This is a genomic window from Luteibacter sp. ME-Dv--P-043b (assembly GCF_030209605.1).
Lineage (GTDB): Bacteria > Pseudomonadota > Gammaproteobacteria > Xanthomonadales > Rhodanobacteraceae > Luteibacter.
Genome location: NZ_JARVRT010000003.1, coordinates 112215 through 224952, shown reverse-complemented (window position 1 = coordinate 224952; position 112738 = coordinate 112215). Strand labels below are relative to the sequence as shown.

Annotated in this window: 111 protein-coding genes, 1 tRNA gene and 1 pseudogene (2 of these 113 only partly in view); 66 read left to right on the top strand and 47 right to left on the bottom strand. The window is 67.2% G+C overall.

What is annotated here, in order from left to right; all coding sequences use genetic code 11:
- The 13 genes from QRN34_RS02570 to QRN34_RS02510 form a co-directional block, all read left to right on the top strand.
- Positions 1-110: the 3' end of a glycosyltransferase family 2 protein gene (locus QRN34_RS02570; RefSeq protein WP_285401699.1), read on the top strand. Its footprint begins 1021 nt before the window's first position; the window shows 110 of its 1131 coding nt (coding positions 1022-1131); the start codon falls outside the window, past its left edge; it ends in the stop codon at positions 108-110.
- On the top strand, positions 104-1213 hold the full coding sequence (locus tag QRN34_RS02565; RefSeq protein ID WP_285401697.1) for a polysaccharide deacetylase family protein: 1110 nt from the start codon (positions 104-106) through the stop codon (positions 1211-1213). The genes QRN34_RS02570 and QRN34_RS02565 overlap by 7 nt, the downstream gene beginning before the upstream one ends.
- On the top strand, positions 1201-2463 hold the full coding sequence (locus tag QRN34_RS02560; protein ID WP_285401695.1) for an O-antigen ligase family protein: 1263 nt from the start codon (positions 1201-1203) through the stop codon (positions 2461-2463). Before QRN34_RS02565 ends, QRN34_RS02560 begins: the two co-directional genes overlap by 13 nt.
- A complete protein-coding gene (locus tag QRN34_RS02555; protein ID WP_285401693.1) occupies positions 2460-3815 on the top strand; it encodes a phenylacetate--CoA ligase family protein in 1356 nt (451 codons plus the stop codon). The genes QRN34_RS02560 and QRN34_RS02555 overlap by 4 nt, the downstream gene beginning before the upstream one ends.
- A complete protein-coding gene (locus QRN34_RS02550; RefSeq protein ID WP_285401691.1) occupies positions 3812-4930 on the top strand; it encodes a glycosyltransferase in 1119 nt (372 codons plus the stop codon). The genes QRN34_RS02555 and QRN34_RS02550 overlap by 4 nt, the downstream gene beginning before the upstream one ends.
- Positions 4927-6117, top strand: a complete 1191-nt coding sequence (locus tag QRN34_RS02545) for a glycosyltransferase family 4 protein (RefSeq protein WP_285401689.1) — start codon at positions 4927-4929, stop codon at positions 6115-6117. Before QRN34_RS02550 ends, QRN34_RS02545 begins: the two co-directional genes overlap by 4 nt.
- Positions 6114-6752: a polysaccharide deacetylase family protein gene (locus tag QRN34_RS02540; protein ID WP_285401687.1), complete on the top strand. Its 639-nt coding sequence runs from the start codon at positions 6114-6116 to the stop codon at positions 6750-6752. The genes QRN34_RS02545 and QRN34_RS02540 overlap by 4 nt, the downstream gene beginning before the upstream one ends.
- Complete coding sequence (locus QRN34_RS02535; protein WP_285401685.1) at positions 6749-7915, top strand: glycosyltransferase family 4 protein; 1167 nt, start codon at positions 6749-6751, stop codon at positions 7913-7915. Before QRN34_RS02540 ends, QRN34_RS02535 begins: the two co-directional genes overlap by 4 nt.
- Positions 7912-9081: a hypothetical protein gene (locus QRN34_RS02530; protein ID WP_285401682.1), complete on the top strand. Its 1170-nt coding sequence runs from the start codon at positions 7912-7914 to the stop codon at positions 9079-9081. Before QRN34_RS02535 ends, QRN34_RS02530 begins: the two co-directional genes overlap by 4 nt.
- Positions 9082-9137: 56 nt before the next feature.
- On the top strand, positions 9138-9500 hold the full coding sequence (locus QRN34_RS02525) for a hypothetical protein (protein WP_285401680.1): 363 nt from the start codon (positions 9138-9140) through the stop codon (positions 9498-9500).
- 72 nt (positions 9501-9572) lie between these two features.
- Positions 9573-10844: a TolC family protein gene (locus QRN34_RS02520; protein ID WP_285401678.1), complete on the top strand. Its 1272-nt coding sequence runs from the start codon at positions 9573-9575 to the stop codon at positions 10842-10844.
- Positions 10841-11926 (top strand): efflux RND transporter periplasmic adaptor subunit, encoded by a 1086-nt coding sequence (locus QRN34_RS02515; protein ID WP_285401675.1) that lies wholly within the window; start codon positions 10841-10843, stop codon positions 11924-11926. Before QRN34_RS02520 ends, QRN34_RS02515 begins: the two co-directional genes overlap by 4 nt.
- Entirely contained in the window at positions 11926-15018 is a 3093-nt protein-coding gene (locus QRN34_RS02510; RefSeq protein ID WP_285401832.1) for a CusA/CzcA family heavy metal efflux RND transporter, read from the top strand. Before QRN34_RS02515 ends, QRN34_RS02510 begins: the two co-directional genes overlap by 1 nt.
- 454 nt (positions 15019-15472) lie before the next feature.
- On the opposite strand, the gene QRN34_RS02505 is transcribed toward QRN34_RS02510, so the two are convergent.
- The 10 genes from QRN34_RS02505 to QRN34_RS02460 are packed head-to-tail and all read right to left on the bottom strand — an operon-like array spanning position 15473 to position 26792.
- On the bottom strand, positions 15473-16603 hold the full coding sequence (locus QRN34_RS02505; RefSeq protein ID WP_285401673.1) for a GNAT family N-acetyltransferase: 1131 nt from the start codon (positions 16601-16603) through the stop codon (positions 15473-15475).
- On the bottom strand, positions 16600-18147 hold the full coding sequence (locus tag QRN34_RS02500; protein WP_285401671.1) for an oligosaccharide flippase family protein: 1548 nt from the start codon (positions 18145-18147) through the stop codon (positions 16600-16602). The genes QRN34_RS02505 and QRN34_RS02500 overlap by 4 nt, the downstream gene beginning before the upstream one ends.
- Entirely contained in the window at positions 18144-19841 is a 1698-nt protein-coding gene (locus tag QRN34_RS02495) for a hypothetical protein (protein ID WP_285401669.1), read from the bottom strand. Before QRN34_RS02495 ends, QRN34_RS02500 begins: the two co-directional genes overlap by 4 nt.
- Positions 19838-20842: a UDP-glucose 4-epimerase GalE gene (galE, locus tag QRN34_RS02490; protein WP_285401667.1), complete on the bottom strand. Its 1005-nt coding sequence runs from the start codon at positions 20840-20842 to the stop codon at positions 19838-19840. The genes QRN34_RS02495 and galE overlap by 4 nt, the downstream gene beginning before the upstream one ends.
- Positions 20839-21672, bottom strand: coding sequence for a dienelactone hydrolase family protein (locus QRN34_RS02485; protein WP_285401665.1), 834 nt, complete (start codon positions 21670-21672; stop codon positions 20839-20841). The genes galE and QRN34_RS02485 overlap by 4 nt, the downstream gene beginning before the upstream one ends.
- Positions 21672-22448 (bottom strand): alpha/beta hydrolase, encoded by a 777-nt coding sequence (locus QRN34_RS02480; protein WP_285401663.1) that lies wholly within the window; start codon positions 22446-22448, stop codon positions 21672-21674. Before QRN34_RS02480 ends, QRN34_RS02485 begins: the two co-directional genes overlap by 1 nt.
- A gap of 2 nt (positions 22449-22450) precedes the next feature.
- Complete coding sequence (locus QRN34_RS02475) at positions 22451-23815, bottom strand: outer membrane beta-barrel protein (RefSeq protein WP_285401661.1); 1365 nt, start codon at positions 23813-23815, stop codon at positions 22451-22453.
- Between the two features lie 26 nt (positions 23816-23841).
- Positions 23842-24615 carry a polysaccharide biosynthesis protein gene (locus tag QRN34_RS02470; RefSeq protein ID WP_285401830.1) on the bottom strand — a complete coding sequence of 258 codons (774 nt, stop codon included), beginning with the start codon at positions 24613-24615 and terminating at the stop codon, positions 23842-23844.
- A gap of 5 nt (positions 24616-24620) precedes the next feature.
- Positions 24621-26150 (bottom strand): XrtA system polysaccharide chain length determinant, encoded by a 1530-nt coding sequence (locus QRN34_RS02465; RefSeq protein WP_285401659.1) that lies wholly within the window; start codon positions 26148-26150, stop codon positions 24621-24623.
- Positions 26151-26186: 36 nt separating this feature from the next.
- Positions 26187-26792: an XrtA/PEP-CTERM system exopolysaccharide export protein gene (locus QRN34_RS02460; protein WP_285401657.1), complete on the bottom strand. Its 606-nt coding sequence runs from the start codon at positions 26790-26792 to the stop codon at positions 26187-26189.
- A 150-nt stretch (positions 26793-26942) separates the two neighbouring features.
- Between QRN34_RS02460 and QRN34_RS02455 the strand changes: the two genes are divergently transcribed.
- Complete coding sequence (locus tag QRN34_RS02455; protein ID WP_285401655.1) at positions 26943-27644, top strand: YdcF family protein; 702 nt, start codon at positions 26943-26945, stop codon at positions 27642-27644.
- Between the two features lie 8 nt (positions 27645-27652).
- Here QRN34_RS02455 and QRN34_RS02450 read toward each other — a convergent pair whose 3' ends face one another.
- Both QRN34_RS02450 and QRN34_RS02445 read right to left on the bottom strand, forming a co-directional pair.
- Positions 27653-27967, bottom strand: coding sequence for a hypothetical protein (locus QRN34_RS02450; RefSeq protein ID WP_036141026.1), 315 nt, complete (start codon positions 27965-27967; stop codon positions 27653-27655).
- A 76-nt stretch (positions 27968-28043) separates the two neighbouring features.
- Complete coding sequence (locus tag QRN34_RS02445; RefSeq protein WP_285401652.1) at positions 28044-28436, bottom strand: hypothetical protein; 393 nt, start codon at positions 28434-28436, stop codon at positions 28044-28046.
- 115 nt (positions 28437-28551) lie between these two features.
- Here QRN34_RS02445 and QRN34_RS02440 point away from each other — a divergent pair, with 115 nt between their 5' ends.
- The gene (locus QRN34_RS02440; protein WP_036141023.1) at positions 28552-28917 is read left to right on the top strand and encodes a hypothetical protein; all 366 of its coding nucleotides are present in this window, start codon (positions 28552-28554) and stop codon (positions 28915-28917) included.
- Positions 28918-28930: 13 nt separating this feature from the next.
- Here the strand turns inward: QRN34_RS02440 and QRN34_RS02435 are convergent, their stop codons facing one another.
- Positions 28931-29761 (bottom strand): aldo/keto reductase, encoded by an 831-nt coding sequence (locus QRN34_RS02435; RefSeq protein WP_285401650.1) that lies wholly within the window; start codon positions 29759-29761, stop codon positions 28931-28933.
- Between the two features lie 65 nt (positions 29762-29826).
- Entirely contained in the window at positions 29827-31086 is a 1260-nt protein-coding gene (ispG, locus tag QRN34_RS02430) for a flavodoxin-dependent (E)-4-hydroxy-3-methylbut-2-enyl-diphosphate synthase (RefSeq protein WP_285401648.1), read from the bottom strand.
- Positions 31087-31190: 104 nt separating this feature from the next.
- Here ispG and QRN34_RS02425 point away from each other — a divergent pair, with 104 nt between their 5' ends.
- Positions 31191-32666, top strand: a complete 1476-nt coding sequence (locus QRN34_RS02425) for a phospholipase D-like domain-containing protein (RefSeq protein WP_285401646.1) — start codon at positions 31191-31193, stop codon at positions 32664-32666.
- A gap of 12 nt (positions 32667-32678) precedes the next feature.
- On the opposite strand, the gene QRN34_RS02420 is transcribed toward QRN34_RS02425, so the two are convergent.
- The 3 genes from QRN34_RS02420 to QRN34_RS02410 are packed head-to-tail and all read right to left on the bottom strand — an operon-like array spanning position 32679 to position 35064.
- Positions 32679-32978 carry a DUF6587 family protein gene (locus QRN34_RS02420; protein WP_285401645.1) on the bottom strand — a complete coding sequence of 100 codons (300 nt, stop codon included), beginning with the start codon at positions 32976-32978 and terminating at the stop codon, positions 32679-32681.
- Positions 32975-34822, bottom strand: a complete 1848-nt coding sequence (locus QRN34_RS02415; protein WP_285401643.1) for a ferrous iron transporter B — start codon at positions 34820-34822, stop codon at positions 32975-32977. The genes QRN34_RS02420 and QRN34_RS02415 overlap by 4 nt, the downstream gene beginning before the upstream one ends.
- On the bottom strand, positions 34819-35064 hold the full coding sequence (locus QRN34_RS02410; protein ID WP_036141014.1) for a FeoA family protein: 246 nt from the start codon (positions 35062-35064) through the stop codon (positions 34819-34821). The genes QRN34_RS02415 and QRN34_RS02410 overlap by 4 nt, the downstream gene beginning before the upstream one ends.
- A gap of 105 nt (positions 35065-35169) precedes the next feature.
- On the opposite strand from QRN34_RS02410, the gene QRN34_RS02405 reads away from it, so the two are divergent.
- Positions 35170-35955 carry an enoyl-CoA hydratase-related protein gene (locus QRN34_RS02405; RefSeq protein WP_285401640.1) on the top strand — a complete coding sequence of 262 codons (786 nt, stop codon included), beginning with the start codon at positions 35170-35172 and terminating at the stop codon, positions 35953-35955.
- 4 nt (positions 35956-35959) lie between these two features.
- Here the strand turns inward: QRN34_RS02405 and QRN34_RS02400 are convergent, their stop codons facing one another.
- Complete coding sequence (locus QRN34_RS02400; protein WP_285401638.1) at positions 35960-36442, bottom strand: glutathione peroxidase; 483 nt, start codon at positions 36440-36442, stop codon at positions 35960-35962.
- Between the two features lie 127 nt (positions 36443-36569).
- Here QRN34_RS02400 and QRN34_RS02395 point away from each other — a divergent pair, with 127 nt between their 5' ends.
- The 3 genes from QRN34_RS02395 (at position 36570) to QRN34_RS02385 (ending at position 39124) form a co-directional block, all read left to right on the top strand.
- Positions 36570-37574: a methionine ABC transporter ATP-binding protein gene (locus QRN34_RS02395; protein ID WP_285401636.1), complete on the top strand. Its 1005-nt coding sequence runs from the start codon at positions 36570-36572 to the stop codon at positions 37572-37574.
- Complete coding sequence (locus QRN34_RS02390) at positions 37571-38245, top strand: methionine ABC transporter permease (RefSeq protein ID WP_285401634.1); 675 nt, start codon at positions 37571-37573, stop codon at positions 38243-38245. Before QRN34_RS02395 ends, QRN34_RS02390 begins: the two co-directional genes overlap by 4 nt.
- Before the next feature lie 69 nt (positions 38246-38314).
- Complete coding sequence (locus QRN34_RS02385) at positions 38315-39124, top strand: MetQ/NlpA family ABC transporter substrate-binding protein (RefSeq protein ID WP_285401632.1); 810 nt, start codon at positions 38315-38317, stop codon at positions 39122-39124.
- 67 nt (positions 39125-39191) lie between these two features.
- Here the strand turns inward: QRN34_RS02385 and pncB are convergent, their stop codons facing one another.
- Positions 39192-40370: a nicotinate phosphoribosyltransferase gene (gene pncB / locus QRN34_RS02380; RefSeq protein WP_285401630.1), complete on the bottom strand. Its 1179-nt coding sequence runs from the start codon at positions 40368-40370 to the stop codon at positions 39192-39194.
- Positions 40367-40750, bottom strand: a complete 384-nt coding sequence (locus QRN34_RS02375) for a thioredoxin family protein (RefSeq protein WP_285401628.1) — start codon at positions 40748-40750, stop codon at positions 40367-40369. The genes pncB and QRN34_RS02375 overlap by 4 nt, the downstream gene beginning before the upstream one ends.
- A 108-nt stretch (positions 40751-40858) precedes the next feature.
- Between QRN34_RS02375 and QRN34_RS02370 the strand changes: the two genes are divergently transcribed.
- Entirely contained in the window at positions 40859-41689 is an 831-nt protein-coding gene (locus tag QRN34_RS02370; RefSeq protein ID WP_285401626.1) for a c-type cytochrome, read from the top strand.
- A 48-nt stretch (positions 41690-41737) separates the two neighbouring features.
- On the opposite strand, the gene QRN34_RS02365 is transcribed toward QRN34_RS02370, so the two are convergent.
- Complete coding sequence (locus tag QRN34_RS02365; protein WP_285401603.1) at positions 41738-43528, bottom strand: XVIPCD domain-containing protein; 1791 nt, start codon at positions 43526-43528, stop codon at positions 41738-41740.
- Positions 43529-43720: 192 nt separating this feature from the next.
- Positions 43721-43846 carry a DUF2256 domain-containing protein gene (locus QRN34_RS02360; RefSeq protein ID WP_285401827.1) on the bottom strand — a complete coding sequence of 42 codons (126 nt, stop codon included), beginning with the start codon at positions 43844-43846 and terminating at the stop codon, positions 43721-43723.
- A 448-nt stretch (positions 43847-44294) separates the two neighbouring features.
- Here QRN34_RS02360 and QRN34_RS02355 point away from each other — a divergent pair, with 448 nt between their 5' ends.
- Positions 44295-46652, top strand: a complete 2358-nt coding sequence (locus tag QRN34_RS02355) for a glycoside hydrolase family 98 domain-containing protein (RefSeq protein WP_285401601.1) — start codon at positions 44295-44297, stop codon at positions 46650-46652.
- Between the two features lie 266 nt (positions 46653-46918).
- Here the strand turns inward: QRN34_RS02355 and QRN34_RS02350 are convergent, their stop codons facing one another.
- Positions 46919-48178 (bottom strand): dicarboxylate/amino acid:cation symporter, encoded by a 1260-nt coding sequence (locus QRN34_RS02350; RefSeq protein WP_285401599.1) that lies wholly within the window; start codon positions 48176-48178, stop codon positions 46919-46921.
- A gap of 161 nt (positions 48179-48339) precedes the next feature.
- Between QRN34_RS02350 and QRN34_RS02345 the strand changes: the two genes are divergently transcribed.
- Positions 48340-49428: an alkene reductase gene (locus QRN34_RS02345; protein ID WP_285401597.1), complete on the top strand. Its 1089-nt coding sequence runs from the start codon at positions 48340-48342 to the stop codon at positions 49426-49428.
- A gap of 19 nt (positions 49429-49447) precedes the next feature.
- Here the strand turns inward: QRN34_RS02345 and QRN34_RS02340 are convergent, their stop codons facing one another.
- Genes QRN34_RS02340 through QRN34_RS02330 form a run of 3 tightly spaced genes read right to left on the bottom strand, consistent with a single transcriptional unit; the run spans position 49448 to position 52125 of the window.
- Positions 49448-50479, bottom strand: coding sequence for an aminopeptidase (locus QRN34_RS02340; RefSeq protein WP_285401595.1), 1032 nt, complete (start codon positions 50477-50479; stop codon positions 49448-49450).
- Between the two features lie 24 nt (positions 50480-50503).
- The gene (locus QRN34_RS02335) at positions 50504-51046 is read right to left on the bottom strand and encodes a cytochrome b (RefSeq protein ID WP_285401593.1); all 543 of its coding nucleotides are present in this window, start codon (positions 51044-51046) and stop codon (positions 50504-50506) included.
- On the bottom strand, positions 51043-52125 hold the full coding sequence (locus QRN34_RS02330) for a catalase family peroxidase (protein ID WP_285401591.1): 1083 nt from the start codon (positions 52123-52125) through the stop codon (positions 51043-51045). The genes QRN34_RS02335 and QRN34_RS02330 overlap by 4 nt, the downstream gene beginning before the upstream one ends.
- Positions 52126-52255: 130 nt before the next feature.
- On the opposite strand from QRN34_RS02330, the gene QRN34_RS02325 reads away from it, so the two are divergent.
- On the top strand, positions 52256-52777 hold the full coding sequence (locus QRN34_RS02325; RefSeq protein ID WP_285401589.1) for a sigma-70 family RNA polymerase sigma factor: 522 nt from the start codon (positions 52256-52258) through the stop codon (positions 52775-52777).
- A complete protein-coding gene (locus QRN34_RS02320; protein WP_285401587.1) occupies positions 52774-53523 on the top strand; it encodes an anti-sigma factor in 750 nt (249 codons plus the stop codon). Before QRN34_RS02325 ends, QRN34_RS02320 begins: the two co-directional genes overlap by 4 nt.
- A gap of 24 nt (positions 53524-53547) precedes the next feature.
- On the opposite strand, the gene lolD is transcribed toward QRN34_RS02320, so the two are convergent.
- The 9 genes from lolD to QRN34_RS02275 form a co-directional block, all read right to left on the bottom strand.
- Complete coding sequence (gene lolD / locus QRN34_RS02315) at positions 53548-54240, bottom strand: lipoprotein-releasing ABC transporter ATP-binding protein LolD (protein WP_285401585.1); 693 nt, start codon at positions 54238-54240, stop codon at positions 53548-53550.
- A complete protein-coding gene (locus QRN34_RS02310) occupies positions 54233-55474 on the bottom strand; it encodes a lipoprotein-releasing ABC transporter permease subunit (RefSeq protein ID WP_285401583.1) in 1242 nt (413 codons plus the stop codon). Before QRN34_RS02310 ends, lolD begins: the two co-directional genes overlap by 8 nt.
- 143 nt (positions 55475-55617) lie before the next feature.
- Complete coding sequence (locus QRN34_RS02305; protein ID WP_285401581.1) at positions 55618-56052, bottom strand: hypothetical protein; 435 nt, start codon at positions 56050-56052, stop codon at positions 55618-55620.
- A complete protein-coding gene (locus QRN34_RS02300) occupies positions 56024-56272 on the bottom strand; it encodes a succinate dehydrogenase assembly factor 2 (protein WP_345782883.1) in 249 nt (82 codons plus the stop codon). The genes QRN34_RS02305 and QRN34_RS02300 overlap by 29 nt, the downstream gene beginning before the upstream one ends.
- A 225-nt stretch (positions 56273-56497) precedes the next feature.
- Positions 56498-57283 carry a succinate dehydrogenase iron-sulfur subunit gene (locus QRN34_RS02295; RefSeq protein ID WP_285401577.1) on the bottom strand — a complete coding sequence of 262 codons (786 nt, stop codon included), beginning with the start codon at positions 57281-57283 and terminating at the stop codon, positions 56498-56500.
- Positions 57284-57304: 21 nt separating this feature from the next.
- Positions 57305-59089: a succinate dehydrogenase flavoprotein subunit gene (gene sdhA / locus QRN34_RS02290; RefSeq protein WP_285401575.1), complete on the bottom strand. Its 1785-nt coding sequence runs from the start codon at positions 59087-59089 to the stop codon at positions 57305-57307.
- Positions 59090-59092: 3 nt separating this feature from the next.
- Positions 59093-59479, bottom strand: coding sequence for a succinate dehydrogenase, hydrophobic membrane anchor protein (gene sdhD, locus QRN34_RS02285; RefSeq protein WP_285401573.1), 387 nt, complete (start codon positions 59477-59479; stop codon positions 59093-59095).
- Positions 59476-59868, bottom strand: a complete 393-nt coding sequence (gene sdhC / locus QRN34_RS02280) for a succinate dehydrogenase, cytochrome b556 subunit (protein ID WP_285401571.1) — start codon at positions 59866-59868, stop codon at positions 59476-59478. The genes sdhD and sdhC overlap by 4 nt, the downstream gene beginning before the upstream one ends.
- A gap of 57 nt (positions 59869-59925) precedes the next feature.
- Positions 59926-60093 (bottom strand): DUF1674 domain-containing protein, encoded by a 168-nt coding sequence (locus tag QRN34_RS02275; RefSeq protein ID WP_081916539.1) that lies wholly within the window; start codon positions 60091-60093, stop codon positions 59926-59928.
- Between the two features lie 125 nt (positions 60094-60218).
- Here QRN34_RS02275 and QRN34_RS02270 point away from each other — a divergent pair, with 125 nt between their 5' ends.
- Both QRN34_RS02270 and QRN34_RS02265 read left to right on the top strand, forming a co-directional pair.
- The gene (locus QRN34_RS02270; protein WP_285401570.1) at positions 60219-61001 is read left to right on the top strand and encodes a folate-binding protein; all 783 of its coding nucleotides are present in this window, start codon (positions 60219-60221) and stop codon (positions 60999-61001) included.
- Positions 61002-61498: 497 nt separating this feature from the next.
- Positions 61499-61933 carry a cell wall hydrolase gene (locus tag QRN34_RS02265; RefSeq protein WP_036140981.1) on the top strand — a complete coding sequence of 145 codons (435 nt, stop codon included), beginning with the start codon at positions 61499-61501 and terminating at the stop codon, positions 61931-61933.
- Positions 61934-62101: 168 nt separating this feature from the next.
- On the opposite strand, the gene QRN34_RS02260 is transcribed toward QRN34_RS02265, so the two are convergent.
- Together QRN34_RS02260 and QRN34_RS02255 are read right to left on the bottom strand one after the other, a co-directional pair.
- Positions 62102-62569 carry a glycine zipper 2TM domain-containing protein gene (locus QRN34_RS02260; RefSeq protein ID WP_285401568.1) on the bottom strand — a complete coding sequence of 156 codons (468 nt, stop codon included), beginning with the start codon at positions 62567-62569 and terminating at the stop codon, positions 62102-62104.
- 33 nt (positions 62570-62602) lie between these two features.
- Entirely contained in the window at positions 62603-63202 is a 600-nt protein-coding gene (locus QRN34_RS02255; RefSeq protein WP_285401566.1) for a glycine zipper 2TM domain-containing protein, read from the bottom strand.
- A gap of 144 nt (positions 63203-63346) precedes the next feature.
- On the opposite strand from QRN34_RS02255, the gene QRN34_RS02250 reads away from it, so the two are divergent.
- The 18 genes from QRN34_RS02250 to QRN34_RS02165 all read left to right on the top strand — a co-directional run bounded on the left by QRN34_RS02250 (position 63347) and on the right by QRN34_RS02165 (position 79440).
- A complete protein-coding gene (locus QRN34_RS02250; protein WP_285401564.1) occupies positions 63347-64114 on the top strand; it encodes a TatD family hydrolase in 768 nt (255 codons plus the stop codon).
- 83 nt (positions 64115-64197) lie between these two features.
- A complete protein-coding gene (locus QRN34_RS02245) occupies positions 64198-64713 on the top strand; it encodes a MarR family transcriptional regulator (protein ID WP_285401562.1) in 516 nt (171 codons plus the stop codon).
- A complete protein-coding gene (locus QRN34_RS02240; protein WP_285401560.1) occupies positions 64710-66170 on the top strand; it encodes an efflux transporter outer membrane subunit in 1461 nt (486 codons plus the stop codon). The genes QRN34_RS02245 and QRN34_RS02240 overlap by 4 nt, the downstream gene beginning before the upstream one ends.
- Entirely contained in the window at positions 66167-67366 is a 1200-nt protein-coding gene (locus tag QRN34_RS02235; protein WP_285401558.1) for an efflux RND transporter periplasmic adaptor subunit, read from the top strand. Before QRN34_RS02240 ends, QRN34_RS02235 begins: the two co-directional genes overlap by 4 nt.
- Complete coding sequence (locus tag QRN34_RS02230; RefSeq protein WP_285401556.1) at positions 67363-68934, top strand: DHA2 family efflux MFS transporter permease subunit; 1572 nt, start codon at positions 67363-67365, stop codon at positions 68932-68934. The genes QRN34_RS02235 and QRN34_RS02230 overlap by 4 nt, the downstream gene beginning before the upstream one ends.
- A gap of 170 nt (positions 68935-69104) precedes the next feature.
- Complete coding sequence (gene phaR, locus QRN34_RS02225) at positions 69105-69608, top strand: polyhydroxyalkanoate synthesis repressor PhaR (protein WP_036140967.1); 504 nt, start codon at positions 69105-69107, stop codon at positions 69606-69608.
- 87 nt (positions 69609-69695) lie between these two features.
- A complete protein-coding gene (locus QRN34_RS02220) occupies positions 69696-71099 on the top strand; it encodes an NAD(P)/FAD-dependent oxidoreductase (protein WP_285401555.1) in 1404 nt (467 codons plus the stop codon).
- Positions 71096-71725, top strand: a complete 630-nt coding sequence (ccmA, locus tag QRN34_RS02215; protein ID WP_285401553.1) for a heme ABC exporter ATP-binding protein CcmA — start codon at positions 71096-71098, stop codon at positions 71723-71725. The genes QRN34_RS02220 and ccmA overlap by 4 nt, the downstream gene beginning before the upstream one ends.
- Positions 71722-72408, top strand: coding sequence for a heme exporter protein CcmB (ccmB, locus tag QRN34_RS02210; protein ID WP_285401551.1), 687 nt, complete (start codon positions 71722-71724; stop codon positions 72406-72408). Before ccmA ends, ccmB begins: the two co-directional genes overlap by 4 nt.
- Before the next feature lie 66 nt (positions 72409-72474).
- Positions 72475-73245 (top strand): heme ABC transporter permease, encoded by a 771-nt coding sequence (locus QRN34_RS02205; protein ID WP_285401549.1) that lies wholly within the window; start codon positions 72475-72477, stop codon positions 73243-73245.
- Positions 73242-73442, top strand: a complete 201-nt coding sequence (gene ccmD, locus QRN34_RS02200) for a heme exporter protein CcmD (protein ID WP_285401548.1) — start codon at positions 73242-73244, stop codon at positions 73440-73442. The genes QRN34_RS02205 and ccmD overlap by 4 nt, the downstream gene beginning before the upstream one ends.
- Positions 73426-73911: a cytochrome c maturation protein CcmE gene (gene ccmE, locus QRN34_RS02195; RefSeq protein WP_285401546.1), complete on the top strand. Its 486-nt coding sequence runs from the start codon at positions 73426-73428 to the stop codon at positions 73909-73911. The genes ccmD and ccmE overlap by 17 nt, the downstream gene beginning before the upstream one ends.
- The gene (locus QRN34_RS02190; RefSeq protein WP_285401544.1) at positions 73908-75866 is read left to right on the top strand and encodes a heme lyase CcmF/NrfE family subunit; all 1959 of its coding nucleotides are present in this window, start codon (positions 73908-73910) and stop codon (positions 75864-75866) included. Before ccmE ends, QRN34_RS02190 begins: the two co-directional genes overlap by 4 nt.
- Positions 75863-76408 (top strand): DsbE family thiol:disulfide interchange protein, encoded by a 546-nt coding sequence (locus QRN34_RS02185; RefSeq protein WP_285401543.1) that lies wholly within the window; start codon positions 75863-75865, stop codon positions 76406-76408. Before QRN34_RS02190 ends, QRN34_RS02185 begins: the two co-directional genes overlap by 4 nt.
- Positions 76405-76914: a cytochrome c-type biogenesis protein gene (locus tag QRN34_RS02180; protein WP_285401541.1), complete on the top strand. Its 510-nt coding sequence runs from the start codon at positions 76405-76407 to the stop codon at positions 76912-76914. Before QRN34_RS02185 ends, QRN34_RS02180 begins: the two co-directional genes overlap by 4 nt.
- Complete coding sequence (locus QRN34_RS02175; protein ID WP_285401539.1) at positions 76911-77609, top strand: tetratricopeptide repeat protein; 699 nt, start codon at positions 76911-76913, stop codon at positions 77607-77609. The genes QRN34_RS02180 and QRN34_RS02175 overlap by 4 nt, the downstream gene beginning before the upstream one ends.
- Before the next feature lie 56 nt (positions 77610-77665).
- Entirely contained in the window at positions 77666-78772 is a 1107-nt protein-coding gene (locus QRN34_RS02170) for a homoserine O-acetyltransferase (RefSeq protein ID WP_285401537.1), read from the top strand.
- Positions 78773-78861: 89 nt separating this feature from the next.
- Positions 78862-79440 carry a cysteine dioxygenase family protein gene (locus tag QRN34_RS02165; protein ID WP_285401535.1) on the top strand — a complete coding sequence of 193 codons (579 nt, stop codon included), beginning with the start codon at positions 78862-78864 and terminating at the stop codon, positions 79438-79440.
- A 417-nt stretch (positions 79441-79857) separates the two neighbouring features.
- Here QRN34_RS02165 and QRN34_RS02160 read toward each other — a convergent pair whose 3' ends face one another.
- Positions 79858-80523, bottom strand: a complete 666-nt coding sequence (locus tag QRN34_RS02160; RefSeq protein WP_285401533.1) for a response regulator — start codon at positions 80521-80523, stop codon at positions 79858-79860.
- A 189-nt stretch (positions 80524-80712) separates the two neighbouring features.
- On the opposite strand from QRN34_RS02160, the gene QRN34_RS02155 reads away from it, so the two are divergent.
- The 11 genes and pseudogenes from QRN34_RS02155 (at position 80713) to QRN34_RS02105 (ending at position 92680) form a co-directional block, all read left to right on the top strand.
- Entirely contained in the window at positions 80713-81987 is a 1275-nt protein-coding gene (locus tag QRN34_RS02155) for an HlyD family efflux transporter periplasmic adaptor subunit (RefSeq protein WP_285401531.1), read from the top strand.
- Complete coding sequence (locus QRN34_RS02150) at positions 81984-84125, top strand: peptidase domain-containing ABC transporter (protein ID WP_285401529.1); 2142 nt, start codon at positions 81984-81986, stop codon at positions 84123-84125. Before QRN34_RS02155 ends, QRN34_RS02150 begins: the two co-directional genes overlap by 4 nt.
- A gap of 2 nt (positions 84126-84127) precedes the next feature.
- Entirely contained in the window at positions 84128-84706 is a 579-nt protein-coding gene (locus tag QRN34_RS02145) for a hypothetical protein (RefSeq protein ID WP_285401527.1), read from the top strand.
- 32 nt (positions 84707-84738) lie between these two features.
- Entirely contained in the window at positions 84739-85644 is a 906-nt protein-coding gene (locus QRN34_RS02140; RefSeq protein WP_285401525.1) for a hypothetical protein, read from the top strand.
- Entirely contained in the window at positions 85641-87344 is a 1704-nt protein-coding gene (locus QRN34_RS02135) for a PQQ-binding-like beta-propeller repeat protein (RefSeq protein ID WP_285401523.1), read from the top strand. Before QRN34_RS02140 ends, QRN34_RS02135 begins: the two co-directional genes overlap by 4 nt.
- 30 nt (positions 87345-87374) lie before the next feature.
- Positions 87375-88286, top strand: coding sequence for a hypothetical protein (locus QRN34_RS02130; protein ID WP_285401521.1), 912 nt, complete (start codon positions 87375-87377; stop codon positions 88284-88286).
- Positions 88287-88348: 62 nt separating this feature from the next.
- Positions 88349-89038, top strand: coding sequence for a secreted signal peptide protein (locus QRN34_RS02125; protein ID WP_285401520.1), 690 nt, complete (start codon positions 88349-88351; stop codon positions 89036-89038).
- Between the two features lie 91 nt (positions 89039-89129).
- Entirely contained in the window at positions 89130-89363 is a 234-nt protein-coding gene (locus QRN34_RS02120) for a hypothetical protein (protein ID WP_285401519.1), read from the top strand.
- 32 nt (positions 89364-89395) lie between these two features.
- A pseudogene (gene tmk / locus QRN34_RS02115) lies at positions 89396-89959 on the top strand (dTMP kinase); the annotation flags it as partial.
- A 98-nt stretch (positions 89960-90057) separates the two neighbouring features.
- Complete coding sequence (locus QRN34_RS02110) at positions 90058-91266, top strand: GAF domain-containing sensor histidine kinase (RefSeq protein WP_285401518.1); 1209 nt, start codon at positions 90058-90060, stop codon at positions 91264-91266.
- Positions 91267-91363: 97 nt separating this feature from the next.
- Entirely contained in the window at positions 91364-92680 is a 1317-nt protein-coding gene (locus QRN34_RS02105; RefSeq protein WP_285401516.1) for a methyl-accepting chemotaxis protein, read from the top strand.
- A gap of 3 nt (positions 92681-92683) precedes the next feature.
- On the opposite strand, the gene QRN34_RS02100 is transcribed toward QRN34_RS02105, so the two are convergent.
- Together QRN34_RS02100 and QRN34_RS02095 are read right to left on the bottom strand one after the other, a co-directional pair.
- Positions 92684-93046 carry a hypothetical protein gene (locus tag QRN34_RS02100; RefSeq protein WP_285401514.1) on the bottom strand — a complete coding sequence of 121 codons (363 nt, stop codon included), beginning with the start codon at positions 93044-93046 and terminating at the stop codon, positions 92684-92686.
- Between the two features lie 101 nt (positions 93047-93147).
- The gene (locus tag QRN34_RS02095) at positions 93148-95103 is read right to left on the bottom strand and encodes an SUMF1/EgtB/PvdO family nonheme iron enzyme (RefSeq protein WP_285401512.1); all 1956 of its coding nucleotides are present in this window, start codon (positions 95101-95103) and stop codon (positions 93148-93150) included.
- A gap of 112 nt (positions 95104-95215) precedes the next feature.
- On the opposite strand from QRN34_RS02095, the gene rnd reads away from it, so the two are divergent.
- Positions 95216-96343, top strand: coding sequence for a ribonuclease D (gene rnd / locus QRN34_RS02090; protein ID WP_285401511.1), 1128 nt, complete (start codon positions 95216-95218; stop codon positions 96341-96343).
- Positions 96344-96489: 146 nt separating this feature from the next.
- Here the strand turns inward: rnd and QRN34_RS02085 are convergent, their stop codons facing one another.
- Positions 96490-96681, bottom strand: coding sequence for a hypothetical protein (locus tag QRN34_RS02085; protein WP_285401509.1), 192 nt, complete (start codon positions 96679-96681; stop codon positions 96490-96492).
- 930 nt (positions 96682-97611) lie between these two features.
- On the opposite strand from QRN34_RS02085, the gene QRN34_RS02080 reads away from it, so the two are divergent.
- The 7 genes from QRN34_RS02080 to pgaD all read left to right on the top strand — a co-directional run bounded on the left by QRN34_RS02080 (position 97612) and on the right by pgaD (position 105440).
- Positions 97612-97687: transfer RNA gene (locus QRN34_RS02080), tRNA-Ala, on the top strand.
- A 133-nt stretch (positions 97688-97820) separates the two neighbouring features.
- Positions 97821-99245: a chloride channel protein gene (locus tag QRN34_RS02075; RefSeq protein ID WP_345782878.1), complete on the top strand. Its 1425-nt coding sequence runs from the start codon at positions 97821-97823 to the stop codon at positions 99243-99245.
- Entirely contained in the window at positions 99242-99739 is a 498-nt protein-coding gene (locus QRN34_RS02070) for a low molecular weight protein-tyrosine-phosphatase (protein WP_285401507.1), read from the top strand. Before QRN34_RS02075 ends, QRN34_RS02070 begins: the two co-directional genes overlap by 4 nt.
- 1 nt (position 99740) lies before the next feature.
- A complete protein-coding gene (pgaA, locus tag QRN34_RS02065) occupies positions 99741-101816 on the top strand; it encodes a poly-beta-1,6 N-acetyl-D-glucosamine export porin PgaA (RefSeq protein WP_285401505.1) in 2076 nt (691 codons plus the stop codon).
- A 5-nt stretch (positions 101817-101821) separates the two neighbouring features.
- The gene (gene pgaB / locus QRN34_RS02060) at positions 101822-103696 is read left to right on the top strand and encodes a poly-beta-1,6-N-acetyl-D-glucosamine N-deacetylase PgaB (protein WP_285401504.1); all 1875 of its coding nucleotides are present in this window, start codon (positions 101822-101824) and stop codon (positions 103694-103696) included.
- Positions 103693-104943: a poly-beta-1,6-N-acetyl-D-glucosamine synthase gene (gene pgaC / locus QRN34_RS02055; protein WP_285401503.1), complete on the top strand. Its 1251-nt coding sequence runs from the start codon at positions 103693-103695 to the stop codon at positions 104941-104943. Before pgaB ends, pgaC begins: the two co-directional genes overlap by 4 nt.
- Positions 104940-105440: a poly-beta-1,6-N-acetyl-D-glucosamine biosynthesis protein PgaD gene (gene pgaD, locus QRN34_RS02050; RefSeq protein WP_285401502.1), complete on the top strand. Its 501-nt coding sequence runs from the start codon at positions 104940-104942 to the stop codon at positions 105438-105440. Before pgaC ends, pgaD begins: the two co-directional genes overlap by 4 nt.
- Here the strand turns inward: pgaD and QRN34_RS02045 are convergent.
- Genes QRN34_RS02045 through QRN34_RS02020 form a run of 6 tightly spaced genes read right to left on the bottom strand, consistent with a single transcriptional unit; the run spans position 105419 to position 111497 of the window.
- Positions 105419-106498, bottom strand: coding sequence for a cyclopropane-fatty-acyl-phospholipid synthase family protein (locus tag QRN34_RS02045; protein WP_285401501.1), 1080 nt, complete (start codon positions 106496-106498; stop codon positions 105419-105421). The genes pgaD and QRN34_RS02045 overlap by 22 nt on opposite strands.
- On the bottom strand, positions 106495-107283 hold the full coding sequence (locus QRN34_RS02040; RefSeq protein ID WP_285401500.1) for a DUF1295 domain-containing protein: 789 nt from the start codon (positions 107281-107283) through the stop codon (positions 106495-106497). The genes QRN34_RS02045 and QRN34_RS02040 overlap by 4 nt, the downstream gene beginning before the upstream one ends.
- Complete coding sequence (locus QRN34_RS02035; RefSeq protein WP_285401499.1) at positions 107280-108515, bottom strand: cyclopropane-fatty-acyl-phospholipid synthase family protein; 1236 nt, start codon at positions 108513-108515, stop codon at positions 107280-107282. The genes QRN34_RS02040 and QRN34_RS02035 overlap by 4 nt, the downstream gene beginning before the upstream one ends.
- A complete protein-coding gene (locus QRN34_RS02030) occupies positions 108512-109282 on the bottom strand; it encodes a DUF1365 domain-containing protein (protein ID WP_285401498.1) in 771 nt (256 codons plus the stop codon). Before QRN34_RS02030 ends, QRN34_RS02035 begins: the two co-directional genes overlap by 4 nt.
- Positions 109279-110544, bottom strand: coding sequence for an FAD-dependent oxidoreductase (locus QRN34_RS02025; RefSeq protein WP_285401497.1), 1266 nt, complete (start codon positions 110542-110544; stop codon positions 109279-109281). The genes QRN34_RS02030 and QRN34_RS02025 overlap by 4 nt, the downstream gene beginning before the upstream one ends.
- A gap of 2 nt (positions 110545-110546) precedes the next feature.
- Positions 110547-111497: a fatty acid desaturase gene (locus tag QRN34_RS02020; RefSeq protein WP_285401496.1), complete on the bottom strand. Its 951-nt coding sequence runs from the start codon at positions 111495-111497 to the stop codon at positions 110547-110549.
- 151 nt (positions 111498-111648) lie between these two features.
- On the opposite strand from QRN34_RS02020, the gene QRN34_RS02015 reads away from it, so the two are divergent.
- Both QRN34_RS02015 and QRN34_RS02010 read left to right on the top strand, forming a co-directional pair.
- Entirely contained in the window at positions 111649-112209 is a 561-nt protein-coding gene (locus QRN34_RS02015) for a sigma-70 family RNA polymerase sigma factor (RefSeq protein WP_285401495.1), read from the top strand.
- Positions 112206-112738, top strand: partial view of an anti-sigma factor gene (locus QRN34_RS02010; RefSeq protein ID WP_285401494.1) — the 5' portion only. The gene runs 205 nt beyond the window's last position; the window shows 533 of its 738 coding nt (coding positions 1-533); the start codon lies at positions 112206-112208; the stop codon falls past the right edge of the window. Before QRN34_RS02015 ends, QRN34_RS02010 begins: the two co-directional genes overlap by 4 nt.

The following is a 112738-nucleotide window of genomic DNA, read 5'->3' as shown; positions in this document are numbered from 1 at the left end:
TGGGCCGCTGGCTGCCGCTGCGCATCGCGCTGGCGTTCTTCTACCTCAACCTCTTCGCGGCGCAGGCCCTGTTGGCCTTCGCCCGCAACCGAAGGCTGCACTTATGGTGACCGATATGCCCGTACGTGGCGCCCCCGGCATGCGTGGCCGGCTGGGAGAACTGTGCTATTCCAGTGGCCTGCTGACGCCGCTGCAACGTGTGCGCGCCTGGTGGCAACGCGACCTGCGCATCCTGGCCTATCACCGCGTGATGCCACTGCCGGACCCGGCTACGTACGCGTTCGACATGGAACTGATCAGTACGCCGCCGGAAGAATTCCGCGAACAGATGCGCTGGATCGCGCGGCACTTCCGGCCGATGCGGCTGACCGACATCGTCGAGGCGCTGGATGCGGGCGAGGTGCTGCCGCCGGACACCGTCGCGGTGACCTTCGACGACGGTTACGACGACAACTACCATGTCGCCGCGCCTATCCTGGACGAGGTGGGCGTACCCGCCACGTTCTTCGTCTCCACCGGGCATCTCGACAGCGGGCGTCCCTATGGCTACGACTGGCTGGTGCACATGATCCTGGTCACCGCTGCGCCGCGGCTGGAGCTGCCCGAACTGGGCATCGACATCGCGCTGCCGCCGGACCGCGACTCGCGTCGACGCATTGCCGGCAACGTGCTGCTGCGCATGAAATGGCTGGACGCGCTGGCGCAGACGGCCATGACCGAACGCCTCGAACACGAGTGGAACCTGCCTTCGGTCGACGCGCGTCCGGCCGCGTGCCGGCCCATGACCTGGGACCAGGCCCGCGAGATGAGCGGCGCCGGTTTCGAGTTCGGTTCGCACGGCGTGCACCACCGCATGCTGGCCCGGCTGCCGCAGGACGTGATGGAACGCGAGATCCGCGAATCGAAGACCACCCTGGATCGCGAACTGGGCACGCCGTCCATCCTGATGTCGTATCCCGTGGGCGGCGACCGCGCCTACAGCGACGCCGTGATCGCAGCCACGCGCAACGCGGGTTTCCGGCTGGCCTGCAGCTATGTCTGCGGCACCAATCCCGAGCCCGGCGTCAACCGCTATGCGCTGAACCGCCTGCCGGTGGAAGCGAACATGGGCCCCGGCTGGTTCGCCGCGATGCTGGCCCTGCCGCGACTGATGAGTTACCCAACGACCCGCCACGAAGCCCATCCGCCACAGGCGCAGCCATGTTCGCGCTGATCCTGCTGTATGTCGTACTGACGATCATCCGCCCGCAGGACTATGTGCCCGGCCTGGACGCCGTGCCGATCCTGCCGGTGGTCCTGCTGCTGGCCTTCACCTGCTGGCTGGCCTCACGCGAGAAGACCATCCAGGCGCCGCAGTTCATCATCCTGCCGGTCTTCCTGCTGGTCCTCATGGTCTCGGAAGTGGCCAACGGCTGGACCGGCGGCGCACTGGACGAACTGGCACGCTTCGGCCCCGCCGTCATCGCGTTCTTCGTGCTCGGCGCCGCCTGCCGCACGCAGCGGCGTGTCCGCACGGCCATGGCCGTCTTCGTCGTCTGCGCGGTGGTGCTGGCGCTGCACGGCGTGGAACAGGCCGGCACTGGCGTGGGCTGGACCGGCACCCCCATCGGCGAGGGCGGGCGCATCCAGTACGTGGGCATCTTCAACGACCCCAACGACCTGGGCCTGCTGTTCGCGGCCACCCTGCCCATGGCCGTGTTCCTCGGTCGGCGCGGCGGCGGCATCCTGCGCCTGGCCTGGCTGGCCGCGGCGGCCCTGCTGCTCTACGGCATCCTGCTGACCAACTCGCGTGGCGCCATGCTGGCCGTGCTGATCGTGGCCGGCGGCTATGTGTGGTATCGGCGCGGCATGGCGGTCGCCGGCGTGCTCGGCGTGCTGGGCCTCACCGTGATGAAACTGCTGTCCTCGCGCATGGACGAACTGGACGCCGGCGAGGAATCCGCGGCCGGGCGTGTGGACGCCTGGTATGCCGGGCTGGAGATGTTCCGCGATCATCCGATCCTCGGCGTGGGGGCCGGCAACTTCACCGAATACAACGAACTGACCGCACACAACTCGTTCGTGCTGGTGATCGCCGAGACCGGCTTCGTCGGCTTCGTGCTGTGGCTGGCCTTCGTCGGCTACGGCTTCTGGATGATGCTGACGATCGTGCGCCATGTACGCCCCACCGGCGACGATGCGGCGACGACAGCGGCCTGGGCCACGGAGCGGCAGATGGCGCTGACCCTGCTGCTGTCGCTGTGCGGGCTATTCGCCGCCGCGTTCTTCCTCAGCCGCAGCTACATGATCGTGATGTACCTGATCGCCGCCATGGTCGCCGGCTACTACGTCGGCGCCCGTGCGCGCTGGCCGGGGCTGCCGCTGTTCCGGCTGTCCGACGGCGGCTGGCGCTGGGTGCCCGCCGCCATGGGCACCATCGCCGGCTTCTTCGTCCTGGTCGCCGTGCTGCTGAGGACCGTATGAGCACCGCCTACGAAGCCCTGCTGCGCCACGTGGTGTGGCCCGCGTACGAGGGTGGCTTGCGCCGCCGCGATACGCCGCGCTACATGCGTGCCTACGAACGCGAGCAATGGCTCGCGCCCGAGCGGATCGAGGCCTTGCGCCTGGAACGCCTGCGCGCGCTGATCGACTGGTGCTGGCGCGAGGTGCCCTACTACCGCCGACGCTGGGCCGAACTGGGCATGCAACCCGGCGACATCCGCAGCCTGGACGACTTCGCCCGCCTGCCCGTGCTGACCAAGGCGGACATCCGTGCCAACGCCGACGACCTCAAGGCCGCCTCGCTGAAGGCCGGGCTGGGTTACAAGACCACCGGCGGGTCCACGGGCGAGCCGCTGCGTTTCGGCTTCACGCGCGAGAGCAACGACCGCCGCGTGGCGGTGATGTGGCGCGGCTACGGATGGGCCGGCTCACGCATGGGCCGGCGCACGCTGTTCCTGTGGGGCGGCGCGGTCGGACAGACCTCGACCGCACATCGCGTGAAGGATCGCCTCTACAACGCGGTGTTCGCGCGTCGCCTGCTCGACAGCTTCCACATGAGCGAACACAACCTGGCCGGCTATGCCGACGCGATCGACGCGTACCGCCCCGAGGTGATCGTCGGCTACGTGGGCCCGCTGGTACGGCTGGCCGAATGGCTGCTGGCCACGGGTCGCCGCGTGGCGCGTCCGGTGTCCGTTATCGGTGCGGCCGAGGCGCTGCACCCGTTCCAGCGTGACCTGATCGAGCGCGCGTTCGGCGCGCCCACCTACAACACCTACGGCTGCCGCGAATTCATGCTGATCGCCGCCGAGTGCGAACACCGCGACGGGCTTCACGTCAATGCCGATCACCTGCTCGTCGAGACACTGGTGGACGGTCGGCCCGTGCACCAGGGCAGCGGCGAGGTGACGATCACCGACCTGTTCAACCGCGGCATGCCCTTCATCCGCTACGTCACCGGGGACATGGCCACCCACGCCACGCATCGCTGCGCGTGCGGTCGCGGCCTGCCCCTGCTGGCCTCCGTGGACGGGCGCACGCTGGATGCCATCCGCACGCCGGCGGGCCACGTGCTGCCCGGCGAATTCTTCCCGCACATGATGAAGGACGTGCCGGGCGTGACGCGGTTCCAGCTGGTGCAGCGGCGGCTGGACCGGCTCGACCTGGCCATCGTGCGCGGCCCGGGCTTCGACGAGGCCTCGCTCGACTACATCCGCCGGGAAGTGCGCAAGGTGCTGGGCGACAGCGCGCAGCTGCAATGCCACTTCGTCGACGACATTCCCCTCACGCGCAGCGGCAAGCGGCGCGTCACCATTTCGGAGCTGGCCTCGTGAACATCAGCCATGTCGTGGAAAACCTCAACCGTGGCGGCCTCGAGCGCATGGTGATCGACCTGGTCAGGGAACAGCATCGGCTGGGCCACCGGGTGCAGGTCATCTGCCTGTTCGAGGCGGGCTCGCTGGCCGGCGAACTGGCCGCCATCGGCGTGCCGGTGCACGCGTGCGACAAGCGGCCGGGACCGGACCTGCGCGCGTTGCGCCGCGTCCGCCGGCAGCTTACCGCGCACGCCACCGAGGTCATGCACACCCATAACGCCGTGGCCCACTACCAGGCCGTGCTGGCCAGCACCGGCCTGGGCATCCGCCAGGTGGTGAACACGCGGCACGGCATGGGCGGCGCCAACCGCAAGGGCGGCCGCCGCGAGTGGCTGTTCCGCCGCGCGCTGGGCGCCACCGACGCCGTGGTCGCCGTGTGCGAGGCTGCGCGTCAGGATGCCTTGCGCCGTGGCGTGTCACCCGCGAAGAAGACCTGCGTGGTGCCCAACGGCATCCGGCTGGAAGGCTTCGACGTCGCCTCCGACACCATGCACGAGCGGCTGACGCGACGGCTCAATGTTCCCGCCGGCACCCGCATCATCGGCAACGTGGGCCGGCTCAACTGGACCAAGGACCAGGCCGGCCTGATCCGTGCCTTCCGCATCGTGCACCACAAGCGACCGGACACCGCGCTGGTGCTGATCGGCGACGGGGCGTTGCGCGATACCCTGCGCGCCTGCGCCTTCGACGAGGGCGTGGCCGGCTGCGTGCACTTCCTGGGCGACCGCGACGACGTGCGTGAACTGCTGCAGGGGCTGGACCTGTTCGCCCTGTCGTCGGTCACCGAAGGTTATTCCATGGCCTTGCTGGAAGCCTGTGCGACCGGCCTGCCCATCGTGGCGACGAATGTCGGCGGCAACGCGGAGATCGTGCGAGACGGGAGCACGGGCTGCCTCGTACCGGCCTGCGATCCGCCCGCGCTGGCCGAGGCGATGCTGCGCCTGCTCCATGAGTCGCAACGTGCCGCCCGGCTCGGGCGCGCCGCGCGCACCTGGGTGGAAGCCCACGGCTCGCTCGGCGCCATGGCGTCTCGCTATGGACAGCTGTACTTCGGCGGCGCGGCCGCCGCGTGAAGATCCTCGTCCTGACCAACCTTTTTCCCACGCCCTGGGACCCGCGGCGTGGCACCTTCAACCGCCAGCAGTTCCAGCGCCTGGGCCAGCGGCACACCGTTGACGTGCTGACCGCCGTGGATTTCCGCGAGGGCCGTGGCCCTCGTGTCGCCACCGGCGTGAGCGGGCTCGGCGAAGACTGCTTCACCTTCTACCACCCGCCCGGCATCGGTCGCTTCCTCAACGCGCTGTGCTTCTTCGCCTGCGTGATGTGGCAACGCGGCCGCGCGTTGCGGGCCGCACGCTACGACGTGCTGCTGGCCAGCTGGGCGTTCCCGGATGCGGTGGCCGGCGGATGGGTGGCGCGGCTGCTCGGCATTCCCTACGTGGTCAAGGTGCATGGCAGCGACCTCAACGTGCAGGCGGCATCGCTGCTGCGCCGCATGCAGATCCGTCCGGCGCTGCGCGACGCGGACGCGGTGGTCGCGGTCAGCGGCGCGCTGGCGACGCGTGCCGTCGCGCTGGGCGCGCGCGCCGACGCCGTGGAAACCCTCTACAACGGCGTGGACACCGCCGTGTTCCATCCCGGCGACCGCGACCAGGCACGCCAACGCCTGGGCCTGCCCACGCAAGGAAGGATCGTCCTGTTCGTGGGCAACCTGAAGGCGGCCAAGGGGTGCCTCGACCTGCTCGACGCGTTTGCCCAGGTCGCCCGCGTCCACGACGACGCCTGCCTGGTGTTCGTCGGCGACGGCGCGGAACGCCATGCCCTGCCGCGTCGCGCCGCGTCGCTCGGCTTCGCTTCCGCCCTGCGCATGATCGGCGCCGTGGACCATGCGGCCACCGCCGACTGGTTCCGCGCGGCCGACCTGCTCTGCCTGCCCAGCCACAACGAAGGCGTGCCCAACGTCGTGCTGGAAGCCATGGCCTGCGGCACCCCGGTGGTGGCGACACGCGTCGGCGGCATTCCCGAGGTGCTGCCGGCACATGCGGGCAGCCTCGTCGCACCGCACCGACCGGACACACTGGCCGTCGCACTGTGCGATACGCTGGCGCGGCCGTTCGACACCGCGGCGATCGCTGCCCACGCCGCGCGCTTCCGCTGGGACGACAACATCGACCGGCTCGACCGCATGCTGCTGAACGCGGTCGCCCGCCATGCCGCCCCCTCCACCGAACGTGCCGACCGGCTGCCCCCGACCCTATGACCTGGAAACCGAAAAAACACGAGCTGCTCGGCCTGCTGCCGGATGCCCTCGTGTCCACCCGCCACCGCGGCGCTTCGTTGCGCTACCTCAGTTTCGACGATGGCCCGGAGCCCGCGCACACGCCCGCCCTGCTCGATACGCTGGCCCGGCACGGCGTCAAGGCCAGCTTCTTCCTGGTCGGCGAGAAGATCGAACGGCACCCGGCGATCGTCCGGCGGATCGTCGACGAAGGCCACATGATCGGCAACCACTCGTACAGCCACTGGTCGTTCCGGCGCATGAGCCTCGGCAGGCAACTGGACGAGGTGTACCGCACCGATGCCCTGCTACGTCGGTTCGACCAACGCCCCCATCACCGCATGCGTCCCCCCAGCGGCTACGTGGGTGCCGGGCTGCTGCTGCACTTCGCGCGCCGCAAGCGCAACCTCGTGTACTGGTCGTACGACAGCCTCGACTACCAGGATGCCCCCGTCGATGCACTGGTGGCACGCTTGCGCGACACGCCGCCCGCCCCCGGCGACATCGTGCTCATGCACGACGACGCCGACAAGGCTCGCCAGGCGCTGGACGTGATGCTGCCGGAATGGATCGACGGCGGATTCCGTTTCGCCGCGCTGGAGGGTGACGCGCCATGAAGATCCTCTATCACCACCGTACGCGCGGGCGTCATGTCGAGGGCGTGCACATCCGCGGCATCGTGCAGGCGCTTCGCGAGCTGGGCCACGACGTCGCGGTGATGTCGTTCCCCGGCGCCGACCCGGAACGCGAGGAACACGCGGCCACGGCGGCCGGCCGGGGACGCGTCGCCTCGATGGTCACGCGGCTGCCGGGCATCGTCTTCGAGGTGTTCGAACTGCTCTATAACGTCGTCACCCTGTTCCGCATGACCCGGGCCTGGCGCGTCGCGCGTCCGGCGCTGGTCTACGAGCGGTATTCGCTGTTCCTGTTCGCCACCGTCTGGCTCGCGCGTCGTCGAGGCATACCGCTGGTGCTGGAAATCAACGACTCCGCGCTGGTCGATCGCGTGCGGCCGCTCGTCATGACGCGCCTAGCGCGTCGCATCGAAGGCTGGTGCCTGCGCCATGCGAGCGGACTGGTGTTCATTTCCACGTATTTCCTCGATACCGCGCGCCGCGCATACGGTGACATCGCCCCCTCGGTGGTATCGCCCAACGCCGTGGACCTGCCGCGCTTCGACCCGTCGCGGTTCGACGTGGCCGCGCTGCGCGCGGAACGCGGGCTCACCGGTCGCGTCGTCTGCGGTCACATCGGCGCGTTCGCGCACTGGCATGGCGTGGACGGTTTCGTGGAGGCCATCGCCGGCCGCCTGGCCGACGTCCCCGAACTCGCGCTGGTGTTCGTCGGCGACGGCAAGACCCTGCCGGCGGTGCGCGAGCTGATCGCCGCGCGCGGACTGAGCGATCGCGTGCTATTGCCCGGGCGCGTACCGCATGACGAGGTGGCTGGCTGGATCGCCTGCATGGACTACGCCGTGCTGCCCAATTCCAATGCCTACGGATCGCCGATGAAGCTGTTCGAATTCATGGGCATGGGCGTGGCCGTGGTCGCACCGGACTACGCGCCGGTGGCCGAGGTGATCGCCGACGGCCGCACGGGCTGGCTGTTTCCGCGCGGCGACGCCGCCGCCTGCGTCGAGCGCGTGCTCACGCTGGCCCGACTCGCGGCGGAGCGGCAACGCGTGGGCAGCGCCGCCCGCGCCTACATCGCCAGTGAACGGCAATGGCGCAACAACGCCGAACAGCTGCTTACGCTGGTGCCGGCGGGAGCCGCCGCATGATCGTCCTGGCATGCCTTCTCGTCCTCGTGCTACTGGCCGCCGCGGGCCTCACGCTGGGCATCCGCGCGCGCAACATGCAGTACTGGCTGTGGGGTTACCTCACCCGGCGCAAGCCGCCGAAGGTCGACGGCCCGGTGCACGTGATGTTCTGCTTCGTCGATCACTTCGAGCCCAACTGGGGCCGTGTGGACATGGCCACGCAGCGCCGCCGGGTCGATCGCTGGTGCACCGACTACCGCGCGCTGGCCGGACGCCACCGCGACGCGGACGGCCGCATGCCGCAGCACACCTTCTTCTATCCGGAGGAGGAATACGTGGAGGAACACCTGGACAAGCTGCAGTCGCTATGTGCCGACGGCCATGGCGAAATCGAGATCCACCTGCACCACGACAACGACACCGAAGCCAACTTCCTCGCCACCATGGATCGCTTCAACCGGCTCCTGCACGAACGCCACGGCGCGCTGCCCCGCGATCCGGTCACCGGCCAGCTGCGCTTCGCCTTCATCCACGGCAACTGGTGCCTGGACAACTCGCGTGCGGACGGCCGCTGGTGCGGCATCAACAACGAACTGGTGCTGCTGCGCCAGCTGGGCTGCTACGCCGACTTCACCCTGCCCTCCGCGCCCAGCGATACGCAGACGCGCATGTCCAACGCCATCTACTACGCCACCGACGACCCCCACCGCTGCAAGTCGCACGACACCGGCGTACCGATGCGCGTGGGCGGCACGCCCAGTGGCGACCTGCTGATCATCCAGGGACCGCTGGGCCTGAACTGGAAGGATCGCCGCTTCGGCATCGTCCCCCGCATCGAGAATTCGGACGTGCGCAAGGGTTGCCCCCCGACGCCGTCACGCATCGACCAGTGGGTGGATACCGGCATCCACGTCGAAGGCCGCCCCGAATGGGTGTTCGTCAAGGTGCACACCCACGGCACCCAGGAACGCGACATGGACACCCTGCTGGGTGCCCCCGCCGACGCCATGCACGACTACCTCGAGCGCGTCTACAACGACGGCGTGAACTACGTCCTGCACTACGTCACCGCCCGCGAGATGTACAACATCGCCAAGGCCGCCGAAGCCGGCCGCACCGGCAACCCCCATGCCCACCGCGACTTCGAACTCCCCCCACCCCAAACCCAAACGCCCCCTCCCTTGTAGGAGCCCACGATGTGGGCGATTGTCCAACCGCCCCCCATCCTCTAGCATCCCCACCCATGCACCCCCACCCGCCCCGCCTGTTCTCCCGCATCCGCCGCCAGCGCGGCCTGTGGGTGCTGGCGCTCGCGGTGCTGCTGTTCAAGCTCACCATGGCCACGTTCTGCCTGCTCGACGCCCCCCGCGTGGCCTCCCTCGCCGACGGCAACATCGCCGTTGCGACGGCCGAGGCCGGCCCCGGTGACACCTGCGTGCTCGACGAGGGTGCCGGCTGCCATTGCAGCTGCGCGCACAACGTCGCCATGCCTGCCGCGCTGCCCGCGGTCCTCGCCGGCGTGCCCCACTCGCACGTCGCCGTGAAGCCGGATGCCGTGCTGGTCTCGGCATACACGCGCTCCCCGCTCCGCCCACCGATCGCCTGACGAACCGACCGCGCGACGCCGGCCGCCTCAGCGGCCACGTCGATCCGTGCACGTTCTTCCGGAGATCCACCCATGTCCCACCTGCGTACGGTGTTCCACGCCGCTGCGTGCGCCTGCCTGTGCCTCGCCGCCCGGGCACAGGCCGCGTCGCTCCCTGACCTGCCGCCCCCGGCGCCACCCGCCCTGCGCGATCGCGTGCACGCCCTGTGGGCCCGCAGCCCGGACGTACAGGCCGCGGAGGCCGAACGGCGTGCCGCCGCGGCCCGTGTCCGCGCGGCCGACCAGCCCGTCTACAACCCCACGCTCTCCCTCGAGGGCGAAAACGCCGATGTCGATCGCCGTACCGCCTCGGCCAGCCTCGCGCTGGATATCGGCGGCAAACGGCGGGCACGGGTCGAGGAAAGCCACGCCGCGCTGATGGCCAGCGACGCCGCCTACGCCCTGCGCCGCCGCGACATAGCGGTGCAGTGGCTGAAAGCCTGGGCATCCGTCGGGCTGCTGCATCGACAGGACATGCTGGGTCGCGAACGCGTGGCCGCGATGCAGCGCTTCGACGACCTTGCCGAGCGACGACTGCGGGTCGGCGACCTCAGTGCACCCGAGCGCGACCTGGCCGCCCTCGCCCTGGCCGAGGCACGCATCGCGCAGGCCTCGCTGGAAGGCCAGCAGGCCGCGGCCATGGCGACACTGGCGGCGCTGGGCGACGGCATGGAAACCGGGCTGCCCGCCCTGCCCGAGGGGTTGCCTCCACCACCCGATGGGATCGTGCCGCGGGAGGCGGAGCAACGCCCCGAACTGGCGCAGGCCTATGCCGAGCAACGTCGCCGCGACGCCGCCGTGGACGTGGCGCGACGCGCCCGCGTACCGGATCCCGTGGTCAGCCTCACCGGCGGCCGCGTGCGCAGCGGCACCCGCAGCGATCCGGTGATCGGACTCAGCGTGGCCATCGCCCTGCCCGTGCGCAACAGTGGACGGGCCGAGATCGCCGCCGCGCAGGCCGAGGCGGATGCGGCCCTGGCGCAACGACAGGCCGTGGGATGGCAGACGGCCTCCGCATTGCGGCAGGCCGCCGACACCTACCGCACGCTGCGCCAGACCGCCGACACCCTGCGCCGCCTGCGCGCCGAACCCACCGGCCCACGCACGCTGCTGCTTGAGCGCCTCTGGCAGGCGGGGGAGCTGGATACCTCCGACTACCTGGTGCAGTTGAACCAGCACCTCGATACCGCACTCGCCACGCTCGCCCTGGAAACCCAGACCTGGCAGGCGTGGTTCGACTACCTCGTGGCCACCGGCCGCCTCGGCGACTGGATCGACGGCCCCGCACAGGATGCCAACCCATGACCCACCGTATTTCCGCGCGCCGCATCGCACTCGTCATCGGCCTTGCACTGGCCACGATGCAGGCCGGCGCGACCGACCATCCCCTCGCACTGGACGACAAGGCCATGGCCGACGCGGGCATCGTCGTCGATACGCTCGGCACCCATGCCATGGCCGAGACCGTGGTCGCCCCCGGCGAGGTCCGGATCGACGCCTATGCCACCGTGCTCGTGTCACCACGCGTCACCGCCCAGGTGATCGAGCGCAAGGCCAGGCTCGGCGACATGGTGGCTCCCGGGAACCCCTTGGTGGTGCTTTCCAGCATCGAGGTAGCCGAGGCGCAGGGGCGCCTCATCGTCGCCAGCCAGGACTGGGCGCGCGTCTCGGCGCTGGGGCCGCAGGCCGTCTCCGGCCGCCGTTATGCCGAGGCGCAGGTGGCCCGCGACCAGGCACGCGCCGCACTGCGCGCCTACGGGCTGGGCGACGCACAGATCGCAGGCATGCTCCGGCGCGGTTCGCCGGCAGCGGATGGCCGCTTCGAGCTGGTCGCCACCCGCGCGGGCCGGATCACCAGCGACGATTTCCTCGTCGGCGAACGCGTCGAACCCGGCAAGACACTGTTCACCGTGGTCACCGAGGACACCGTCTGGGTCGAAGCGCAGCTGCCTCCCGCCGTGGCGGCGCAGATCACACCGCGAGCCGAGGCCAGTATCGCCGCGCAGGGCCGGACATGGCCGGCCCGTGTCGTGCAGCGCGCGCATCGCACCGACGAGGGCACGCGAACGGCCGGTATCCGGCTTCGCGTGGACAACCGCGACGACCTGCTCCATCCCGGCGATCCGGTGGACGTGCGGATCGCCACCGGCGCCTCGGACACGGTACTGGCCGTGCCCGCCGACGCGGTGGTGCTGCTGCAGAACCAGGCGACGGTTTTCGTGCGCGGCAGCAACGGCAGGTTCGAGCCCACGCCGGTCGAGGTGGGCGAGACGCGGGGCGGATGGACGCCCATCCGGCGCGGCGTGGCAGCCGGCAGCCGCTACGCCAGGGAAGGCGCGTTCGTGCTGAAAGCACGCCTGCTCCGCTCGCAGCTGGGAGACGAATGATGCTGACCCGACTGGTCGACCTGTCGCTGCGCTACAAGCTGCTGGTGATCCTTGGCGTGCTGGCGATAGCCGCGCTGGGCGTGGGCGCGCTGCGCCGCCTGCCGATCGATGCCTTTCCCGACGTAACGCCCGTGCAGGTGAACGTCTACACCGAAGCCACCGGGCTGGCCGCGGAAGATGTCGAGCGCCTGCTCACCACACCCGTCGAATCGGCGCTCGCCGGCCTGCCCGGCGTGGAGACGATCCGCTCGGTCAGCCTGTTCGGGCTGTCGTACATCGCGGTGTATTTCAGCGACGACACCGATATCTACTTCGCGCGCCAGCTGGTCAACGAGCGCCTGCAGCAGGTCGCGGAGCGACTGCCCGACGGCTACGGCAAGCCCGAGATGGGACCGAACACCTCGGGACTGGGCCAGGTGTTCTGGTACACGGTGGAAAGCGAAAACGGCGCCGTGTCCGACATGGACCTGCGCGCCTGGCAGGACTGGACCGTGCGCCTGATCCTGCGCAGTGCGCCCGGTGTCGACGACGTCATCTCCTGGGGCGGCCAGGAGCGCCAGTTCCAGGTGCGCGTCGACCCGCAGCGCCTGATCGCCTACCGGCTCGGCCTGAAGGACGTGCTGCAGGCCGTGGAGGCGAACAACGCCCAGGTGGGCGGCAACGCGATCGACGTGGGACGCGAGCAATACCTGGTCCGCGGCGTGGGCCTGCTGCGCGACGCTGCCGACCTGGGCGCCATCGTGCTGCGCAGCGACGACGGCACGCCGGTCTACCTGCGCGACGTGGCGACCGTGGTCGAGGCCGGCGCGCCGCGCACCGGGGCGGTGACGCGCGATGGCCGGGAAGTCGTCCTCGGCCAGGCCCTGGCACGCATCGACGAGAACGCACGCAGCGTGGTGGAAGCGGTCAAGGCGAAACTGGAGACGATCCGCCGTGCCTTGCCGCCGGGTGTCGTGGTGCGCCCGGTCTACGAGCGCACCGACCTCGTCGACGCCGCCGTCGGCACGGCCACCCGCGCCTTGCTGGAGGGCGCGCTGCTGGTGGCCGTCGTGCTGTTCGTCTTCCTGGGCGAGTGGCGCAGCGCGCTCATCGTGGTGACCACCCTGCCGCTGGCCATGCTGATCGCCTTCATCGGCATGGACCGCTGGGGCCTGTCGGCCAACCTGATGTCGCTGGCGGGGCTGGCGATCGGCATCGGCATGATGGTGGACGGCGCGGTGGTCATGGTGGAGAACGCACACCGGATCATGGGCGAGCACGCCGCGCAGGGCCGCGTCGTCGACCGCGGCGGCGCCGTGCGCGAGGCAGCGCGCGAAGTGGCCGCGCCGATCGCCTTCGCGATCCTCATCATCATCGTGGTCTTCCTGCCGCTGTTCGGCCTGCAAGGCCTGGAGGGCAAGATGTTCCGGCCGATGGCGTTCAACATCGGCTTCGCCATGGCCGGGTCGTTGCTGCTCGCCCTCACCCTGGTGCCGGTGCTGGCGGCGGTGCTGCTCAAGCCCGGGCACGAGAAGGACACGCGGCTGGTGGCGTGGCTGAAGCGTCGCTACGAGCGCGTGCTGCGCGCCGCGCTGGCCCATCGCCGCGGCGTACTGGCAACCTCGTTGCTGCTGCTCGTGGCCGCGATGGGACTGTTTCCCCTGCTGGGCAAGGAATTCATGCCGGTGCTGCGCGAGGGCGCGATCATGTGGCGGATCACCTCGATTCCCTCGGCTTCGCTGAACGAGTCCATCGACGTGTCGCGTCGCGTCGCGGAACGCATCCGCGCCACGGTGCCGGAAGTGGAAACCACGCTGGCCATGATCGGACGCGCGGAAAAGGGCGAGACGGCCGACGTGAACTACATGGAGGTGTACACGCCGCTGAAGCCCGCCGCGCAGTGGCGCCCCGGCCAGACATTGGCCAGCATCGAGGCCACGATGCAGAAGGAACTCGAAGACGCGCTGCCCACGGCCGTGGTCAGCTATACGCAGCCGATCCAGATGCGCATCGAGGAACTGATCTCCGGCGTGCGCGCCACGCTGGCCCTGAAGATCTACGGCGACGACCTGGCCACGCTCGATCGTCTGGGCGCCCGGGCACGCGACATCCTGGCCACGGTGCCCGGTGCCGCCGACCTGTCGCTGGAAGCCAACCTGGGCAAGCCGCAGTTGCGCATCGAGGTGGACCGGGCAGCGATGGCCCGCTACGGGCTCAACGCGGACGACATCCTCACCGTGGTGCGCAACGGCATCGGTGGCCAGGCCGTCGGCAGCCTGGTGGATGGCGTGCGCCGGTTCGACATCGCCGTGCGGCTGGACGACGCCAGCAAGGCGTCGCCCGAGGCGATCGGGCGCATTCCGCTGCGCACGCCATCCGGCGTGCTGGTGCGGCTCGCGCAGGTAGCCACGGTGACGCAGGCGGACGGCTACTCGTTCATTCGCCGCGAGGCGCTGCAACGCTTCGCCGTCATCGGCCTGGACGTACGCGGGCGTGACATCGACGGTTTCGTCCGGGAGGCCGAAACACGCCTGGCGCGCGAACTGGCGCTACCCACCGGCTATTACACGGCATGGGGTGGCGCGTTCGAGAACCAGCAGCGCGCCATGCAACGACTGGCGCTGATCGTCCCGCTGACGATCCTGCTGATCTTCGTGCTGCTCTACACCGCGTTCCAGTCGTTCAGGCACGCGGCGCTGATCCTGGCCAACGTGCCGTTCGCGGTGATCGGCGGCGTAGTCGGACTGTTCGTCAGCGGGCAATACCTGTCGGTGCCCTCCGTGGTCGGCTTCATCGCGGTGTTCGGCGTCGCCATGCTCAACGGCATCGTGCTGGTCAGCTTCCTCGACAGGCAACGCGATGCGGCGGGCGACCTGCGCGAAGCGGTGATCCAGGGCAGCCTGCTGCGGCTGCGACCGGTGCTGATGACGGCCACGGTGGCGATCCTCGGCCTGGTCCCCATGTTGCTCTCGCAAGGGGTAGGCGCGGAAACCCAGCGTCCCCTGGCGACCGTGGTGGCCGGCGGGCTGATCACCTCCACCCTGCTGACGCTGGTGCTGCTGCCGGTGCTGTACGAGTGGATGGAAGCGCGTCAGGCGCGTCGGCGCGCTTAAGCGCCACGATCAGCGATAGCTAAAGGGCTCGCCGTCATGGGTGGGCACGGGGAGGAGGTGCCGGGTCGGGAAAGCAACGCTCGCAACATCGCGCGACACGCGTATCCGGGGCTTACCGCCCGAGTTGCCAACGCTTTGCTCTCCACCCAGATGGCCTCTGTCGTCGCAGAGGCGTCGGGTGGTTACGCTCTGAGCGAGTTCGGCCGCTTGCGGCCGCTGCCCGAGCGCAGAGTGTGACCACCCGGCGCCTCGTCGCCGCGCCATACGAGCGACGGGCTTCGGCTTCGGCTTCGGTACAGACCCCGGTCATGCGCGAAGAACCTAAAAAAGTTCAGTTAGAGTGATCCTTTCGCTCAATACGTAAACCTCAAGCGGCAACTTGCGGAGCGTCTTGATGAGGTCATCACGCAGGTCGCCTTCACGAAACCGACCATGCAGCACGTCACCGTTACGCCTACTTACCACGACGCACACGCCACTCTGCCCTGAGCCGATAAACACGGCGGTATGCCCAGCGCAGCGGCCTGTACGCGCCGAAACCCAGGGTCGCGGGCATCGATCTCACGACATACAGCGAACCGCACGCCTCGGCGCGCGTGGCAAGCAGTCGCTTGTACTGGTTGTCGCCGTAGCCGAAGCTGATGCGCTCGCCGGGAAACCGGTCGAGCAAGGCGCGAATGGCCTGGAACACCGCGACGGAGCCGATGCCCACCTTCGCTACGTCCTCGTCGTAGCCGAGGTCGTCGACCAGGTAGGTGCCGCCCAGGCGATAGCCGTGCACATAGGCCAGAGGTTGCCCCTCGCGCAGCACCACGTGCCCGACCAGTTGCCCGGCGGCGGCCAGGCGTTCGAACAGGGCCACGCGCGCCGGTGCCTCCCAGTCGATGGGCAATGCGGCGTGGTGCCAGGTGCGCGCGTACACCTCGTTCATCAGCCGGGCGTACTCGCGCATGCCCTCCGCCCGATCGAACGTATGCAGCGCCGCATCGCCGCCCAGCTTGCGATACGCCCGCCCCACGCGCTGCGTGAGATCGGCGCGCTTCTTCCTGTCCATGCCGCCCAGCCAGGTTTCCGAGGACGGCTGTGGGTCGATCGACCAGTGCACCTGGTCACGCAGGTGCGCGGCGACGATGCGCAGGCCGACGGCGGCCAGGCGATCCGCGAACCGGCTGGGCAGGCCGGCCTCCTGGATACGGATCACCCGCACGCTGGCGTCGCCTGCGAGATGGTGGGCGATGGCGTCGCCGACCCGCTCGCGATCGGCGTCGTCCGCCACGACATCGTCACCGAGCAGGCGCAGCACGGGCCCGCGATACACCGGCATGCGGCGCCCGCCCAGGTCGATCCGCGCGACGTGCCCGACCGCCAGCAGCGGGGCGTAGCCGACGACGCCTCCCCCTGCATCGCAGACGAGGATCACGTGCGGTCGCGTGCCGTCGCTGCGGCTCGCCACCTCGTACGCGATCCAGTCCGGGTGCTGCACGATGCCGCTGGCCGCACCGGGCCGTGCCGCCAACAGGGCCATACCGTCGCGATGGTCCTGCAGGGTTTCCAGCGAATCCACCACGCGACAGACCTGGCTCATGGGCCGGCCTTGACCGCGGCGGACGGCAGGTGATCCAGCATGCGCGACAGCCAGCGACCCGGGCGGCCGAGGCGTTGGCTGATGCCCGTCATCAGTTGCACGTCGTCCGCCGTCCAGTAGCGCACGAGCACGCTGCCAGGCAGGTAAAGCACCCCGAAGACCGCGCAGCCGCCGAGGAAACCGGCCAGCGACGGAATGGCCGCAGTGGTCGCCCAGGCCGCCAGCGTGGCCACCGCGCCCACGACGAACAGGCGCGCCATCGCCGCCAGCGGCAAGCCGCCACGGGTGGCCTTGCGCAGGTAATGTACGGCCAGCGCCATCTCCACCACGCGGGTGCCGGCGTAGGTGAGCACGGCGCCCGGCAGGCCGAACGCCGGTATCAGCGTCACGCCCAGCGTGGCGTTGGCCACGAGCGCCACTGTGGCGATGCGGACACGATCGTCCTGGCGGTCCACCACGGTCTGGAACGCGGCGATGCCGTTGCCGATCAGCAACAGGCCACCCAGCACCAGGGTCGCCTCGATCGCGGGGATGGCTTCCACGTAGCGGCTGCCGTACATCAACCGGACGATATCCGGCGTCGTGACCAGGCCCAGCCCGGCGATGGCGATGCCCACCGCCCAGTAGAACCGCGTGGCCTCGGAAAGGAAGCGGGCGGCCCGTGCCGTGCCGTGCTCGCCGTAGGACTTGGCCATGTACGGCAGCAACGTGGAGGTCAGCCCGACAGAGAACAGCTGCACCGCGCCGCGCGTGAGCGTGCCGGCGATCGCGAAATACCCCACCGCCACCGAGCCGGAAAAGGTGTTGAGCAGGAAGATCTCGATGGTGCCGACACGGAAGGAGCCCATCAGCACCAGGGCGGCGGTCAGCTTCAGGTGGCGATCCACCCGCTGCGACAGCGCCCGCGGTACCGCGCCCGGTGCGAAGGATCGGCAGCAGCGGCGATAGACCTGCCGGTTGACCAGGTTCAGCACAAGGCAGGCGACCGCGAACAGCGCGACGAAGTCCACTAGCCCCGCGTGCATCAGCATGGCGGCCAGCACCAGCAACATGCCGAGCACGCCGCCGACCACGGTGGCCACCGCCTCGGGCTCGAAACGCTCCTGTCCCTTGGCGATGGCGACCTGCATCGCGTAGTTGGCCTTGGCGACCACCGCGACCACCACCAGCGCCATGATCGGAAGCAGCGAATGGTCCCATTCGGACGGTCGGCACAGCCAGCCCACCACCACGAACAGGCCGATCACCACGGCCGAGCTCCACCCTTGCAGACGCGAGAAACGGGCGGCAAGGTGCGACGCCAGGCCGGCATCGCCCATGCCGTCGGCCTCGGCGATGAACTTGGTGGACGAGGTGGTCAGTGCGTGGTTGGAACACACGATCAGCCAACCGCACAGCCACACGGTGAAGGCATAGCGACCGAAGTCCACCGGACCCAGGGCGCGTGCGATCCACACGCTCATCAGCAGGCCCAGCGCGTATTCGATATAGGTGGACACCGTGACGATACCCACGCTGCGCAGCACGGCGAGGCGACGGTTCACGGCGACACCGCCGTCGGGGTCGCACGGGAAGGTGGTGCCACGCCGGCGCCCGCCGGCTGCGCCATCATCCACTGCGCCACGCCGGCGCCGCGGTTGTTCCAGTTGAAGCGGCGCAACGTGTCGGCGATCGCCGCGCACGACGGCGCATACGACGAGGCGATGGCGGCAAAGCGCTTCGTCAGCGCCGCGGCCTGGCGCGCATCCGTCTCGAAATAGCGCGCCGCGGCCACCGGCAGGCCCAGTTCCACCGTGTGCCCGTCGCTGTACCAGCCTTCCGATTCCTGGATCTTCATCAGCGCGGCGGGGGTGGCCTGCGACGACGACCAGTACCAGGCGATCTGGCCCTGCGGGCCGGAACAGCCGTTGCGCCAGTCGTGCGGCGGCACCAGCAAGGCGGGATCGATCCAGCCGTAGCGTTCGAGGTAGCGGCCGAAGCCGGTGATCATGGCCGGGATGCGTGGGTCTTTCGTGACCAGCCACGCATGCCACAGGCCGTCCACGATGTTCTCGCTCATCCAGGGCGATGCACCTCGCATGTCGTCGGCGCCGCCGCGGTCGTTCTCGTGCACGTTCCAGCTGTTGCGCCACGAACCGTCGTCGCCGAGGCCATCCGGATTATGCCGCTGCTGCTGTTCCAGCCAGCCGATCCGCGCATCGATGCGTTCGCGGTAACGCGCATCGCCAGTCAGTTCATAGGCGGCCACTGTCTGGATCAGGCCGAGGCCGGCCAGTCGTTCGGTGAAGTAATCGTCCGCATGGCGATACGGACCGGGTGCGCCGTTCCATCCACCGCTGTCCCACAGGTCCGCCATGGCAGCCACCGTGGCCGCATCGTGCATCGTGTCATCGCCGCTGAGCGCCATCGCCAGCAGGATCGGCTCGATGTAGACGTACTTGACGTCGCACGGCTTGCCCGACGGCATCCAGCCCCCCGCGCAGGACGGACTGGCCGGCACGCCGTCACGCTTGATACCGGCCATGTACCAGCGATAGCTGGCCTCGGCGGCGTCGAGGTAATCCGCGCGGCCGGTGCGCACATAGGCCTTGAACAGCGTGGACGGGCGGTCGAACAACCATGCCGTGGTGTCCGCAGTGGGCAACGTCCGCGCCCAGCGGAACTGCGCATCGACGTAGCGCGCGTAAGGCTCATCGGAAGTGGCCACCGACTGCGGGCCGGCGATCAGCGACGCGGCCAGCCACTGCGGGGTGAGCGTCGCCAGGGCGGCAGACGGAGAGCCGGTCCGGCCCGGCGCATACGGCCACGCCGGTATCGCCGCCGCATGGGGCGCACCCAGGACGAAGTAGTACGTGCCCGCTGCTGCACGGAACTGCGCACGCACCGCACGCACGCCGCCGGCACCGGTATGCCACTGCAGCAGCGGCACGATCGCCGACGGTATCTCGTGGCCCTGCGCATCCACGATGCGCAGCAGCGTCGCATCGCGCAGCAGCCCCGGCGGGAACGGAATGCCCGCCGACACAGCCAGCACGTCGCCCTTCCCCGCCTGTGGACGCACGACGATGGCCTGCGCGGCGGGAGGGCGCGGCGACCCGGCCATGCGTGGCGATACGGGCGATGTGACCGCACCCGATGGCGCAGCGGCACGTCCCGGGCCAGGCAAGCCGGCGACAACGCTGGCGATCAGCAGGCAGACGACGAACGGCACGCGGTGCACGGTGAAGCGCATCCTCATGCCACCGAAGCCACGGGCGCGGGCGCGCCGATCAGGCGGTATTCCCAATCCAGCGCCGTGCGCACGATGAAATCCAGGTCGTCGTGGCATGGCGTCCAGTCGAGCACCTCGCGCAGCCGGTCGCTGCAGGCGATCAGCTTGCCGATATCGCCCGGGCGACGTGGCAGCTCGATCACATTGAGCGGACGGCCGCTCGCGCGGGCCACCGCGTCGACCACCTCGCGTACGCTGTAGCCGTGACCGTAGCCGCAATTGAGCGTCAGCGACGCACCGCCGTCACGCAGATGGTCGAGGGCGCGCAGGTGCGCGGCGGCAAGGTCGTCGACATGAATGTAGTCGCGCACACCGGTACCGTCGGGCGTGTCGTAATCCGTGCCGTAGATCGAGAGGCTGGCACGCTTGCCCACGGCGTGCTCGCACGCCACCTTCACCAGCAGCGTCGCCGCGGGCGTGCTGTGGCCGATGCGTCCCAGCGGATCGCAACCGGCCACGTTGAAATAACGCAGCACCACATGGCGCATGGCGCCGGTGGCGCACCAGTCGCGCAGCATGGTCTCGGACATCAGCTTGGACCGGCCGTACGGATTGGCCGGGCGCGTCGGTGTTTCCTCGTCCGCGATGCCGGCGGCCGTGGTGCCGTACACAGCCGCCGTGGACGAGAAGATGAACTTGTCCACGCGCGCCTCCGCGCAAGCGGCCAGCAGGTTGCGCGTGTTGCAGGTGTTGTTGCCGTAGTACTTCAGCGGATCGCTGACCGATTCCGGCACCACGGTGTGCGCGGCGAAATGCAGCACCGCATCCACGCGGTGCGCACGCAGCACGCGTCCGACCAGCTCGCCGTCGCCCACGTCGCCTTCCACCATCGATGCACCACGCACCGCCTCGCGGAAGCCGGTGGACAGATTGTCGATGACGACCACCCGATCGCCTCGCGCCACCAGCTGTTGCACGGTATGGCTGCCGATGTAGCCGGCGCCGCCGGTGACCAGGACGGTATTCACGGGTGCCTCCCGGCCGCAGCCGGTGGAAAATGATGGGTCAGCCAGTCGTCGATGCCGTGCACCAGCCGTGCGCGGTCGCCGGTGAGGACATAGGTGTGGTCGGTCCCGGCGAGGTAGCGCGTCGCCACGGCCGGATGGCGCATGACCTTGCCGAAGCACTCGCGGAACTGGCAGGCGTGGTTGAAACAGTCGCTGATACCGCCCGAGTAGACGAGGTACAGCCGCATGCCCCGCGCAACCATGCCGGTGAAATCGGCGATCACCTCGGCGCGTGGCGCCGGCGCCACGGCGAACACCGGTTCCGGGGCCCGTGCCGCCGCCCTTGCCTCGCCGCCGCGGCGGCGCAAACGACGCAGCCAGCGCGCCGGGTCCGCCAGTCGCGGCAGGTAATGCCGCAGGCGATAGCCCAGCGTGCGATAGGCATAGCCGTCCAGGAACACCGCCCCGGCGACACGCGGGTCCTGCGCCGCCACCACATGGGCGTTCTGCGCGCCCGAGCACAGCCCGACCAGCACGAAGCGCGAGCAACCGGCCTGGCTGGCTAGCAGGCCCATGGCGTCGTCCAGGTCCGCCAGCACCTGTTGCACGCGGGTCTGCCCGCCGCCGGTGGCCGCGCTGTCGCCCAGCGTGGACATATCGAAGCGCAGCGTGGGATACCCGGCGGCATTGAGCTGGCGGGTCAGTTCCACGTGCAGGCGGAACGGACCGATGCGGTGGACCAGCCCGGCATTGAGCACAATGACACCGATGTCGCCGGCGTCGCCCGCGGGCACGCCGGCGATGCCGACCAGGTGCCGCGCACGACCGAAACGATGGGCTTGCTCGTGCATCACGCGATCTCCCTGAAGCGACTGCTCACGGCCTGGATCAAAGGCGGCGAAAGAATCGCGGTTTCCAGCCGGTGCAGGTCATTCCATGGCGTCGGCTGGCCCAGCACGCGAATCCGGCCGCGCTCGCCCAGGCGGCCGTCCCAGCGTCGCGGCTCGCCCTCCGGCAACGAATCCAGGACCAGCGTGGGCACGGCGCTCGCATCGACATGCAGCGCGGCCAGCTGGCGCCGCAAGGCGGCGCCGACATCGAAACCCAGCCACTGATCCGCGGCATCGGCCGCGTCACGCGGATGGGTGAACCGGTTCGGGTCCTCGCGCAACGCGGCCTGCATCGCATCCAGTACCGCGACGTGCTCGGCACCGTCGAACACCGGGTCCCAGGCGATCACCTCGGCGAAGCGGGCCCGCGACGCGGCGGCGAGCGCAATGCTGCCGCCCAGGCGCGCGCCGAAGGCGACCACGCGGTCCACGCCGGCTCGTGCGCGCACCTGGTCGGCGGCCGTCGCCGTATCGGCGACGCAACGATCCCAGTCCACCTCGCCGCTGGCGCCGGCGGCATCGCCCGTGCCGTGGTAATCGAAGCGCAGCACGGCCACGCCCTGCCCGGCCAGCGCCTGGGCCAGCTGCCGGTAGAGCCGGTGGCAGCGGATCAGGTCCTGGCCCAGCGGCGGGCACATCAGCAGCGCCTGGCGCGGCCGCACGGCGGGCGCGTGGTACATGCCGAACAGGCCGTGTTCGGCGCCGAAGAAAAAGGGCAGGTCCAGGTCGTCACGCATGCTCACCTCCGGTACACCACGCCGACGAAGCACTCCGCTTCGCGGTAGCTCTGTGCCGCCGCATCGCTGCTGCGCCGCTCGCGCGCCACGGAGATGTGCCAGCTCCAATGCCGGTTGATCTCCTTGGCCAGGTCCAGCCCGAGGCGGGTCGTGTGGTCGCTGCGGTCGAGCGTGCGGTAATCCACGTGCTCGTACGTACCGAAGCCGGATAAGGTGAGCGTCGGCGTCATGCGATAACCCATGCCGACGCTGAGGCCACGCGCGGTCTGGTCGAAGGTCGGGTCGTCCAGGTAGGCCAGCTTGCCGATCGCCGGCGACACCGTGACGGTCAGGCGATCGCCGCGCCAGTTCCAGTTCGCCTCCACCCGGCGCTCGCGGTACACCTGCGAGCCGATCACGGCACTGCCTACGCCGATACCGTTACCGGTCGCGCCACGCCCCAACCCGCCGGTATTGGCGAACGGATCGATGGCCTCGGCGCGATCGGCCTGCAGCCCCGCACCGTACACGCCGGGCGTGGTGATGATGTCCTGCGCGGCATCGGCGTATTGCCAGGTGCCGGCCAAGGACACCGCGTTGCGCAGCGTCGGCTGCCAGCCCACCCGCAGTCGCACCAGCGGCGCCGACACACTCCGGCCCTGGTCGAACGACAGCCGTGTGCCGCCGAGCAGGACATCCGCATCGAAATGCGGCAGCTTTCGTGTGTAGCGCACGAAGGCTTCCTTGCGGTCGTAGTTGGCACCGTCCGGCTGGTGGGTGAAGTCCACGCGCTGGAACTCGACGTTGCCGGACACCTGGTCGGTCGGGCCGAGGTCGCGATACAGGCGGAACGCCGCCATACCGCGCGAGGAATCGAACTGGTCGACCTTCGACGCATAGCTGTTGATGTAGCGCAGCTCCAGCTGCCCGCGCGCGGCATCGCCGAAACGCATCCGCAGCGTGGGACCCAGCACCAGCACGTTGGTCTGCTGCCGGTTGTCCGGCGAATCGGCGGACAACTGGTCCACCGGTTGCACGCCCGCATAGTCCTCGACCGAGAAGTCCAGCCGTTGCGGGAGCACGGTCCAGTTCGCCTGCGCGCCCATCTGCGTCTGCGTCTGCGGATCGAAGTGGCCTTCGAGGTACTTCCGGTATTCGACCGTACCGAGCACGTTCGCCTGGAAGGTGGAACCCAGCTGGTTGAACTGGAACGTGGCGCCCGGCGTGAGCACGTTCTCGCTGAGGGGGCGATCGGACGACAAGGCGATGTTGTTGCTGTGCTCCAGGCCGGCATACAACGTGTAGTCCAACGTGCCCGCCAGTGAACACGCCGGCACGGCCGCCAGACCCAGTGCGATCGCGCGGGCCAGTGTCGTGGATGTAAGCATGCGCCCTATCCTTAGCCGCATCGCGATCACGGTGACTGGTTGAAGACGACGCCGGCCACCTTGGCCGGATCGAAATTGGCCACGGCCTGGTGGATCGCGGCGGGCGTGTCGCGTCCGTAGCCCGCCACCACGACCACGAAATCGGCCAGGTCGGCCAGTATCCGCGCGTCCGGCGAGCCCTTGACCGGTGGGCCGTCCAGGAACAGGTAGCGATCGGCATAGCGGCAGCGCAGCGAGTCCAGCACGGCGCGCATGCGGAACGAGGAAAAGTACTCCCCGCTGTTTTCCCGCGCCGTGCCGGCGGGGATCAGGCGCAGCCGCGGCACGCCGGTCGGGTACATGATCGAGGCGATGCCACGCGCTGGGTGCTCGAGGAAGTCGATCAGTCCTCCCGTGCGCGGCTCGATACCCAAGGCCTTGTGCTGGTCGGGATAGCGAAGGTTGCAGTCCACCAGCAGGCTGGTCTTCGATTCGTCGAAGGCGAACGCGGCCGCCAGGTTGCGGGTGACGAAACTGCCGCCGGATCGTGGGCTGACCGCCACCACCAGGGTGATGAAATTGCTGTCGCCCGCCATCTCCACCAGGCGGGTACGGATGCCCCGGAACGCATCCGATTGCGAGCGCACCGACGCCTCGCGATGGATCAGGCGCTTGCGTTCGCAGTCGATGGGCGCCAGTGTGCCGCGCTCGTCGCGCATCAGCGCGATGGAGTGGCCCGACGCGGCATGCGCGTCGTCCTGTGCCTCGTCACGATCGACGAAATCGCCCGGCTCGGTGGATGCGCCAACGCGCGAGTGCATGGTCTTCAAGCCTTCATCCTCCACCAGAACAAACCCAGGTACACCGCGCCCACGCCGAGGACGATCGCCCCCAGCAACATGTTCTGCAGCCGGTCGCGACGACGGTCGCGCGGCGTGGCGTAAAACGGGATGGTCGCAAGCACCGGGTAGCCGAGCGCCTGCTCCAGCTGTGCCACCGAACGCACACGCGGATCGAAGCGGGCGACGGCGAACAGCAGTCCGAACGGCACCGCCAGCGACAAGGCAAGGCCGGCCAGCCCGAAATGCATGAAACGCAGGCCCGACGGCACCAGCGGCATCACCGCCGGGTTCTGCACCTGGAAGGTCAGCCCCCGCTGCTCGGCGTCCAGGTTCATCGACACGCGTGCGTTCTCGCGCCGCTTCAGCAGGTCCTGGTAGACATCGCGGTTGACCGTGTAGTCGCGGGTCAGCTCGGCGGTCACGTTCTCGGAATTGGCGATGCGCCTGCTGCGTTCCAGTTCGGACTGCAGCATGCTTTCGCTGGCGCCTACCCGCGCCGAGGCGGCGGCGGCATCGCCACGAATCGTGGCCAGTTGCACGCGCATCTGCTGGTTGACCGGATTCATGGCGACCATGCGGTCCACCGTCCCGCCGCCCACGAATCGCCGTGCGTCGGCGCCCTGCATCTGCGCGCGAAGATCGTCGATCTGGTGGCGAAGCCGCACCACGTCGGGATAGGCGTCGGTGTAGGTCAATCGCAGCGTATCCAGCCGCGCTTGCATCTCGGCCAGTTGCGACGCGTAGATACCGCCCACGGTCTGCACCGCGTTCACTTCCGACTCGCCGCTCAGCTGCGCATTCAGTGCCGCCGCCTGCGACTGCTTCTGCATCGCATCCATGCGGTTGTTCTCGATCTGCGTGCGCAGCGAACCGATGCGCGCGTTGGTGTCGGCATCGCTGCCGGGGCGCGCGTCCGCATTGGCGTCACGGTAGGCCTTGAGCTTGTTTTCCGCATCGGTGAGCTTGGCCCGGTAGGCCTCCACCTGGCTGTCGATGAACTCGTAGGCATCGCGGCTCTCGCGCTGCTTTGACGCCAGGCTTTCGCTGATGAACAGCTGGCCGAACGCACGGGTCACCTCGAACGCACGCCGCGGATCGGCATCGAAATAGCTGATCGTGATCAGGTTGTCACGGCCGTTGACGATCTTCGTCCGCGACTTGATCGCCTCGATCAGCCGGTCGCGCTCGATGGGCGTCGGTGTGCTCGCCAGCCAGCCGCCGGTGCTCAGCACCTGGTCCATCACGCGGCGACTGAAGATCACGTCGCGCGCCATGCCCACGCGGTTCGCGTTGGCGGTGGCCGATGCCGCGCCCTCCATCAGCGGCGTGATGATGCTCGCCTCCTGGGCCAGGATGGTGGTGGATGCTTCGTATTTCTTCGGCCACAGCGCGCCGATGCCCAGCGCGGCCAGCGCGATCGCCGCGAAGGTCACGCCCAGCGCGATCCGGCGCCGGCGTGCCTCGCCGATCAGCGCGGGCAGCATGCCCGCGAAAGGAACGAGTTCCCCGTTCATGGATAACACCCCTTGCCCCGCCGGACGGCGGGACGGTCAGAAAGCGCGCTGCGGGACGGTGATGACATCACCGGGCTGCACGGGATAGTTGTTGGCCAGGTCGCCCTGCTGGAGGATCTTCTGCAGGCTGACCGCATAGGCTTGCGTGCTGCCCGCCGCGTCGTGCCGGTAGAGTTCGGTGCGATCGGGCGCGGCGAACTCCGTCGTGCCGCCCGCCGCCAGCACCGCGTCCAGCACGGTCATGCCCTGGCGGTACGGAATCGAGATCGGGCTGCGTACGGCACCGGTGACCCGCACGCGCGAGAGGTACTCGTGGCTGCGCAGCGCGGTCAGGATCACAGCCACCTGCGGATCGCGGATGTACTGCACCAGCTTCTGCTGGATTTCAGCGCCCACCTGGTCGGTGGTGCGTCCGCCGGCGGCTACGTCGCCGACCAGCGGCACGGTGATCTTGCCGTCGGGGCGCACCGGCACGCTGACGCTCAGGTCGGGGTTGTGCCAGACGGTCACCTGCAACTCGTCGTCCACGCCGATCAGATACGCGGCGACGACCGGACTGGCCGCATCCCGCGTGGGTGGCGGCAGATGGCTGCCGCCCGTTGCGCAGGCCGTCAGCCAGAGTGTGGCTGCCACGGCAGCCACGCGTTTTCCATGATTCATACGACACCCGCCCTGTGATTTCGCTCGGTGGGTATCGTCATTTCAATGCGCGGTGACGTCCATTCAACAGCCCGCCTAGGCCATTCGACCGACGGGCGGAATCGCCGGTTTTGCGCCATCATCGCGGCGGCCATGGATACCGCCGACTACCTGCTCCATCCGGCCATACAGGCACTGTTGCTGGCCGTCCTGTCCACCGCGCTGGTGCTGTGGCGACGGCCACGCCATGCCTGCATTCTCGGTATCGTCGCCGCGGCATGGCTCGCCCTCGCGTCCACGCCGGCCCTGGCCCTGCACCTGCGCACCGGGCTGGTAACGGTTAGGGACGATACGTCGTCACACGCGGATGCCATCGTCGTGCTGGGCGGCGGCGTACTTCCGAACGGCGACTGGTCGCGGACGACGACACGAGCCGGCATGGGGCTTTCACTGTGGCGTGCCGGAAAAGCGCCCGTGCTGCTCGCTTCCGGCAGCGACCAGGCGGTTTATCTCGCGCGGGGGTTCGCCGCGTCCGGTGTCCCGGCAAGCGACCTGCGCGTGGAGGACGGCAGCACCGACACACACGAGAACGCTCGCGATACCGCCGCGATCCTTCGAGCGGAGGGCCTACACCGTATCGTCCTGGTCACGTCCGACATCCACATGCGACGGGCGGCGAGCTGCTTTCGCCGCGAAGGCATGCGCGTGATCGAGGCGCCGGCGGACGACGCCCTGACCGAACTCGTCGGCGCGCCGTCGTGGCTACCGCGGCGCGACGCGCTCACGCTCACCGCCCGTTGCCTGCACGAGTACGTCGCCCTGTGGATGTATCGCCATCGGCACTGGCTGGCCTGACGCGACGCTCAGCGGTCGTCGGTCTCGATCTGCAACGAGGTCTTTCCGTCGCGCCGGATCAGCCCCGGCCCGAACTGAACGACTTTCTCGTCCTTCAGCACAACGGTGTAGTCCTTATGGGTGAAGGAAAACCGGCCCGGACGGCGGTCCAGCCAGCTCATCACCTCGAACCCGATCATCGTGCGGTCGGAATCCGCCGGTCCGAGCCGGTCCAGCACCTCGTCGCGAGGCATCCCCACGTCGAGGCGGGCCACTTTCGAGGCCATGCCCGCGCATGCGGACAGACCCACGGTCAGGGCGGCGACGACGATGGCCCGGTTCATCCTCACTCGTATTCCCCACGGATCGGCATTGCCGGGATGGTAGCGCACCGGCGGCATGGCCGGCGCCCTCGTCACGCTAGCGTACGGAGGTGGACGGCGTCGGTGCCTGGCCGACCGGCTTGCCGTGCGGGTCCAGCGTATGGCCCTGCGCATCCACCCCGTGGGCATTGGCGTTCTCGACGCGGCGCGTCACGCCCGTGGCCGAACCGGCGGGCTTGACGGGGGCCAGGCCGCGCTCGGTGGCGCCGGCATCGGAATGGGGCTGCACGGGTGCGGCGGCGGGATTGGGGCGGGCCACGGCCCCAGTGTCCAGATCCTGGGGCGCACCGGGCGACGGTGTGGTGGGCGCCGGCGTGGCGACCGGCTTCGGCGACGTTGCACTGGCCGGGTTCGACGACGGCGCCGTCTGGGCCATCGCGGCGGTGGCGGCGAGGGCGAGTGACAGCAGGAACAGCGGACGCATGGGCATGGCGGACTCCTGGCATGCCGGTGCGACGCCCCGGCTGGACCACGACGCTATCGCCGCCGGTGTGAAGCCCGCGCGTGCCTGCTAGGCTGCGGCCCTACCCTGCCGGAGACACGCGATGCTACTTGCCCTCGCTCTTGCCATGGCCGCCGATGGCGGCTTCGACGCCCGCGTGCAGACCGCGAAGGTGCTGGAGACCAACGTCGAAGGCAAGCTATGGCAGGGCAAGCTGTGGGACACCATCGGCAATCCGGCCACGGACGCGCTGAAGGACTGCATCGCCAGCAACATGCCGGCTGCCGACCGGCGTCCGTTCACACTGGTGGCGCGGGTGCGTCCGGACGGGCGCAGCCTGGACGTGGACGTGAAGCCGAAAACGCCCGTAGCCACCTGTTTCGCCGGGCAGTTCGCCAACTGGGCGCTGCCCGCGCCACCGAAGACGCCGACCCCCTATCCGATGGAGATCGACGTCTCGATGCAATGACCGGCTGATACGATCAGTTGAACTCGTCCGGATCGGGGCCCATCCGTTTGCCTGCATCCAGGCCGGCGATGGCCTTCATGTCCTCGTCCGTCAGCGCGAAATCGAACACGTCGATGTTCGCGGCGATGCGCTCCGGCGTAGCGGACTTCGGAATCACCATGTGGCCCAGCTGCACGTGCCAGCGCAGCACCACCTGGGCGCTCGACTTGCCGTACTTCTTGCCGAGGGCAACCAGCGTTTCGTTCTTGAGCAGGTCGCCGCCCTGGCCCAACGGGCTCCAGGCCTCCGTGATCACCTTGTGCTTCGCGTTGGCGGACACCACGTCGCGCTGGGCGAAGTCGGGATGCAGTTCGACCTGGTTGACCACCGGCACGACGCCGGTTTCCTGCACGATGCGATCCAGGTGCGCCGGCTGGAAATTGGACACGCCGATGGAGCGGATACGGCCTTCTTCACGCAGGCGGATGAACGCCTTCCAGGTATCGACGTAGCGATCGTGCTTCGGCGTCGGCCAGTGGATCAGGTACATGTCCACGTAGTCGGTGCCGAGCTTGGCGATGCTTTCGTCGAATGCTTTCAGGGTCGAGTCGAAACCCTGCTCGCTGTTCCACAGTTTGGTGGTGAGGAAGATATCGCCACGCGCCACACCTGAGCGTTCCATGCCCTGGCGCACACCGGCTTCGTTCTTGTAGATGGCCGCGGTGTCGATCGAGCGATAGCCCGCTTTCAGCGCGGCCGCGACCGCGTCGGCGGTTTCGGCATCGGGAATCTGGAAGACACCGAAGCCGAGCTGCGGCGCCTTGTTGCCGTCGTTGAGGTCGAGGACCGGAACGGTGGAGGTCATGCGTTGTCTCCTGCGGGGAACCGCCGGTCATGCTAACCGCAGCCCCGCATTCAACGCGTGACGGGTCAGTCGCCGCGCGCGGCGTAATGCGTTTCGACGTAGTGGTCGAGGATGGCCACGAACTCGTCGGCGATGTGGTCGCCGCGCAACGTCATCGCTTTCTCGCCGTCGATGAACACCGGCGCGGAAGGCGCCTCGCCGTTGCCCGGCAGCGAGATACCGATGTTGGCGTGCTTGGATTCACCCGGTCCGTTGACGATGCAGCCCATCACCGCCAGGGTGAGGTTTTCCACGCCGTCGTACTTCACCCGCCACACGGGCATCTGCTCGCGCACATGCGCCTGCACCGTCTTGGCCAGTTCCTGGAAGAACTCGCTGGTGGTGCGACCGCAACCCGGGCATGCGGTGACCAGCGGCGTGAACGCGCGCAGGCCCATGGTCTGCAGCAGTTCCTGCGCCACGATCACCTCGGCGGTGCGCGACTGGCCCGGCTCCGGCGTGAGCGAGATGCGGATGGTGTCGCCGATGCCTTCCTGCAACAGCACGCCCAGGGCGGCGCTGGAGGCCGTGATGCCCTTGGAGCCCATGCCGGCCTCGGTCAGGCCTAGGTGCAATGCGTAATCGCCGCGACGCGCGAGGTCGCGGTACACCGCGATCAGCTCCTGCACGCCGGACACCTTGCACGACAGGATGATGCGGTCGCGCGCCAGGCCCAGGTCCTCGGCGCGGGCCGCGGAATCCAGCGCGGAGCGGATCAGGGCCTCGCGGGCCACGTGGCCGGCGTCCCACGGATCAGCGCGGCCGGCGTTCTCGTCCATCAGCGCGGCGACCATGGACTGGTCAAGCGAGCCCCAGTTGGCACCGATGCGCACCGGCTTGTCGTAGCGAATGGCCATCTCGATGATCGAGGCGAACTGGGCGTCCTTTTTCTTGCCGAAGCCCACGTTGCCCGGGTTGATCCGGTATTTCGCCAAGGCCTCGGCGCAGGCGGGCTCGCCTTCCAGCAGCTGGTGGCCGTTGTAGTGGAAATCGCCGATCAGCGGCACCGAGACGCCCATCATTTCCAGGCGCTCGCGGATGCGCGGCACGGCGGCGGCGGCGGCCGGCGTGTTGACGGTGATGCGGACCATTTCCGAACCGGCGCGGGCCAGTTCGGCCACCTGCTTCGCGGTGGATACGGGGTCTTCCGTATCCGTGTTGGTCATCGACTGCACGACGATGGGCGCGCCGCCGCCCACCTGGACCCGGTCGATCACGACACCGGTGCTGGGGCGGCGGGCGCCGGCTTCCGCGGGACGCGGGCGGCTGGAAAGGGTCTCGGTCATAGCCGCGCATTTTAGCGCACTGGCATGACCGGAAACCGACCGGCTCTCACGCCGCCTCGATACCCGGGTCACGATGATGCGCCATGCCGCTAGACTCGCCCCCCATGAACGCCCGACACCGCACCCACGGCTTTTCCAGCCGCCTGTTCGCCCAGCAGGCCCTCAGTCGCAGCGCCGGCGCGCCCCTCATCGGGGGCAATGCCGTCGAGCTGCTGATCGATGCCCAGGCGCATTTCGATGCCTGGCTGAAAGCCATCGCGGGGGCGACCCGGCACGTGTTCCTCGAGAACTACATCATCCGCGATGACCGGATCGGCCAGGCCTTCCGCGACGCACTGGTGGAACGCGTACAGGCCGGCGTGTTCGTGGCGGTGATCGGCGACTGGGGTGGCTGCCTGGGCCAGTCGCGCTCGTCATTCTGGCAGCCGCTGCGCGAGGCCGGCGGCCTGGTCCGTATCTACAACCCGCCCCGCCTGGGCAGCTCGTTCGGCTGGATCAGCCGCGACCATCGCAAGCTGCTGGTGGTCGATGGCGAGGTCGGCTTCCTGTCCGGCGTGTGCCTGAGCGAGAAATGGCTGGGCGACCCGGACCGCGACGTACCGCCCTGGCGCGACACGGGCGTGGCGCTGCGCGGGCCGGCCGTGGCGGAACTGGAACAGGCCTTCGCCGACAGCTGGCGCGAGGCCGGCGAACCCCTGCCGGACGACGCGCGACTGTCGCCCGTCGCCAACCCCGCCGAGGCCGGCCAGGTGGCCTTGCGCGTCATCGCCACGCAGCCCAGCACCGCCGGCATGTACCGGCTGGACCAGATGGTGGCGGCGATGGCGCACAAGACCCTGTGGCTGACCGATGCCTACTTCGTGGGCGTGGCGCCCTATGTGCAGGCGCTTTCCGCGGCCGCGCGCGATGGCGTCGATGTCCGCCTGTTGGTGCCCGGCACCAGCGACATCCCCATGGTCGCAGGCATGTCGCGCTCCGGTTACCGGCCGCTGCTGAAGGCCGGCATCCGGGTGTTCGAATGGAACGGCTCGATGCTGCACGCCAAGACGGCCGTGGCCGACGGCCGCTGGGCACGGGTGGGCTCGTCCAACCTGAACATCGCCAGCTGGCTCAGCAACCGGGAAATCGACGTGGCGATCGAGGATGCCGGCTTCGCCACGCAGCTCGAGGCCCAGTACGAGGCCGACCTGGAAAACGCCACCGAGATCCTGTTGCAGCCACGACGGCGCCGTTCGGGCAACGAGCGCGTGCGCAGCCGTACTCCCCATCCGCCACGGCCCCGCCGCGGGGGCGGCAGCTCGGGCCGCGCCGCGGCGGGCGCGTTGCGCATCGCCAACACCGTGGGCGCGGCGATTTCCCAGCACCGGGTGCTGGGCGACACCGAAACCGGGCCGCTGCTGGCCGGCTTCGTCGCCGCGCTGGTGCTGACCGTGGTCGCCGTCGCTTGGCCGGCCGTCATCGCCTGGCCGCTGGCGCTGCTGGGCGCATGGTTCACCGTCAACCTTGCCGTCAGCTGGTGGACCCTGCGCGAGAAGCGCCGGAAGCACGGCACGGCGGACGTCCAGGGTGCGGACGACTGAAGCCGGGGGTGGCTAGCCCCGGGTCTTGAAGGTCAACGGCTGGCTCTCGACGGTCGGGCCGACCGACGGCGCAGGCCCGCACGAGCCGCACGAGCCGCAGCCATCGCCACAGCTGCCGGTAGCCGCCGCCGGCTGGATGCGCCGGCCCAGCGCGCGAAGCATGGCGGGGCGGCCGTCGCGGTTGAGCGCGGCCGACACCCGCGCCATGGCCCGCACCGAGGTCTTCGGCAGCAGCTTGCGGAACGCGACATAGGCGGCCGCGAGCACGACGACCGCGATGACGACACCCTGGACGATATCGAACGTGCTCATGAGAGCGCCCTCGCGATCTGGTAGGTGGCCAGCGAGGCAAGGTAGGCCAGGCCGAACAGGTAACCGGCGGCCACGGCCACGTTACGCCACGAGTTGGTCTCGCGGCGGATCACCGCCAGCGTGGACATGCACTGCGGCGCGAACACGTACCAGGCCAGCAGCGACAGGGCGGTGGCCAGCGACCAGGAATGCGAGATCACCGGACCCAGCTGCGAGGCCACGGTATCGTCGCTGCCGGACATCGCATACACGGTGCCCAGCGCGGCCACGGCGACCTCGCGCGCCGCCAGGCCCGGCACCAGCGCGATGCAGATCTGCCAGTTGAAACCGATGGGCGCGAACACGTATTCCAGCAGCCGGCCCAGGCGGCCCGCCATGCTGTAGTCGATGGCCGGGCCCGTGGCGCCCTCGGGCGGTCCCGGGAAGCTGGACAGGAACCACAGCAGCACGGTGAGCGCGAGGATGATGCCACCCACCCGCTTGAGGAAGATCAGCGCGCGCTCCCACAGGCCCAGGCCGATGTCGCGCACGTTGGGCAGCCGGTACGAAGGCAGTTCCATGATCAGCGCGTGCTCGCTGCGATCCTTGCGCAGCCGCTTGATCACGAACGCGACCAGCAGCGCACTGAAGATGCCGGCGAAGTAGAGCGTGAACAACACCACGCCCTGCAGGTTGAAGATGCCCGCCACCGTGTGGTTGGGAATGAACGCGGCGATCAGCAGCGTATACACCGGCAGGCGCGCTGAGCAGGTCATCAGTGGCGCCACCAGGATCGTGGTGAGGCGATCGCGCGGGTCCTGGATGCTGCGCGTGGCCATGATGCCGGGGATGGCGCAGGCGAAGCTGGACAGCAGCGGGATGAACGCCCTGCCCGTCAGGCCCACGCGGAACATCATCCGGTCGAGCAGGAACGCCGCGCGCGGCAGGTAACCGGATTCCTCCAGCACCAGGATGAAGAGGAACAGAATGAGGATCTGCGGCAGGAACACCAGCACCGCGCCCAGCCCGGCGAACAGGCCGTCCTTGAGCAGGCTGTGCAGCGCGCTGCCCTCGGGCAGGAACCCGGTGACCCCATCGCCCAGCGCGGCGATACCGGCCTGGATGCCGTCCATGACCGGCTGCGCCCACGAGAACACGGCCTGGAAGATCATGAACATGAGTGCCGCGAGGATCGCCAGGCCGAACACCGGATGCAGCACCCAGCGATCGATGGCGTCGTCGAGGGCCGCGGTGTCGCGCGGCAGCGTGACTGTCTCGGCCAGGATGGAACGCACCTCGGCGTGCAGGCGGTCGCGGTCGGCCGTGTCGATATCGGCAGGCTGGATGGCGGGCACGGCCCGGTCGATGCGGTCGATCAGCGCCTGCGCCCCGCCGCGCTTCACCGCGATCGTCTCCACCACGGGCACACCAAGCCGGCGCGACAGCGCGTCCACGTCGATCGCCATGCCGCGACGGCGCGCGGCGTCCATCATGTTCAGCGCGAGCACCACGGGGCGACCCAGGCGGCGCACTTCCAGCACGAACCGCAGGTGCAGGCGAAGGTTGGTGGCGTCGGCCACGCAGACGATCAGGTCGGGCGGCGCCTCGCCGGGATAGCGTCCCTGGCAGACGTCACGCGTGATCGCCTCGTCGGGACTGGTCGCGTCGAAGCTGTAGGTACCCGGCAGGTCGAGGATCTGCAACGTGCGCCCGGACGGCGTGACGAAGCGGCCCTCCTTGCGTTCCACGGTGACACCGGCGTAGTTGGCGACCTTCTGCCGGCCGCCGGTGAGCTGGTTGAACAGGGCCGTCTTGCCGCAGTTGGGATTGCCGACCAGGGCGATGCGGGTGGCGATGGCGCTCATGCGGCGTCCTCCATGGCGATGGTGACGCGCGCGGCCTCGGTACGGCGCAGCGCGAAACGGGTCGAGCCGATTTGGATCAGCAGGGGATCGCCACCGAGCGGCCCGCGCGCCACCAGGCGCACCGGCTCGCCGGCCACGAAGCCCAGGTCGCGCAGGCGCTGCGCGATGGGATCGGCGGGATGGGCATCGGTGACGGACTGGACCACGGCTTTGGCACCTTTCGGCGCGTCGGAGAGGCGCACAGCAAATACTCAAATAAGAACTGTTCGCATTGTATGCCTTTAGCACGAGGGCTGCACATGCCGTGCCGGCCTATTATGATCTTGCACCCTGCCCGGAGATTGCCCATGCCCGCCGTCGAACTCCGCCGTCATGGCAGTACCGCCCATCTGGTGATGAACCGTCCCGAGGTGCACAACGCCTTCGACGACGGCCTGATCGCCGAGCTGACCGCCGCGATCGACGAGGTCGAGAACGACGACAGCGTACGCGCCGTGGTGTTGACCGGCAGTGGCGGCAGCTTCTCCGCGGGGGCCGACCTGAACTGGATGCGCGGCATGGCGGCCGCCAGCGAAGCCGACAACCTGGCGGACTCGCTGCGCCTGGCCGCACTGATGCGCCGACTGCAATTTCTTGCGAAGCCGACCGTGGCACGCGTCAACGGCGCGGCCTTCGGCGGCGGCGTGGGCCTGGTCGCGTGCTGCGACATCGCGGTCACGGTGGACAGCGCGCGCTTCGCGCTGTCCGAGGTCAAGCTGGGCCTGGTGCCCGCTGTCATCTCGCCCTACGTGGTGGCCGCGATCGGCCTGCGGCAGGCCCGCCGGCTGTTCGTCACCGGCGAACTGATCGACAGTGCCGCGGCACTGTCGATGGGCCTGGTGCACGAGGTGGTGCCGCCGGACCAGCTGGACGCGGCCGTGGAACGTGTGCTGGGCCTGCTGACGCGCGGTGGACCCGTGGCGCAGCGCGAAGCGAAGCGGCTGGCGCTGGCGATGGGCGGACACACCCCGGCCGACGCGGAGCGGACGGACGCGGGAAACGCCGCGCTGATCGCACGGCTGCGCGTGTCGCCCGAGGGCCAGCATGGCCTGTCCGCCTTCCTGGACAAGACCACGCCGGCCTGGGTGGGATGAGCGATCAGCCCAGCAGCGGCGGCAGGTCCTTGCCGATCTTTTCCGGCGTGTCGGTGGGTGCATAGCGTTCCACCACCTGGCCGTCGCGATCGACCAGGAACTTGGTGAAGTTCCACTTGATGCCCTCGGTACCCAGCAACCCCTTCTTCTGCGATTTCATCCAGCGGAACAGCGGGTGCGCCTGCTCACCGTTGACCTCCACCTTCGAGAACATCGGGAAGCTGACCTCGTAGGTGAGCGAGCAGAAGTCGCGGATGTCCGCGTCGTCGCCCGGCTCCTGGTGACCGAACTGGTCGCACGGAAAACCGAGTACCTCGAAGCCCTGCGCCGCATACGTCTTGTGCAGTTGCTCCAGCCCCTTGTACTGCGGCGTGAACCCACACTTGGACGCCACGTTCACCACGAGCAGGGCCTTGCCGCGGAACTCCGCCAGCGACCGCTCGTTGCCGTCGATGTCGCGTGCGGAGAAGTCGTAGATGCTGGTCATGCGCAGTTCCTGGCGTCGAAGGAGATCGACACAGTCTACGCCCGGCACGACGGCCATCGTGCAGTGCCGACCGCCGGCCGGCTTCGGCTACCATGGGTGCCCGTTACCGGCTGGAGCCACCCGCCCCGTGATCCGTTTCGCCTCCGCATCCAAATCCTATCGGGTGGAGGGCACCCTCGTGCCCGCGCTGGAACCCGTCGATCTCACCATCGAGGCGGGCGAGGTGTTCGGCATCATCGGCCATTCCGGCGCCGGCAAGTCCACGCTGCTGCGCCTGATCAACCTGCTGGAGCGCCCCACCGCCGGCCAGGTGTTCATCGCCGATCGCGACGTCACCCACGCCACCGGCGCCGAACTGCGCCGCCTGCGCGCGGGCATCGGCATGATCTTCCAGCACTTCAACCTGTTGTCCTCGCGCACGGTGGCGGACAACGTCGCCTTCCCGCTGCGCCTGCACGGCGAGCATGACGAGGCGCAGATCCAGGCGCGCGTCGACGAACTGCTGGCCCTGGTGGGCCTCACCGCCCACGCGCGCAAGTATCCCGCGCAGCTCTCGGGCGGCCAGAAACAGCGCGTCGGCATCGCACGGGCCCTGGCCAGCAAGCCGTCCATCCTGCTCTGCGACGAGGCCACCAGCGCCCTCGATCCGCAGACCACGGCGTCGGTGCTGGAACTGCTGGCCGACATCAATCGCCAGTTGGGCCTCACCATCGTGCTGATCACGCACGAGATGGACGTGATCCGCCGCGTCTGCGACCGCGTGGCCGTGCTCGACGCGGGGCGCGTGGTCGAGGTGGGCGACGTGGCCGATGTCTTCCTGCACCCGCAGCACCCCACCACCCGCCGCTTCGTGGCCGAGGCCGACCACCGCGAAGGCCGTGGGCCGGCGTTCCCCGGCATCGACGGGCGGCTGTTCCGGCTGTCCTTCCGCGGTGCGGCCACCTATTCGCCGCTGCTGTCCCGCGTGGTGCGCGACACCGGCATCGAATACAACCTGCTGTCGGGCCGGGTCGACCGGATCAAGGACACCCCGTACGGGCAGCTGACGCTGGCCATGCACGGCGAGCGCCTGGACGAAGCCCTCGCGCAGCTCCGCGCGTCCGACGTGGATATCGAGGAGGTGGCCCGATGAGCCCCATGCAGACGCTGTTTCCCAACATCGACTGGCCGGAAATCGCCCAGGCCTGCGTCGACACCCTGCTGATGCTGGGCGGCTCGCTGCTGTTCACGCTGGCGCTCGGCCTGCCGCTGGGCATCTGGCTGTTCCTCAGCGCACGTGGCCAGCTGCATGCGCGGCCGCGGCTGTATGCCGGGCTGTCGCTGGTGGTCAATGTATTGCGTTCCGTGCCCTTCATCATCCTGATGATCCTGCTGATCCCGCTCACGCAGGCCATCACGGGCGTGAGCATCGGCATCCGCGGCGCCATCGTGCCCCTGGTGATCGGCGCCGCCCCGTTCTTCGCCCGCCTGGTGGAAACCGCGCTGCGCGAGGTCGAGCGCGGGGTGATCGAGGCCAGCCAGGCCATGGGCGCCACCACGTGGCAGATCGTCACCCGCGTGCTGTTGCCCGAGGCCCGTCCCGGCCTGATCGCCGCCACCACGGTCACCGCCGTGGCGCTGGTCGGCTACACGGCCATGGGCGGCATCGTCGGCGCCGGCGGCCTGGGCGCGCTGGCCTACCAGTACGGGTACAACGGCTACAAGCCCGATTACATGCTGGTGACCGTGGCGCTGCTGGTCGTGCTGGTGCAGATCCTGCAATCGCTCGGCGACCGCCTGGTCCTGCGCTACACGCGCCGCTGAGGCGCCTTTGCATACGGCGGTATGGACGTCTATGCTGGCGGGCCGCACCATCCGCCACGGACGTCCGCCATGAAGAACTACCTGCTGCCCCTCACCGCCGCCCTCGCCCTTTTCCTCGCGGGGTGTTCCGGCAGCGCGGGCGACGGCAAGACGGATGGCTCCGCCACGCTCACCGTGGCCGCCACGCCCGTGCCGCATGCGGAGATCCTCAAGCAGATCAAGCCGCTGCTGGCCAGCCAGGGCGTGAACATCGAGATCAAGGTGTTCACCGATTACGTGCAGCCCAACATGCAGGTGGCGCAGAAGCAGATCGACGTCAACTTCTTCCAGACCGAGCCCTACCTGGATGCGTTCAACAAGGAGCGCGGCACCCACCTGGTCAAGGTGGTGGGCGTGCACATCGAGCCGTTCGGTGCGTATTCGAAGAAGTTCACCTCGATCGACCAACTGCCCGACGGCGCCGACGTGGTGATTCCCAACGATCCCAGCAACAACAGCCGCGCGCTGCTGCTCCTGGCCAGCCATGGCCTGGTGAAGCTCAAGAATCCCAACGACCGCCTTGCCACCCTGAAGGACGTCGTGGAGAACCCCAAGCACCTGAAGTTCCGTGAACTCGAAGCGGCCATGCTGCCGCGCGTGCTCGACCAGGTGGACCTCGCCCTGATCAACACCAACTACGCCCTGGCCGCCGGGCTCAACCCGGTCAAGGACGCGCTGCTGATCGAGAACAAGGATTCCCCGTACGTCAACTACCTGGTCGGCCGCGACGACAACAAGGACGACCCGCGCGTGAAGAAGCTCGCCGCGGCGCTCACCTCGCCCGAGGCCAAGGCGTTCATCGAGAAGAACTACAACGGCGCCGTGCTGCCCGCGTTCTGATCCGTCCGGCCGGATCCGCCTGGGCCGGCCGGCGATTCGCCCAGACCGGCCCGCATGCCTGGTGGCATTACGCCACCGACATGCCGAATACCTTGCGCAGGTAGCTCACGTATTCCACGTCGTCGCTCATGTTCTTGCCCGGCGAGTCGGAAATCTTCGCCACCGGCTGGCCGTTGCAGCGGGTCATCTTGATAACGATGTTGATCGGTGCCGGGCCCACGTCGTTGGTCAGGTTGGTGCCGACGCCGAACGAGAGCAGGCAACGGCCGTCGAAGTGACGGTACAGGTCCATCACGCGCGGAATATCCAGGCTGTCGCTGAATACCAGCGTCTTCGTCCGCGGGTCCACGCGATTGGCCACGTAGTGCGACAGCACCCGGTCGCCCCAGGTGAACGGGTCGCCGGAATCGTGCCTCGCGCCGTCGAACAGCTTGCAGAAGTACATGTCGAAGTCGCGCAGGAACGCGTCCAGCCCGTAGACGTCGGACAACGCGATACCCAGATCGCCGCGGTACTCGCGGGCCCACGCTTCCAGTGCGGCCGTCTGCGAGTCGCGCAGTCGCGGTCCCAGCGACTGGAACGCCTGCAAGTATTCATGCGCCATGCTGCCGATCGGCACCAGCCCCTGTCGCATCGCCAGCAGGACGTTGCTGGTGCCGGCCAGCTGGGTGCCCAGGCCCTTCGCCAGGGTGGCCAGCATTTCCTCGTGCCAGGCCCTGGAGAACCGGCGCCGCGTGCCGTAGTCGGCGATGCGCACGCGCTCGTACCCTGGCGTGTCATGCAGCAGGGCGATCTTCGCGCGCAGGCGCGCCCTGCCCTCGGCCAGGTCCAGATCAGGTTGCGTCGCCCGGTAGTACAGCTCGTTGACGATCGCCAGCAGCGGCACCTCGAACATGATCGTGTGCAGCCAGGGCCCTTCGATCACGATGTCGATCTCGCCGGGCGCGGTAGCCGACGGCGTGATCGACACATACTTGGCGTTGAGATGGAACAGGCCGAGGAAGTCGACGAAGTCGCTGTCGATGAAGCGCAGGCCACGCAGGTAGGCCAACTCGTCGTCGGTGAAGCGCAGCGCGCAGAGGCCACCCAGTTCTTCGCGGATGCGCCCGATCAACGGCACCAGGTCCACACCTGGCGTACGGCAGCGAAAGCGATACTCCACCTGTGCGGCCGGATACTGGTGCAGCACCACCTGCATCATCGTGAACTTGTACAGGTCGGTGTCCAGCAGCGAGGTGACGATCATGCGGTGGCTCCGGTCAGGCCGATCTGCTTGTTTACCGCGTCGACGAAGGCATCCGCCCCCGGCCACGAGGTGATCCGGCCCAGCTTGCGGCCACGATGGAAGAGGAAAAACGCGGGGATGCCGTGCAGGCCGAAGCGCGTGCCCATGGTCGGGTCGTCGTAGACGTTGTCGTGCAACCAGCGCACCTCCGGCCAGGCGAAGCGCTCCGCCGTCAGCAGGATCTGCCGCTTGGCAATATCGCAATTGGGGCAGTCGCGGCCCCACAGGAACAGGATCGCGATGCGCCCGTCGTCGCGGGCCAGTTCGGCATCCAGTACGGCGTCGGTGACCTTCTGCATGGAAAATTCTTCGAAGAACCGGGGGACGGTGGTGTCGGCCATGGTGAATCCGTGATCGTGTCGAATCCCCGAGGTGGGGACGATGGGACGATAATCCGAGGGTACCGACAGCGCCGCCTTCCACCCAGTCATCCGGACATAGGACATGCCGTGCGCATCCTGACCATCATCGCCCTGCTCTGCTTCGCCACGCTCGCACCGGCCGCCACCCTGACGCTCGACACGGGCAAGGGCATGCAACGTCTCACCACGGCGCAGCTGCTGGCCCGCCCCGATGTCCGTATCGTCGATGTCCCCGGCGACGTCTCGTACCATGCCGCCATGCGCTACCGCGCGGTGCCCCTGAAGGCCCTGCTGCCCGGCATCGATCCGGCCGCGCACCTGCAATTCGTGGCCCTGGACGGCTTCGCGGCGGAGCTGCCGGGGTCGCTCGTCACGGGCCAGGGTGCCCAGGGCGCCGAAGCCTGGCTGGCCATCGAGCCGCCGGACGCGCCCTGGCCGGCACTGAGCAAGGACAAACCGGGCGCCGGCCCGTTCTACCTGGTCTGGCTGCATCCCGAGGCCAGCCACATCGGACCGGAACAATGGCCCTACCAGATCGCCGCCGTCCGGGTGCTCGCCGACCCCGCGACACGTTTCCCGAAGATGCGCCCCGCCGCCGACCTGCCACCGGACGCCCCGGCCCGCCGCGGCTTCGCCGTCTTCCAGCGCAACTGCCTCAGTTGCCACACCCTCAACGGCCAGGGCGACGCACGATTGGGCCCGGACCTCAACATCCCGCACAGCCCGACCGACTACCTGCGCGAAGACATGCTGCGCACCCTCGTCCGCAACCCGCAATCGCTACGCCAGTGGCCGCAAGCCAAGATGCCCGGCTTCAGCCCCGACACCCTCTCCGACCACGACCTGGACGACCTGATCACCTACCTCAAACACATGGCCGCCCACCGCCCCGCCCCCACACCGACACCGACACGGTAGGAGCCCACGATGTGGGCGAAAAACCAACAACGCGGTGTCGCTGAAGCGTCACCTCCCCATCGATGGCGACTGCGCGACTGCCTGCTGTGGCGCCTGCTCCGGCGTCTCGGCCAGCGACGGCTTAGCTTCGGCCTGGTGGTACTGTTCTGAGCTCGTCGCCAGTGGCGTATTGAGCGCCTGGACCGTGGGCACCTCTGCATATCGATGCGCCCCTGCAGAGGTCGCCGTTCCGTAGACGAATACCGTCGATGCGTCTTTGGTGTTGGGTTCAACGCCGCCTACATGCGTGATCCCGTTGGCTTTCGCTGCCACCGTCAGAACTCCCGAGAGATTGTCGCTCTGCACATCGGGCGACTTTCTATACCGTGTGTCCATCTCATGCACGTAATCACGGACTTGCGTAAATAATTTATATCCCGGATGCGAGGGGTCATCGAGTGGGACACTCTGTTGCGCTCGAACACCCGATGGGCCGCCGTGCGACGGCCCCTCCTGGTCATGCTGGAGGTCCGGGGTCTTGCCTTGGACCTGAAGCGTTCCTGGCAGGGTTTGCTGAGGGTGCGATGGATCGTTTGGATAAATTCTTTGCAACGCTTCCAATACCCTGACCTGGTTGCCCTGTGTAGCAGCCATCTTGAGAGCGAAGGCTTGGGACGGGTCGGAACCTTCGTCCAGATTCGCTCGCCGCTCCACCCAAACATTGGCGTCGGATGGCCTTGGATTTGCTTGCTGGGTGTCACTGGCGAGCTTTTGCATCTGCTCTTCCGTGAGCGTCAACGTCACCTTGTCACCGGGTTTTATCGGTGTATCCGCGCCTGCGCGTTCCAAGGGAAGATTGTTCAGGCTAGGACACGAATTCTCGTTGGCATCAAAGGTGAGGGTGTAGCGCCGCGCGGACACCACCTCGTGACCGTCCTTGTCGAACGTCGATTCGATGGCCAGCGGCACGCCCGTGTCGTAATGGATCTTCAGCGCGGATGATTCCGTGCTTCCATCGGGGCGTTTCGTTACGACAAGTTCCCCCGTGTTCTTCTGAAGATCGATACTTTTTTCGAACTTACCCAGCTTGATTCCCAGCTGCGAGGCCGACGACAGGTCATGGGTCTCCACCGTGGAAACGTTCGACACACCTGGACCCGATTCCTTGGGCAGCACCCCCAATCCGAGGAAACGGTTATAGGCTCCCTGCCCTTGCGGCGTGGATAGATCGAATTCGGCCGTCTGCAACTGCTTACCCTCGAGCTTGTCCTCTCGTCCGAGAAGCGCGCGAGCCTTACCGAATTCCACACCTATGCCGTCGTACTTCTCCAAAGCGTCCTTGGGCCCGGCCATGACCCGCACCATGTGGTCGGACGTCTTCTCGACAAGGACGCCGCTTCCACGCTCGGTCGAAACACGCGATTCGATCGCCAGGTGGTCGAAGGTGCCGGTGAGTTTGCTTTTTTCGAAGTTCGCGCTGTCGATCGACACCTTCGTGCCGACGGGCATGGAAACAGGATCGTACGGCGTGATAGTGGCCGGGTCCCTGTCTGCGAGCGCTTTCGCCGGCACGACGACGTTATACGTCGAGCGCAAGCCCTGGCGCTCCTCCACGCCCACGCCCCCCTTCTCGCTTTTCACCTCACCCTTGGCCGTTGCGGAGACCTCGGCCGTACCGGTCCAGCTGAGATTTCCATTCTCATGCCGGGTCTCGGTCGAAAGCTTCCCGCTAGCGCTCACGGAGAGCGTCACGCCTACTCCCGCCATCTTTTCCTTATATTCGGCGGTCTCTTGGCCGCTTACCGTGTCGCCGTGCTCGGTCGATTTAACTTCTAACGTCGTCTTGGTTTCCGTTGCCATGGTTACTCTCCTCGAGTGACGAAGCGAAAAGTGAATCCCTGCTTCGTGCAAAAACGTCGGTTTGATTATTCGCTGATAATCATACCAACTTCAGGTCCGACGCAACGGCGACGCGCAAGTTCGCGCTCATATGACGTCGCGTCGGTTACCGGGGAGCTCCGTAACGACGTAGCGCCTGATCATGGAAGCCCCTCATCCCCGACACCGCTCCGAACAATACCGAACGTTCGCCCAATCTCTCGCCCACTTCTTCCGCCAGGCAAACGGACGCCCGCACGTCTCACAGATCTTGGTGGGCAGTTCGGACTTCTTACGCATTCGGGACATGTGAAAGGGACCTTTTAATTCGCTTGCGCCGCCTAGCCGTGACCTCGATACACGACAGCCTCCAAAATGGATCTACAGCGCGCCTCACAGTCAAAGCATGAGAATACCGGCAGCCAACGCCGAAAGTGCAGAAAACCCTTGCATCCGGTGATTTCCGATCCGCGCGGCTTGCTCAGTAGGTCGTGGGCATACTCTGCGCCACCTTGCGCATATGAGCCAGGTAGCGCAAGACCATCATGGTACGTGGCCTCCTCATGAAGCGACTTCCACCCGCCAAACGTGTAAACACGATCATGCAATGTGCATGAGTCCACAGTCTCAGCGACACGCGCTTGCTAGATTTTCTACTGCTTCACGAACATCATTTTCGTGTCACAAGCCGTAACTACCATCGCGGTGCATGGTCATGCCGCCTCTCTCATAGACAAAAGGATATTCCATGAAGATGCCCCGAGGATCGCAGAAGCGTGCGTTGCCTTTTCTTTTTCTGGGCATGCTGCTGAGCGTGTGTGGCGGCGGTGAAGCGCATGGCGCGGCCAGTCCCGCGCCTCAGATAGCCGCGACAACGCCCACCGCGTGGTCGACCAGCATGCGTGCGCCGGTTGCGGCAACCGTGTTGCGCCAGGTGGCCAGCAATTCCGATAGCAGCGTCCCGCTGCGCCGGCCGCTCTCGCCGAGCCAGCCGATGTTCCTGATCCATGCCGACACCTGGAATGCGGCTGATCCGCAAAAAATCATCGACCTGATCCCCGCTGATCTGCGGCCTTACACCGTGCTGCTGATTTCCCTGTCTATCTACCATCAGGGCGCCACCGGCAACCAATGCAACTGGCTGCAGGTGGAGGACGGCATCGACACCGCACGTTCCTGGATCAAGACAGCGGCCGCCAATGGCGTGTGGGCGATGATCCAGCCGTCCAGCGGTGGCTTCAGCCATTTCCCGGACTATCCGCCGGATGCAGACCTGGAATCCACCGTGTACGGCGAGTTCTTCCGCGATTACCCGAATTTTATTGGTTTCAACTACGCCGAGCAGTTCTGGGGGTTCGACCAACCGTGTTCCGGCTCGGCCATACAACGCTGGGATCACTGGGCGAACCTGCTCAAGCTCACCAACAAATACGGCGGTTATCTGACAGTGAGTTTCACCGGCGGATTCTGGGGCGCGAACATCAACCCGCTGGCGATGGTCAAGCGCGACCAGACACTGCGCAATGCGCTGGGCAGCTATGCCCAGAACTTCATCATCGAAGAAAAATTCACCACCGATTACGGCTATCACGATATCGAGAGCGTGAGTCTGGGCATGTTCCTGTCCGGCTTCGCCGGCCATTACGGCATTCGGCCGGATCGCAGCGGCTGGTACGACAGCAATGGCGACGAAAGCGACAACTATCCCGTGCAAGCCGGTTCGCCGCACCTCATCGAGCACCTGGCATTCACCGGCGAGACCGTGTTCGATGGTCCCGAGCAGATCCGATTGGATGCGGTGCATAGCCTGCCGAACGCAACCACCGCCGATGGCTACACCAGCCGACGCTGGGAGTTCTATCCACACTACCGCAATATCCAGTTGGACATCTACCGCAAGATTCTCGACGGCACGCTGCGCATCCTCAACCGTCAGGAAGTGATCGACCGCTCCAAAGTGGTGATCGTCAACGACACCACCAGCGGCGACGACAGGAACCTGTATTCCTCGCCGGAGTCGCTGTTCACCGGGCTGTACCTGCTCGACGACGATGGCACCTATCTGAACCAGCACAGCTGGTACAAGAAAACCGGACGCTACCCGGCCATTCCCACCGTCTGGCAGTTGACTGACGACACCGCGAAGTCGTTCAAGGTGCAGATCCCCAAGACCACCTACGCGACGCGCTGGCCCGCCCTCAACGACAAAATCAACGAACTCGACGCGCTGTTCCCGCAGGAATACAGCGGCACCATCTATGCCGGGCGTCAGGACAACACCTGGGTCACCTACAACCCGTTCAAAACCAACCGGAGTGCGAGCGGCACCATCCCGCTACGGTACAACAGTTGCGCGACGCTCAACCTGACTTATGGCCCCTACACCAGCGGCGTGATAAAGGAATTCCCGCACGAGCTGTCGATCTACCTGACCAACTTCGACTCACCCAACGGCGCGTTGAAGACCGACACGATCGATATCGAAGGAGCCACTACCACGCCCACCTTCACCTTCGCAGATCGCGGCGATCACCAGACCAGCATCGTCACCAGCAAAGCGACTACCAACGGACTGACGCTGAACGTGGCGCACAACGGACCCCTGGACATCACCATGCAGTGCACCGGTAACGCCAACGCGGGCCAGACATCGCCATCGATCGTCGCCTTGCAGCCACCGGATGCGCCACCCGTCTACACCGGCGTGCAGCAGTACGAGGCGGAGAACTTCGATTTCCGCAACATCCGCAACCTGGTCGTCTACGGAGTGTCGGGGCCGATACGCAACTACCAGGCGCTGGGCTATGTCGACTTCGGCACCAGTCCTGCGGCCAGCATCCGCACCGACGTCAACGTCGCCAGCGCCGGCACGTATCAATTGCAGACGCGCTATTCGACTGCCGGCGCCAGCGTCGGCACGGTGGATCTGTACATCAACGGCACCAAGGTCGGCACGCCGCTATTCGCGCAGACAGCCTCGGCCAGCGACTGGGCGACGTTGCAACAGCCAGTGACGTTGAACGCCGGCAGTAACCGCGTCGAGTTCCGCGCCAACGCGGCAGGGACGGCGTCGCTGTACCTGGACAACATCCGCATCTCCCGATAACGCCGGCCGCGCAGCAGCCCGTTCGGGAGTCAACACTGTGGCGGCCAACGGGTGGGGACATCCGTGGGCCGCCTTTCTGCACCCGTCCACTGAATCCGAAGCATCGGATGTGATGCGTCGAGCTGGATCAGCGAATGTCCACTTCAACGGTTTTTAGCCACGACGCCCACGTTGGAGTGTCGTGCATATGCACTCGAACATGGTTGGGGAAAAACTCTACAAGATCGACCGTAGCCATCCAGAAAAGCCACACCCGTACCAGCGCCCTAGGCAACGCGTGTAGTGTCTGTCGCCGTCCGATTGTAAACCCCCACATCCAGAATCCCCCGCTCCCGCGCCACCAGCACCGGCACCACCATCTGCCCGGTCACATTGGTCAACGTTCGCATCATGTCCAGTATCCGGTCGATCGCCACCAGGTACCCAATACCCTCCAGCGGAAGCCCCGCCGAACTGAGCACCAGCGTCACCATCACCGTGGCCGTGCCCGGCACACCTGCCGTCCCGAACGAACCCAGCACCGACGCCAGCAGGATCACTACATACTGCGCAGGCTGCAGGTCCAGGTGGAAATACTGCGCAATGAACACCGAGGCGATCGCCGGATAGATCGCTCCGCAGCCGTCCATCTTGATACTTGCACCCAGCGGCACGGCAAACGCCGCGTACTCCTCCTTCACGCCCATGTTGGCGACCACGCTGCGCAGTGCGATCGGCATCGCCGCGAAGCTCGACGACGAGGTGAAAGCCACCTGCATGGCCGGGAACGCCGCACGGAGGAAAGCCAGCGGGCTCAACCCGTGCGCGAGCAACAACCCGCCGTACACCACCACGATCTGCAACACGCAGGCGAGGTAAAGCGCACCGACGAACGTGGCCAGCGGCAGCAGCTTCTCGAAGCCGTAGCTCCCCACCAGGGCAGCGATAAGCCCGAACGTGCCTATCGGCGTCACCTCGAGCACGAAGCGCGTGACCTGGATCATGCCGTCGTTGGCCTCCCCCGCCAGCGCACGCAGCCGGGCCGACTTCTCGCCGATCTTCACCAGCGCCAGCCCGAGCAGGCCGGCGAAGAAAATCACCTGCAGGATCTTGCCCTCGCTCAAGGCGTGGAAGGGATTGGCCGGCACGATGTCCAGCAGCACCTGTACCGGCTGCGGCACCGCGCGCGGTTGCCAGCCGACCGGCGCGGTCAACCCCTGCACGCCCAGGCCGGGTTGCAGCACGTGTGCCACCAGCAACCCGACCAGTACCGCCAGCGTGGCCGTGGCGGCGAACCACGCGAATGTGCGGCCGCCAAGCGCCGCGACGTCCTTCACGCCGTGCAGGCTCGACACGCTGTGTAGTACGGCGAAGAAGACCAAGGGCACTGCGATCATCTTGATCAACGTGACGTAGAGCGTACCGAGCGGCCCGAACCACGTCGCCGCGGCAGGGCCGATCAGCCAGCCTGCCAGCGCGCCGAACACGAAGCCCGCTGCGACACGCTTCCAGAAACGGATGCGGAACCAGTAGCTGAACAAGGACATGCGACACACCACGGAAGACGGACTCCGCACGTTAACGCGAGACACGGCCATCTGGACGCCCATGTCGAAACGCTGTGTTTCCCGTCACGAACAGTGAGGGGTTGCATGGCCGAACGCGTGCCCCATGGCCTGCCGTTTTTTCCATCGCTCCAGGACACGACATGACCGACCCGCACACCTTGTTCGACCCCCTCCGCGCCGGCGACATCGAACTGGCCAACCGCATTGTCATGGCGCCACTGACACGCGACCGCGCCGGCCCGGGCCTGGTGCCGCGCCCGATCGCCGTGGAGTACTACGCCCAGCGCGCCGCCGCGGGCCTCATCATCGCCGAGGCCACGCAGATATCGCCGCAAGGCCAGGGCTACCTGGATACGCCGGGCATCTATAGCGGCGAGCAGGTGCGTGGCTGGAAGAAAGTCACCGACGCCGTGCACGCCAAGGGCGGCAAGATCGTGTTGCAGCTGTGGCACGTGGGGCGTATCTCGCATACGAGCCTGCAGCCCGGCGGCGCCGCACCCGTGGCACCCTCCGCCATCCGCGCCGACGGCAAGACCTTCACGGCGAACGGCTTCGAGCCGGTGTCGGCCTGCCGTGGCCTCGAGGCCGGCGAGATCCCGCTGATCGTCAACGATTACCGGCGCGCCACGGAGCTTGCGCTGGACGCCGGTTTCGACGGCGTGGAAATCCACGCGGCCAACGGTTACCTGATCGACCAGTTCCTGCGCGACAAGACCAACCATCGCACCGACGCATGGGGCGGCAGCATTCCCAACCGCCTGCGCTTCCTGCGCGAGGTGGTGGAGGCGGTTGTCGGGGTCGCGGGTGCCGGCCGCACGGGCATCCGCCTTTCTCCCACCACGCCCGCCAACGACATGGCCGACTCCAACCCCACGGCCGTTTTCACCGCGGCCATCGACGCGCTGAAGGCGCACCCACTGGCCTACGTGCACGTGATCGAAGGCGCCACGGGTGGGCCGCGCGATGTCGAGCCCTTCGACTACGAAGCGCTGCACCGCCGCCATGGTGACGGCCCGTGGATGGTCAACAACGGCTACGACCGCGCCATGGCGATCGACGCGGTAGCCAGCGGCCGCGCGGACCTTGTGGCCTTCGGCCGCCCGTTCATCGCCAACCCGGACCTGGTGGATCGCCTTCGCCATGGCTGGCCGCTGGCGCGTCCCAACCCGGCGACGCTGTATGGCGGCGGTGCCGAAGGTTACACCACCTATCCGGTGTACGCGGCCTGAGCACACGCCGGGCGTAGCGCTAGCGCAGCAAGGCCTGCAGCTCGCGCGTGCGCTGGGCGGCAGGCCTCCCGCCCAGCGCGGCCACCCGCGCGAAGAACACCGGCCATTGTCGATCGCTGCGCTCGAACAGCTCGGCGAACGCGGGTTTCCAGGTGTCGTAAAGACCGAACGGCAGCAACGTGGCGTTGTTCAGCGGCTTCGCCATCCAGCGATCGTAGCGGCGATCGCCTCTGGCAACGTTGGCACGCCAGGCCAGGTAATCGCCACGGAACACCTCGAACGTTTCCGCCTTGGCGACGCCCATGGCAGCGGCGTCCATCGGCTCGGCATACAGCCGGCCGAGTTGCTCACGCAAGGCGAGCACGCGCAGGGTGAACGAGCGATCGACGGCGTCGTCGCCCTCCGGCGGTGGCAAGCCGCGTGATCGACGCCATTCACGCACGCCCTCGTCCTCGACAAAGCTGGCATACGACTCGTTGAACGCGGTGTCGTCCTTCACGTAGAACTTCTGGTGCGCCAGTTCGTGGAAGATCGTGCCGGCCAGGGTGTCGTCGTCCCAGTACAGCATGCTGCTGAGGATGGGATCCGCGAACCAGCCGAGCGTCGAGTACGCGGGTACCTCCCCCAACGCCACGTCATCCCCGCCAGCCCTCAGGCGAGCCGCTTCGCGGTCGGCCAGGTCCTTGCGGAAATAGCCACGGTACGCCACGCAACCGGCGATCGGAAAGCAGTGCGTGACCGGCGCGACGGAAAACACCGGCGTGGCGAACACGTTCCATGCCACCCAGGGACGATCCAGCGCCACGTAATAGGTGTAGCTGCGATTGTCCGGCAGCCCCAGGGCATCGGAGGCGAAGCGCCGCGCCTGACTGGACAACGCCAGGCGCAGGCGTACCCTCTCCGGCGTGGCGGGATCGTGCAACACCTCCGCCACGGGGCGACGCTGCGCCAGCAGCGTCGCCTGTCCGTGTGCCACGTGCGCGTAGTAGCCCAGCGTGCGGCAGCCCGTAAGACCGGCGATGAGGAGAACGACGATGAGGATCGGACGCATGAGGCCATTGTGCCGCATGCGCGCTCACACGTCGGACCGGCCTCCCGTCATGCTCTGCAACACGCCGTCGCGACGGATCAGGCCGTGCATCAGCGCCGCACCCATGTGAGCCAGGAAGGTCAGGAAGAACAGCCAGGCCAGATACCGGTGCGATTCGCGCAACCAGGCGAACAGCGCCGGGTCGGACGGCAGGATCTTCGGCAGGTGAACACCCGCGAACATCGTCACCGGATAGTTCCCCGCCGAGAGCATGCCCCAGCCGATCAGCGGCATGGCGATCATCAGGCCATACAGCAGCACGTGGGACCCGTGGGCCGCCAGCTTCTGCCACAGCGGCAGGTCGTACGGCAGCGGCGGTGCGCGATGGGTGAGGCGAAAGCCCAGCCGGATCAGCGCGAGCACGAAGATCACGATGCCGAGCGGACGGTGGATCGCCACCAACGCGTCATGTTTTTCCGCCACGGTGCTGACCATGCCCGCCCCGATGAACAGCATGGCAAGGATCATGATCGCCATCAGCCAATGCAGCAGGCGGGCGAACGGGTGGAATGCGGTGGCGCGGTTCATGGGCGGGTCTCCTTGGGGCGGGCGGCGCCGGGAAGGTGGCCCTCTTCGCGGGTGCGCCGCAGGTAGGATTCCGCATACGCGGCGGACCGTGCAGCAAGCAGCGGATCGCCGGACGCCTCGATGCCCTGCGGCAGGATGGTGGGGTCGTAGTTCACGTCGCGGCACGGGCCGTCGGCCTGTGCTTGCCAGCTGTCGATCACGAGGGTGCCCGCATCGACGCTCCGGCGGCTGTCCGGCCACGCCAAGGCGGCATCGTCCACCGCATCGCCGTCCGCGGCAAAACTCATGACCAGGTGCCAGCGCAAGGGTCCAGCCGCCAGCCGCTTCACCAGGTCGGCGGCGAGGTAATCGGTATCGCCCGCGGCCGGGAAGCCGTCGCCCGCGGCCGGCGTCTCCGGCACGACCTTCCAGCGCACGGCACGACGCACGCCGGCCGCATCACGCAGATAGAAGGCGTTGATGCTGCCATAGGTCTCGGTGGCGTAACTGGCCGGCGGCTTGGCCGTCTTCACCCAGCCCAGGAACGGGCCAGCCTCCGGATGCGCGGCAAAGAACGCGCCGGCCTTCGCCGGATCGGGCTTGCCGGTCTTCGGGTCGGGCCCGGTGGCCACCTGGAGGTCGTAGAACGCCTTCGGCGTGGACACCGGGAAGACGGGCATGGCGTTCATGCCGGTGCGCCACTGCTCGCCGTCCGCGAGGTCGAAGCGCAGGGCGAAACTGCGGATGGGCACCGAACTGTCCGCGGCATACGGATTGCCGCCGGGTAGCGCCAGGCGGCCGACCACCGGGGTGCTGACGCCGGGTGCGAACAATGCCGCCCGCGAGTCGCCCTGCAGGGCACCGTTGGATTCGAAACGGCCGCCGACGCAGATGCCCTTGGCATGGTTGCGCCGGTAACCGGGGTGTTCGCCGCCGCTCGCCTGCAATACGTCGACGAATTTCTTCGGCGAGAGCCGATCGGGCGCCAGCCAGCCGCCGACGTAACCGAACGCCGCGGCGGAGCCGGCCACGATCACCCCGATGATGGCCCAGCGCAGGCCCACGTTCGGCGGCGGGCGCCTCTTTCCGGTCTCGTGCATGCGTTCGTCTCCCGTATGGATGAATGTGCGTCAAGGGTGGGACGTATGTCCGCGACTTTTATTCCCTTCCGGAGGACTATGTCGCCACGATACTCGTCCTACCTCCCGTAATCCGGCAAGAAGGCCCGGCATGCCCGACTCCCGCATCGACGATGCCCTGCGCTCCATGCTGCCGCGACTGCGGCGCTTCGCCCTGTGGCTGACCCGCGACGCGCACGCGGCGGACGACCTCGTCCAGTCGACGGTGGAGCGCGCCCTGTCCAAATGGCACGCGCGTCGCGACGACGAAAGCCTGCGTGCGTGGCTGTTCTCGATCCAGTACCGGCTGTTCCTGGACGGAAAGCGCCGTTCCAGCCGTTACGCGCGCCTGCTGGGCATGCTGGGGCGCGGCGCCACCGACGAGCCGACCTGGCCCTCCGCCGAGCGGGTCGCCATGGCCAACGCCACCCTGGCCACGTTCGCCTCGCTGCCGACCGAGCAGCGCAGCCTGCTGATCTGGATCACCGTGGAAGGCCTGAGCTATCAGGAAGTGGCCGACATCCTGCAGGTCCCGATCGGCACCGTCATGTCCCGCCTTTCCCGCGCACGTGCCGCGCTGCGCCGCCTGGGCGAGGGCGCTCCCGAAACACCTGCCCTGCGATTGCTGAAATGACCCACACGCCTCCCAGCGAACACGACATCCACGCCTATGTCGACGGGCAGCTCGAGCAGCCACATCGCAGCGAGGTGGAGCGCTACCTCGCGCGCCACCCCGAACAGGCCGAGGAGATCCAGGGCTGGCACCAGGACGCCCAGCAACTGCGCACCCTGCTTGCCGGCGACCTGGCGCCATCGACAGCCGCGGATCCGACCGCCCTGCGCCGGCGCATGGCCCGCCGTCGCTTCGTCCGTCTGGCCACCGCGGCCAGCCTGCTGCTGTGCCTCGCGCTGGGCGGCGTCGCCGGCTGGGCCGCTCGCGGCATGGGCAGCGGGGCCAACGCACCGATGGCCGATGCGATGCAGGCCTATCGGCTGCTGGCGCTCGACCATGGCGTGGGGATGGACATCACCACCGCCAACGAACGCGACCTGCGTGCATGGCTGGCGGGCCGGGTAGGCACCAGCGTGCGCTTGCCGGACCTCTCGGACGCCGGGTTCCGGCCCATGGGCGGACGGCTGTTCGCCACCGACCAGGGACCGGCCGCCATGGTGCTCTACGACGACGGCAGCGGGCACACGATCAGTTTCTACGTCAGGCCACCGGGGCCGGCGCGCCACCTGCTGTCACGCGGTAGCCGCGAGGACGGTGGCCTGCTGGCGGACTACTGGTCGGAAGGCGGCCACAACTACGCGGTGGTGGCGCCGGCCAACCCGGCCGGGCGATCGGCGGCGCAGCGGATCGCCGCACACGTCATCTGAAGTGCCTGGCGCCCGGCGGCCAGCCTAGCGCTCGTGGAGCTCGCCGTTCTGCAGCTCCAGCGTGCGGTCCATGCGGCCGGCCAGGCGCGTGTCGTGCGTGACCAGCACGAAGCTGGTGCCGATTTCGCGGTTCAGTTCCAGCATCAGGGCGTACACCTGCGCGGCGTTGGCCTCGTCGAGGTTGCCCGTGGGCTCATCGCCCAGCACGCACGCCGGCCGCGTGACCAGGGCACGGGCCACCGCGCAACGCTGGCGCTCGCCGCCGGACATCTCGGCCGGGCGATGGCGCAGGCGCGACGACAGCCCTACCCGCTCCAGCAGCGTCGTGGCCTCCTTCTGGGCCTGCGCGATGGACACGCCGCGGATCAGCAGGGGCATGCACACGTTTTCCAGCGCCGTGAATTCCGGCAGCAGGTGGTGGAACTGGTAGATGAAGCCCAGCGAGCGATTACGCTCGCGGCCACGCTCGGCATCCGAAAGATCGGAAAGCACGCGACCGTTGACCTCAACCTTGCCGGCCGTGAGCGTGTCCAGGCCGCCGATGATATGCAGCAGCGTGGACTTGCCCGAGCCCGAGGCGCCGACGATGGACATCGTCTCGCCGCGGCGCAGTGAGAAACTCACGTTGGACAGCACGCCCGTGCGCAGGTCGCCCTCTTCGTAGACCTTGGCCACTCCGGTGGCGCGCAGCACGATGTCGTCGGTGGGATTATTCATAGCGGAGCGCCTGGGCGGGCTGCGTGCGCGATGCACGCCATGCGGGATACAACGTGGCCAGCAGCGAGAACGCGAAGGTCACCAGCACCACCCAGCCCACGTCGGACCAGAGCAGCTGGCTGGGCAGCTCACTGATGTAGTACACGTCCGGCGAGAGGAAGTTCTGCCCGGTGATGCGCTCGATCCATTTGACGATGGCCGGCAGGTTGTACGACAACAGCGCACCCAGGGCGACACCGCTGGCGATGCCGACGATGCCCACCAGCAGGCCCTGCACCATGAACATGCCCATGATGCTGCGCGGGGTCGAGCCCAGCGTGCGGAGGATGGCGATGTCGGCCTGCTTGTCGGTCACCAGCATCATCAGCATGGAAATGAGGTTGATCACCGCCACCAGGATGATCAGCGAGAGAATCACGAACATCACCGTCTTCTCCATGTCGATGGCACGGAAGAAGTTGGCGTGTGTGTCCATCCAGGTTTCGATGCGGTAGGTCTGGCCCAGCTTGTTGGACAGCTCCTGCGCCACCGGGAAGGCCTCGCGCATGTCGTCCAGCTTCAGGCGGATGCCCGTCGGCCCGTTCAGGCCATTGAGGCGCTGGGCGTCCTCCATCGAGATCAGCGCGAGGTTCGCATCGTATTCCTGCATGCCCAGCTCGAAGATGCCGCTGACGGTGAAGCTGCGCAGCTTGGGCACCGCGCCCATCGGCGTGGCCGTGAACTGCGGCACCACCACCGTGACCTTGTCGCCCACCTGCACGCCGAGCTGCGTGGCCAGCTCGCTGCCGAGCGCGATCTTCCAGCTGCGATCGGTCAGGTCGGTCATCTTGCCGTGGACCATGTGCGTGTCGATGTCCGACACCCTCGGCTCCATCGACGGCACGATGCCGCGGATCAGCGCCCCGCTCGGGCGGCGCGCCTGCAGGAAGGCCTGGATCTCGACATACGGGGCCGCGCCCTTCACGTGCGGGGTGGCCTCGGCCGTCCTCACGGCGGACTGCCAGTCCTGCACCGTGTCGTCGATACCCGAGATGGTGATGTGCGAGACGGCACCCAGGATGCGGTTACGCAGTTCGCTGTCGAAGCCGTTCATCACCGACATGACCGTAATGAGCGCGGTCACGCTGATGGCGATGCAGACGATCGACACCGTGGAGATGAAGGAGATGAACTGGTTGCGACGCTTGGCGCGCGTGTAGCGCAGTCCGATGAAAAGCTCGAGGGGTCTGAACATACCTGTGGGTCGCAACCTTGAAGGAGTGGGCCCGCCGCGAAAGGCACGCACCGCGCGGCAGAGTGCACGATGCGGCGCGCCGGGGCAAGCCGAAGCAGGAGACCGGCCGGGCGGCCTTCAGCTTTCGGCGGTGGCGTCCGCCGTCAGGGCAGGCCATCCGCCGGTGCGGCCCGCACCCGCTTCAGGCGGGCCCGCAGCATGCGCAGGTCCGCCGCGGGCGTGTTGTCCGGGAGGAACAGCAGATGCAGCCACCGCCGGCGCCAGCGCAGCGACAGGCAGACACCCTGCCCCACCCGCCGCGCCGCCCGCAGCTCCGCCTCCGTGGCAGCACCATGGCGACCGGTCACCGTCCACGCCCCGTCGGCGGCCCAGGAGAGCCGGCGCCAGGCAGGATGCCGGTATCGATGGATGCGGCGAACGCCATCGACGACGATGGCCGCCGTCGACAGCCAGCGGACCGGCAGGGGCAAGGCGGTGAACAGAGGTGAGGCGGCGGCCAGGGCGACCAGCATGACCAGCCAGCAGGTCAGCTGTCGCGACGGCCGGATATCAAAGTCGATGCCTCGTGCGGATGTCATCGATGATGCCCTGCCAGTCGTCGCGGGGGGCACGGGCATGGCCCATCACCCAATCCCAGAGATCGGGATCCTGCACGTCCATCAGCGCATCGAATGCCGTCCTGCACGCCTCATCCGCGTCGGCGTAACGCTCGTCCAGCCAGCCGCCAAACAGGCGATCCAGCTCGCGCGTGCCGCGCCGGGTGCGCCACCGCAGCCGCTTGAGTCGTGCGTCATCCACATTCATTTCCATGATGCGACCGCCCGTGTGCCCATGTAGGAGCGCACGATGTGCGCGATGTGCTTTCGTGTCGGTCAACACGATTACGGTGGAGGAGCGCACGACGTGCGCGACATGTTTTCGCGCCTGTCCATGGGGTCACGCGCCAGCCCACAGGTTAGGCCTCAACCTATGTCGCGCACATCGTGCGCTCCTACACACACACCCGTGCCGTTAGGCGCGGAATCAGGCCGAGCGGCGCTGCACGATCAGCTTCTTGATCTCCGCGATCGCCTTGGCCGGGTTGAGGCCCTTGGGACAGGTGCGCGCGCAGTTCATGATCGTGTGGCAACGGTAAAGCTTGAACGGGTCTTCCAGGTCGTCCAGGCGGTTACCGGTGTCTTCGTCGCGGCTGTCGACGATCCAGCGATACGCCTGCAGGAGGATGGCCGGGCCGAGGTAGCGGTCGCCGTTCCACCAGTAGCTGGGGCAGGACGTGGAGCAGCAGGCGCACAGGATGCACTCGTACAAACCGTCGAGCTTCTTGCGGTCTTCCGGCGACTGCAAGCGTTCCTTGTCGGCCGGCGCGGGGCTCTGCGTGCGCATCCACGGCTTGATCGACGCGAACTGGGCGTAGAAGTGCGTGAGGTCGGGCACCAGATCCTTCACCACCGGCATGTGCGGCAGCGGGTAGATGTTGACCGTGCCGCCACCGCAGTCCTCGATGGCCTTGGTGCACGCCAGCGTGTTGGTGCCGTCGATGTTCATGGCGCACGAGCCGCAGATGCCTTCGCGGCACGAGCGACGCAGCGAGAGCGTCGAGTCGATCTCGTTCTTGATCTTGAGCAGGGCGTCCAGGACCATCGGACCGCACGTTTCGAGGTCGACCTCGTACGTGTCGGTGCGGGGATTCTGGCCGTCGTCCGGCGTCCAGCGGTAAATCTTGAAGGTGCGGGTCTTCTTCGCATCCTTCGCCGGGAAATGCTTGCCGGCCGTAATCTTGGAATTCTTGGGTAGCGTGAACTCTGCCACGATTGCCTCTCCGGTCCGGTATCAGTAAACGCGCTTTTTCGGCGGCACGACTTCGACGTCGTCCGTCAGGGTGTACATGTGCACCGGGCGGAAGTCGAAGCTGGACTGGCCGGCCTCGTCGATCCACACGAGCGTGTGCTTCTGCCAGTCGTGGTCGTCGCGGTCCGGGAAATCCTCGCGGGCATGCGCGCCACGGCTCTCCGGACGCTGTTCGGCCGAATGCATGGTGGCCACGGCCTGCGCGAGCAGGTTGGCCAGTTCCAGCGTCTCGATCAGGTCGGAGTTCCACACCAGCGAGCGGTCGCTCACCTTCACCTGCTGGAACGAGGTGAACACCTCGGAGATCTTCGCCTTGCCTTCCTTGAGCGTATCGCCCGTACGGAACACGGCGGCGTCGGACTGCATGGTCTTCTGCATCTCGGCGCGGATGGCTGCGGTCGGTTTGGTGCCGTCCGCGTGGCGCAGCGCGTCGAAACGACCGAGGATGGTATCCAGCGCGTTGGCCGGAAGATCCTTGTGCGGCGTGCCCGGCTTGATCAGCTCGGCGCAGCGGTGCGACACGGCACGGCCGAAGACCACCAGGTCCAGCAGCGAGTTGGAACCCAGGCGATTGGCGCCGTGCACCGACACGCAGGCCGCTTCGCCGATGGCGAACAGGCCCGGCACGATCGAATCCGGATCGTCGTCACGCTTGGTGACCACTTCGCCGTGGTAGTTGGTCGGGATGCCGCCCATGTTGTAATGGACGGTCGGCAGGACCGGGATCGGCTCCTTGGTGACGTCCACGCCGGCGAAGATGCGTGCGGACTCGGCGATGCCCGGCAGGCGCTCGTTGATGACCTCGGGGCCGAGGTGCATCAAGTTGAGATGGATGTGGTCCTTGTTCGGGCCCACACCGCGGCCTTCGCGGATCTCGATCGTCATGGCGCGGCTGACCACGTCGCGCGACGCGAGATCCTTCGCGTTGGGTGCGTAGCGCTCCATGAAGCGCTCGCCTTCGGAGTTGGTGAGGTAGCCACCTTCGCCGCGAACACCTTCGGTGATCAGGCAGCCGGCGCCATAGATGCCGGTCGGGTGGAACTGCACGAACTCCATGTCCTGCAGCGGCAGGCCGGCGCGCAGCACCATGCCGCCGCCATCGCCCGTGCAGGTATGCGCCGACGTGGCGCTGAAGTACGCACGGCCGTAACCGCCCGTGGCCATCACCACGGCATGGCCGCGGAACAGGTGCAGCGTGCCTTCGTTCATGTCGAGGGCGAGCACGCCCACGCACTTGCCGTCCTCGAAGACGAGGTCGATGGCGAAGTATTCGATGAAGAAGGTGGCGTCGTGGGCCAGCGCCTGCTGGTAGAGCGTGTGCAGGATGGCGTGACCGGTGCGGTCGGCCGCGGCGCAGGTGCGCTGCGCGGTGCCCTGGCCGTAGTGGGTGGTCATGCCGCCGAACGGGCGCTGGTAGATCTTGCCTTCCTCGGTGCGCGAGAACGGCACGCCGTAATGCTCGAGTTCGATGATGGCGGGGATGGCTTCCCGGCACATGTACTCGATGGCGTCCTGGTCACCGAGCCAGTCGGAACCCTTGATCGTGTCGTAGAAATGGAAACGCCAGTCGTCTTCACCCATGTTGCCCAGCGCGGCGGAAATACCACCCTGCGCGGCAACCGTGTGCGAACGGGTCGGGAAGACCTTGGTGATGCACGCCGCCTTCAGCCCTTTTTCCGCCAGGCCGAAAGTGGCACGCAGGCCCGCGCCACCGGCGCCGACCACGATCACGTCGTATTTGTGTTGCTGAACCTTATAGGCTTCCATCGATCAGTTTCCGAGCGCGATGCGCAGCACGGCCAGCACACCCGAGAGCGCGGCGAGTACGGCGATGAACTTGATGGCCACCAGCGACGCGACTTCGAGCCAGCGCGTGTGGACGTAGTCTTCGATCACGACCTGCAGACCGAGGACGGCGTGCTTGAACATCGTGACGATGAGGGCGACGAGCAGCACGGCGTTCCAGGGCCGGGCGATGGTCGCGCGGGCCGTGGCGTAGTCCGTATGGACCAGGCTCAGCACCACGAGAACGAACCAGACCGTGAGGAACACCAGGGCCAGCGCGGTGATCCGCTGCTGCATCCAGTGACCGACACCTTCCTTCGCGGAGCCCAGACCACGGGCACGGGCGAGCGGGTTGCGCAGATCCTTGCTCATGCGTGGCCTCCGAGCAGCAGGTAGGCCCAGACGAGCACGGTCAGCACGATGGCGATGGCGATCGACAACCAGCTGGACAGGACGAACGAGGAAATGGCGTAGCCCTTGCCCGTGTCCTGCACCAGGTGGCGGATGCCGTTGGCCAGGTGATAGAAGAACGCCAGGGTCCAGCCGATCATGACGACCGTGCCGGGCAGGCTGCCGGCGAAGGCCGAGAACGACGAGAAGGCGTCGGCGCCGGCGGCGAGGGCACACAGCCCCCAGACGATGATCAGGCTGCCTACGGCGAGGATGATCCCCGTGGCCCGATGCAGGATGGACGATGCCATCTGCACTTGCCATTTGTAGACCTGAAGATGCGGTGAGAGCGGTCGTCCCGTTTGTGCCATGGCGGCTATCCTGGATTGGAATCGCTAATGCCCGAGGGACCTCCCCGCCTCCCATGATCAGAAGTCGATGCAGCGACCGTTCTTTTCCCAGTCGCCGTAGCGGGTGGGGTCCAAAGGCGCTTTTTCGACTCCTGTCTCGCCGTTCGTGGGGACGAGCGGCGGAACGAGCGGCTTCGCCGGAGCGGAATCGGTCGCGTCCTGGGGTTTGGAGGAGTTGTCGGACATGGTTATAAAGCCCTAAAAGGGTAATACCTGTGCCACCGCAGCACAACCTCGGCCGGTGGGCGGCGCCTTGGTTTGGCCTTGGGCCGGCCGTATATCCTACGCCTCCGTCACCACCGGCGCCGCCCATGCCGAGCCGTACCACTCGCAGCATCACCCTCACCGGACCCGACGCGGCCATGTTCGCCAACGCCCAGTTCGGCAGTGCCGTACCTGGCCTGGCCGTCGGCCGCTGGCAATGGAGCGGCTGGATGGACCCGAAAGGACGGGTTCGTGCCCTGCTCCAGCTTGCCCGCCTGGAAGACGACCGCTTCGTCGCCGTGCCTCGCGGTGGCGACGGCGAAGCGCTGGCCGCGGACCTGAAGCGCTTCGTATTCCGCGCGAAGGTGAAGATCTCGGTGTCCGATGTACTCGATGTGGCCGATGGTGACGCGCGCGACGCGATGAGCGCGGAAGAAAACGGTGACGTCATCGTGTTCGGCGAAGGCGATGCGTCGCTGCGCATCGGCGTCTTGCGTGGCGACGATGCATGGTTGCCGCGCCATATAGAAAGAGGCTTTGCATGGTTGCCCGACGCCCTTCTCGATCGTCTGTTGCCACCAGCGTTGTCGATGGAGCGGCTGCACGCGGTGGCGTTCGACAAAGGCTGTTTTCCGGGACAGGAAATTGCCGCGCGACTGCACTTTCTTGGTGGTCACAAGAAGCACCTGCGTGTGGTGCGCAGCGATGCTGCGTTGCAAGACGGTGAATCGTTGCGGATAAACGGAAGGGAGGTCGGAAACGTATTGATGTGCCATGCATCGCATGAAATCCATACGTCGCTTGTCGTACTGGACGACAGCTGTGCCGATGGCACGATGGTTGAAACGGACAACGCGCGCCTACACATCGTATCCACATTCGAAGCATGATCTTCTGCTCCTTCGCAAGAAGATGTCCCACGATATGCGTGAGTCGAAGCTGAATCGGAAGGCGCGCGCACTTGCAGAATTCGTGCAGCGCCACTAGGCTCCGCCGATCCATTCACGTGGTCGTGGCGATGTTTCCACGGCGACACCCGCGACGATCCGTCGACGATGACGGTTCTGGCGCGACCCGGCGAAAGCCGGAGATGAAAGCGACGCGCAGCCCATGAGTAGCGCGTAGTCGACCGACGGAGCCGCCGCATCGCGATGCCGCTCCCCTTCGGTATACCCCCATACCAGGCGACTCCGGACAGTCGCCCAGTACAGTCACAGTGTGTGACGCCCGCCTCATCCGTGCCTTTTGAAGCTACACCCCTCGGATGAAAGTCGGTTGGTCCAGGTAGTAACGGCCTGCCCGCCCGTCTACCGCTCATACGTCCCCCATGGCCTTTTTCACGAAAGACGCCGCAAGTGACGGAAAAGCTCGTTGGAGGCAGATACACATGAAACTTTCCGCTTTGCTCTGGATGGCGTCCGTCCTCCCGAGCCACCTTGCCGACCAGACGTGCCTGGCGACGACGGTGTACCTGGAAGCACGTAGCGAACCGACCATCGGCCAGTACGCCGTGGCCGAAGTCGCCCTGCGACGCCGCGATCGCGGCATGGGCGGCGAAAAAGTGTGCGACGTGGTGTCGGCACCGCATCAGTTTGCGATCACCACCACGCCGAAGGATTTCGAGATCACCGACCTCGTGTCGTGGTCCAAGGCATGGAAGGTGGCAGGCGACTCCCTCAACAACTGGAGCCTGCCCAAGAGTGAACGACTCGTTTATGTTCCACAGGCCGATCATTTCGCCACCGCCGCGGTGATACCGAGCTGGTCCGCCAGCCGCATCGTGCGCAAGATCGGCGACCACGCGTTCTACGCCGTCAACTGACACGGCGGACAAACCGGCGGGGGAAAAAGGAATCCGAGCGGGCAGCTTGGGATTCCCGGGAAAAGGGGCCCTCGGATGAGGGTCTTTTTTTGCCCGGAGAATTGTCTAGTCCAAAGAAAAAGCCCGCTTTCGCGGGCCTTTTCTTTGGACGTCCATACGGCTAAACGATCAACGCCTGTAGACGTGGTCGCCTCGCACCTCGACATAATCGCCACGACGAAGCTGCGGGTCTTCCACCTGCGTTACGGTGGCCCAGCGCCCGTCGTCCAGGCGGATGCGGACACGGAACGCCACATCGTCGCCACCGTTGCGCTTGCCCACCTGGTTGCCGACCAGACCACCGACGACGGCACCGCCCACGGTAGCCGCGGAGCGGCCGTCACCTTTGCCCACCGTATTGCCGAGCAGGCCGCCGGCGACGGCGCCGATGACCGCACCCAGCGGCGAGGAATCGCGCTGCGTATAGACCTGCTCGACGTCCTGGACGACGCCGCACTGGTCGCACCCGCGGGGCGCACCCTGGTAAACGACGCGATCTTCCCGGTACACGCGACGCGGCTGGTCGTAGCACGCCGTCAGGGAAAGCGTGGCGATAGCGACGGCGACGAGGCCGGACTTACGAACGATGCTGTGCATGATGGCGCCTTGGGATAGACGAGGGATGAAGGATCAACGCGCGTCGGAGACGACCGACACACCTTCCTGCACTTCGACACGATCGCCCGGGTCGTGGTCCATGCGCACCGTGCGGGTCACGCCGTTGTATTCGTAACGCACGTCGTACGCCACGATCTTGTCACCCGCCGAGCCTGCCACCGTGTTGCACTTCCTGACCGTGGCGGTGGTGGTGTTGGTCTCCTGGCGACGCTCCTGGATCTCGTGACCGGCGTAGCCGCCACCGACCGCACCCGCCACCGTGGCCAGCGTACGGCCCTTGCCGCCGCCGATCTGGTTGCCCAGCAGGCCGCCCGCCACCGCCCCGATGGCCGTACCGGCAATCTGGTGTTCGTCGCGCACCGGCACATGCCGGGTCACGACTTCGTCGTGGCACTCGCGCTGCGGCGAAGAAGCCGCCTCGCGCACCGGGTCGACACTGACCACGCGACCGTACTTGGGACCGGCCGGAGCCGGTGCGGCGGCGCCCGGTGCCGCAGTGCCGTCGCCACGGTAGGAGACGTCGGCGTTCGCATCGCGGTTGCAGGCCGAAAGACCACACACCAGCGCCGCGCCCAATGCCACATTCAGGACGGAAATCTTCAAGCTGTTCATCACCTTACTCTCCTGAAAAAGGTCTACGACCTCGATGGCGCACGAGCCCCATCACCCGAAAGTCGCCCTCGGATCACATTTGACATTCGTTAAACTGAATGCCGCCTTAGACTGACCTTCGCTTCATTCAGGGATAACACCCACATGCTCGATCTGGTGGATACCCACGCACACCTGGACGATGCCTCTTTCGGCGCCGACGGCGATGAAATATACGCACGCTCGGCGCAATCCGGCGTGCGGCGCTGGGTGGTGCCCGCGATCGACCGGTCCAACTGGGAGGCCGTCCATGCCCTCGCCCGCGCCCGACCGGGTGTGTCCGCCGCCTTCGGGCTGCACCCCCTGTTTGTCGATCGACATGAGGACTGCCACCTCGCGGAGCTACCGGCATGGCTGGAAGGACACGGCGCCGTCGCGGTCGGCGAAATCGGCCTCGACGCCTATGTCGACGGCCTGGACTTCGCTCGACAGCGGACGATCTTCCTGCGCCAGCTGGAGATCGCCAGGGAGCACGACCTGCCGGTGATCGTGCACGGGCGTCGGGCGTTCGAGGAGGTGATCCATACCTTGCGGCGCGTGGGTGGCCTGCGCGGCGTGGTGCACAGCTTCGCGGGCAGTGAGGAACAGGCGCGGCAGCTGTTCGACCTGGGCTTCCACCTCGGTATCGGTGGCCCCGTGACCTACGAGCGTGCCGCGCGCATCCGGCGCGTCGTCACCACGATGCCGCTTTCGTGGCTGCTACTGGAAACCGATGCACCGGACCAGCCCTGCGCCGGGCACCGCGGCGAGCGCAACGAGCCGGCTTTCATGCTCGAGGTGCTGGATACAGTCGCCCGACTTCGGGGTGAAACGCGCGAAACCATTGCCGCGGCGACAACGGCCAATGCATCGGCGCTGTTCCGCCTGTCCTAGGCTGCGGCCCACGGCTCCCCGCTTGCGCCCTACCCGGTTGCTTGCTAGGCTAATAATTCACCAGCGAACTATTATCCAGCGAAATGACCAGTCTCAAGCCGTGCGTCGACGCTTTGTACGAAGGGATTGATCGCGTCGCCGCGATCGTTCCGGGTATACCGCGCCGCGAGGTGCTCCTGATCCGCCTCCTGCTGCTGACCGGCGAGGCACTGCGCCGGGAGGTGCAGGCACGGCTCGATCCGTACGACATGAACGACAGCGATTTCCGCACGCTGATGATGCTGTATTCAGCGGAAGACGGCCGTTCCACCCCCGGCGAGCTATGCACGCTGGCCGAGCAGAAGCCGACCAACATGACCCGCATCACCAACCTGCTGGCCAAACGGGGGCTCATCACCCGCTCCCACGCCACGCACGACCGGCGCCAGGTGATGCTGACGATCACCGCCGAGGGCCGGCGGTTCGTGCTCGAACTCCTACCACCGATGTTCCCCGACCTGGTCGCCCGCTTCACCTGCTTCAGCGACGCGGAACGCCTCACCCTCGAAGGCCTGCTGAAAAAGCTTGCCCTGCACATGGATACATCGGACAGCCCATGAACCGAATCCCGTCCCGTCCCGCCGCACTCGCCGGGGTGATCGCCATCGCGCTCGCCGCGTGCCACGTGCCGGCGAAGATCGACCGCCCCGCGCTCCGCGACGACGTGCCGCTGGCCGGCCTGGTCACCGACCAGCGCCCCGGCTGGCCGGCCGCCGAGTGGTGGCGCGCCTACGGTGACCCGCAGCTGGACACGCTGATGACCATGGCGCTGCGCGGCGCGCCGGACCTGGCCCAGGCGAAGACGCGCGTGGACAGCGCCCAGCAGGACATCCGAGTCGCAGCCGCGCAGGCCGGCCTGCGCGTAGACGGCAGCGCCCAGGTGGCGCGCCAGCGCATGAGCGAGCACGGCCTGATCCCGGCGCAGTTCCTCGGTTTCACCTGGTACAACCAGGCCGACATCGGCATCCAGGCCAGCTACGATTTCGACTGGTGGGGCAAGAAGCGCTTCACCCTCGAATCCGCCATCGACAGCGCGCGGGCGGCCGAAGCGGAACGCTCCGCATCGTCGCTGGCCATCCAGGCGATGGTGGCGGACACGTATTTCGGCTGGTTGGCGGACACCTCGCGTGTCGCCCTCGCCGACCGCCTGATCGCCGCCCGCGAGCGCGTCCTGCGCATTGCCGAGCTGCGCGTGAAGCAAGGCGTGGACGTACCGGACACGGCACAGCAGGCACGCGGTGAGCTATCCGGCGCGCGCCAGCAACGTGTCGCGCTGCAAGGCTCGGCCGATATCCGCCGCGCGGCCCTGGCCACGCTGGTCGGCGTGTCACCCGCTCAATTGCCCCCGTTGCTGCCGCGTCCACTGCCCGTCGTCGGCACCGGCCTGCCGGCCAACGTCGGCAGCGACCTCATGGCCCGCCGTCCCGATATCGCCGCCAGCCGCTGGCAGGTGGAAGCGGCCCTGCGCCGCACCGATGCCGCGCGCGCGCAGTTCTTCCCGGACATCAGCCTCACCGGCATGGCCGGGCTATCCAGCATCGACATGGACAAGGTGTTCTCCGCGGACAGTCGGGTCTTCGCGCTGACGCCTGCGCTTCACCTGCCGATCTTCGAGGGTGGCGCACTGGAAGCGAACCACGGCGTCAGCCGCGCGCAGCTCGCGGCCGCCGTGGCGCAGTACAACGCGACCGTCGTATCCGCCGCGCGCGACGTGGCCACCCAGGCCCTCAGCGCCCAGCAACTGGCCGCACGGCGTACGCAGCAGGCCGAGCAGATCGACGCCGCAAACGCGTTGCTCGCCAGTGCCAGGGCGCGCGCCGCGCGCGGTGTACGCGACGACCGCGAGTCGCTCGCCGGCGAAGCCGCACTGGTCCAGCAGCTGGACGCGGATGCGGCACTGCAGGGCCAGGCCCTTTCCACCGACATCGCCTTGATCAAATCACTCGGCGGCGGCTATCGCGCCGAACCGACCGACACCCCTTCCACGCCCCGCACGAACGGAACCCCGAGCCCATGAGCGCCAACCCGACCGATACGCCGCGCCCCCAGGACGAAAGCGGCAACGCGCCCAAGAACAAGCGCAAGCGGAACCGCGCGCTACTGATCGCCCTGCTGGTCTTCATCGTCGCCGCCGTGGCGTGGTTCCTGTTGTGGATGTTCGTCTTCTCGCTGCGCGAAACCACCGATGATGCTTATGTCGGCGGCAACCAGGTGGGCATTTCCGCCCAGGTGCCCGGCATCGTCACCGGCGTGTTCGCCGACGACACGCAGCGCGTCAACGCCGGCCAGGTGCTGGTGCGCCTGGACGCTACCGATGCCGACGTGGCGCTGCGCAAGGCCAGCAGCGCGCTGGCACAGGCCGTGCGGCAGGTACGCCAGCAGACCCAGTCGTCCGCCGGCGCGGACGCCGCGCTGGGTGCGCGCCGGAACGACCTCAAGCGCGCGCAGGACGATCTGCGCCGCCGTATTCCCCTGCTCGCCGAGAAAGCCGTGGCGCCGGAAGAGGTGCAGCATGCCCGGGACGCGGTGGACAGCGCGCAGTCCGCGCTGGAAGCGGCGCAGCGCCAGGCCGATGCCTCGCGCGCCCTGATCGACGGCAGCGACGTGGCGTCCAATCCCGCCGTGGACCAGGCACGCGCCAACTTCCGCCAGGCCTGGGTGGCCGCGCAGCGCAACGCCATCGTCGCGCCTATCGACGGCTACGTCGCCCAACGCAGCGTCCAGCTCGGCAACAGCGTGCAGCCGGGCCAGCAGCTGATGACGGTCATTCCGCTGCACGACCTCTGGGTGGACGCCAACTTCAAGGAAAGCCAGCTGCGCCATGTGCGCATCGGCCAGCCGGCCCGCATCGAAGCGGACATCTACGGCGGCGGTGTCGAGTACCACGGCAAGGTGATCGGCCTGGGCGCGGGCACCGGCAGCGCGTTCTCGCTGCTGCCGGCGCAGAACGCCACGGGCAACTGGATCAAGGTGGTGCAACGCATCCCCGTGCGCATCGCGCTCGACGCGCGCGACCTCGACAAGCATCCCTTGCGCATCGGCCTGTCCACGGCGGTCACCGTCGATATCTCCCATGATGACGGCGATGTCCTGGCGAAGTCGCCGGCCACGACACCGGTGGCGCAGACCTCCGTCTATGACGACGTGGCCGCCAAGGCCGACGCCGCCGCCGATGCCATCGTGCGCGACAACCTCGGAGCGAGAGTGCCTTGAGCGACGCGCCCGCCCTCACGGATACCGCCCCCGCCCGCGGCGGCCCCAAGCCGCTGCAAGGCGGTGCCCTGGTCCTGCTCACCATGGCCGTCGCGTTCTCGACGTTCATGGAGATCCTGGACATGACGATCGTCAACGTGGCCGTGCCGCACATCGCGGGCAGCCTCGGCGTGAGTTCCAACGAAGGCACCTGGGCAATCAGTTCCTACGCGCTGGCCAGCGCCGTGATGCAACCGCTGACCGGCTGGATCGCCAAGCGCTTCGGCGAAGTGAAAACCTTCTGCGTCTCCGTAGCGTTGTTCGTCGTGTTCTCGATGCTGTGCGGCCTGGCCACCAGCATGCCCATGCTGGTGGTGTTCCGCCTGCTGCAGGGCGCGGGTTCCGGCCCGATGGTGGCGTTGTCGCTGTCGCTGCTGCTGGCCAGCTACCCGAAGGAGAAGCAGGGCATCGCCCTGGCCATGTGGGCGATGACGGTGGTGGTGGCCCCCATCTTCGGTCCCATCCTCGGCGGCTACCTCACCGACAACTTCTCCTGGCCGTGGATCTTCTACATCAACGTACCCGTCGGTGCGGCGGCCGGCGTCATCACGTGGGCCATCCTGCGCACGCGCGAGACGAAGACCGTGCGTGCGCCGATCGATTCGGTGGGGCTGTTCCTGCTGGTGGTCGGCGTCGGCAGCCTGCAGTTCATGCTGGACAACGGCAACGACCACGACTGGTTCGCCTCGCCGCTCATCCTCACGCTGGGCCTCGTGGCGCTGGTGGCGCTGACCTTCCTGGTCATCTGGGAGCTGACGGCAAAATACCCCGTGGTGGACCTGTCGCTGTTCGCGCGGCGCAACTTCGCGGTGGGCGTCAGCGCCCTGTCGCTGGGCATGCTGGGGTTTTTCGGCATCACCGTGGTGTTTCCGCTGTGGTTGCAGACCACGCTGGGCTACACGGCCACGTGGGCGGGCCTGGCCACGGCACCCGTGGGCATCCTCGCCTTCCTGATGTCGCCCATCATCGGCAAGAACATCCAGCGACTGGAACTTCGCTGGGTGGTGACCTTCGCCTTCCTGGTGTTCGCCTTCACCGCGTTCTGGTTCTCGACCTTCACCAGCGGCGCATCGTTCGCCACCCTGGTGCTGCCGCGCTTCGTCATGGGCATCGGCATCGCGTGCTTCTTCATCCCGCTGAACCAGATCTTCCTGTCCGACCTGCGGCCCGACCAGATCGCCGGCGCCTCCGGCCTTGCCAACTTCTGCCGCACGCTGGCCTCCAGCGTGTCCACCGCGCTCACCGTGACCATCTGGCAGCATCGCGGCGAAGCCCACCATGCCTCGCTCACCGAGTACGTCAATCCGGCCTCGCCGGCCACCATGGCGTACGTGGGCCGCCTGCAATCGCTGAACCTGCATGGCGCATCGCAGCGCGCCGTGCTCGACCAGGTCGTCAACCGCGAGGCGCTGACCCTGGCCGTGAACGACGTGTTCTGGCTCTGCGGACTGCTGTTCCTGGCACTGATCCCGATCCTGTGGCTGGCGAAGCCGCCGTTCGGCAGCGCCGCGGGCGCCGCCGCGCACTGATGAAAAGGCGGCGCACCCCATCCCGGGTACGCCGCGCGACGGCGATCATGCTGCGCAACATTAAATTGCGGTTATTTAAATCGTTCCAATCGGAAAGGTGAAGAACGCAAACGATTGCATGGACTTATGGCAACTGGTGCGGCGCAATACCTCGTGGTAGCTTTCGCCGCATGGCACAAACCCTACGCATCATTAAGAAGTATCCGAACCGTCGTCTCTACGATACGGAAATCTCGAGCTATATCACGCTGGAAGAAGTCCGCCAGCTGGTCCTCGACGGGGAAACTTTCGAGGTCCGCGACGCCAAGTCCGGCGAAGACCTGACCCGTTCGGTGTTGCTGCAGATCATCGCGGAGCACGAGGAACACGGCCAGCCGATGCTCTCGCCGCAGCTGCTCTCGCACATCATCCGCTTCTACGGCGATTCGCTGCAGGGCTTCATGGGTCCCTACCTGGAGCGCAGCCTCCAGGTGTTCCTCGACCAGCAGCAGCAGTTCCGCACCCAGCTCAACAGCCTGATGGGCCAGACTCCCTGGTCCATGCTCAACGAGATGACCGAGCGCAACCTCGACGTGTGGAAGTCGATGCAGCGCGGCTTCCTCGACGCAGCCACGGCCAAGCCGGCCGAGCCCGTCGCCGCGCGCCAGGCGCGCGCCGGCAAGAAAGCCGGCTGATCCATCGCGTCGTCCGGGCTTGCTCCCGGCGACGCGGCGGCGCACGATGCGCTGCCTTGCCCTATCGCGCTGCGACAACAGGCCGTCATGCCCCGTAACGACATCGCCGTGGTCGGCGCCGGACTGGTCGGCGCCATGGTGGCCACGCTCCTGACCCAGCGCGGATTTCGCGTCAGCGTGTTCGAAAAACGTCCCGACCCGCGCCGGGCCGGCGTCCAGGGGGGGCGCTCGATCAATCTCGCCCTGGCCGAACGCGGGCTGCACGCCCTGCGCGCCACCGGGCTGGCCGAACAGGTGCTGGCGCAGTCGGTGATGATGCGCGGCCGCATGGTCCACGATCCGGCCGGCCACAGCGCCCTCCAGCGCTATGGCGCGGACGACTCCGAGGTGATCTGGTCGGTCTCTCGCGAGGGGCTGAACGGCCTCATGCTCGACGCCGCCGAGGCCGCGGGCGCCACCTTCCACTTCGGGCAGGGCCTCGAGTCCGCCGACCTGGACGCGGGCAGGCTCATGCTGCGCAGCACGGACGGCACGCAGCGCAGCATCGATGCGCCGGTGGTCATCGGTGCCGACGGTGCCGGTTCCGCCCTGCGCGCGCAGATGCACCGGCACGCGCCGCTGGGCGAAAGGGTCGAGGAGCTCGGCCACGGCTACAAGGAACTGGAGATCCCCCCCGGCAGCGACCCGTCCGCGCCGTTCGCCATCGAGCCCCACGCCCTGCATATCTGGCCGCGCGGGCATTACATGTGCATCGCGCTGCCCAACCGCGAAGGCAGCTTCACCGTCACGCTGTTCCTGCCCAACGAGGGGGAGCACCCCAGCTTTCGCAGCATCGCTGGTGCCGGTGCGGCCGAGGCCTTCTTCCGCGCCGACTTCCCCGACGCGCTGGCGCTCATGCCGACCTTCGCCCACGACTGGGCCGCCCATCCGGTGGGCATGCTGGCCACGCTGTACCTGGATCGCTGGCACATCGGCGGCCGTGCGCTGCTGATCGGCGACGCCGCGCACGCCATCGTGCCGTTCCACGGCCAGGGCATGAACTGCGGCTTCGAGGATGCCGCCGAGCTGGCCGACCTTTTCGCGGCCGACCCGACCGATCCGGCCGCGGTGTTCGCCGCCTTCGAAACCCGGCGCAAGCCGAACGCCGACGCCATCGCACGCATGGCGCTGGAAAACTACGTGGAGATGCGCGACAAGGTGGCCGACCCCGTGTTCCTGCGCAAGCGCGAACTGGGCGCCCTGCTGACCGAGCGTTGCCCGTCGCACTACCTGCCGCGCTACCGCATGGTCACCTTCACCCACCTGCCCTACGCCTACGCGCTGGAGCGCGGCCAGGCGCAGGACACGCTGGTCGAGCAACTGCTCAAGGGCCACGACAGCGTAGGCACGGTCGATATCGAGGCCGCCGTGCGTGCCCTGCAGGCCACCCTGCCGCCCCTGCCCGCCGAAGCGTTTGAGCGCGGCCTTCGCCCGGCCCTGGGCGGCGCATGACGGCGTCCGCCGCGGTGCTGCTGGAAGCCCGTTCGTTGTGTTTCCTGCGCCAGGACGAGCCCGTGTTCGGCCCGGTGGATTTCGCGTTGCGCGCGGGCGAGATCGCCCTGGTGGAAGGCGACAACGGCAGCGGCAAGACCACGCTCATGCGCGTGCTCACCGGCACGCTGCGCGCCGCATCGGGCGATGTCCTGCTCGACGGGGCGAGGTTTTCGCTGGATACGGTCGCTGGCGCCGTGGTGTTCCTGGGTCATCACCCGGGGCTCAAGGCCGACCTGTCGCCGCGCGAGAACCTGCACTTCGCCGTGGGCCTCTACGGGATACGCACCGGTGCCGACGTTGACGACGCCCTGGCCGAGGTGGGCCTGGCGGGCTACGAGGACGAGGCCGTGCGCCGCTTGTCCGCCGGGCAGAAGAAGCGCGTGGCGCTGGCCCGGCTGCTCATGCTTCCCGCACGGGTGTGGCTGCTGGACGAACCGTACGCCAACCTCGACCGCGAAGGCATCGCGCTGGTCAACCGCCTGCTCGACGGCCATGCGGCCCGCGGTGGCGCGGCCCTCGTCACCAGCCACGGCGCGGTGACGTTCGCGGGCGACGCCCTGCGCCGCATCCGGCTGCACGCATGACGCCGGGAAGCACACCGGCGGCCTGCGCGGCACTGCTGCGGCGCGACCTGACGCTGGCCTGGCGCCGGCGCGGCGACATCGCCCTGCCCGTGCTCTACGCGATCATCGTGGCTACGCTGTTTCCGTTCGCCCTGGGACCGGACCCGGCGCTGCTGGCACGCATCGCCGCCGGCGTGGTGCTGGTCACGGTGGTGCTGGCGATCCTGCTTTCCCTCGATACCCTGTTCCGCGCGGACATCGAGGACGGCTCGATGGAACTGCTGATGCTGGCGCCACAACCGCTCGCGCTGCTGGTGGCCAGCAAGATCCTGGCGCACTGGATCGTGTCGTCGCTGCCCCTGATCGTCGTGGCGCCGCTGATCGCCGGCATGCTGAAACTGCCGCCGGCCGCCATGCCGGTGCTGTTGCTCACCCTCGTCCTGGTCACCCCGCTGCTGTGCCTGCTCGGTGCGATCCTGGTCGCGCTGACGGCCGGCTCGCGACGCTCTGGTATGCTTCTGGCGCTCATGTTGCTGCCGCTGTGCGTGCCGGTGGTGATCTTCGCCGCCGGGGCCGTGGCCGCCGCGCAGGAGGGTCTGCCCTGGATCGCGCCGGTCGCCTGGCTGGGCGCCGGCCTGGTCATGGCCCTCGTGCTGGCGCCGCTGGCCTGCGCGTCGGCACTTCGCATCGCGATGGATTCGTGATGCATGCAACCGTCGGGCACGGAATCCGGACTCACCCCTTCTCGCACCAAACGGCAACGAGGATCGATGGCTAACTGGGTTCCCCTCTGGCTGCACCGGCTCGGCTCACCCCCCGTGTTCTACCGCTTCGCGGGCACGGTGCGTCCGTGGGCCCTGGGCCTGGCCGTGCTGCTGGGCGCCGTGGCGCTCTACGGTGGCCTGTTCGTGGCGCCGGCCGACTACCAGCAGGGCGACGCCTACCGCATCATCTTCATCCACGTGCCCAGCGCATGGATGAGCCTCTTCATCTACGGCGTCATGACCCTTGCCGCGTTCATCGGCCTGGTCTGGCGGATCAAGCTGGCCGAAACCGTGGCGATGGAATCCGCGCTCGTCGGCGCGGCATTCACCCTCATCACCCTGGTCACCGGCTCGCTCTGGGGCAAGCCGATGTGGGGCACGTGGTGGACCTGGGACGCGCGGCTCACCTCGGAACTGGTGCTGCTGTTCATCTACCTGGGTATCGTCGGGCTCTATCGCTCGTTCGAAGATCGGCGCCAGGGCGCGCGTGCCGCGTCCTTCCTGGTGCTGGTGGGTGCGGTGAACGTACCCATCGTGCATTTCTCGGTGAACTGGTGGAACACGCTGCACCAGGGCGCCACCATCCGCCTGCTCGGCCCCTCGCATATCGACGCCAGCATGCTCTGGCCGTTGCTGACCATGATGGCCGCCACCAAGCTCTACTACGTCGCCAGCCTGTTCGCACGTGTTCGCGCCGAACTGGTCGTGGCGGAAGGCGGCAAGGCCTGGGTGCGCGACATCGCCCTGGGCACGACCACGCAGGATGCCACCGCATGACACCGGACCTGTCGATGGGCGCCTACGGCGTCTACGTGTGGACATCCCTCGCCGTCTTCCTCCTGGTCCTCCTGTTCGACACCCTGGCCCCGCTGGCCAGGCGTCGACGCAACCTGCGCGACCTGCGCGCGCGTCTCGCGCGCCAGGAAAACCGCCGCCGTCCCGGAACCGCTCCCCGTAATGAACCCCACCCGTAAACGTCGTCTCGCCATCGTCGTGTCGGTGCTCCTCGCCGCCATCGTGGCCGTGGGACTCACCGTGTTCGCCTTGCAGCGGAACATGAACTACCTCTTCACTCCCAGCCAGGTGCAGCAGGGCCAGGCCACCCAGTACGGCAACTTCCGCCTCGGCGGCATGGTCAAGGCCGGCTCCATCCAGCGGGCGAAGGACAGCCTCAAGGTCAGTTTCATCGTGGTCGACGCCGATGGCGCCATGCCCGTGGAATACACCGGCATCCTTCCCGACCTGTTCCGCGACAACCAGTCGGTGATCGCCACGGGCCGCATGGACGACGCGCGCTTCATCGCCAGTGAAGTGCTGGCCAAGCACGACGAGAACTACATGCCGAAGGAACTGAAGGACGCCATGGCCAAGGCACACGAGAACCGCAAGATCGACGACAAGGCCATGGGCGACAAGGCCATGGCACCGGGTACGCCGGAATGATCCCGGAGCTGGGCCAGTTCGCGCTCGTCCTCGCGCTGCTGCTGGCGCTGGCCCAGGGCATCCTGCCGATCGTGGGCGCCTGGCGCGGCAACGCGGCGCTGATGGCCGTGGCCCGCCCGGCCGCGGTGGGGCAGGCGTTGTTCGTCTTCCTCGCCATGGGCGTGCTGATCCACGCGTTCCTGGCGTTCGATTTCTCGGTCGCCTACGTGGCGGACAACTCCAACCTCGCCCTGCCCTGGTACTACCGCGTCACCGCGGTCTGGGGTGCGCACGAGGGCTCGATGCTGCTGTGGGTGTTCATCCTCAACGTGTGGTCGCTGGCGCTGGCCTTGCTCAGCCGCCACCTGCCCACGCCCTTTGTCTCCCGGGTGATCGGCGTACTGGGCCTGATCGGCGTCGGCTTCCTCGCCTTCATCCTGTTCACCTCCAACCCGTTCCTGCGCGAGCTGCCGATGCCCGGCGACGGCGGCGACCTGAACCCGGTGCTGCAGGACCCGGGGATGACCTTCCACCCGCCCGTTTTGTACATGGGCTACGTCGGTTTCTCGGTGGCCTTCGCTTTCTCCATTGCCGCCTTGCTTGGCGGTGAGCTGGAACAAGGCTGGGTGCGCTGGGCGCGCCCGTGGACCAACGTGTCCTGGGCATTCCTCACCATGGGTATCGTCGCCGGCAGCTGGTGGGCCTACGCGGAACTGGGCTGGGGTGGCTGGTGGTTCTGGGACCCCGTCGAGAACGCCTCGTTCATGCCCTGGCTGGTGGGCGTCGCGCTGATCCACGCCCAGGCCGTGACCGAGAAACGCGGGTCGCTGCCTGCGTGGACGATCCTGCTGTCGCTGTTCGCGTTTTCCCTGTCGTTGCTGGGTACCTTCCTGGTCCGCTCCGGCGTGCTCACCTCGGTGCACGCCTTCGCCTCCGATCCACGCCGCGGCCTCTACATCCTCGGTTTCCTGATCGTGGTGATCGGCGGCTCGCTGCTGCTGTACGCAGTGCGTGCGCCCAAGGTGGCGACGGGCAAGCCGTTTGCCGCGCTGTCGCGCGAGACCGGCATCATGGTCGCCAACCTGCTGTTCACCACGGCGGCGGCCATGGTGCTGCTGGGCACGCTGTTTCCCCTGATCGGCGATGCACTGAACCTGGGGCGCATCTCGGTCGGGCCGCCGTACTTCGGTTTCCTTTTCGTCGCGCTGATGGCCCCGGCGATTTTGCTGTTGCCGTTCGGGCCGTACCTGCGCTGGGGTCGCGCCGAAGGTCGCCAGCTGACCGCGATGGCCGCGCGCGCCGCCGTCGCCGCGGTGGTCTGCGCGATCGTCGCCGCCGTGTTCGCGGCGGGACACGCACGGGCGATCGCCGGCGTGGCCGGGGCCACCTGGGTGGCCGTGGGCACGCTGTCCTACGTGATCAAGCGCTGGCGCGAGATGCCGCGCGGTCGCCGCTATCCCGCCGAGATGGCCGGCATGCTGGTGGCACACACCGGCGTCGCCGTGTTCCTGATCGGCGTCATGCTCTCCGAATCGCTGAGCGTGGAGCGCGACGTACGCATGGCACCGGGCGACACCCAGTCCATCGCCGGCTATGTCTTCCGCTTCGACGGCGTGCACGAGACGCAGGGCCCGAACTGGCGCGCCGACGAAGGCACGGTCGCCATCCAGCGCGACGGCGCCACGCTGGCCACGGTGCGACCGCAGAAGCGCACCTACTCGCGCGGGCAGGTGCAGACGGAATCGGCCATCGATGCCGGCCTGTTCCGTGACATCTACGTCGCCCTGGGCGAGCCGATGCAGGCCACCGACGTCGAAGGCGCGTGGGCGCTGCGGCTGTACTACAAGCCGTTCGTGCGCTGGATCTGGCTGGGCGGACTGATCATGATGCTGGGCGGCTTCCTGGCCGCCGGCGACCGCCGTTTCCGTGCGAAGAAATCGCCTGCCGCGTTGCCGGGCACGGGGTCGCCGGCATGAGTCGCCTGATGCCCCTGTTCGTCTTCCTGGCGCTATGCGGCCTGTTCGGCTTCGGCATCTGGTGGAACACGCAGCACGACCAGCACGAGATCGTCTCGCCGCTGATCGACAAGCCCGCGCCCGCGTTCTCGTTGCCCGTGCTGGGCGAGCCCGATCGCCACGTCGACAAGGCCTCGTTGCTGGGCAAGCCGTATTTCCTCAACGTGTTCGGCAGCTGGTGCATCGAGTGTGTGCACGAGCACCCGGTGCTGTCCCGCGAAGTGAAAGCCCTGGGCCTGCCGCTGATCGGGCTCGACTACAAGGACGACCCGGCCGACGCGACGGCCTGGCTAGGCGAGCACGGCAACCCGTTCGACGTGGTGATCGCCGACCGCGACGGGCGCGTCGGCATCGACTTCGGCGTGTATGGCGCGCCGGAAACCTTCCTGATCGACGGCAAAGGCGTGATCCGCTACAAGCACGTCGGCCCCATCACGCCCGATGTCGTCACCCAGGAATTCCGCCCCGCCCTGCAGGCGCTCTCCCACGAGACCGCCCCATGACCCCAAGCCCGCACCCGCACTCGCTCGGTAGGAGCGCACGATGTGCGCGATGGCTCCGTGCCTCACTATCCAAGGCCACGCTAACCCTGCTTTTGCTGCTCCTCACCCTCCCCACCCTGGCCCAGGCCATCCAGCCCCTCCCCTTCCGCGATCGCGCCGAAGAAGTACGCTTCCAGACGCTGAGCGCGGAACTGCGCTGCCCGATGTGCCAGAACGAAACCCTGGCCGACTCCAACGCGCCCATCGCGCACGACCTGCGCCGGCAGATCTTCGAGATGATGCAGGCCGGCAAGACCGACGCGCAGATCAAGGCCTTCCTGGTCGAGCGCTATTCGGATTTCGTGCTCTACGAACCGCCGGTGTCGCCGAAGACCTGGCTACTCTGGTTCGGCCCGTTGCTGGTGCTCGCTCTGGGCGGCACGCTGGTCGCCGTCCAGGTGCGCCGCCGCGCACGCCAGCATGCCGGCGGCGAGATGCCGGCCCACGATACCGGGGACGACTGGTGAGCACCGTGTTCTATCTACTCGCCACTGCGATGCTGCTGGTCGCCCTCGCGCTGATCCTCGTTCCGCTGATTCGCCAGGGCCGCCTGCATGGGCGATCGCGTGGCGTCTTCGCACTCGTCGTCGCCCTGGCCGTGCTGTTGCCGCTGGCCAGCGTCGGTATTTACCTGCTCGTGGGCAAGCCCGCCACCCTGTCTGGCGTGGCGCCGCCCAAAGACATGGACGTGGACGAGGCCATTGCTGCGCTGCAGGCCCGCCTGAAGGCGCACCCGGACGATGTGCCGGGCTGGCTCCTGCTGGGCCAGACCTACACCATGCTCAAGCAGCCCGCCCAGGCACGCGATGCCTATGAGCATGCGCTGGACACCGATGCCCACAACGGTGCGGCCATGGTCGGCTGGGCGGAAGCGGATTCGCTGCTGCGCGACGATCACCGCATCGTCGGGCGTGGCTTCGACCTGCTGCAGGCGGCCGTGACCGACAACCCGCAGAACCAGAAGGCCCTGTGGCTGCTCGGCATCGCCCAGTTCCAGCAGCAGCGTTTCGCGGAAGCCGCCGCCACCTGGCGCAGCCTGCAACCGCTGCTGGACCCGGACTCCAACGTCGCCCACGCGGTGGCCCAGCAGATCGCCGAGGCCGACAAGCGCGCCGGCGCCGGCGATCACGCCCCGGTACCGGCACCCGCCTCGTCACGCTGACCTGGCGCCCACGGTGGCCGTGGCAGTATCGACCGCCTCCAACGAAGGAACGACCCATGGGTGACGCCCGCCGCTACCACGCACTTTCCTCACCGTTCCGCATGAAGCGCGGCGGCGAACTGCACGGCGCGTGCGTTGCCTACGAAACCTGGGGCACACTGGCCGCAGCAGGCGACAACGCTATCCTCATCCTTACCGGCCTCTCGCCCAGCGCGCACGCCACGTCCAACGACGAGGACCCCACGCCGGGCTGGTGGCAGGAGATGATCGGCCCCGGCAAGGCGTTCGACACCGACCGCTGGTTCGTGGTCTGCGTCAACTCGCTGGGCAGCGACAAGGGCTCCACCTGCCCCGCGTCGATCGACCCCGCCACCGGGCAGCCCTATCGCCTGACCTTCCCCGAGCTTTCGCTGGAAGACGTCGCCAACGCCGCGCACGAGGTCGTCCTCGCCGGGCTGGGCATCGAGCGCCTGGCCTGCCTGGTCGGGTGCTCCATGGGCGGCATGAGCGCGCTGGCGTTCATGCTGCTGCACCCGGGCACGGTGCGCACGCACATCAGCGTGGATACGGCCCCGCAGGCACAACCGTTCGCCATCGCCATCCGCTCCCTGCAGCGCGAGGCCATCCGCCTCGATCCACACTGGAACGGCGGCAACTACGGCGATGAAGCCTGGCCGGAACACGGCATGAGCATCGCGCGCAAGCTCGGGGTCATCACGTACCGCTCCGCGATGGAATGGAACGGCCGCTTCGCACGTATCCGCCTGGATGCCGAGCAGCGCGAGGAAAACGAGCCGTTCGGTTTCGAGTTCCAGGTCGAGTCCTATCTCGAAGGCCACGCCCGGCGTTTCAATCGCCAGTTCGATCCCAACAGCTACCTTTATCTGTCGCGCGCCAGCGACTGGTTCGACATGGCCGAACACGGCGAAGGCGACGTCATGCGCGGCCTGGCACGCATCCATGTGCAGCGCGCGCTGGTGATCGGCGTCAGCACCGACATCCTGTTTCCGCTGGAGCAACAGGAAACCATCGCCCGGGGCCTGGAAGCGGCCGGTGCCGCCGTGGAATTCGTGGCACTGGACTCGCCCCAGGGCCACGATGCCTTCCTGGTCGACATCGCCAGCTACAGCCAGGCCATCGGTGGTTTCCTGGGGTCGCTCTGAGGCATCGTGACGCTGGCGCGCGGCGCGCCCTGCTATCATGGAAGGTATCGGGCATTGCCACGCCCTATCCGCCGCCAGAGGTAAAACGCATGATCACGGTCGACTTCCCCGGCAGCCGCAAGCTCATCGATGCGATCGACGCCTCCGTCGTGCAGCCGGATACCCCGGCCATCACCGACACCCTGCGCAATGCGCTGTGCCGGTTGATCCGCTCGCAGGAAGTCATCCTGCCAGCCTGCGTCTTCGAGTCCACCGGCGACCACTACGCCCGCCGCGAGCTCTACCGCAGCGACGAGCACGGTTACAGCGTGGTCGCCATGACCTGGGGTCCAGGCCAGGGCACCCTGATCCACGACCACAGCGGCATGTGGTGCGTGGAGGGCGTCTGGAACGGCGCGCTGGAAATCGTCCAGTACGAACTGCTCGGCCACGAGGCGGAGCGCTACCAGTTCCGCGCCGTGGGCTCGATCCAGGCCGGCCCCGGCTCCGCCGGCAGCCTGATCCCGCCGCACGAGTACCACACCATCCGCAATCCCAGCGACGATGCCGTCGCGGTCAGCCTGCACATCTACTCCGGCCGCATGACCCAGTGCGCGGTGTTCAATCCCGAGGGCGACAACTGGTACCACCGCGACGAGCGCAAGCTGGGTCTCGACCAGATCCATTGAATCCCGCATAATCCACGTGTTGTAACGTTTTGCGTCGGCCCGAGTGGTGAAACTGGTAGACGCAGGGGACTCAGACCAGAAATTGAGCCCTCAGGGGGAAACCCCCGAGGTGAAGCCCGTCAAACTCGGCGAAGGCCCTGGACGCAAGTCCGAGCTAATACCGAGCCAAGCCCCGGCACCGAAAGGTCCGGCGGAAGGTGTAGAGAGCAGACGGCGGGCACCTAAGGCAAAGCGATCCAACGCGGCGCTACGGTGAAGGCGTGCTCCAGACCACGAACGTCGCTTTCGCAAGGAAGTGTCGGCGGCGAAAGCCGAAGTGGTACGAAAATCCCCCGCCGCAAGGCGTGCCGGTTCGATTCCGGCCTCGGGCACCAAACATGAAAACCACTTCCGTCTTGCGGGGGTGGTTTTTTTTCGTCAGTTCGCGTGTTCGAGGCGATAGCCTTCGCCGCGCACGGTACGCACCATCACGCTGGCGCCCAGCTTGACGCGCAGGCGCGACACCTGCATCTCCACGGCGTTGATGGACGAGTCGCAGTCCCACGATGCGATAGCGTGCAGCAGTTTTTCCTTGCTCACGACATGACCCACCCGCAACGCCAGCGATTCCAGGACGCACCATTCGCGACGGGTCAGTTCGACCGGCACCTTGTCCACGGATGCCATGCGTCCGGAAAGATCCATGTGAAGTCCGCCCACGCGCAGCTCGGAGCTGGCCAGCGTACGCACGCGCCGGACCACCACACGACAGCGCGCCGCCAGTTCCAGCAGGGAAAACGGCTTGACGAGGACATCGTCGGCGCCCAGATCCAACGTCACGATGCGATCGGAAACGCAGTCGCGTGCAGCCACCATCACCACCGGCAACATATTGCCGGATTTGCGTAGTGCCTTGAGGAAACCGTTGCCACCGTCTCCAGGCAGGCCTGTATCGACCACCGCCAGATCGAAATCGCCTACCGCCAGCGATGCCCTCGCCTGCTCCGCGGAAACGACATGTTCCACGGTAAATCCTTCGTCGGTCAGGCCGCGGCGCATGGCAACCGCGAACGTCTCGTCGTCGTCGACCAAAAGAATTCGCATCAGGCCCCCGCCCGCAAGACATCGTCGAGGGCCGCAGCATAGCGCAGCAAATCGTAAATTCGACACCGACAGATTCAAGAAAGATTCGCGTCAGAATCCCGTCAGGAAGTCGCGGCATCATCGAAAAAGGGGATCGATTCCGCCAGCGATTATCCGTGCTTGCGCGAAGACCGAAGGGATGGATGGGACATGGAAACCTCGCTTTTTCGCAAGCAACTGACCGACGCGGGCAGCCAGGAGTGGTTGGGTGTCGTGCGCCTGGCCACGCCAGTTTCTACCCAGGTATGGACGGTGTTCGCACTGGTGCTCGGGGCTGCCATCCTGACGTGGTTGTTCACCGGTCATTACACGCAGCGTGTCCACGTGACAGGCCTTCTGGTCCCGCGGGCCGGCCTGATCGGCATCACGGCGAACAGCGTCGGCATCGTGGATCGCGTGGCGGTGGTGGAAGGCGACCGCGTGACGAAGGGCCAGCTGTTGGTCGCCCTGTCCGGGGAGCGCACCAGCAAATCGCTCGGCAATACCGCGGCCGGCGTAAGCCTGCAATTGCAGCACGAAGCCGTCAGCCTGTCGCAGGACATCCGTGACACGCTCACGCTGCAAGGCAAGCAGGCCGACGACAATCGTACGCAGCAGGGTTTGCTGAAGGGCCAGCTGGCGCAGATCGATGCGCAGATCGTCATCCAGAAAAAACAGATGGCACTCGTCCAGGAACTCGTGACCAAATGGTCGGGCCTGGTATCGAAAGGCTATATCTCCTCGTTGCAGGTGGAGCAGGAACAATCCGCGCTGCTGGCCGACGAATCCCAGCTGAAGTCGTTGCAGCAGCAACGCTACAGTACACAGCAGCAGGTGACCGCGCTGGACGACCAGCTCACCCAGTTGCCGCTGGCCGTGTCGGCCAAACTCAACGAACTGCGCCGACAGCTGTCGCAGATCGAACAGGCCCTGGCGCAAAACGAGGCCAGTCGCGCCAGTGAATTGCGTGCACCCTCCAGCGGCATCGTGTCGTCGGTAACGGTCAAGCCCGGCGCGTCCGTGGCCATGGGGCAACCGTTGCTGTCGATCGTGCCGGACGGCTCCAACCTCCAGGCGCAGATCCTCGTGCCAAGCCAGGCGGTCGGTTTCGTGCACCCCGGCACCGATGTCACGCTCCACTACCCGTCGTTTCCCTACCAGAAGTTCGGCCTGCAGCATGGCGTGGTGACCAGCGTGTCGCGCAGCGCGCTCACGCCCTCGGAAGTCACGCTGCTGCTGGGCGGCGGCACGTCGCCCTCGCCTGATTCCCTGTACCTGGCCCACGTGGACCTGAAATCGCAGAGCGTCAACGCCTACGGCCACGACGAACCCCTGCGCCCGGGCATGGCGCTGGAAGCCGACATGCTGCTGGACCGACGACGCATCGTCGAATGGATCTTCGAGCCGCTTTACGGCATGGGCCATCGCTGGAGCAACGGCGCGTGAGCGACGGGCTGCACTTCGGGCGCGAACGCGCGCTGCCCAGCGTGCTACAGGCGGAGTCGGCCGAGTGCGGCCTGGCCTGCCTGGTCATGATCGCGGCGTACCACGGGCACCAGACCGACCTTCCAGCCATGCGCCGACGGTTCACGTTGTCGCTCAAGGGCATGACCGCGCGCCGCCTGCTCGACATCGCCCACACCCTGGGCCTGCAATGCCGACCGCTGCAACTGGAGATGGAAGAACTGGCCCAGTTGCAGACGCCTTGCGTGCTGCATTGGGACATGGACCACTTCGTCGTGCTGCGCCATGTGGGCAAGCGGAAGGTCGTGATCCACGATCCGGCCGTGGGCGTGCGCACGCTCAGTGCGGCCGATGTGGCGCGGCACTTCACCGGCGTGGCGATCGAGTTTTCCCGGGGCCCGACGTTCCAGAGGCAACAGGCGCCCCCGCCGGTATCCCTGCGCTCGCTGGCTGGGTCGGTCCGCGGGTTGGGGCGCGGCCTGGTTCAGATCTTCGGTCTGGCGCTGGTGCTGGAATTGTTCGCCCTGCTGGCGCCGCTGTTCATGCAGTTGGTCGTGGACCAGGTGATCGCCGACGGCGACCATGACCTGCTCACGTTTCTCGGCTTGAGTTTCGCCCTGCTGATCGTGCTCGAGACGCTGGTCTCCGCGCTGCGCAGCTGGACGGTGATGTGGTTGAGCACGCACTTCAACCTGGGCTGGACCGGCAACGTCTTCGCGCACCTCATCCGCCTGCCGCAAGCGTATTTCGGTTCGCGCCACCTGGGTGACATCGTCTCGCGCTTCGGCGCCATCGACACCATCCAGCAGACCCTGACCACGCGCTTCGTCGAGATCATGCTGGACGGCCTGCTGGCCAGCGTCACGCTGGTGGTGCTGTTCATCTACAGCCCGTTGCTGGCGGCGGTCACCATCGGCGCCGCGGCCATCTACGCGGGCCTGCGCCTGCTGTATTTCAGGATCTATCGCGAGGCCAACCTCAGCCAGATCACCGTGAGCGCCCGGCAGCACAGCCGGTTCCTCGAAGCGGTACGCGGCGTACAAACCATCCGCCTGCACAACCAGGAAGCGGCGCAGACCTCGCGTTACCTCAACGCGGCGGCGGAAACGCTCAACACGTCGATCGCCGTGCAGCGCCTGGACATGCTTTTCACCGCCCTGCAAGGATTGGCCACGGGTGGCCAGCGGCTGGGCGTGCTCTGGATCGGTGCATGGCTGGGGCTCAAGGGCCAGTTCACCGTGGGCATGCTGACGGCCTTCGTAGCCTATGGCGACCAGTTCAGCAGCCGCGTCGCCAGCCTGATCGACTACACCATCGAGTTGCGCATGCTGCGGCTGCAGGCGGAGCGACTTGCCGACATCGTCCTCACCGCGCCCGAGGCCTATGCCACCAGCGAACACGTAGGCCCCTTGCCCACGGCGGGGGTCGCTTTCCAGAAGGTGGGCTTTCGCTACGCCGAAGGCGAACCGTGGATACTGCGCGAGTGCAGCTTCGAGGTGCGGCCGGGCGAATCGGTGGCCATCGTCGGACCCTCGGGCTGCGGCAAGAGCACCCTGATCCGCCTGCTCCTTGGCTTGCTCGATCCACAGCAAGGTAGTATCGAGATCGGTGGCATGGACCTGCGCCGGCTGGGCAAGGCCACGTATCGCTCCATGACCAGCAGCGTCATGCAGGACGACCAGCTTTTCACCGGCTCCATCGCCGAGAACATCAGCCTGTTCGATGCCCTCGCCACGCAGGACGACATCGAAGCCGCGGCGCGCATCGCCGGCGTGCACGACGATATCGTCGCGATGCCGATGGGCTACCACAGCCTGGTCGGCGACATGGGCTCGTCCCTGTCAGGCGGGCAACAGCAACGGCTCTTCCTCGCGCGCGCCCTCTATCGTCGTCCGCAGATCCTGGTGCTGGACGAGGCGACCAGCCACCTCGACGTGGCCATGGAGCGCCAGCTCAACCAGGCGATCAAGGCCTTGAACATCACGCGCATCGTCATCGCGCATCGTCCGGAGACCATCGCCCACGCCGATCGTGTCCTGGAACTCGTCGACGGCGCCATACGCCCACGCGACGCGGCCGTTGCGCCGCCCGCCCGCTTCATCCACGAATCCACGAGGTAACCATGGTGTCGTCGCCGGAACCGTCATCCCTGAAGGTCGTCAACCACTTCCTCGACGTGGCGCAGGTGCCTGCGCTCATGCCGGGCCAGGCCAGCTGGTCGTACGGCATCTACCCAGGCCTGCTGGGAGACACCCATCCGTCGTGGCACACGCACCTGTGCGGTAGCCGCAATCCGCTGGAACGGGCGATCCACGACGACGTGCTCAACGCCACGCCAGGCCTGCAGGCGCTCAACGAGATATGGGTGCACATCCGCGAAGAGCTGGCGCCGGACTACGGCCTGGTGCGGGCCTATGCCAACGGCCATACGTACGGCATGGACGGTGAGGCACATCACACCGCGAAGCCGTCCGACCACGAACTGGTCGCGCTGGTCTATACCAATGCGGAATGGAAGGACGGCTGGGCGGGTGAAACGGTCTTCTACGATGCGGCGCGCGAATGCATTTCCGTCCGCCCGCGGCCCGGTCGGCTGCTGCTGTTCGACGGATCGATCGTGCGTGCTTCGCGGGCGCCCGCGCGGGAGTGCCCCACGTTATGCACGACGTTGTCGTTCCATATGCGACGCATCCGCCGCTGACCGGCGGGATGCCCTCCAGGATGAACACGACGATGCGACACAGTCCATGCACCCTTTCGCTGCTGCTCGCGACACTTTGGCTCGGCGTCGCATCGGGGCCGGCGGCGGCGGCGGCGGAACACATCGCTTCGCTGCATGGCGACGAGGGCGATGCGCTGCACATTCCGATACGCGACGACACCGGCCAGGCGTGGACGATGCAGGGACGCCTGTGCCGTCCGGAAGGCGTGACGCGTCCACGGCTGGTGGTCATCAACCATGGATCGCCCCCCGATGCGGCGGATCGTCCCCACATGACGCTGGCCAACTGCCGGGCGGAATCCGTGCAGTGGTTCATGCAACGGCATTACGCGGTCGTGCTTGCGCTGCGGCTGGGCTATGGCGCGACGGGCGGCCCGTGGACGGAAGGCTACGATGGTTGTGACAACGCCGATTACTACAAAGCAGGCATGGAGACCGCGCGCCAGATCAAGACCATCGTCGATTTCGTGACGGCACTGCCTGGGTATGCGCCCAGCGGCGTGGTCGTGGTGGGCCAGTCCGCCGGCGGTTGGGGCACCCTGGCCTACGACAGCATGCCGCATCCGCAGGTGGCCGCCTTCATCGACATGGCCGGTGGGCGCGGCGGTCACTTTCACGGCACGCCGAACACCAACTGCCATGCCGACAGGCTGGTGGAGGCCGCGCGTCGCTTCGGGACGACGGCCAGCACGCCGGTGCTGTGGATCTACACGCCCAACGACAGCTATTTCAACCCGGAACTGGTGACGTCGATGTACCAGGCATTCACCCAGGCGGGCGGCAAGGCGCAGCGCATCATGCCCGCCGCGTATGGCGACGACGGGCATCACCTGTTCTTCGGGCGCGGTGGCTCGGCCACGTGGGGGCCTCCCATCGAGGCCTTCCTCGCCACGTCTAACGCGTCGGCTTCGCCATGACACCCCTCGTTACACCCACCGCGGAATCGACGATGACCATCGAGGCGATCAGGAACACCATCCAGGCGATCGGACTGCACACGCAGGCGGAAAACATTCCGCTGATCACGAAGAAGGGCGGCGCCTATACCTGGCTGTTCGACCTGCGTCGTGTGTTCATGCAACGCGACACCCTGCTCCAGATCGCGCATGCGTTCTGGGAGCGCAACGCCGCGCGCGAGCCGTTCCAGCTTGGCGGCCTGGAAACCGCGGCCATCCCGTTGCTCACGGCGCTGATGCTCACCGCACCCGCGGAACGGGGCCCGGTCAACGGCTTCATCATCCGCAAGGATCGCAAGACCACCGGCATGGGTAACGCGATCGAAGGCGACGTGCTCGACCTGCCGATCATCCTGGTGGACGATTCGCTCAACTCCGGCAGCAGTGCGGAAAAAGCGCGTACCGTGATCGGCATGGCGGGGCACCGTCTCGCGGAGATGTTCGTGGTGGTGGATTTCGTCTCCCGGGCGGGCCTGGCCTGGCGCGACACCCACGGCATCACGGTGCAGACCTTGTTCACGCTGAAGGACTTCGACCTTCCCGACGACGTGCGCGCGCCCTTTCCCACCCAGACCTATCGCGAACTGTGGCGAACCGCGACACCCGGAGGCTTCGCGTTCCACGTCGTTCCCAAATCGGCGCCGCTGCTGGTCGACAACCTCATCTTCCGCGGCTGCGACGCCGCGAAGATGCAGGCGTTTTCCGCCGAGACGGGCGGCCTGGTCTGGGAGTACGCGGTCACCGGTGCCGCGTACACGAAAAAAGGCATATGGTCCTGCCCCGCCTACCACGACGGCCGGCTTTATTTCGGCGCCTACAACGGCACGGTCTATTGCCTGGACGCGCACAGCGGCGAGGAAATCTGGACTCACCCCGACGGGGAGTGGGTCGGTGCATCGCCGCTGGTCGTGGCCCGGCACAACCTGATCTGTGTCGGCGTGGAATACGTGCGCCCCTGGGCCCAGGGCAGCCTGGGTGCCTACGACATGGATACCGGCGAGAAGATCTGGGAACACCAGGTCGAGAAACTGCAACACGGCTCCCCCGGCTACTGGCAAGGCGGCGACCTGGTCATCTGGGGCAGCGCCGATCACGAGACGCTGGCGCTGGAAGCCAGGACGGGCCGCATCGTCTGGCGTTTCCCCACGCGCCGCTCCGTGAAATACGCGCCCGCCGTGGACGAGGCGCGCAAGCTCACCGCCTTTGCCTCGTTCGACAAATCGATCTACATCCTGGATGTCGAAACCGGTGAAAAACGTGGCGAGTGGAAAACGGACGAAATCTGCTACACGACGCCCCTGTTCGCCGGCAACAAGCTGTTCTGCGGCTCGGGCGACCGGCACCTGTACGTGATCGATGTCGACACCATGCAGCTGGTGGCGAAGATCAACCTGCGCTCGCGCGTCTATGCCTCGCCGCGGCGGATCGGCAACCGGATCATCGTAGGCAGCAACGGCGGCAAGGTCTACGAGATCGACATCGACACGTTGCAGGTGAAAGGCATCCTGCAACTTCCGGATGCGGTGACCAACGGCGTAGCGGTTTCGCCCGACGGTCGGCGCATCTTCGTCTCGACCTATATGAACCACCTCTATGCCTTCGAGCGTCCGGACGATGCCGTGCAAGGCACGCAGCCACACGATCTGCGTGCCGTGTCGTAGCGCGCTACCCGGTCGAGGAAACCGACCCGTGTGGCGCTGCCCCTGCGCGGCGTGACACGGGTCAGCCGACGCGAGGACGGCTCTTTCCCCGCAACCATGTATCAAGGGATCACCATGAGAACGCTCGACATCATTGAAATCGATATGGTGGCAGGCGGTATGCGCGCATCCATCGGCGCCCATCCGCTGTCCACATCCATCCATCACGCCAAGGCGCACAAGAAAGTGCACCACGCCAAGAAGGCGCACCACCATGCGGCGATCCACAAGGCCGGTGCGGTGCACACCACCAACGAGTACGAGGAGCCGATCGCTGAGGGTGGCGAAGGCGGTGAGGGTGGCGAAGGCGGCGAAGGTGGTGAAGGTGGTGAGGGTGGAGAAGGCGGTGAGGGAGGTGAAGGCGGCGAAGGCGGCGAGGGAGATGGTGGCGAGGGTGACGGCGGCGACGGTGATGGTGGCGATGGCGACGGCGGCGAAGGCGACGGTGGCGCCGGCAGCAATGCCAACCCGGCCACAGCCGCATCGGCGTCCGGCACGACCGTAACCTACACGGCCGCCGACGGTTCCACGCAGTCCATCACGGGGACCCACCCCAACCGCGACAACAACCCGCTCGACATCCGTTCGGGCACGGTCGCGACGAACAACGGTTCACTCGGCGACGATCGTGGCTTCGCCATCTTCGCCAGCCCGCAGGCAGGTCTGGATGCCGCCGTAGCCAACATGGACCGTATCAACAACAATGCGGGTGGTACGGCTACCCTCAGCCAGATCATCACCACGTGGTCTCCGCCTAGCGAGAACCCCACGGCCGAGATGATCACGACCATCACGAACAACTCGGGCCTGTCGCCCTCCGCGCAGTGGAGTTCCCTGACCGGTGCGCAGCAGAATGCCTTCATCACGGCCTACGGGCATCGTGAAGGCTGGCACGGGAACTGAGTTCGCCGGGGCCGGGAACCGTTTCCGGCCCCTCCCTTCCGATACGCCGCCTGGAGATTCGCGTGAGAAGCCACATCATCCCCCTGTACGGTCTGCTCGTCCTCGGCATCGTCGCCTTCCCGGTGCATGCCAACGGCATGGCGGACGATTGCGTCGGCGCCCTCCACCATGAATTCGCGACCGCGAACGACACCGTCGATACCAGCGCCCACGCCACCCTGCCCGATGCGTGCACGCACCTCGGCCCACTGGCGCTCGGCATGACCCGCAGCCAGGTCCTGGCCGCCATGGGTGCGCCGGACAAAGAGCGCACCGCGAAGGATCATCCCGGCACCGCCGACCTGCTTTATGTCTATCCCCGCGACCTCAACGCGCAGCTGGCCCGAAAGCCGGTGACCGCCGACCAGATCGCCTACAGCCAGCTCCGCGTCCGCATCCAGCAGGACAAGGTCACTGCCATTTCGACGTTTGCCAATGCCAAGGCGCCCTTGCCGTTCGCCCTGCTGGGACAACCGGCCGGAACGAAGATCGACGGCCTGATGGCGGCGTTGGGTGGCCATCCCCAATGGAATGCCAGCCGTGACTACGTGCAGTTCCCGTCCGTGCCTTTCGCGCTGAGCGTGGACCCGGATACCGCGGGCCTGGTCGGCGTGGATATCGCCGACCGGATGACCAGCCTGGCAACTTTCAGCGGCCAGGGGCTGAACCTGACGAAGGACAAGGCGAGCGGCCTGGTCAATGGCTTCCACTGATGCTCGCCGGCTACCTAAGTATTCCCTCACGAAGTTTTAACTCAAGCGGAGGCAAGAATCGCCTTCGGTGACACCGAAGGGGACATCAGGCATGGCAGTGGATGACACGACCCGGCACGAGGCGCAGCTCGACGAGCAGACGCGCTTTGCCCTGCAGCAATTGTGCTCGACCGCCTACCTGGCAGTCAGCAGCCTGAATGAGTCCGCGTGCGTGGCGCTGTTGCGCCGCGGTCTCGCCGTCCAGGACGAGCTGGGCTACTGGAGCGTCACACCCTCGGGCAAGAAGACGTTCGAGCGACTGGGGAAATCCGTTAGCGTGCGGTGAAAGTCGCCGGCCGATCGGCTAAAATCCCGGCCATGGCACCTCTCCCTATCCCCGGCGGTCTGCTGATCGCCATCGAAGGTATCGACGGCGCCGGTAAGACGACGCTCGCCCATACCCTTCGCGATACCCTTTCGGTCGACGGTTGCACGGTCAACCTCAGCAAGGAGCCGACCAACGGCCCCTGGGGCATGCAGATGCGCGCCTCGGCATCCACCGGCCGGCTCACCCCCGAGGAAGAGCTGCGCCTGCTGATCCTGGATCGCCGGCAACATGTAGACGAACTGGTCGCCCCCGCGCTGGCCCGCGGTGAGATCGTCATCCTCGACCGCTATTTCCCGTCTAACGTGGCCTACCAGGGCGCTGCCGGCCTCGGCATCGACGACCTGATGCAGGCCAACGCCTTCGCACCCCGCCCCGACCTTCTGCTTCTGCTCGACCTTGCTCCGGAGGTTGGCCTGGCGCGCATACGCCTGCGCGGCGATAAGCCGAATCACTTCGAGACGGCGGACAACCTCGACCGCTGCCGTGCGATCTTCCGCGATATGGCCTTGCCGCATACGGCCCTCATCGATGCTACGCGTGACGCCGACGAGGTGTCGGCGGATGCGCTGGACCAGGCAAGGCAAGCCATCGCAAGGAAACGCGCTGGCGGGTGAATGAGCTTAACGCTTGTTCATACTGGTAGAATCGAGTCATGCCTCAGGTTCGCTCCTCCCTTGCCACCCTGGACGATCCCCTGATCGGGGCGGTGGCGCGCCTGTCGGTCGTGCCCCGTATCCTCGACGCCGTGGTCCGCCGCACGGGCATGCGTTTCGCCGCGGTGGCACGGGTCACGGACAACCGCTGGACGGCCTGCGCCGTTCGCGACGACCTCGGTTTCGGCCTCGGCGCCGGCGACGATCTCGCACTGGGCAGCACCATCTGCGACGAGATCCGCCAGCACCATGAGCCGGTGGTGTTCGGCCATGCCAGCGCCCATCCGGTTTACGCCGACCACCACACGCCACGCTTCTACAAGCTCGAAAGCTATGCCTCGGTGCCGATCTTCACGGTGGATGGCCAGTTCTTCGGCACCCTGTGCGCCATCGATTCGCGCCCGGTCACCCTCGACGAGAAAGGTCTTGCCGCCGAGATGACCCTGTTCGGCGAGTTGATCGCCGCCCAGCTGGCGCTGGAGGACCGGGTGAATGACGCGGAACAGGCGCTGCGGGAAGAGGTGGACGACGGCGTGCTACGGGAGCAGTTCCTTGCCGTGGTCGGGCACGACCTGCGCAGCCCGGTGCAGGCCGCCGGCATGGCTGCCGAGTCGCTGCAGTCGATGAACCTGCCGCCACGCGCGCAACGCCTGGCCGGGCTCATTGCGGCCAGCACGCGCCGCATGGCGGACCTCATCGACGACGTGATGGATTTCGCCCGCGCGCGGCTGGCGGCGGGCATCCCCGTGACGACGCAGGTACGCGACGACTTGGCCGAGGCCGCGGAGCGCGTGCTGGCGGAGATTCGCCAGGCGCATCCCGAGGCGGATATCCGCGCGAGCTGGAGCGTGAACCGTCCGCTCCGCTTCGACCTCAAGCGCATGCAGCAGCTCATCGCCAACCTGGTCAACAACGCGATCACCCATGGCGATACCCGTCGGCCCATCCTGGTCGAAGGCAAGGACGAGGGTTGCGCGGTGACGCTGGCGGTCACCAACTTCGGTGACCCGATCGATCCGCAGACGCTGGATCGCCTGTTCCATCCGTTCTTCCGGCCGGATAGTTCACAGCCCCGGCCCGGCCTGGGTCTGGGCCTGTACATCGCCTCGGAAATCGCCCGCGGCCATGGCGCGACGCTCACGGTGACCTCGTCGAAGGAGGCGGGCACCTGCTTCATGTTCCGGATGCCGACGACGCTCCGAACCTGAACGAAAAGGTAGCGAACCTACCGATTCCATCACTTTTATTCTTAAGTAAGCCCATGTACCGCCGATAAGTGACGCAAGTCACACTTCAGGCTTTTCGATGATTCGCCATTGGTTCGAGAGACATCGCGCCTCCCAGGGCAAGCTCGCCGCACTGGACAAGGTCCAGGCCGTCATCGAATTCACCCCCGACGGCCACGTGCGTCACGCCAATGCGCTCTTCCTCGAGACGATGGGCTACCGGCTGGACGAGATCCGCGGTGCCCATCACCGCATGTTCGTCGCCGGTGACGAAGCCGACACGGATGCGTACACGGCCTTCTGGGCCGCCCTGCGCACCGGCCGCAGCGATACAGGGCTGTATCGACGCCGGCGCAAGGATGGCAGCGACGTGTGGCTGCAATCGTCGTACAACCCGCTGTTCGATCGGGGCGGTCAGGTCGTCAGCGTGATCAAGTACGCCACCGATGTCACGGCGCAGCGCATCGCGGCGGCCGACATGGACGGCCGCCTGCAGGCGATCGACCGGGCCCAGGCCACTATCGAGTTCGACCTGGACGGCACCATCCTCGACGCCAACGAGAACTTCCTTAGCGCCATGGGCTATGCGCGTGACGAGGTGGTCGGGCGACATCACCGCATGTTCGTCGAATCCGATGAAGCGTCGTCGCCCGGCTACGCGGCCTTCTGGGCTCGGTTGCGCGAGGGGCGCCATGCCGCGGCCCTGTACCGGCGGCTCGGCCGCGACGGTCGCGTGGTGTGGATCCAGGCAACCTACAACCCCATCCTCGACTTCAACGGCGTGCCGATGAAGGTCATCAAGTACGCCACCGACATCACCGCGCAGACCCTGGCCGCGCAGACGCTGCAACGCGAGGTGGTGTCCCTGTCCGGCGCCGTGGTCGACAACGCCAGCAAGGCCGGCAACGCCGAGCAACTGGCTTCCGGCGCCCGGCAGGCCGCCGAGCGTGGCGGCGAGGTCATGCGCGACGTGGTCCGCACCATGGGCGGCATCCAGGAAGGCACGCGGTCGATCGAGGACATCCTCGAGCTGATCGATGCGCTGTCGTTCCAGACCAACCTGCTCTCGCTCAATGCGTCGATCGAAGCCGCGCGTGCCGGCGAGAGCGGCAGGGCCTTCGCCGTGGTGGCGGACGAAGTGCGCCAGTTGGCCGTGCGCAGCGCCAGCGCATCCAAGCAGATCCATCAGCTGATCGGCGATGCCCGGGGGCGCGTCGAGGAAGGCGCGAGCCTGGTCGGCACGGCGGGTCGAACGATGGACGAGATCGTCGCTTCCATCGCCAACGTGACCCAGGTGACCAGCACGATCAGCGAAAGTGCCGTGGCACAGTCCTCCGGCATCCAGCGGGTCAACCAGGCGGTGGCGCAACTGGAAGCGGTCTACGGCAACATCTGACCGTCAGCCCTGCGCATCGGCGATGCGCGGCGTGTCGACCGCCGGGTAATCGTTGCTGGTCTCGAACTCGGCGTAGGGGTCGTTGCTCTCGCGCAGCCCGGACAGCGGCACGCGCTCGGCCACGCCCATCAGGCGGGCGCGCAGCATGCTCACCTCACGGATTTTCTCAGAAGCGGCGAAGGAGTATTCGTCGGTCATGTCGAAGGCCGCCACCACGTTTCCCTCCTCGCTACGCATGATCCAGGGGCGACGCGCGGTGATCAGCCCGGCGCGCTGCATCACCTTGTAGGTCTCCAGAAGGATACTGACGACCAGATCGGTGCGGCCGGGAAAGGGGCGATACCCGACGATGATGGAAGTAGCCAAGATTGAGTCCCCTGAATGCGTTGCGCGGCTTTTCAGGAGATTGTTTCGCGAGGCTCGTCAGCGTCAAGTGATCCGCTAGGCGTATCCGGCAGAGAGTGGCTTCACAACTCGCGGACGACCCGAAAACCCACGCGCGCGCTACGCAGGTCGGAGGTCGCCCCCTGGCGGTAAGCCGATCGCACCATGTCCGGCGCGCTGCCCCACGAACCACCGCGGATCACCCGCCGCCCGCAGCCCGGGTTGACCCAGGCCTCCGCGGAACGCGGTGCCCGGATATAGTTGTCGTGCCAGCAATCGGCCACCCACTCGGACACGTTGCCGCCCATGTCGTAAAGACCGAAGGCGTTCGGCGTGAAACTCATGACCGGGGCCGGGCCCCAGAAACCGTCCTTGTAGCCGTTGAACGCATTGCTCCAGCGGCGGCCCGAGCCCGAACGGTCGTTGCCGCCGGTCAGGTTCTCCACGCGGGAACCGGGCGAGCCGTCGCCCCACCAGTACCGTGTAGTGGTGCCGGCACGCAGGCCGTATTCGAATTCGGCTTCGCTGGCCAGGCGGTATTTCTTGCCCGTGCGTTGCGAGAGCCAGTCGGCGTAGGCCTTGGCGTCGTTCCAGGACACGTTGATGACCGGCAGGCGGTCCTGGCCGGGCTTGCCGGCGTAGTCGTCCTGCCAGTTCGCGTTGGAGTCGTCCCGCAGGCCGCCGCTCTGCTCGTCGTAGACACTGCCACCCTGCATCGATACCGACTGCGGCACGTAGCCCGTGGCGCGGACGAAGTCACGGAACTGCCCGATGGTGACCGCGCTGCGCGCCATGGCAAAGCCCTTGTCCACCTGCACCTCGTGCACGGGTGCCTCGTTGGCGTCGTGGCCGCGCTCACCGTCGGGGGAGCCCATCAGGAAGCGCCCCGTGGGTACCACCACCATGGCGGGGGCCTGACCGGTGGAGTCGACGAAGCGATCGGCGAAGACCTGGCCGGGTTTGTAGCTGGCGTACAGGCGGGCATTGGTCAGCCGCTCGTTGAAGTCGTCCAGACCGGCGAGGTCGGCGCTGGTCTGCTGCGCCTTGTCGGCAAGCTGCCGGGCAAGCTCGAGATTGCCGGCGTCGAGGGCTGAGCGGGCCTGGGCCAGCATCGCCGTGGCACTCTGCCGGCGCATGCCCTCGATACGACCACGCGTATCCTGCAGCGCCTGCGATTCCGGCTGGATGACCGCGGCGGCGGCCAGGGCCGTGTCCGCTGCCGCGAAGTCGTTCTGGGCCACCGCCGCCAGCGCCTTGTCCAGCACCGTGCGCTGCACCTGCGTGATGCCCTGCTCCGCCACCGCATTGCCCTCGTCCATCTGCAGCACCTGGCGATAGGTGTCCAGCGCGCTGTCGCCGTGCGGCAGGTCGGCCTTGCCTTCCTGCAACTGCGTCGCCGCCTTGCCCAGCAGCGGCCGCACTTTTTCCAGCACGCCCAGTTTCTGTTGCAGCGGCGCGACATCCGCGGCGCTGGCGGGCAACGCCTTCAGTGCCGCCAGCGATTCGCGCGCCGCATCGGCGTCGCCCAGCGCGATGTCCTGCTCGATCTCGGCGGCCATGCGCGCGCGCACCTCGTCCATGCCGGCCAGGGCACGCTGGCTGTCCGCCTTCTCCTTGAGCACGGCGCCGAAGAGCGCGGCCGCGCTGTCCCTGCCCCCCACCAGGCGATCGACCGCCAGGGCCTTGTCGCCGCGATCGAGCAAGGCCGTCAATTCGGGCGTATCCGGGCTCTTCTGCGCCGGCAACACCCGTTCCGGGGATTTTTCACGCCGCCGCGCCGCGATCACCGCCGTCGGCGCCAGCATGATCGGCGGCCCTGCATCGAGTTCGGAGACCACCGCCCCAGCCGCCGCTTGCGGACGCTGGTCGAAGCCCATCGTGGTCGGCTGGCCCCGCATGGGCGAACGCGGCGTGTTCTGCGTGGTCTGGACGTGCAGCACCTGCGGGAAGAAATGGTAGAACAGCGCAAAACCGAGCAAGGCCACGCCCAACGCGCCGCCCATGGCGCGCTGTCGTCGAACGGTCTCGGTGTTGGGCATGGTGGGCGGTTCCGTGCGAGCCTGCTATCGTGCGCTGCAACCATAGGGAATCGCGCCCGGCAGGGCAACACGATACGTCGCCGCGACTCCTGACCGACCCCAAGGATCTTGCATGACAACGAGCGACCTCGCTCACCCCGCCCCCTGGATCGACCATCGCGAGGGGCTCGATGCGTGGCTCGCTCCCATCGCACCCTCCGCCGTCGTGGGGCTCGATACCGAGTTCATGCGTCGCAACACCTTCTACCCGCAGCTGGCCTTGCTCCAGCTCGCGCACGAAGGCCGATACGCCCTTATCGACCCGCTGGCGGTGCCGCTGGACGACGCCCTGGCGCCGGTGTTCGCCGCGCAACCGGTCGTCACGGTGATGCACAGCGCCGGGGAAGACCTGGAAGCGATGGCCCCGTTCCTTCCGGACGGCCCGCACACCCTGTTCGACACGCAGATCGCCGCGGCCTTCGTCGGCATGGGCCTGGGCATCAGCTACCGCGCCCTGGTGGCGGAACTGGTCGGCGAAGAACTGGACAAGGGCGAGACGCGCAGCGACTGGCTGCAGCGCCCGCTCACCGAGTCGCAGAAGCTTTACGCCACGCTCGACGTCGTCCATCTGCACCCGGTCCATGCGATCCTCTCCGAACGCCTGGCCGAACGTGGCAGGGCCCACTGGCACGCGGAAGACTGCGCCCGGATGAAGCGACGCGCCAGCCAGCGCCAGGGCGATGCCCAGCCCCAGCGTGGCTTCAAGGCGGCCAGCGAATGGGCGCCAGAACAGCAGGCCTTGCTGCGCCGGATCCTGCGCTGGCGGGAGGCCTCGGCACGTACGCTGGACAAACCCCGCTCCTGGCTGCTGGAAGACAACCACGCCCTCGATCTGGTCGCGTCGATACCGAAAACCCCCGCCGAGCTGGATGAACGCGTACGCGGTACCCGCGCCCTGCGCTCGGCACAGCGCCAGGAGTTGTTCGACCTGGTGCGCCAGCCGGTCACGGCGGACGAGGTGGAAAGCACCGCCGCCATCATCGGCCACCCGGTCGGTGACGCCAAACGCGCGATCAACGAGATGCGCAGCGCCATCGACACCCTGGCCACGCAGCTGGATGTCCCGCCGGGCCTGCTCTGCGCACGGCGCTCGATGGAAGAACTGGTGATGAGCGGTGGTGTGTGGCCCGAGGCCCTGGAGGGCTGGCGCCGCGAGGTGTTGCACGATCGTCTTTGCGCGCTGTTGCCGGATCGCGGCTAGGCATCCAACCAGGCATCGAACGATTCGTGGGTCGTAGTCGTTCGCCTTAGTGGCTGCACCGCGTTCGCCTGATGAAAACCGTCCTTTTCGGACGGTCAGGCATGTTCGGGACCGTGGGGCTGTGCAGGACGCACCATGCGTACCGATCAGAACCGGGCTTGCGTCCTTGAAGATGTTTGCGCGCCCCGCATCGCTTCAAGCTGATCGTTTTCCAGCCTCAACTTGCGGGCCTGCTGTTTTGCGAGTTCCGCGCGTGCACCGACCCAGCTGGCGCATTCCCAGATCAGGAACCCGCCGAAGACCATTGCGAGTGTCGCTACGCCGAGGATCGAATTCATTACGCTTGCTCCGTTAGTCAGTTATCTGGCTGCGGATGCATTGTCCCCAGCACGTGCGGCGCTAGCATCTGACAGGTGTCATCCATTGCTCGTCACGAATCTGGTTTAACCGGATGGTGCATTAGGGACCGGACGGTGTCATTTACCGGGTCAAGCAGAAAACCGTAAGGAGTACGTATGAATAGGTCCTGCGAGGCACGATTGGCTTTTGCCTTACTTATCGCTGCCGCAGCAAGCGCGGCACACGCATCCACACCGGACTGCCTATCGATGCAACAGGCTGCCGCGCAGGATGCGATATCACAGGCATCCCATGGAGACAGTGCGGCGAGGCTTCGCTCGGCAGTCCTCTCGAGAGATGACGCCGCATTTGACTCCGCCTTGGGCGAACTCGTTGGCCGGACTGATGAGACATCGACCAACGCGCTCAAGCAGGCATTAGCGGGCGCTGCCTGGATCGGCAACTCCCACGCGCTATCCGCCCTGCTCTCGGCCCGGGTAGATCCTGACGCAACCTCGCCACTGACTGCTTCGCCGCCCATCGTATTGGCGGCTCAATGCGGGCAAACCGAGGCTATGGCCGCACTCCTGACCAAGGGAGCGAACATTGCAGCCGGTTCCACTCCCGATCACGTCGACAACGTTCCGCGAGGGGCGTTGGAAGCCGCACTCGTCGGCGGCCAGCCGAAGACCGCGACATGGCTGCTTGATCACGGATATGACGTTTGCCAGACGGGTGAGCGCGCGCGCATCGGCAGGCTGCTGTCCCATCCAGGCCTGAGCGCGGCATGGCCGGCGTCGCTAAAGGCGAGGCTGATATGCCAGGCACCTAGTGCGAAGTGAAGCGAAAGCCCACGCGGTAAGCTTTGAGACGCCTCGAAGTGACAATGTTGGCACTCACCAGATTCGCTGATATGATCCTCGGTACGTGGGGCGGTAGCTCAGCCGGGAGAGCGTCGCGTTCGCAATGCGAAGGTCGGGAGTTCGATCCTCCTCCGCTCCACCATGTCATTCCAGACAAAAGCACGCGGTGTCCTTCACCGCGTGCTTTTTTCATTTCAGACAGGTCGTTCATCTGCCAGCCAGCTACAAAGCGCGGTAACGCGTAGCCTTGTCGCATCCCTGTTCGGCTACCCACCATGACCGATCCCCTGCATCCGCCCCATGACCGGGCGGCCATCCCACTTGCGCCCTCGCTCGACCCCACGCTCGCGCAGGAACACATGCGCAGCCGGCTGCCGCGCGTCCGCCGACGCCTGGTCGCCACCACGCTGATCGCCATGGCCCTGGCTGCCTTCGTCGCGCTCATCGCCCATGCGCTGACGCGGCTGATCGCACTGGTCACGCATGTGGCGTTCTTCGGCGACTGGAGCACGACCTGGGTGAGCCCGGCGCACAACCACCGCGGCGTCTGGGTCATCCTGATTCCCGTCATCGGTGGCTTGCTCGTCGGCGCCATGGCGCGCTGGGGCTCGCGAGCCATCCGCGGGCACGGTATCCCCGAAGCCATGGAGCAGGTGCTGACCAACGAAAGCCGGATTCCCGCCCGCATGATCTGGCTGAAGCCGGTGTCCTCGGCCATCGCCATCGGTACCGGCGGCCCGTTCGGTGCGGAGGGCCCGATCATCGCCACCGGTGGTGCCCTCGGTTCCTTCATCGGGCAGTTGCTGCCGGTGACCGCGGATGAACGCAAGACGCTGCTTGCGGCCGGTGCCGCGGCGGGTATGGCTGCCATCTTCGCCGCGCCCCTCGCCGCCGTGCTGCTCAGCATCGAGATGCTGCTGTTCGAGCGTCGCGCGCGCTCGCTGGTACCGGTCGCCATGGCTGCGGCGACCGGCACCGCCGTCCGCTTCGCACTCGAAGGCCCGGGCCCCGTGTTCCCGATGGCGGCGCTGCTGCCCGCCTCGGTCACGGCGCTGGCGGTCTACACCCTGCTGGGCCTGCTGTTCGGCGTGATCGGCGTCGGCGTGACCCGGCTGGTATACGGTCTGGAAGACCTCTTCGAGCGCCTGCCGATTCACTGGATGTGGTGGCCGGCCATCGGCGGTATCGCCGTGGGTGTGGTGGGTTACCTGGTGCCCTCCACGCTGGGCGTGGGCTACGAGAACATCGTCGCCGTGATCGGCGGCCACCTTGGTCTCGGCGCGCTGGCACTGCTCGCCTTCGCCAAGCTGGTGTCGTGGTCGATCGCGCTGGGCAGCGGTACGTCGGGCGGCACGCTCGCACCCTTGTTCACCATCGGTGGCGCACTCGGCGGATTGCTCGGCATCTTCCTCGCCCACTGGCCCATCGCCCAGGTCGACCCCCGCATGGCCGCGCTCGTGGGCATGGCGGCGCTGTTCGCGGGGGCGGCACGCGCCATGCTGACCGCCGCGGTGTTCGTGTTCGAAACCACCATGCAGCCCCATGCGCTGCTGCCGTTGCTCGCCGCAAGCGTGGCCGCCTATCTCGTCTCGGGTCTGCTGATGCAGCACACGATCATGACCGAGAAGATTGCCCGTCGCGGTGTGCACGTGCCCACCGACCTCGTTCCCGAACACCCGTTGCACCAAGGTAACGCATGACACATACACCCTCCGTCCTGTTCGTCTGCACGGGCAACATCTGCCGCTCACCCACGGCCCACGCGCTGCTGCTGCACAAGGCCGCCGCCTTGCAGTGGGACGTCCGCGTGGACAGCGCCGCCGTTACCGGCGAGGAAATCGGCAATCCGCCGGACCCTCGCGCCCTGACCGAACTGAAGCGTCGCGGCGTCGCCATGCCGGCGCACCGCGCCCGGCGCGTCGTGCCGAGCGACTTCACCGACTACGATCTGGTGCTGGGCATGACCGCCAGCCACGTACACGCGCTACGGCGCATGGCGACGAATGCCGAGGAAAAGATCGGACTGCTGATGGATTTCACCGAGGACGCCAAAGGCGTCGACGTGCCCGACCCCTGGTATGGCTCGGCAAAGGACTTCGCACACGCGTTCGACATGATCGAACACGGCATCGATGGCGTCATACACCGGCTTCGCAGCCTCGACGCCGGGAATGCTACAACTGCCGAATCATAGGATGGCATGGGAATCGATGGTCTTACCCGGCAAGGGTCGTAAGCGCGACGCACGCCTGCGCATGGCATGGCTGCTGGCCCTCTACGGACCGTTCGCAGCGGCGACGGCTTCTACGACAGCCCTGGAGCGCGATGCCCTGATGGCCAGTGCACGCCACGAGCGCAGCGCGGGACATCGCGTCGACGCCCTGGCGCATTGCCAGGCCGTGCTCGACCGCTGGCCGGGGGATGCCGAGGCACAGGCACTGAACGTCGCTTTGCTGACGGAGATGGGCGCCACCACGCTTGCCCGGGAACGGGCGGCACGCCTGCAGCCCCCGCTCTCGCCAGCGGACCGTCACCGCCTGGATGCCGACGATGTCGCCCACGAGATCCGCTGGGCCAACGGCGAACCCGCCAACCCGCGAAACCCGTATGCCGAGGCGGATCGGGCCGTTGCCGACGCGCGGCGCCTCGCGGACGATCCAAAACTCGATCCGGCACTGCGCCTGCGCGCTGAACTGGACCTGCTGGTCGCCCTCGATCATGCCGGCCGTACCGATGAAGTCGTCACGCGCTACGACGTGCTGCGCCAGCGCCACGTGGTACTGCCGCCCTACGTGGAGCGCGCGGTGGCCGACGCCCTGCTCGGGAAGCGTCGCCCGCATGAGGCCGTCACCCTTTACGAGGACAGCCTTGCCAGGGACCCCGGCCCCTACGACGCGGCGGACAGCGAACCGCGCATCGGGCTGATGTACGCCTATCTCGAATCCGGCCGAACCCGGGACGCGATCCGCACTATCGACGCCGTGGTGGCGAAGGAGCCGAAGTGGATCCGTGTCCCCGGCATCCGCCTGCCTATCCAGAATCCGCGGCGGGTAGATGCCGATCTCAATGCCGCTACCTTGCGCGAATACGTCGATATGCCGGCCGAGGCGCATGCGCGCCTGGCAGCGATGAGTCGCGAGGCCCCTGCCAACGCACAGATCCGTCGCGAACTGGGCATGGTGGAGATGGCCCGCGGCTGGCCCCGTCGCGCGCAGGCGGACTTCAACATCGCCGGCACCCTGGATCGTCGCGACATCGGTGCATACCTCGGCGAAGCCGAGGCCGCGCGGGCACTAAACGATTACGCCAGCGTCGACGAAGACCTGGCCGTGGCCCAGACACTGGCCGACCGCAATGGCCGTGTCGCACGTGCGCTGCGCTCGTGGCACCGCGAGCGCGGCTGGCAGTTCGACATCGGCACCGAGCAGGGCAAGGGCTCCAGCCCCGATTTCGGTGATCGCGATGCCACCACGCAGGCCTCTGTCGCCAGCCCCTTGATCGACGACCACTGGCGCGTGCTGGCACTGGCGCGTTACTCCACCGCGGATCTGCCCGAAGGTAGCGTGCGTCGTTCGCGCGCGGGCATGGGTGTCATCGGCTATGCCCGTGGCCTCGAGGCCTATGTGCGCATCTTGCCCGCGGCCGACCGCTATGTCGGCAAGACCGCGCTGGAAGGTGGCTTCAACTGGACCATCGGCGATCACTGGGCCTGGTCGACCGACTACAGCACGGCGGGCGATGACGCGCCGCTGCGAGGGCAGTACTACGGCATCTCCGCCAGGACGCTGGACACCGCGGTCACCTGGAAAGCCAGCGAGCTGACCCAGGCACGCGTGGGCCTCTCGCGGGACAACTTCAGCGACGGCAACGAACGCCGCGCCTGGTCGGCCACCCTGACCCAACGGTTGCACACGGCGCCCAACCTGGCCCTGGATGGCGGTATCGCCGTGGGCGGCTCGATGAACTCGCAGACCGATCGTCCGTACTTCAACCCCCGCCGCGACAACAGTTACGCCCTCACCGCCCGACTACAGAACCTGCTGGGCCAGGTCTACGAGCGATCCGTGACGCAACGCGTGGACGTCGCCTTCGGGCAGTACGCCGAACAGGGCTATGCCACCGACTGGATGGCCACCGTGCGCTACGGCCAGACGTTCCAGCCGCGCGCCGGGCTGCGCCTGGGCTGGGGTATCGGCTGGCACAACCAACCGTACGATGGACGTCGCGAGCATCGCGTCGTGCTCGACCTGACGATGCACTGGGGAGAATGAGAGCCATGCGTCCGCTGCTGTTCCTGATGATGTTGTGCGGGGTGGCCCTTTCGGCCGCCGCGCAGCCGGCCGCCCTGCCGCATCCCACACTGATCGTGCTTGCTTACCACGACGTACGCGACGATGTAGGCAACCCGGCCGACCACGATCCCGATGCGACGAGCACCGATCACCTGATCTCGCATTTCGACTGGCTGCGCGCCAACGGCTACCACATGGTCAGCCTGGCGCAGGTGGTCGATGCCAGCAAGGGCGGCACGCCCCTGCCTCCCGATGCCGTCCTGCTTACCTTCGACGATGGCCTGGTCAGTTTCTACACCCGTGTCTATCCCTTGCTGCGCGCTTACGGCTACCCCGCCGTGCAGGCGTTGGTCGGCTCGTGGATGGACATGCCCGACGGCGAGCACATGCCGTACAACGGCGGCGACTGCACGCGCGCCTGCTTCCTGACCTGGGACCAGGTCGCCACGATGCAGGCGTCGGGGCTGGTGGAATTCGCCTCGCATTCGTGGGCGATGCACCAGGGCCAGAACGGCAACCCCCAGGGCAACCAGATGCCCATGGCCGCGTCGCTGTTCTACGACAACGCTACCCGGCGGTACGAAACCGAATCCGACTACGCCGCACGCGTCCGCAAGGATCTCTCCCACAGCGCCGACGAGATCGCCGCGCACACCGGTGTGCGTCCGCGTGCCGTGGTCTGGCCCTACGGTGCCTTTACGCGCGTGGGCCGCGACGTGGCCAGCCGGCTGGGCATGAACGTCTCGCTGAGCCTCGGCGACAGCCTGCCCACCCTGGTGCCCGGCAAGACCATTCCGCGGCTGCTGGTCGGCGGCAACGTCACCGCCAACCGGCTCGGCTGGCTCATGCGCCACCAGGCACGGGTCGATGCCACGCGCGCCGTGCAGGTCGACCTCGACTACATCTACGATGCCGACCCCGCGCAGCAGGACCGCAACCTGTCCAAACTGCTCGACCGGATCAAGCGCATGCATCCGAGCCAGGTGTGGCTCCAGGCCTATGCCGACCCCGACGGTGACGGCGTAGCCGATGCCGTCTATTTTCCCAATCGCCACCTGCCGATGCGCGCCGACCTGTTCTCCCGCGTGTCCTGGCAGCTACGCACCCGGGCAGGCGTTCGCGTGTATGCGTGGATGCCGGTGCTGGCGTTCCGCTTTCCCAAGGGCAAGGACCTGCCTTCGCTCGCCGGCGAACCCGCGCACGGCGGCGATCATTTCCGGCTGGCACCCTACGATCCGCGTGTCCGCCAGATGATCGGCGACGTCTACGAAGATCTTGCCATGCACGCCGACGAAGCCGGCATCCTGTTTTCGGATGATGCCTACCTGCGCGATACCGACCACCTTGGCCCGTGGGCAAAGAACACCCCGGCGCAAAACACCCAGGCCCTCATCGATTTCACGAAGGCACTGACCGAGCGCGTACGTCGCTGGCGCCCGCAGGTGCTGACCGCCCGCAACCTGTACGCCCGTCCGGTACTTCAGCCACAGGCCGAAGCGTGGACGGCGCAGAGCCTGCCTGCGTTCGTCGCCGCCTACGACATGACCGCTATCATGGCCATGCCACAGCTGGACCAGCAGCCGGATCGCGCGTCGTGGTACAGCCAGCTCACCGCGCGCGTGGCAGCCGTGCCGGGGGCGATGGAACGCACGCTGTTCGAGTTCGCCACGATGGACTGGCGCACGCACACGCCCATTCCCGACGCCGAGCTGACGGCACACATGCGCGAGGTGCAGGCCCAGGGGGCGCGCCACATCGGCTACTACCCCGACGACTTCCTGCACAACCGGCCGGACCTGGAAACGATCCGCCCCTTCATTTCCGCCTCCGACTATCCCTACGAGGAGCCGAAGCGGTGAATGGCGGCATCCTGCACGCGTTTCTCGAGTTCGCGTTCTTCTATCCCCTGGCCATGTCGCTGATCTGGATGAGCGGCGGCCTGATCTATTTCATGCGCTGGGAACGTAACGAACCGGTCCGCGTGCACCCGCCCGCACTGGATGCCTACCCCAAGGTGTCGCTTGTGGTGCCGTGCCACAACGAAGGAGAGCAGGTGCGCGAGACCATCGCGCATCTTGCCTCGCAGCAATACCCGGATTTCGAGATCATCGCGATCAACGACGGCTCCGCCGACGATACCGGCGCCCAGCTCGACCAGCTGATGGACCAGTATCCGGCGCTGCGCGTCATACATATGGCCAGCAACCAGGGCAAGGCCATGGGCCTGCGTGCGGCGGCGCTCGCCTCCAACGCCGACTACCTGGTCTGCGTGGACGGCGACGCGTTGCTCGACGACTTTGCGACGCACTGGCTGATCTCGCACATGCTGGACAGCCCGCGCGTGGCAGCGGTGACCGGCAATCCGCGCATTCGCAACCGGTCGACGCTGCTCGGCAAGCTGCAGGTTGGCGAATTCTCGTCCATCATTGGGCTGATCAAGCGCGCGCAGCGCGTCTACGGGCGTATTTTCACGGTGTCAGGCGTGATCGCCGCATTCCGCAAGAGCGCCCTGCACGACGTCGGCTACTGGAATACCGACATGGTCACCGAGGACATCGACATCAGTTGGCGCTTGCAGATGCGCCACTGGGAGATCCGCTACGAACCCAATGCGCTGTGCTGGATACTCATGCCAGAGACCATCCGGGGCCTGTGGAAACAGCGGCTGCGCTGGGCCCAGGGGGGTTCCGAAGTCCTGTTGCGTTACACCGGCAAATTGATGCACTGGCGACAGCGACGCATGTGGCCGGTTGCGCTGGAATATGTGATAAGCCTGATCTGGTCGTACACCATGGCCACCATCGGCGTGCTGTGGTTGCTGGGCAAGTTCATCGAGCTGCCCCGTGCCTGTTATGTCCAGACGTTGCTGCCGCAGTGGCACGGCGTGGTGCTGGGCGTGATCTGCCTGACCCAGTTTTTCGTCAGCCTGCTGGTGGATCGCCGCTACGAAACCCGCATCGGCCGCAACTATTACTGGATGATCTGGTACCCGCTGGTGTACTGGTTGCTCAACACCGCCACCTCCATCGTGGCCATGCCCAAGGCGCTGATGAAACCCCGGGGCAAGCGTGCCGTGTGGATCAGTCCGGACCGCGGACTGCGATGAAAGCCGAAGCCATCCTCATCCAGCATCCCGAGCGCCAGTCGCGTACACGGCGGACGCTGTTCGGCGTGATCACCATCGTCGCCTGGCTGGCCTGGGCATTCCTCTGGCTGCCGCTTTTCACGTTCGTGGCGTGGGTTTTCGGCGTGCGTTCCGTGTGGCTGCAGTTCTACGTCGAGCATCGCATCGGCGATGGCGGCGACATCGACGCCATCTTCCTGGTCGCCCTGCTCAGTGCACTGACCATCACGGCCTGGTCGACGTACAACCGCGCCCGATTCACCGGCAGGCAGAAGCGTCGCGGAAACATGCCCTTCGGCGTGGAACAGACGGCCACACGGATCGGTGCAAGCGCTGCCGATGCCGTGCGCCTGCAGGCACATCGGCGTGGCGTGATCGACGTGGCCGACGACGGACGCATGACACTGCGGGACGCCAGCAACGCACCGCCCCGACAAGCCGGGGATACGGCGAAGGCTCAGCCCCGTACGAACCGATAGTGCGCCACCAGCCACTCCTGGCCATCGTCGTAGCCGAACAGTTCGGCGCACGACATCCAGAAGATCCGCCAGCGCTGGAACCACAACCCGGCCGCATCGCCATACGCCTCGCGCAACACGGTCATCACCTCGTCGCGCGCGGCATCCTGGTTGGCCAGCCAGTGATTGGCCGTGCGCTCGTAGTGGGTGCCGTCCACATGCCAGCGTTCTTCGATGCGCAGGTCGCGCTGGAACCACAACAGGGTGTCAGACGCGGGCATCAGCCCGCCGGTGAAGAAATGCCGACCCATCCAGTCGTTGTCGCCGTCCGTCTCGAACGGGTACATGAACTGACGGTGGGCGAAGATGTGCACGAACAGCTTGCCGCCCGGGCGCAACCACGTGGCCACGCGTGACAGCAGCGTCTCGTAGTTGCGCATATGCTCGAACATCTCCACCGACACGCAACGGTCGTAGCCGTTCGCGTCCAGATCCAGTGTGTTCACGTCGGTCGTGATGACCTTGACATTGTCCAGGCCCAGTTCGGCACAGCGCGCCTCGATATGCCTGCGCTGGCCGCTAGAGTTGGATACCGCGGTGATCCGCGCGTTCGGATAGAGCCGCGCCATCCACAGCGTGAGCGAGCCCCAGCCGCAGCCCAGCTCCAGGATCGACTGGCCGTCGGCCAGTTCCGCGCGGCGTCCGTACACCTCCAGCATCGCTTCCTCTGCCTGCGCCAGGCTTTCCGCACCGGACGGATACAGGCAGCCGGAATACTTCAGGCGCGGCCCCAGGCACAGCTCGAAGAAACGTGCGGGAAGCTCGTAGTGCTGGCCGTTGGCCGCATCGGTATGCACGGCGACAGGGCTCTGCCGCAACGCGTCGATACGCTTCTGGTAGCGCGCGGCGACGGCGGACAGCCCGCCCTCGCCTTCCTCGCGCAGGCGCGCCGCGCAAAGGCTACGGATACCGCGGCGAATCAGGGCGTCAGGCAGCATGCCCCGCTCGGCAAGACCGAGCAGGCCGCCGGCAGCGCGATCCTCGCGGGAGTAACCGTTGGCTTCGGCTGTCGTGTTCATGCGTCGTCGCTCTTTCGGGAAGGAAACCAGGGGAAGAACATGGGCGTGTCGCGCTGGTAGCGGCGGTATTCCTCGCCGCGCGAACGCAGCGCCTGGGTTTCCGTATACGGCACGCCGCTGACGAAACGCAGGAACAGGAACATCACCACCGGACCACTGAGGGCAAGCCACCACACGGGCGAGCCGACCGCCAGCGCCACGTAGGCAAACCAGTGCAGCCACTCGAAGAAATAATTCGGATGCCGCGAATAGCGCCAGAGGCCGTCGCGGCAGGTCTTTCCCCGGTGCGTCGGTTCGGCGCGGAAGCGGGCCAGCTGGCGATCGGCGAGCGACTCGCCCGCTACGCCGATCACCCATATCGCGATCGCCACGACGATCATCGGCAGGTTGGCCTCCGGGTTGGCGGCCACGGCCGTGAAGGGCACGGCGAACATCGCCACCAGGAACGCCTGGAACTGGAAGAAACCGAAGAACTTGCCCTGGTGACCCTGCCAGTGTTCGCGCAAGGCGCGGTAGCGGCCATCCTCCGGCTCACCCCGGACACGTTTCCACAGGTGCCATGCTAGGCGGACACCCCAGGCGCCGCCGAGCACGGCCAGCACCGCACGGGTAAGCGGTGCACCGGCGCCGGCCAGGGCCGCCCACACGGCCGACCCGCCCACGCCGACCGACCACAGTACGTCGACGATGCCGGCGTTCTTCTTCCGCCACTGCCATGCCCAGCCCGCGGTCATCACCCAGGCGGCGACCAGCCAGATCACCAGGAAGGTATGCCAGACGCTCATGCGAGCCTCGGCTTTTCGAGGAGCAGGTGCGACACGCCGATGGATCGCTCGATGAAACCGCCTTCGCAGTAGGCGAGGTAGAACTCCCACATGCGCATGAATCGCGTGTCGAAGCCCTGCTCGCGCACGTCGGCCAGGCGCGCCATGAACCGCACGCGCCAGGCATGCAGCGTGCGTGCGTAGGAGGCGCCGAAGTCCTCCAGCCGCACCAGCGCGAGATCGGATGCGCGTGTCTTCGCCGCCAGCATGCCCTGCACCGACGGGATGAAACTGCCCGGGAAGATGAATCGCTTGATGAAGTCCACCGAACGCAGGGCCTGCGCGTAACGGTGGTCCTCGATGGTGATGGCCTGGAGCAGCACACGCCCGCCGGGACGCAGCAGGCTGGCGATCTTGGCGAAATAGGTTTCCTGGTAGGCCGCGCCGATGGCCTCGATCATCTCGATCGACACCACCTTGTCGTAGCTGCCGGTCAGGTCGCGGTAATCCTCCAGCAGCAGGGTCACGCGGTCGCCCAGCCCGGCCTCGGCCACGCGCGTGCCGGCCAGCGCGAACTGCTCACGCGAGATGGTCGTGGTGGTTACGTGGCAACCGTAGTGACGGGCCGCATGGATGGCGAAGCCGCCCCAGCCCGTGCCGATCTCCAACACCCGGTCGCCGGGCTTCAGGTCCAGCCACTGGCAGATGCGGTCCAGCTTGCGGGTGGACGCCGTTTCCAGGTCGTCGTCTTCACCCTCCCACAGCGCCGAGGAATACATCAGGTCGGCGGACAGGAACAGGCGGAAGAAATCATTGCCTAGATCGTAATGGGCGGCGATGTTGCGCTGGCTGCCCACGCGCGTGTTTTCGCGCAGCGCGTGCCAAGCCTTCATCGCCAGGCCGCCCACGCGCGCGAGTCCGGTTTCCATGCCATCGAGACGATCCCGGTTGCGCACCAGCAACCGGATCAGGCCGACGAGGTCGTCGCAGGTCCACAGGCCATCCATGAAGGCTTCGCCGGCACCGACACTGCCGTTGGCCGCCACGGCCCGGTAGAAGGCCATGTCCTTCACGTCCAGCCTGACATCGGGCGCACCCTCGACGAACTCCCCCAAGGTGGTGCCCCCGAGCGCGTCAAGGATGGTGAGGCGGCCATGCCGGAGGCCCGCCATGCGTGACAGCAGCATGCGCCGCAGGAAGCGGTGGCTGCGCGAGTCGGCGATGAATTCTTCCGTGCGGGCGATGCGGTTCATGGTCGTGAGCCTTGCTTCATCGGGTGGTCGTGAACGGGGTTGCGCTTGAGCCACAGGCGCAGGGCCTGGAAATGGATGGCGCCGACCACCTGCGCGGTCATCAGGGGATAGCGCCAGAGCACGCGAGCCAGCGAGGCGGCACAAAGCGGCCGCCTATGCAGGGACAGGTGCGCGTCGAATTCACGCTCGCCGTCCCGCAGTACGTCCATGTGGACGCTCAACCGTACATCCGGCGCGGTGAAGCGCCAGCGGTAGGTGCGGTCCATCGGCATGAACGGTGACACGTGGAAGACCTTGTCGAAGTCGGCGTCGATGGCGTGGCCACCGGATGCCGTGACGGGCAGCACATAGGTATGGCGCTCGCGCCACGGCGTGTTGGTGATCTCGGCGACCACGCATTCCAGCGTCGTGCCGTCCACCGCATAGCAGTAGTAGAACGTGACCGGGTTGAACACGATACCCGCATAGCGCAGGTGGGTCAGCACGCGCACGGGGCCGGCGGGCCGGCGGCCGGTCACCTCGCCAGCGCGGTCGCGTACCGCGTCGGCCAGCGACGTGGCCGGGTCGCCGTAGTAATCCGACCGACGAAACTCGGCCACGTTGCGCCGGTTCGTCGACCACAGCCAGCGACCGGCGAACACCCGGTCCACTTCGTCCAGGTCCAGGAACAGCTGGGCCATGCGATAACGGAACGCATGCTCATGCGGCGCATGGCGATGGTGCGTCACCACGCCCTCGTACACCGCACTGGCAAGGGACGTGTTCACGCCACGACCTCGGCACGACGGGCGACCACGGCATCGAAGTCGTGCGCCAGTTCGACGGCGCTGCGCATGCCGTCCTCGTGGAATCCCCAGCCCCAGTACGCGCCGGCGAACCACGTGCGCCGCCGGCCCTGGATCTCGTTCCGGCGCGCCTGTGCCGCTACCGATGCGTGGGTATAGACCGGATGGTGGTAGGTCATGCGACGCAGGATGCGCGACGGATCGATGGCCTCGGTGCGGTTCAGCGTCACCACGAACGGTTCGGGCGCCTGGATACCCTGCAGCAGGTTCATGCAATAGCTGACCGTACAGGCCGCGCCCGGCCGGGCCGGAATGAAGGCGTTCCATGCGGCCCATGCCTTGCGCGAGCGCGGCAGCAACGAGGCATCGGTATGCAACACGGTCTCGTTGGGCTGGTAGGTCATGGCGCCTAGGACGGAGCGCTCGGCGCCATCGGCATCCCCCAGCAGCGCCAGCGCCTGGTCGCTGTGGCAGGCCAGCACGAGTTCGTCGAACGCGTGGGTGCCGCCGTGCGTTACCACCTCGACGGAGTCCGCGTGGCGCCGCACGCCCACCACCGGCGTATTCAGCCGCTCGGTCACGTGCCAGCGAGCGCGCAGCGCATCCACGTAGGTGCGGGAGCCACCCTCCACCACGCGCCATTCGGGGCGGCCCGCGATACGCAGCATATGGTGGTTGGCCATGAAGCGAACCAGGTACTTCGCCGGAAAGCCAAGGATCGACGACGACGGCGACGACCATAACGCGCAGGCCATCGGCACCAGGTGTTCGTCGCGAAAGGCCGCGCCGTAACCGTGGGCCTGGAGGTAATCGCCCAGCGACGGTCCCTGCCCGTCGACGTCCAGCAGCGCCGGTGCCTCGCGATAGAAACGGAAGAGGTCGCGCAGCATGCCCAGGAAGCGCGGCGAGACCAGGTTGCGTCGCTGGCAGAACAGCGTGTCCAGCGTGGCGGCGTTGTACTCCAGGCCACTGGCCTCGCTGCGCACCGAGAAACTCATGGTGGTCGGCTTCGTCGCCACGCCCAGTTCGTCGAAAAACGCGGACAGCAGCGGATAGTGCGCCCGGTTGTGCACGATGAAACCGGTGTCCACGGCATACTCGCGCCCGCCCTGGACCACGCGATGGGTGTGCGTGTGTCCGCCGGGATAATCGTTGGCTTCGAACAGGGTGACGTCGTGGTGCCTCGACAGCAGCCACGCGGAGGCAAGTCCGGCAATGCCCGAGCCGACGACCGCAATGCGCATGCTCAACCCCTTGCCTTGACGGATACCCAGGCGGGGATCGGCTTCAGGTCATGCACCAGCCCCAGCCACGACATCACCACCAGGCCGTAGTAGGTCATGTCGATCTCCCACCAGCGAAAACCCTGGCGAACGGTGCCGGGGAAGAAGTGATGGTTGTTGTGCCAGCCCTCGCCGAACGTGATGAGGGCCAGCCACACGTTGTTGCGGCTGTCGTCACGTGTATCGAAACGCCGCTTGCCGTACCGGTGGGCCAGCGAGTTGATGGTCACCGTGGCGTGGAACAGCACGGTGGTGGAAATGAAGAACCCCCACACCAGCATCTGCCAGCCATTCGTACCCAAGCCCGGCGCCACGTGCTGGAGCAGCTTGCCCAGCCCGAACAGGGCGATGGCCAGCACGACGGGAATGGCGGTATCGAAGCGATCGAGCCAGCGCAGTTCCGGATACACGGCCAGGTCGGGCACGCGCTCGATCTCGGTGCGGAAGCCACGGGGCGTCAGGAACCAGCCCGCATGGCTCCAGAGGAATCCGTGCACGGAGGGCGAATGCGGGTCCAGCGTCGTGTCCGTGTGCCGGTGATGGTTGCGATGATGGGCCGCCCACCAGAGGGGACCACGCTGCACACAACTGGCACCGATGAGGGCGAAGACGAACTGCACCGCCCGGGATGTGCGGAAGGTGCGATGGGAGAAATAGCGGTGGTAGAAACCGGTCAACGCGAACATCCGCACGGCGTACAGCGCCAGCGCGACCCCTACCGCCACCGTCGACACACCCGTCCAGATCGCCCCGAAACACGCCAGGTGCATCACCACGAACGGCGAGGCGCGCAGCCAGTCGATCCGATCGGCACGGGCATCGTCGCCGGCATCCGCGACCGAGGTGTCGAACCAGCGGCGCCACGCTGCCTTGCGACGCGGCAGGGGGACGTTGCGGGTGGCGTCGATGGGCATGGGGACAGGGGCTCCTTGGGTTTCCGGATATATACGGGATGGTGCTGCAAAAGGATGCACATGCCCGGCTACGCTGCCCCCGACACCCGGTTCATGCTATAGATCGTGGTGCACCGTTGACCGGCCCCGTCCGACCAAGGAAACCCGACGCATGCCCGCCACCAGCCCCGCCGAGCGCGACGAGCTGAACCGATTGCTGCTACGCACCGCCGAAGGGGACGAACGCGCCTTCGCCGAGCTCTACCGCCGTACCTCGCCGCGCCTGTTCGGCGTCTGCCTGCGGGTGATGAACGATCGCGACGAAGCGGAAGAAGTGCTCCAGGAGGCCTTCGTCACCGTATGGAAGCGATCCGGGAGTTTCGATCCGGCCCTGGCCAGCGCGGTTACCTGGCTGCTGACCGTGGCCCGTAACAAGGCGATCGACCGCCTGCGCCAACGCCCGGACCTGCGCCAGGCGCACGATGTCGACTTCGACGCCCTGGTCGACGATCGCCCCGGACCCGCCCATGACGCGGAAAGCGACCAGGAGTACCGCCGCCTGCGCGCCTGCCTGTCCGAGCTCGAACAACAGCAGCGTCGCTCGATCCGTGAAGCCTTTTTCGGTGGCGCTACGTATAACGAGCTGGCGGAACGCGCAAAGGTGCCCCTGGGCACCATGAAAAGCTGGGTCCGCCGCGGTCTCCTGCAGCTCAGGGCTTGCCTCAATCCATGAACAGTACTTTCGAATCGGACAAGGACAACCTGCGGTATGCCGAGTACGTACTCGGCCTGCTGGATGCGGACGCGCGCGCCGCGGTCGCCAGGGAGGTGGAAACCAGCCCGGAGGCGGCCGTCGCCGTGGGCCTCTGGCAGCGACATCTCACGCCGCTCGCGCTGGAGATCGCCGACGAGGCACCGCCGGCCCACGTGTGGGCCGCGATCCGCAGGCGCCTGGGCCTGGATGCTGCGCCATCGCGCAAGCCCGACCGTGCCTGGGACAGCGTGGCACTGTGGCGTTGGCTCGGCATGGGCGCCACGGCCGTGGCCGCCTGTCTGCTGGTGCTGACCCTCACCCGTCCCGGCGTGCCGACCACGGCGCCGGTGGCGACGACGGCACCGGCACCGGCCACGCTGATGGTCGCCACCATCGCCACCGACCATGGCGTGGCCGGGTGGACAGCCACCATGGACATCGAACGTAGCGAACTGTTGCTCGTGCCCGCGACACCCGAGGCGATCGCCGCCGATCGCAGCACCGAACT

Excerpts from the sequence above, each read along its gene's own strand:
- QRN34_RS02565 (WP_285401697.1), top strand. The coding sequence starts at position 104 with ATGGTGACCGATATGCCCGTACGTGGCGCCCCCGGCATGCGTGGCCGG.
- QRN34_RS02560 (WP_285401695.1), top strand. The coding sequence starts at position 1,201 with ATGTTCGCGCTGATCCTGCTGTATGTCGTACTGACGATCATCCGCCCG.
- QRN34_RS02555 (WP_285401693.1), top strand. The coding sequence starts at position 2,460 with ATGAGCACCGCCTACGAAGCCCTGCTGCGCCACGTGGTGTGGCCCGCG.
- QRN34_RS02540 (WP_285401687.1), top strand. The coding sequence starts at position 6,114 with ATGACCTGGAAACCGAAAAAACACGAGCTGCTCGGCCTGCTGCCGGAT.
- QRN34_RS02535 (WP_285401685.1), top strand. The coding sequence starts at position 6,749 with ATGAAGATCCTCTATCACCACCGTACGCGCGGGCGTCATGTCGAGGGC.
- QRN34_RS02530 (WP_285401682.1), top strand. The coding sequence starts at position 7,912 with ATGATCGTCCTGGCATGCCTTCTCGTCCTCGTGCTACTGGCCGCCGCG.
- QRN34_RS02525 (WP_285401680.1), top strand. The coding sequence starts at position 9,138 with ATGCACCCCCACCCGCCCCGCCTGTTCTCCCGCATCCGCCGCCAGCGC.
- QRN34_RS02520 (WP_285401678.1), top strand. The coding sequence starts at position 9,573 with ATGTCCCACCTGCGTACGGTGTTCCACGCCGCTGCGTGCGCCTGCCTG.
- QRN34_RS02515 (WP_285401675.1), top strand. The coding sequence starts at position 10,841 with ATGACCCACCGTATTTCCGCGCGCCGCATCGCACTCGTCATCGGCCTT.
- QRN34_RS02510 (WP_285401832.1), top strand. The coding sequence starts at position 11,926 with ATGCTGACCCGACTGGTCGACCTGTCGCTGCGCTACAAGCTGCTGGTG.
- QRN34_RS02505 (WP_285401673.1), bottom strand. The coding sequence starts at position 16,603 with ATGAGCCAGGTCTGTCGCGTGGTGGATTCGCTGGAAACCCTGCAGGAC.
- QRN34_RS02495 (WP_285401669.1), bottom strand. The coding sequence starts at position 19,841 with ATGAGGATGCGCTTCACCGTGCACCGCGTGCCGTTCGTCGTCTGCCTG.
- QRN34_RS02485 (WP_285401665.1), bottom strand. The coding sequence starts at position 21,672 with ATGCACGAGCAAGCCCATCGTTTCGGTCGTGCGCGGCACCTGGTCGGC.
- QRN34_RS02480 (WP_285401663.1), bottom strand. The coding sequence starts at position 22,448 with ATGCGTGACGACCTGGACCTGCCCTTTTTCTTCGGCGCCGAACACGGC.
- QRN34_RS02475 (WP_285401661.1), bottom strand. The coding sequence starts at position 23,815 with ATGCTTACATCCACGACACTGGCCCGCGCGATCGCACTGGGTCTGGCG.
- QRN34_RS02470 (WP_285401830.1), bottom strand. The coding sequence starts at position 24,615 with ATGCACTCGCGCGTTGGCGCATCCACCGAGCCGGGCGATTTCGTCGAT.
- QRN34_RS02465 (WP_285401659.1), bottom strand. The coding sequence starts at position 26,150 with ATGAACGGGGAACTCGTTCCTTTCGCGGGCATGCTGCCCGCGCTGATC.
- QRN34_RS02455 (WP_285401655.1), top strand. The coding sequence starts at position 26,943 with ATGGATACCGCCGACTACCTGCTCCATCCGGCCATACAGGCACTGTTG.
- QRN34_RS02450 (WP_036141026.1), bottom strand. The coding sequence starts at position 27,967 with ATGAACCGGGCCATCGTCGTCGCCGCCCTGACCGTGGGTCTGTCCGCA.
- QRN34_RS02445 (WP_285401652.1), bottom strand. The coding sequence starts at position 28,436 with ATGCCCATGCGTCCGCTGTTCCTGCTGTCACTCGCCCTCGCCGCCACC.
- QRN34_RS02440 (WP_036141023.1), top strand. The coding sequence starts at position 28,552 with ATGCTACTTGCCCTCGCTCTTGCCATGGCCGCCGATGGCGGCTTCGAC.
- QRN34_RS02435 (WP_285401650.1), bottom strand. The coding sequence starts at position 29,761 with ATGACCTCCACCGTTCCGGTCCTCGACCTCAACGACGGCAACAAGGCG.
- ispG (WP_285401648.1), bottom strand. The coding sequence starts at position 31,086 with ATGACCGAGACCCTTTCCAGCCGCCCGCGTCCCGCGGAAGCCGGCGCC.
- QRN34_RS02425 (WP_285401646.1), top strand. The coding sequence starts at position 31,191 with ATGAACGCCCGACACCGCACCCACGGCTTTTCCAGCCGCCTGTTCGCC.
- QRN34_RS02420 (WP_285401645.1), bottom strand. The coding sequence starts at position 32,978 with ATGAGCACGTTCGATATCGTCCAGGGTGTCGTCATCGCGGTCGTCGTG.
- QRN34_RS02415 (WP_285401643.1), bottom strand. The coding sequence starts at position 34,822 with ATGAGCGCCATCGCCACCCGCATCGCCCTGGTCGGCAATCCCAACTGC.
- QRN34_RS02405 (WP_285401640.1), top strand. The coding sequence starts at position 35,170 with ATGCCCGCCGTCGAACTCCGCCGTCATGGCAGTACCGCCCATCTGGTG.
- QRN34_RS02400 (WP_285401638.1), bottom strand. The coding sequence starts at position 36,442 with ATGACCAGCATCTACGACTTCTCCGCACGCGACATCGACGGCAACGAG.
- QRN34_RS02390 (WP_285401634.1), top strand. The coding sequence starts at position 37,571 with ATGAGCCCCATGCAGACGCTGTTTCCCAACATCGACTGGCCGGAAATC.
- QRN34_RS02385 (WP_285401632.1), top strand. The coding sequence starts at position 38,315 with ATGAAGAACTACCTGCTGCCCCTCACCGCCGCCCTCGCCCTTTTCCTC.
- pncB (WP_285401630.1), bottom strand. The coding sequence starts at position 40,370 with ATGATCGTCACCTCGCTGCTGGACACCGACCTGTACAAGTTCACGATG.
- QRN34_RS02375 (WP_285401628.1), bottom strand. The coding sequence starts at position 40,750 with ATGGCCGACACCACCGTCCCCCGGTTCTTCGAAGAATTTTCCATGCAG.
- QRN34_RS02365 (WP_285401603.1), bottom strand. The coding sequence starts at position 43,528 with ATGGCAACGGAAACCAAGACGACGTTAGAAGTTAAATCGACCGAGCAC.
- QRN34_RS02360 (WP_285401827.1), bottom strand. The coding sequence starts at position 43,846 with ATGCGTAAGAAGTCCGAACTGCCCACCAAGATCTGTGAGACGTGCGGG.
- QRN34_RS02355 (WP_285401601.1), top strand. The coding sequence starts at position 44,295 with ATGAAGATGCCCCGAGGATCGCAGAAGCGTGCGTTGCCTTTTCTTTTT.
- QRN34_RS02350 (WP_285401599.1), bottom strand. The coding sequence starts at position 48,178 with ATGTCCTTGTTCAGCTACTGGTTCCGCATCCGTTTCTGGAAGCGTGTC.
- QRN34_RS02345 (WP_285401597.1), top strand. The coding sequence starts at position 48,340 with ATGACCGACCCGCACACCTTGTTCGACCCCCTCCGCGCCGGCGACATC.
- QRN34_RS02340 (WP_285401595.1), bottom strand. The coding sequence starts at position 50,479 with ATGCGTCCGATCCTCATCGTCGTTCTCCTCATCGCCGGTCTTACGGGC.
- QRN34_RS02335 (WP_285401593.1), bottom strand. The coding sequence starts at position 51,046 with ATGAACCGCGCCACCGCATTCCACCCGTTCGCCCGCCTGCTGCATTGG.
- QRN34_RS02330 (WP_285401591.1), bottom strand. The coding sequence starts at position 52,125 with ATGCACGAGACCGGAAAGAGGCGCCCGCCGCCGAACGTGGGCCTGCGC.
- QRN34_RS02325 (WP_285401589.1), top strand. The coding sequence starts at position 52,256 with ATGCCCGACTCCCGCATCGACGATGCCCTGCGCTCCATGCTGCCGCGA.
- QRN34_RS02320 (WP_285401587.1), top strand. The coding sequence starts at position 52,774 with ATGACCCACACGCCTCCCAGCGAACACGACATCCACGCCTATGTCGAC.
- lolD (WP_285401585.1), bottom strand. The coding sequence starts at position 54,240 with ATGAATAATCCCACCGACGACATCGTGCTGCGCGCCACCGGAGTGGCC.
- QRN34_RS02310 (WP_285401583.1), bottom strand. The coding sequence starts at position 55,474 with ATGTTCAGACCCCTCGAGCTTTTCATCGGACTGCGCTACACGCGCGCC.
- QRN34_RS02305 (WP_285401581.1), bottom strand. The coding sequence starts at position 56,052 with ATGACATCCGCACGAGGCATCGACTTTGATATCCGGCCGTCGCGACAG.
- sdhA (WP_285401575.1), bottom strand. The coding sequence starts at position 59,089 with ATGGAAGCCTATAAGGTTCAGCAACACAAATACGACGTGATCGTGGTC.
- sdhD (WP_285401573.1), bottom strand. The coding sequence starts at position 59,479 with ATGAGCAAGGATCTGCGCAACCCGCTCGCCCGTGCCCGTGGTCTGGGC.
- sdhC (WP_285401571.1), bottom strand. The coding sequence starts at position 59,868 with ATGGCACAAACGGGACGACCGCTCTCACCGCATCTTCAGGTCTACAAA.
- QRN34_RS02275 (WP_081916539.1), bottom strand. The coding sequence starts at position 60,093 with ATGTCCGACAACTCCTCCAAACCCCAGGACGCGACCGATTCCGCTCCG.
- QRN34_RS02270 (WP_285401570.1), top strand. The coding sequence starts at position 60,219 with ATGCCGAGCCGTACCACTCGCAGCATCACCCTCACCGGACCCGACGCG.
- QRN34_RS02265 (WP_036140981.1), top strand. The coding sequence starts at position 61,499 with ATGAAACTTTCCGCTTTGCTCTGGATGGCGTCCGTCCTCCCGAGCCAC.
- QRN34_RS02260 (WP_285401568.1), bottom strand. The coding sequence starts at position 62,569 with ATGCACAGCATCGTTCGTAAGTCCGGCCTCGTCGCCGTCGCTATCGCC.
- QRN34_RS02255 (WP_285401566.1), bottom strand. The coding sequence starts at position 63,202 with ATGAACAGCTTGAAGATTTCCGTCCTGAATGTGGCATTGGGCGCGGCG.
- QRN34_RS02250 (WP_285401564.1), top strand. The coding sequence starts at position 63,347 with ATGCTCGATCTGGTGGATACCCACGCACACCTGGACGATGCCTCTTTC.
- QRN34_RS02245 (WP_285401562.1), top strand. The coding sequence starts at position 64,198 with ATGACCAGTCTCAAGCCGTGCGTCGACGCTTTGTACGAAGGGATTGAT.
- QRN34_RS02240 (WP_285401560.1), top strand. The coding sequence starts at position 64,710 with ATGAACCGAATCCCGTCCCGTCCCGCCGCACTCGCCGGGGTGATCGCC.
- QRN34_RS02235 (WP_285401558.1), top strand. The coding sequence starts at position 66,167 with ATGAGCGCCAACCCGACCGATACGCCGCGCCCCCAGGACGAAAGCGGC.
- phaR (WP_036140967.1), top strand. The coding sequence starts at position 69,105 with ATGGCACAAACCCTACGCATCATTAAGAAGTATCCGAACCGTCGTCTC.
- QRN34_RS02220 (WP_285401555.1), top strand. The coding sequence starts at position 69,696 with ATGCCCCGTAACGACATCGCCGTGGTCGGCGCCGGACTGGTCGGCGCC.
- ccmA (WP_285401553.1), top strand. The coding sequence starts at position 71,096 with ATGACGGCGTCCGCCGCGGTGCTGCTGGAAGCCCGTTCGTTGTGTTTC.
- ccmB (WP_285401551.1), top strand. The coding sequence starts at position 71,722 with ATGACGCCGGGAAGCACACCGGCGGCCTGCGCGGCACTGCTGCGGCGC.
- QRN34_RS02205 (WP_285401549.1), top strand. The coding sequence starts at position 72,475 with ATGGCTAACTGGGTTCCCCTCTGGCTGCACCGGCTCGGCTCACCCCCC.
- ccmD (WP_285401548.1), top strand. The coding sequence starts at position 73,242 with ATGACACCGGACCTGTCGATGGGCGCCTACGGCGTCTACGTGTGGACA.
- ccmE (WP_285401546.1), top strand. The coding sequence starts at position 73,426 with ATGAACCCCACCCGTAAACGTCGTCTCGCCATCGTCGTGTCGGTGCTC.
- QRN34_RS02190 (WP_285401544.1), top strand. The coding sequence starts at position 73,908 with ATGATCCCGGAGCTGGGCCAGTTCGCGCTCGTCCTCGCGCTGCTGCTG.
- QRN34_RS02185 (WP_285401543.1), top strand. The coding sequence starts at position 75,863 with ATGAGTCGCCTGATGCCCCTGTTCGTCTTCCTGGCGCTATGCGGCCTG.
- QRN34_RS02180 (WP_285401541.1), top strand. The coding sequence starts at position 76,405 with ATGACCCCAAGCCCGCACCCGCACTCGCTCGGTAGGAGCGCACGATGT.
- QRN34_RS02170 (WP_285401537.1), top strand. The coding sequence starts at position 77,666 with ATGGGTGACGCCCGCCGCTACCACGCACTTTCCTCACCGTTCCGCATG.
- QRN34_RS02165 (WP_285401535.1), top strand. The coding sequence starts at position 78,862 with ATGATCACGGTCGACTTCCCCGGCAGCCGCAAGCTCATCGATGCGATC.
- QRN34_RS02160 (WP_285401533.1), bottom strand. The coding sequence starts at position 80,523 with ATGCGAATTCTTTTGGTCGACGACGACGAGACGTTCGCGGTTGCCATG.
- QRN34_RS02155 (WP_285401531.1), top strand. The coding sequence starts at position 80,713 with ATGGAAACCTCGCTTTTTCGCAAGCAACTGACCGACGCGGGCAGCCAG.
- QRN34_RS02145 (WP_285401527.1), top strand. The coding sequence starts at position 84,128 with ATGGTGTCGTCGCCGGAACCGTCATCCCTGAAGGTCGTCAACCACTTC.
- QRN34_RS02140 (WP_285401525.1), top strand. The coding sequence starts at position 84,739 with ATGCGACACAGTCCATGCACCCTTTCGCTGCTGCTCGCGACACTTTGG.
- QRN34_RS02135 (WP_285401523.1), top strand. The coding sequence starts at position 85,641 with ATGACACCCCTCGTTACACCCACCGCGGAATCGACGATGACCATCGAG.
- QRN34_RS02120 (WP_285401519.1), top strand. The coding sequence starts at position 89,130 with ATGGCAGTGGATGACACGACCCGGCACGAGGCGCAGCTCGACGAGCAG.
- QRN34_RS02110 (WP_285401518.1), top strand. The coding sequence starts at position 90,058 with ATGCCTCAGGTTCGCTCCTCCCTTGCCACCCTGGACGATCCCCTGATC.
- QRN34_RS02105 (WP_285401516.1), top strand. The coding sequence starts at position 91,364 with ATGATTCGCCATTGGTTCGAGAGACATCGCGCCTCCCAGGGCAAGCTC.
- QRN34_RS02095 (WP_285401512.1), bottom strand. The coding sequence starts at position 95,103 with ATGCCCAACACCGAGACCGTTCGACGACAGCGCGCCATGGGCGGCGCG.
- rnd (WP_285401511.1), top strand. The coding sequence starts at position 95,216 with ATGACAACGAGCGACCTCGCTCACCCCGCCCCCTGGATCGACCATCGC.
- QRN34_RS02085 (WP_285401509.1), bottom strand. The coding sequence starts at position 96,681 with ATGAATTCGATCCTCGGCGTAGCGACACTCGCAATGGTCTTCGGCGGG.
- QRN34_RS02075 (WP_345782878.1), top strand. The coding sequence starts at position 97,821 with ATGACCGATCCCCTGCATCCGCCCCATGACCGGGCGGCCATCCCACTT.
- QRN34_RS02070 (WP_285401507.1), top strand. The coding sequence starts at position 99,242 with ATGACACATACACCCTCCGTCCTGTTCGTCTGCACGGGCAACATCTGC.
- pgaA (WP_285401505.1), top strand. The coding sequence starts at position 99,741 with ATGGCATGGGAATCGATGGTCTTACCCGGCAAGGGTCGTAAGCGCGAC.
- pgaB (WP_285401504.1), top strand. The coding sequence starts at position 101,822 with ATGCGTCCGCTGCTGTTCCTGATGATGTTGTGCGGGGTGGCCCTTTCG.
- pgaD (WP_285401502.1), top strand. The coding sequence starts at position 104,940 with ATGAAAGCCGAAGCCATCCTCATCCAGCATCCCGAGCGCCAGTCGCGT.
- QRN34_RS02045 (WP_285401501.1), bottom strand. The coding sequence starts at position 106,498 with ATGAACACGACAGCCGAAGCCAACGGTTACTCCCGCGAGGATCGCGCT.
- QRN34_RS02040 (WP_285401500.1), bottom strand. The coding sequence starts at position 107,283 with ATGAGCGTCTGGCATACCTTCCTGGTGATCTGGCTGGTCGCCGCCTGG.
- QRN34_RS02035 (WP_285401499.1), bottom strand. The coding sequence starts at position 108,515 with ATGAACCGCATCGCCCGCACGGAAGAATTCATCGCCGACTCGCGCAGC.
- QRN34_RS02025 (WP_285401497.1), bottom strand. The coding sequence starts at position 110,544 with ATGCGCATTGCGGTCGTCGGCTCGGGCATTGCCGGACTTGCCTCCGCG.
- QRN34_RS02020 (WP_285401496.1), bottom strand. The coding sequence starts at position 111,497 with ATGCCCATCGACGCCACCCGCAACGTCCCCCTGCCGCGTCGCAAGGCA.
- QRN34_RS02015 (WP_285401495.1), top strand. The coding sequence starts at position 111,649 with ATGCCCGCCACCAGCCCCGCCGAGCGCGACGAGCTGAACCGATTGCTG.